Annotated in this window: 80 protein-coding genes, 4 tRNA genes and 4 pseudogenes; 59 read left to right on the forward strand and 29 right to left on the reverse strand. The window is 61.8% G+C overall.

What is annotated here, in order from left to right:
• Positions 1–372: 372 nt before the first annotated feature.
• The 14 genes and pseudogenes from NUW12_09035 (at position 373) to NUW12_09100 (ending at position 18683) form a co-directional block, all read left to right on the forward strand.
• Positions 373–624, forward strand: a complete 252-nt coding sequence (locus NUW12_09035) for a hypothetical protein (GenBank protein MCR4402909.1) — start codon at positions 373–375, stop codon at positions 622–624.
• Between the two features lie 330 nt (positions 625–954).
• Positions 955–1509, forward strand: a complete 555-nt coding sequence (locus tag NUW12_09040; protein MCR4402910.1) for an XRE family transcriptional regulator — start codon at positions 955–957, stop codon at positions 1507–1509.
• Positions 1510–2152: 643 nt separating this feature from the next.
• Positions 2153–2635, forward strand: a pseudogene (locus NUW12_09045) (NAD(P)H-dependent oxidoreductase subunit E).
• Between the two features lie 146 nt (positions 2636–2781).
• Entirely contained in the window at positions 2782–4902 is a 2121-nt protein-coding gene (gene nuoF, locus NUW12_09050) for an NADH-quinone oxidoreductase subunit NuoF (GenBank protein ID MCR4402911.1), read from the forward strand.
• Between the two features lie 376 nt (positions 4903–5278).
• Positions 5279–7303, forward strand: coding sequence for an NADH-dependent [FeFe] hydrogenase, group A6 (locus tag NUW12_09055; GenBank protein MCR4402912.1), 2025 nt, complete (start codon positions 5279–5281; stop codon positions 7301–7303).
• Positions 7304–7535: 232 nt separating this feature from the next.
• Complete coding sequence (locus tag NUW12_09060) at positions 7536–7814, forward strand: (2Fe-2S) ferredoxin domain-containing protein (protein ID MCR4402913.1); 279 nt, start codon at positions 7536–7538, stop codon at positions 7812–7814.
• Between the two features lie 284 nt (positions 7815–8098).
• On the forward strand, positions 8099–10312 hold the full coding sequence (locus tag NUW12_09065) for a PAS domain-containing protein (protein MCR4402914.1): 2214 nt from the start codon (positions 8099–8101) through the stop codon (positions 10310–10312).
• A complete protein-coding gene (locus NUW12_09070) occupies positions 10287–11453 on the forward strand; it encodes a serine/threonine-protein phosphatase (protein ID MCR4402915.1) in 1167 nt (388 codons plus the stop codon). Before NUW12_09065 ends, NUW12_09070 begins: the two co-directional genes overlap by 26 nt.
• Positions 11454–11758: 305 nt before the next feature.
• Entirely contained in the window at positions 11759–12421 is a 663-nt protein-coding gene (locus NUW12_09075) for a TetR/AcrR family transcriptional regulator (protein MCR4402916.1), read from the forward strand.
• A gap of 81 nt (positions 12422–12502) precedes the next feature.
• Positions 12503–14956, forward strand: a complete 2454-nt coding sequence (locus NUW12_09080; GenBank protein ID MCR4402917.1) for an MMPL family transporter — start codon at positions 12503–12505, stop codon at positions 14954–14956.
• A 69-nt stretch (positions 14957–15025) separates the two neighbouring features.
• Positions 15026–15895 (forward strand): outer membrane lipoprotein-sorting protein, encoded by an 870-nt coding sequence (locus NUW12_09085; protein MCR4402918.1) that lies wholly within the window; start codon positions 15026–15028, stop codon positions 15893–15895.
• Positions 15896–16000: 105 nt separating this feature from the next.
• Positions 16001–17557 carry a hypothetical protein gene (locus tag NUW12_09090; GenBank protein MCR4402919.1) on the forward strand — a complete coding sequence of 519 codons (1557 nt, stop codon included), beginning with the start codon at positions 16001–16003 and terminating at the stop codon, positions 17555–17557.
• A 40-nt stretch (positions 17558–17597) separates the two neighbouring features.
• The gene (locus NUW12_09095) at positions 17598–17876 is read left to right on the forward strand and encodes a hypothetical protein (GenBank protein MCR4402920.1); all 279 of its coding nucleotides are present in this window, start codon (positions 17598–17600) and stop codon (positions 17874–17876) included.
• A gap of 90 nt (positions 17877–17966) precedes the next feature.
• Positions 17967–18683: a lipid-binding SYLF domain-containing protein gene (locus NUW12_09100; protein ID MCR4402921.1), complete on the forward strand. Its 717-nt coding sequence runs from the start codon at positions 17967–17969 to the stop codon at positions 18681–18683.
• A 186-nt stretch (positions 18684–18869) separates the two neighbouring features.
• Here NUW12_09100 and NUW12_09105 read toward each other — a convergent pair whose 3' ends face one another.
• Positions 18870–19955 (reverse strand): hypothetical protein, encoded by a 1086-nt coding sequence (locus tag NUW12_09105; protein ID MCR4402922.1) that lies wholly within the window; start codon positions 19953–19955, stop codon positions 18870–18872.
• Positions 19956–20947: 992 nt separating this feature from the next.
• On the opposite strand from NUW12_09105, the gene NUW12_09110 reads away from it, so the two are divergent.
• Both NUW12_09110 and NUW12_09115 read left to right on the forward strand, forming a co-directional pair.
• Positions 20948–21472, forward strand: coding sequence for an ECF transporter S component (locus tag NUW12_09110; GenBank protein ID MCR4402923.1), 525 nt, complete (start codon positions 20948–20950; stop codon positions 21470–21472).
• A complete protein-coding gene (locus NUW12_09115) occupies positions 21469–21993 on the forward strand; it encodes a nucleoside-triphosphatase (GenBank protein ID MCR4402924.1) in 525 nt (174 codons plus the stop codon). The genes NUW12_09110 and NUW12_09115 overlap by 4 nt, the downstream gene beginning before the upstream one ends.
• A gap of 118 nt (positions 21994–22111) precedes the next feature.
• Here NUW12_09115 and NUW12_09120 read toward each other — a convergent pair whose 3' ends face one another.
• The 6 genes and pseudogenes from NUW12_09120 to NUW12_09145 all read right to left on the reverse strand — a co-directional run bounded on the left by NUW12_09120 (position 22112) and on the right by NUW12_09145 (position 26415).
• A complete protein-coding gene (locus NUW12_09120) occupies positions 22112–22405 on the reverse strand; it encodes a spore coat protein (protein MCR4402925.1) in 294 nt (97 codons plus the stop codon).
• A 108-nt stretch (positions 22406–22513) separates the two neighbouring features.
• Positions 22514–22723 carry a hypothetical protein gene (locus NUW12_09125; protein MCR4402926.1) on the reverse strand — a complete coding sequence of 70 codons (210 nt, stop codon included), beginning with the start codon at positions 22721–22723 and terminating at the stop codon, positions 22514–22516.
• A 232-nt stretch (positions 22724–22955) separates the two neighbouring features.
• Positions 22956–23264, reverse strand: coding sequence for a ferredoxin family protein (locus NUW12_09130; GenBank protein MCR4402927.1), 309 nt, complete (start codon positions 23262–23264; stop codon positions 22956–22958).
• A 186-nt stretch (positions 23265–23450) separates the two neighbouring features.
• Positions 23451–24089, reverse strand: a pseudogene (locus tag NUW12_09135) (2-oxoacid:acceptor oxidoreductase family protein).
• A gap of 59 nt (positions 24090–24148) precedes the next feature.
• Positions 24149–24925: a thiamine pyrophosphate-dependent enzyme gene (locus tag NUW12_09140; protein ID MCR4402928.1), complete on the reverse strand. Its 777-nt coding sequence runs from the start codon at positions 24923–24925 to the stop codon at positions 24149–24151.
• Between the two features lie 383 nt (positions 24926–25308).
• Positions 25309–26415, reverse strand: coding sequence for a ferredoxin oxidoreductase (locus NUW12_09145; protein ID MCR4402929.1), 1107 nt, complete (start codon positions 26413–26415; stop codon positions 25309–25311).
• 328 nt (positions 26416–26743) lie between these two features.
• Here NUW12_09145 and NUW12_09150 point away from each other — a divergent pair.
• Positions 26744–26831: transfer RNA gene (locus NUW12_09150), tRNA-Leu, on the forward strand.
• A gap of 537 nt (positions 26832–27368) precedes the next feature.
• Here NUW12_09150 and NUW12_09155 read toward each other — a convergent pair.
• From NUW12_09155 to NUW12_09190, 8 genes are all read right to left on the reverse strand, one after another.
• On the reverse strand, positions 27369–28292 hold the full coding sequence (locus tag NUW12_09155; protein MCR4402930.1) for a hypothetical protein: 924 nt from the start codon (positions 28290–28292) through the stop codon (positions 27369–27371).
• A 247-nt stretch (positions 28293–28539) separates the two neighbouring features.
• Positions 28540–29748, reverse strand: a complete 1209-nt coding sequence (locus NUW12_09160) for an ABC transporter permease (protein ID MCR4402931.1) — start codon at positions 29746–29748, stop codon at positions 28540–28542.
• Positions 29745–30515: an ABC transporter ATP-binding protein gene (locus tag NUW12_09165; GenBank protein MCR4402932.1), complete on the reverse strand. Its 771-nt coding sequence runs from the start codon at positions 30513–30515 to the stop codon at positions 29745–29747. The genes NUW12_09160 and NUW12_09165 overlap by 4 nt, the downstream gene beginning before the upstream one ends.
• 211 nt (positions 30516–30726) lie before the next feature.
• Positions 30727–32310, reverse strand: coding sequence for an efflux RND transporter periplasmic adaptor subunit (locus NUW12_09170; GenBank protein ID MCR4402933.1), 1584 nt, complete (start codon positions 32308–32310; stop codon positions 30727–30729).
• Positions 32307–33875 carry a TolC family protein gene (locus tag NUW12_09175; protein ID MCR4402934.1) on the reverse strand — a complete coding sequence of 523 codons (1569 nt, stop codon included), beginning with the start codon at positions 33873–33875 and terminating at the stop codon, positions 32307–32309. The genes NUW12_09170 and NUW12_09175 overlap by 4 nt, the downstream gene beginning before the upstream one ends.
• Positions 33872–35035 (reverse strand): TolC family protein, encoded by a 1164-nt coding sequence (locus NUW12_09180; GenBank protein ID MCR4402935.1) that lies wholly within the window; start codon positions 35033–35035, stop codon positions 33872–33874. Before NUW12_09180 ends, NUW12_09175 begins: the two co-directional genes overlap by 4 nt.
• 647 nt (positions 35036–35682) lie before the next feature.
• Complete coding sequence (locus NUW12_09185; GenBank protein ID MCR4402936.1) at positions 35683–37701, reverse strand: cell wall metabolism sensor histidine kinase WalK; 2019 nt, start codon at positions 37699–37701, stop codon at positions 35683–35685.
• Entirely contained in the window at positions 37702–38394 is a 693-nt protein-coding gene (locus NUW12_09190) for a response regulator transcription factor (protein ID MCR4402937.1), read from the reverse strand. It lies immediately after the preceding gene.
• A 428-nt stretch (positions 38395–38822) separates the two neighbouring features.
• Between NUW12_09190 and tdh the strand changes: the two genes are divergently transcribed.
• The 5 genes from tdh to NUW12_09215 all read left to right on the forward strand — a co-directional run bounded on the left by tdh (position 38823) and on the right by NUW12_09215 (position 42218).
• Positions 38823–39860 (forward strand): L-threonine 3-dehydrogenase, encoded by a 1038-nt coding sequence (gene tdh, locus NUW12_09195; GenBank protein MCR4402938.1) that lies wholly within the window; start codon positions 38823–38825, stop codon positions 39858–39860.
• A 711-nt stretch (positions 39861–40571) separates the two neighbouring features.
• Positions 40572–41750 carry a glycine C-acetyltransferase gene (locus NUW12_09200; GenBank protein ID MCR4402939.1) on the forward strand — a complete coding sequence of 393 codons (1179 nt, stop codon included), beginning with the start codon at positions 40572–40574 and terminating at the stop codon, positions 41748–41750.
• 108 nt (positions 41751–41858) lie between these two features.
• A tRNA-Met gene (locus NUW12_09205) sits at positions 41859–41934 on the forward strand.
• A gap of 67 nt (positions 41935–42001) precedes the next feature.
• A tRNA-Met gene (locus tag NUW12_09210) sits at positions 42002–42078 on the forward strand.
• A gap of 64 nt (positions 42079–42142) precedes the next feature.
• Positions 42143–42218: transfer RNA gene (locus tag NUW12_09215), tRNA-Lys, on the forward strand.
• A gap of 552 nt (positions 42219–42770) precedes the next feature.
• Here NUW12_09215 and NUW12_09220 read toward each other — a convergent pair.
• On the reverse strand, positions 42771–44129 hold the full coding sequence (locus tag NUW12_09220) for an Lpg1974 family pore-forming outer membrane protein (protein MCR4402940.1): 1359 nt from the start codon (positions 44127–44129) through the stop codon (positions 42771–42773).
• Positions 44130–45215: 1086 nt separating this feature from the next.
• Positions 45216–45752 (reverse strand): annotated as a pseudogene (locus NUW12_09225) (GrpB family protein).
• 490 nt (positions 45753–46242) lie between these two features.
• On the opposite strand from NUW12_09225, the gene NUW12_09230 reads away from it, so the two are divergent.
• Complete coding sequence (locus NUW12_09230) at positions 46243–48393, forward strand: thioredoxin domain-containing protein (GenBank protein ID MCR4402941.1); 2151 nt, start codon at positions 46243–46245, stop codon at positions 48391–48393.
• Positions 48394–48606: 213 nt separating this feature from the next.
• On the opposite strand, the gene NUW12_09235 is transcribed toward NUW12_09230, so the two are convergent.
• Entirely contained in the window at positions 48607–49863 is a 1257-nt protein-coding gene (locus tag NUW12_09235; protein MCR4402942.1) for an NAD(P)/FAD-dependent oxidoreductase, read from the reverse strand.
• 444 nt (positions 49864–50307) lie between these two features.
• Between NUW12_09235 and NUW12_09240 the strand changes: the two genes are divergently transcribed.
• The 5 genes from NUW12_09240 to NUW12_09260 all read left to right on the forward strand — a co-directional run bounded on the left by NUW12_09240 (position 50308) and on the right by NUW12_09260 (position 56504).
• Positions 50308–50859, forward strand: coding sequence for a GNAT family N-acetyltransferase (locus tag NUW12_09240; protein ID MCR4402943.1), 552 nt, complete (start codon positions 50308–50310; stop codon positions 50857–50859).
• Between the two features lie 130 nt (positions 50860–50989).
• The gene (locus tag NUW12_09245; GenBank protein ID MCR4402944.1) at positions 50990–51466 is read left to right on the forward strand and encodes a DUF2059 domain-containing protein; all 477 of its coding nucleotides are present in this window, start codon (positions 50990–50992) and stop codon (positions 51464–51466) included.
• Between the two features lie 291 nt (positions 51467–51757).
• Positions 51758–52246 (forward strand): SRPBCC family protein, encoded by a 489-nt coding sequence (locus NUW12_09250; protein ID MCR4402945.1) that lies wholly within the window; start codon positions 51758–51760, stop codon positions 52244–52246.
• A gap of 800 nt (positions 52247–53046) precedes the next feature.
• Positions 53047–55650, forward strand: coding sequence for a UvrD-helicase domain-containing protein (locus tag NUW12_09255; GenBank protein ID MCR4402946.1), 2604 nt, complete (start codon positions 53047–53049; stop codon positions 55648–55650).
• A gap of 113 nt (positions 55651–55763) precedes the next feature.
• The gene (locus tag NUW12_09260) at positions 55764–56504 is read left to right on the forward strand and encodes a methyltransferase domain-containing protein (GenBank protein ID MCR4402947.1); all 741 of its coding nucleotides are present in this window, start codon (positions 55764–55766) and stop codon (positions 56502–56504) included.
• Positions 56505–57179: 675 nt separating this feature from the next.
• On the opposite strand, the pseudogene NUW12_09265 reads toward NUW12_09260, so the two are convergent.
• From NUW12_09265 to NUW12_09285, 5 genes and pseudogenes are all read right to left on the reverse strand, one after another.
• A pseudogene (locus tag NUW12_09265) lies at positions 57180–58799 on the reverse strand (DUF2207 domain-containing protein).
• A 495-nt stretch (positions 58800–59294) separates the two neighbouring features.
• Positions 59295–59624, reverse strand: a complete 330-nt coding sequence (locus NUW12_09270) for a helix-turn-helix transcriptional regulator (protein ID MCR4402948.1) — start codon at positions 59622–59624, stop codon at positions 59295–59297.
• Positions 59625–59666: 42 nt separating this feature from the next.
• Positions 59667–60038 carry a type II toxin-antitoxin system RelE/ParE family toxin gene (locus NUW12_09275; protein MCR4402949.1) on the reverse strand — a complete coding sequence of 124 codons (372 nt, stop codon included), beginning with the start codon at positions 60036–60038 and terminating at the stop codon, positions 59667–59669.
• 115 nt (positions 60039–60153) lie between these two features.
• Complete coding sequence (locus NUW12_09280; GenBank protein ID MCR4402950.1) at positions 60154–64191, reverse strand: UvrD-helicase domain-containing protein; 4038 nt, start codon at positions 64189–64191, stop codon at positions 60154–60156.
• Positions 64192–64612: 421 nt separating this feature from the next.
• Positions 64613–64984 (reverse strand): hypothetical protein, encoded by a 372-nt coding sequence (locus NUW12_09285; protein ID MCR4402951.1) that lies wholly within the window; start codon positions 64982–64984, stop codon positions 64613–64615.
• A 519-nt stretch (positions 64985–65503) separates the two neighbouring features.
• Here NUW12_09285 and NUW12_09290 point away from each other — a divergent pair.
• From NUW12_09290 to NUW12_09310, 5 genes are all read left to right on the forward strand, one after another.
• Positions 65504–65653 carry a hypothetical protein gene (locus tag NUW12_09290; GenBank protein ID MCR4402952.1) on the forward strand — a complete coding sequence of 50 codons (150 nt, stop codon included), beginning with the start codon at positions 65504–65506 and terminating at the stop codon, positions 65651–65653.
• A gap of 25 nt (positions 65654–65678) precedes the next feature.
• Positions 65679–66236, forward strand: a complete 558-nt coding sequence (locus NUW12_09295) for an HD domain-containing protein (protein ID MCR4402953.1) — start codon at positions 65679–65681, stop codon at positions 66234–66236.
• A 339-nt stretch (positions 66237–66575) separates the two neighbouring features.
• The gene (locus tag NUW12_09300; protein ID MCR4402954.1) at positions 66576–67025 is read left to right on the forward strand and encodes a nucleotidyltransferase domain-containing protein; all 450 of its coding nucleotides are present in this window, start codon (positions 66576–66578) and stop codon (positions 67023–67025) included.
• The gene (locus tag NUW12_09305) at positions 67015–67440 is read left to right on the forward strand and encodes a DUF86 domain-containing protein (protein MCR4402955.1); all 426 of its coding nucleotides are present in this window, start codon (positions 67015–67017) and stop codon (positions 67438–67440) included. Before NUW12_09300 ends, NUW12_09305 begins: the two co-directional genes overlap by 11 nt.
• 118 nt (positions 67441–67558) lie before the next feature.
• The gene (locus NUW12_09310; GenBank protein MCR4402956.1) at positions 67559–68533 is read left to right on the forward strand and encodes a response regulator; all 975 of its coding nucleotides are present in this window, start codon (positions 67559–67561) and stop codon (positions 68531–68533) included.
• Positions 68534–68922: 389 nt separating this feature from the next.
• Here the strand turns inward: NUW12_09310 and NUW12_09315 are convergent, their stop codons facing one another.
• Positions 68923–69657, reverse strand: a complete 735-nt coding sequence (locus NUW12_09315) for a hypothetical protein (GenBank protein ID MCR4402957.1) — start codon at positions 69655–69657, stop codon at positions 68923–68925.
• Positions 69658–70224: 567 nt separating this feature from the next.
• On the opposite strand from NUW12_09315, the gene NUW12_09320 reads away from it, so the two are divergent.
• The 12 genes from NUW12_09320 (at position 70225) to NUW12_09375 (ending at position 85607) form a co-directional block, all read left to right on the forward strand.
• Positions 70225–71115 (forward strand): MurR/RpiR family transcriptional regulator, encoded by an 891-nt coding sequence (locus tag NUW12_09320; GenBank protein MCR4402958.1) that lies wholly within the window; start codon positions 70225–70227, stop codon positions 71113–71115.
• 90 nt (positions 71116–71205) lie between these two features.
• Entirely contained in the window at positions 71206–72633 is a 1428-nt protein-coding gene (locus NUW12_09325; GenBank protein ID MCR4402959.1) for a neutral/alkaline non-lysosomal ceramidase N-terminal domain-containing protein, read from the forward strand.
• Positions 72627–73364 (forward strand): SIS domain-containing protein, encoded by a 738-nt coding sequence (locus NUW12_09330; GenBank protein ID MCR4402960.1) that lies wholly within the window; start codon positions 72627–72629, stop codon positions 73362–73364. The genes NUW12_09325 and NUW12_09330 overlap by 7 nt, the downstream gene beginning before the upstream one ends.
• A 195-nt stretch (positions 73365–73559) precedes the next feature.
• Positions 73560–75212, forward strand: coding sequence for a beta-N-acetylglucosaminidase domain-containing protein (locus tag NUW12_09335; protein MCR4402961.1), 1653 nt, complete (start codon positions 73560–73562; stop codon positions 75210–75212).
• Between the two features lie 175 nt (positions 75213–75387).
• The gene (locus NUW12_09340; protein ID MCR4402962.1) at positions 75388–76671 is read left to right on the forward strand and encodes an ABC transporter substrate-binding protein; all 1284 of its coding nucleotides are present in this window, start codon (positions 75388–75390) and stop codon (positions 76669–76671) included.
• Positions 76672–76763: 92 nt separating this feature from the next.
• Entirely contained in the window at positions 76764–77738 is a 975-nt protein-coding gene (locus NUW12_09345) for a sugar ABC transporter permease (protein ID MCR4402963.1), read from the forward strand.
• Positions 77739–77769: 31 nt separating this feature from the next.
• Complete coding sequence (locus NUW12_09350; GenBank protein ID MCR4402964.1) at positions 77770–78630, forward strand: carbohydrate ABC transporter permease; 861 nt, start codon at positions 77770–77772, stop codon at positions 78628–78630.
• A gap of 50 nt (positions 78631–78680) precedes the next feature.
• Positions 78681–80411, forward strand: a complete 1731-nt coding sequence (locus NUW12_09355) for a glycoside hydrolase family 3 protein (protein ID MCR4402965.1) — start codon at positions 78681–78683, stop codon at positions 80409–80411.
• A gap of 248 nt (positions 80412–80659) precedes the next feature.
• The gene (locus NUW12_09360) at positions 80660–81871 is read left to right on the forward strand and encodes a family 10 glycosylhydrolase (protein ID MCR4402966.1); all 1212 of its coding nucleotides are present in this window, start codon (positions 80660–80662) and stop codon (positions 81869–81871) included.
• Positions 81872–81970: 99 nt separating this feature from the next.
• Entirely contained in the window at positions 81971–83221 is a 1251-nt protein-coding gene (locus tag NUW12_09365; protein ID MCR4402967.1) for a GNAT family N-acetyltransferase, read from the forward strand.
• Positions 83222–83436: 215 nt separating this feature from the next.
• Positions 83437–84459 carry an ATPase gene (locus tag NUW12_09370; protein ID MCR4402968.1) on the forward strand — a complete coding sequence of 341 codons (1023 nt, stop codon included), beginning with the start codon at positions 83437–83439 and terminating at the stop codon, positions 84457–84459.
• Positions 84438–85607 (forward strand): amidohydrolase, encoded by a 1170-nt coding sequence (locus NUW12_09375; GenBank protein ID MCR4402969.1) that lies wholly within the window; start codon positions 84438–84440, stop codon positions 85605–85607. Before NUW12_09370 ends, NUW12_09375 begins: the two co-directional genes overlap by 22 nt.
• A 372-nt stretch (positions 85608–85979) precedes the next feature.
• On the opposite strand, the gene NUW12_09380 is transcribed toward NUW12_09375, so the two are convergent.
• The 3 genes from NUW12_09380 to NUW12_09390 form a co-directional block, all read right to left on the reverse strand.
• Entirely contained in the window at positions 85980–86987 is a 1008-nt protein-coding gene (locus NUW12_09380) for a Gfo/Idh/MocA family oxidoreductase (GenBank protein ID MCR4402970.1), read from the reverse strand.
• Positions 86988–87063: 76 nt separating this feature from the next.
• Positions 87064–87939 carry a sugar phosphate isomerase/epimerase gene (locus NUW12_09385; GenBank protein ID MCR4402971.1) on the reverse strand — a complete coding sequence of 292 codons (876 nt, stop codon included), beginning with the start codon at positions 87937–87939 and terminating at the stop codon, positions 87064–87066.
• Between the two features lie 280 nt (positions 87940–88219).
• Positions 88220–89383: an ROK family protein gene (locus tag NUW12_09390; GenBank protein MCR4402972.1), complete on the reverse strand. Its 1164-nt coding sequence runs from the start codon at positions 89381–89383 to the stop codon at positions 88220–88222.
• A gap of 178 nt (positions 89384–89561) precedes the next feature.
• On the opposite strand from NUW12_09390, the gene NUW12_09395 reads away from it, so the two are divergent.
• Positions 89562–89966: an extracellular solute-binding protein gene (locus NUW12_09395; protein ID MCR4402973.1), complete on the forward strand. Its 405-nt coding sequence runs from the start codon at positions 89562–89564 to the stop codon at positions 89964–89966.
• A 28-nt stretch (positions 89967–89994) separates the two neighbouring features.
• On the opposite strand, the gene NUW12_09400 is transcribed toward NUW12_09395, so the two are convergent.
• Together NUW12_09400 and NUW12_09405 are read right to left on the reverse strand one after the other, a co-directional pair.
• Positions 89995–90621 carry an IS1634 family transposase gene (locus tag NUW12_09400; protein ID MCR4402974.1) on the reverse strand — a complete coding sequence of 209 codons (627 nt, stop codon included), beginning with the start codon at positions 90619–90621 and terminating at the stop codon, positions 89995–89997.
• Positions 90622–90643: 22 nt separating this feature from the next.
• Positions 90644–91564 carry an IS1634 family transposase gene (locus NUW12_09405; protein ID MCR4402975.1) on the reverse strand — a complete coding sequence of 307 codons (921 nt, stop codon included), beginning with the start codon at positions 91562–91564 and terminating at the stop codon, positions 90644–90646.
• A gap of 597 nt (positions 91565–92161) precedes the next feature.
• Between NUW12_09405 and NUW12_09410 the strand changes: the two genes are divergently transcribed.
• From NUW12_09410 to NUW12_09470, 13 genes are all read left to right on the forward strand, one after another.
• Positions 92162–93289, forward strand: coding sequence for an extracellular solute-binding protein (locus NUW12_09410; protein ID MCR4402976.1), 1128 nt, complete (start codon positions 92162–92164; stop codon positions 93287–93289).
• A gap of 96 nt (positions 93290–93385) precedes the next feature.
• The gene (locus tag NUW12_09415) at positions 93386–94462 is read left to right on the forward strand and encodes an ABC transporter ATP-binding protein (protein MCR4402977.1); all 1077 of its coding nucleotides are present in this window, start codon (positions 93386–93388) and stop codon (positions 94460–94462) included.
• Positions 94463–94501: 39 nt separating this feature from the next.
• On the forward strand, positions 94502–96568 hold the full coding sequence (locus NUW12_09420) for an iron ABC transporter permease (protein MCR4402978.1): 2067 nt from the start codon (positions 94502–94504) through the stop codon (positions 96566–96568).
• 703 nt (positions 96569–97271) lie between these two features.
• Positions 97272–97880 (forward strand): glycerol-3-phosphate responsive antiterminator, encoded by a 609-nt coding sequence (locus NUW12_09425; GenBank protein MCR4402979.1) that lies wholly within the window; start codon positions 97272–97274, stop codon positions 97878–97880.
• Positions 97867–99333, forward strand: a complete 1467-nt coding sequence (locus NUW12_09430; GenBank protein ID MCR4402980.1) for an SLC13 family permease — start codon at positions 97867–97869, stop codon at positions 99331–99333. Before NUW12_09425 ends, NUW12_09430 begins: the two co-directional genes overlap by 14 nt.
• A gap of 256 nt (positions 99334–99589) precedes the next feature.
• Positions 99590–100504: an HAD-IIA family hydrolase gene (locus tag NUW12_09435; protein MCR4402981.1), complete on the forward strand. Its 915-nt coding sequence runs from the start codon at positions 99590–99592 to the stop codon at positions 100502–100504.
• Between the two features lie 181 nt (positions 100505–100685).
• Positions 100686–102242, forward strand: a complete 1557-nt coding sequence (locus NUW12_09440) for an NAD(P)/FAD-dependent oxidoreductase (protein ID MCR4402982.1) — start codon at positions 100686–100688, stop codon at positions 102240–102242.
• Between the two features lie 5 nt (positions 102243–102247).
• Positions 102248–103624, forward strand: a complete 1377-nt coding sequence (locus NUW12_09445) for an NAD(P)/FAD-dependent oxidoreductase (protein MCR4402983.1) — start codon at positions 102248–102250, stop codon at positions 103622–103624.
• 42 nt (positions 103625–103666) lie between these two features.
• Positions 103667–104101 carry a DUF1667 domain-containing protein gene (locus NUW12_09450; GenBank protein MCR4402984.1) on the forward strand — a complete coding sequence of 145 codons (435 nt, stop codon included), beginning with the start codon at positions 103667–103669 and terminating at the stop codon, positions 104099–104101.
• Between the two features lie 744 nt (positions 104102–104845).
• Positions 104846–105232: a type II toxin-antitoxin system MqsR family toxin gene (locus tag NUW12_09455; protein ID MCR4402985.1), complete on the forward strand. Its 387-nt coding sequence runs from the start codon at positions 104846–104848 to the stop codon at positions 105230–105232.
• Positions 105233–105294: 62 nt separating this feature from the next.
• Positions 105295–106305: a DUF4065 domain-containing protein gene (locus NUW12_09460; protein MCR4402986.1), complete on the forward strand. Its 1011-nt coding sequence runs from the start codon at positions 105295–105297 to the stop codon at positions 106303–106305.
• A gap of 765 nt (positions 106306–107070) precedes the next feature.
• Positions 107071–110268, forward strand: a complete 3198-nt coding sequence (drmD, locus tag NUW12_09465) for a DISARM system SNF2-like helicase DrmD (protein ID MCR4402987.1) — start codon at positions 107071–107073, stop codon at positions 110266–110268.
• 5 nt (positions 110269–110273) lie between these two features.
• Positions 110274–115343 carry a hypothetical protein gene (locus NUW12_09470; protein ID MCR4402988.1) on the forward strand — a complete coding sequence of 1690 codons (5070 nt, stop codon included), beginning with the start codon at positions 110274–110276 and terminating at the stop codon, positions 115341–115343.

The raw sequence follows: 115343 nt of genomic DNA on the forward strand, positions 1-115343 counted from the left end.
TTTCTCAGTCCAGATGAATGTGTTTTGGGGTGACAAAATCACAGTCCGTTGACAGGCCGGTGCAGTTCCGGCGTGTGGCATTCACGACAGCGGGCCTACAAGACCGCAAGACCGCAAGGCGCACGTCAAGGTTTTGAGGTCTCGTTCAGGGTCTCGTGCAGCGGTGTCCGACCGAGGTCGAAAAGGCTGGTCACCCACGGCACGAGACCTTTCGCGAGCTGGCCGCGAGTCCGTGGCGAGCTCACGCTCTGACTCCACCCATTCACTACGGCCTGCTCCTTATCTCCGAATCATGCCGCCGTGTGTGTTGCCATGGAAAATGACACTTGACACATGTGAACCAGGGCTATATAGTAGTGCTGGAAAGGTGCAATGCCAGTAGCAGTGGAGCGCGGAAGCGAACCGTTGGTTGTCGCGGCGCTCGCGGTTCTCGCGGTGCCCACGGCGGTCACGGCGCTGATGGTGCTGACGGCCATCACGGCCGTCAGGGCGGTCACGGACCGCGCGGTGCTTACGGTGCTCGCGATGTCCACGAGGTTCGTGGTGGTCACAGTGTGCTCGGTGTGCCCGGTATACTCTGCACCCTCGCACGCCCCGCACGCCCTGCACACCCGGTGCGCCTAGCGCGCCCAGCGTGCCCGGCAGCCCCGCACGCCCAGTTCGCCCAGTGCGCCCGTCGGGCCCGGCGCGATTGAAGCGTGCCGAACACAAGCGCGCCCGGACACAAGCGCGCGAGGCACACGGTTCGCGGCATCTCACGAACCCCGCGAGAGGCGCTGGGCGCGCGGCATCCGCGAGTCACCGAGTCACTTGGGGCAACCAGGATCACACAGGCTACATTCGGGTCACACGGATGACGAGATGCGCACGGGTCATGCGAGACATACATAGGCGCTGCCGTGTGACAGGGGCCGGGAGACAGCGGCCTTACGACACCATGAGGAGGCTGAGCCTATGGATTTCGGAGAGCGCCTGAGGAGGATGAGAGAGAACGCCGGTCTCAGCGCAAGAGCCCTTGCAGAGAAGGTGGGAGTATCCCCCAGCTTCATCTACCAGCTCGAGCGGAACGAGGCCACTCCATCGTTTTCGACACTCAAGCGGATAGGCGCTGTCCTTGGGACGGGCGTGTCTGTCCTCACCGACGACGAGTTCCCAGAGGAATGGGTCGTGGTCCGCAAGGGCGGCCGGCGGAGGCTAGTTACGGGATGCGACGGCGTGAACATAGAGCTCTTTACGTTTCTCGGGTCGCGTAGCAAGCGGATGCAAGCGTGCTTCGTCTCGCTCGGGCCCCAGGCCAGTTACCCCCGGGAGAACCTCGTGTACGGCCACGAAAGAGACGACTTTGTGTACGTGCTCGAGGGGAGTGTCGAGGTTCTGAGCGGGGGTAAGTGGTACCGTCTGGAACCGGGAGACGCCGCCCACTTCTCCATCCACAGTGTGGAGGCACTGCGCAACGCGGACAGCTCGCCAGCCGCGGCGCTTTGGGTGGTCTCTCCATCTGGCGTGTGACCTGGCGTGATCTTGCGTGATGGAGTTGCGTAAAGGACGCGGCGCGTGACCGCATGTCCGGTGTTCCGGTGCTGCCTCGGCGAGTGGGGACAAGCGTCTGGCCAAGGATCTGGCCAAGCGTCTGGCCAAAGGCGGGGAAGTACGGCGTGGGCCGGATGGGTGCGCCCAGGATTGTGCAGGCTTTCACAAACTCCGCGAACTCGCGGGGAGACGCACGACCGGCCAGACAAAGAGCGGCCGCTATCAGGTGACGAGGCGCCGCATAACGAGACGTCCCATTACGAGGCGCCGCGCGACGAGGCGGCGGGTCGCGACGCCCAAGGCGCATGTCAAGACAGACCGCGCCTGCCGGAGTGGCTTGCGGCAGGTCAACGGAGGTCACGGCAAGTTACGAGGGCCGATACTAGGTGATATCCGGTTACGGCAACTCGCGGTGAGCCGCGGTGAGTCGCGGCGCGACCGGCGGCGCAACAGGCGGTGCCACCGGCATTGCGAGCGGCACTGCGACCGGCGACCGGCGACCGGCGGTGTGGCGCGCTCCAGCGCGACGGGCGGCGGCCCGCAGGATCCGCAGACATTCAAAGCAAGAGAACGCGCTCTGGACAGGCTCTGGACAGCGCGAACGACACGGGGGGTAACGCTTATGGCGGTGGCGGAGAGTCAAGTGTTTCAGCGCAAGTTTGACAAGGTAAACGCGATCATCGAGAGGCATGGCGGCAAGGTGTCCAACCTGATAGCCATCCTCCAGGAGATCCAGTCGGAGTACCGCTATCTCCCGGAGGAAGTGCTCACCTACGTTGCAACGGCGCTCGGGATACCCCCGGCGACTGTGTACGGGGTCGCCACGTTCTACGCGCAGTTTTCTTTGAAGCCCAAGGGAAAGTACGTCATCAAGGTGTGCGACGGGACCGCGTGTCACGTGCGGGGTTCCGAGAGACTGCGTTACGTGGTACGGGAGAAGCTTGGCCTCGATGACTCCAAGGACACCACAGACGATCTCAAGTTCACCTTGGAGACGGTGTCATGCATTGGTGCTTGCGGGCTGGCACCGGTGGTAACGGTGAACGACCGCGACGTGCATGGCCAGCTTACTCCGGAGGCGTTGTCGATAATCCTTGACCAGCTGATCGCGAAGGAGAAAGCCGGTGATGTGACCAGAGATGGTTCGGGCGGGGACGACGCGACAAGGCACAGCACAGACGGAAACACAGACGGAAACAACGTGTCGGGTCGCAGCGCAGAGCTGGACGGTAGGGAAAAGGGGTGTCGGGAATGACCGCGCGGCTAAACACGCCACAGGACGTCGAGTCGTATGCGAATGACATGAAGGCGGCCCTCGGCCGCCAAAGAGTGCGCGCTCTCGTGTGCGCGGGAACGGGCTGTATGGCTAACGGCTCACTCAAGGTTTACGAAAGGCTCAAGGACGCGATCAGGGAGAGAGGTCTCCTGATCGAGCTCGACATGGTGCTTGACGCGTGCAAGACCGAGAGCGGGAGTGCGCGCGACGCGAGCGCACCTGGCGCGTCCCGCGGGGAGTCCTGCAACGATGGTTGCACGGTCCGGGTCGGCGATGCCTCAGCGTCCACAGCTCACCCTGCGTCCGCGTCCGAGGCCAGAGGTGGGCGCACGCTTGAGGTCGGCGACGCGCCTGGTGCCACAGACGGAGCGCCGTCCGCGCATGGGGCCACGTCCAAGTCCTCGGCAGTCGGATCAGCCGGCGGGGTGGGCGTGTCCATCAGCGGCTGCCACGGGTTCTGCCAGATGGGCCCGCTCGTCCGGATAGAGCCGCAAGGCATCCTGTACGTGCAAGTGAAGCCCGAGGACGTTGAGGAGATCGTCGAGACCACCCTCGTCCGCGGCGAGGTCGTCGAACGCCTCCTGTATCACGACCCGTCCACCGGCGAGCCCGCTCGCACGGAGGAGTCGATACCGTTCTACCGCAGGCAGGTAAGGGTGGTCTTGGCAAACTGCGGTCGAATGAACCCAGAGGACATCCGGGAGGCCATCGCCCACGGCGGCTACGGGGCGATTGCGCGCATCCTCAGCGGGATGACGCCTGAAGAGGTGATCCAGACCGTAACGGCCTCCGGCCTTCGAGGGCGCGGCGGCGCCGGCTTTCCAACCGGGCGCAAGTGGTCCTTCGCGCGGGCGGCGGCCTCGGACAAGAAATACGTGATCTGTAACGGCGACGAGGGGGATCCTGGCGCGTTCATGGATCGCAGCGTCATGGAGGGCGACCCCCACAAGGTGATAGAAGGCCTAATGATAGCGGCATACGCCATAGGTGCCGACGAAGGGTTCATCTACGTGAGGGCGGAGTACCCCGTCGCCGTGAGCCGCCTCAAGAGGGCGGTCGCGCAGGCTCGGGAGCACGGCCTTCTCGGACGCAACATCCTCGGGAGCGGCTTCTCGTTCGACATTACGATCAAGGAAGGCGCAGGAGCGTTCGTGTGCGGCGAGGAAACCGCGCTCATTTCGTCGATCGAGGGCAGGCGCGGCATGCCGAGTCCAAGGCCCCCGTACCCCGCGACCAGTGGCCTCTTCGGCAGGCCGACAGTCATCAACAACGTCGAGACGTTGGCCAACTTGCCCGCCATCATCACGAAAGGGCCGGAGTGGTTCAGGTCGTACGGCACCCCGACGAGCCCGGGAACGAAGACCTTCGCCCTCGCGGGACAGGTGGCCAACACCGGCCTGGTCGAGGTCCCTATGGGGCTCCCGCTTCGAGACCTCATCTTCGACATCGGCGGCGGGATGAGGGGCGGCGGGAAGTTCAAGGCTGTCCAGATAGGCGGACCTTCCGGCGGGTGTCTCGGCGAGGAACACCTCGACGTGGGTCTGGATTACGAATCGCTGGCGAAGGTCGGCGCGATGGTGGGATCCGGCGGGATGGTGGTGATGGACGACACCGCGTGTATGGTGGAGGTCGCTCGGTTCTTCATGAGGTTCACGCAGAGCGAGTCGTGCGGCAAGTGTGTCCCGTGCCGGGAAGGCACGAAGCAAATGCTGGCCCTTCTAACGAAGATGACGAGCGGGGAAGGGGCACCGGAGGACCTTGGACTCCTCGAGGAGCTTGCGCTGGCGGTGAAGGACGGGTCCTTGTGCGGCTTGGGCAAGACCGCTCCCAACCCCGTCCTGACGACTCTGAAGTACTTCCGTCCGGAGTACGAGGCACACGTGGTGCGAAAGCGCTGCCCGGCCGGGGCGTGCCAGGCGTTGCGCACGTATTCCATTGACGCCTTGAAGTGCCGCGGGTGCACCCTGTGCGCGAAGGTTTGTCCCATTGGCGCCATTTCGGGTGAGCGTGGTAAGCCTCACGTGATAGATCCGGAGAAGTGCGTCAAGTGCGGGACGTGTGTCGAGAAGTGCAGGTTCGGCGCCATACACGCCTAGTCGCGGAGTGCGAGCCACAGGCCGTTAAGCCGGAGTGCTAGCCACAGGCTGCTAACCGCGGCGGGTCAATTCCGGCAAGGTTAGCCCGGGAAGGTCAGCTCGGGGTGGCTGGCCCTGGGGGCTGGCCCGGGGGGTGGTTCCGGAGGGTGATTCCGGGGGGGTGGTTCCGAGGGCTGGTGCCGGGGACTGGCCCGGGGTGGCGGCCCGGGACGGCCCGGGGCGGCTGCACGGATATGGCTGGTCCACAAAGGCTGCTCCGGGAAGATTAGCCCCGGAAAGATTAGCTCGGTGAGACCGGCTGGGCGAGGCTAAACGCATGACGCTCACCAACCACGACGCGTGGCCGCCAAAATGGACTGAAGGAGGTAACGAGGCTATGCCGCACGTGACGGTCGATGGCCAAAAGGTTGAGATAAACGGTGAGAAGAACATCCTCGAGGTGGTGCGCAAGGCGGGAATCGAGCTCCCGACGTTCTGCTACCACTCGGAGCTTTCTGTATACGGCGCGTGCCGGATGTGCTCTGTCGAGGTGGAAGGCATGGGGCTCGTCGCGGGGTGTTCCACGCCGCCGGCGGACGGCATGGTCATCCGCACGAATACCGAGAGGACGCTGAGGCTGCGTCGCATGGTCATAGAGCTGCTCTTGGCCAATCACCACAGGGACTGCACTACCTGTGAGAAGAACGGCATGTGCAAGTTGCAGAGCCTTGCGTACCAGCTGGGCGTGAGGAAGGTCAGGTTCGGGGAGCGGGAGGAGATGCTTCCCATAGACGAAGGGAATCCGTCGGTGGTGCGGGATCCCAACAAGTGTATCCTCTGCGGGGACTGCGTGAGGGTTTGCTCTGAGATCCAGGGCGTCGGGGTCCTGGACTTCGCGGGACGCGGGTCGCGCACGAGCGTGAGCCCGGCGTTCGGCCGGAAGCTGTCCCAGGTAGAGTGCGTGTACTGCGGTCAGTGCGTGGCCGTGTGCCCCACGGGAGCGCTCACGGGCAAGTCGGAGGTCGAGGCCGTGTGGTCTGCGCTCCATGACCCGTCGAAGACCGTGGTGGCGCAAGTCGCGCCGGCGGTGCGGGTCGCGCTGGGCGAGGTCTTCGGAGGCAAGCCCGGCGAGATAGGGACGGGCAAGGTGGTGGCTGCCCTGAAGAAACTGGGCTTCAAGAAGGTGTTCGATACGGTCTTCGCGGCCGACCTTACCGCCGTGGAGGAATGCCACGAGTTCCTGGAGAGGCTCGGGAAAGGGGAGAACCTCCCCCAGTTCACGTCGTGCTGTCCAGGGTGGGTCAAGTTCATGGAGCAGTACTATCCTGACATGCTGCCGAACTTGTCCACCTGCAAGTCGCCGCAGCAGATGTTCGGGTCGGTCATAAAGCGCTTCTACTCCAAGGAGCTCGGAGTGCGCCCGGAGGATGTGTTCGTGGTCTCGATCATGCCTTGCACGGCCAAGAAGTTCGAGGCAACGAGGCCGGAGTTCGCGTCCGAGGGCGGCATTCGCGAGGTGGACGCGGTCCTATCCACGACCGAGCTCGGCATGCTCCTGAAGCAAGCCGGCACAGTCTTCGACGAGCTCGAGGAGGAAGGCTTCGACCAGCCGTTTGGCCTTACCACAGGCGGCGGCGTCATATTCGGTGTGACCGGCGGCGTGGCCGAGGCTGTGCTTCGAGCGGCAGCAGGTCGGCTGGGAGTGGACCCCGGAGGAATCGAATTCCAGGAAGTCCGAGGCTTCGACGGGACGCGCGAAGCGACCGTGCGGCTGGGAGACGCTGAGATCAGCGTGGCCGTCGTGCACGGTCTCGCGAACGCCCGGAGACTGGTGGAAGCGGTTCGGAGAAGAGAAGTGTGTTACAATCTAGTTGAGGTAATGGCTTGCCCAGGGGGTTGCGTCGGAGGCGGCGGACAGCCGTATCCGAATGACGTCCCTGCGAGAAAGGCCAGGGGAAAGGGTCTCTATCGGGCTGACAGGACGATGCAGCTACGCAGCCCCAGTGAGAACCTGGCGGTGGCGAAGCTCTACGAGAAGCACCTGGGAGGGCCGGGCAGCACGGCGGCGCACGAGGCGCTCCATACAGCGTACGGGCCACGCCGACGGATAACGGGGGACATGAGGATAAACGGCGCGGCGCCTGGGGCCCTCGATGTCTCGGTGTGCGTGGGCACCGGATGTTACCTGCGGGGATCCTACGACGTGATCGACACGTTCACGAGGCTTGCCGAGGACGACGAGTTCATGGGACGCGTCAACCTCAAGGCCACGTTCTGCTTGGAGCACTGCGACCGTGGAGTGTCGATCAAGGTGGGTGACGAGATCATCACCGGGGTGACTCCCGAGAACGCGCAGCGCGTCTTCCACGATCAGGTCGCGGCGCGGCTTACCAAAGAGCCTTGTCGGGCGTGCCGCAGCTAGCGCATTCTCCGGCCGGGCCGTTTGTTGGTCGGCTCGTGCGCCGACCCACCTCGGGATCACCGGCCTCGGGAGCCCCGGGATCCATGGTCCTTGTCGAACGACGGCGCATGGCGACTAAGAACAGGCTCTTTGAGCCCTGTTGCTCAATCAGCCAAGCCGCGCGTCTTGATGTGGTTTCCGGGGCCGTGTCGCCCGGTCCGGGTGGCCTGGGCCGGGTTGAGAGAGCTAGGAAATGCGAGGTGCCGTCCCTGTGTTGACCATCTTCGTGTGCGTTGGCAGCTCCTGTTTTCTGCGAGGCGCCCCCGACGTGATCAAGGCATTCGAGGCGGAGATAGAGAGGAGGGCGCCCGGCCAGGTGGAGCTCAAGGGGACGTTTTGTCAGGACCTCTGCACTTTGGGGGTCACGGTGAGGATCGGGAGCAAGGTCTTTTCCGGCGTGAGGCCCGACGATGTGCCGCGGCTGTTCGATACGGAGGTTGTACCGCTGATAGAGAGCGCCTGCGAACGATGATGCGCGAACGATGATGCGCAGGAGGACGTGTCAAGACAGCGGGGCCTTTGCGCGTCGACATGCGGGAACTAGCGGCCTGCAATCCGCTTTCGATCCGCTGCTACCCGCCGACACTCGCGCGAGCGGCGAGGGGGGCGCGGGAGCAGCCGCGCGTCGCCAGTATGGATCGCGGCCCGCGCAGAGCGTAGAGGGCGCTGGATGACAATGGAGGGCGATGGAAGAAGCGAGGCGAGAGGCTGGCACCACGTAGTTGGGAGCTAGTCGGGAGCTGGAGGAGTGGTACAGTGAGTGTGATCGAGACCATAGAGGCCAAGTGCAAGGACTGCTACAAGTGTCTCAGGTCGTGCCCGGTCAAGGCCATCAGGATGGAACGGGGGGACGCGCCTCACGAGCTCCACGCGCGGGTGGCCGCTGAGCGGTGCGTCTACGACGGCACGTGCGTCCTTGTGTGCCCGCAGAGGGCCAAGAGGGTCGCAAGCGACCTCCACAAGGTGCGCTCAGCCATCGCCGGCGGAGCGAAGGTGGCTGCGAGCCTCGCGCCCTCGTTTCCGTCCGCCTTTGCCCTTGACGGAGTGAATCCTCTAGCCGTTCCGGCGGCCCTTCGCCGCCTCGGCTTTCAAATCGTCCAGGAGACCGCGGTCGGTGCCGAGCTTGTGGGCGCCGAGCACGCGCGGGTCTTACGCGAGACCAGCGTCCCGCTCATCTCCAGCTCCTGCCCTGCGGTGGTGAACCTCATCGAACGGCATTATCCCGAGGTCATTACATACCTTGCCCCCATCGTGTCGCCCATGATCGCTCATGGCCGCTTTCTCAAGCGGCTCGTGCCAGGCGTGAAGGTGGCTTTCATTGGCCCGTGCATCGCCAAGCACGAAGAGCGGGCAGTTCCGGGACTGGACGACGCCGTCGATTTCGTGCTGACTTTCGACGAGCTCGCAGGCGTCTTCACGCAAGAAGGCATTGACCTCAGTCAAATCGAGCCTGAGGATTTCGACGGGCCGGCGCCTGACCTCGCGCGCCTCTTCCCCGTGAGTGGCGGCATGTTGAGGGCTTCCAGGCTCAGCACGGACATGCTTGACCGGGAGGTGCTGTCCGTATCGGGCATGAACAATTGCCGCGAAGTCCTGCGATGGTTCGTCGAAACCCTGCAGAGCGAGAAGCTGGGCTCCTGCGGTGCCTGCGACGCGACTTCGCAGCACTCACGCGGCGCGACCCCGGACCCGCACAACGCGGGGGCCGTGCTGCCGGACCCACCCAACACTGAGGCCCTGCCGCCGGACCCGCGCACAACGGATGTTGTGACACCGGACTTCCACAACGCGGGCGCTGGGGCTTCCCACGCGCGCAACGCGGACTCAGTGGCCCCGACCGCGAGGAGCGCTGACGCAGCGACCCCGAACTCACACGTGGCGCCAACAAGCCAGCTTCCGGAGACCTCGGATCCAGACCACGAAGCGCCCTTGGCCGGCGCACACGGATCAGCCCCGAGACTGCCACGCCTCGTGGAGATGCTAGCTTGCGAGGGCGGGTGCATCAACGGACCCATGAATCCGGCGCGCGATGACATCTACGCGCGCAGGGCAAGAGTTCTTGAATACATGGAGCGAGCAGGGCACGCAAGGTCGCAGCCGCCGACGCGGTGCAGCATCGGGGCTATCGGGGCTGGCGAAGATGCCGTTCCCGTCGCTTCAGAGCAGGACCGGGACGGCGACCGGCTCATGAGGCCGGACGAGCACGTCACCTTGGGGCCCACCGTATGGCTGCCGAGGAACCTGCTCCACAGATCGTACCGGAACCTGCGACCCGTGGCGCCCACCCCCGACGAGGACGCGATCAAGGCCGTCCTCGCCAAGACCGGGAAGTACGCGCCCGACGATGAGCTCAACTGCGGCGCGTGCGGCTACGATTCATGCCGTGACAAGGCTATCGCGGTGCTCCACGGGATGGCCGACCCCGAGATGTGCATCCCGTACATGCGCGAGCGCGCCGAGTCCATGGCGAACGTCTTCGTCGCCTCGGCGCCCTACGCGATCATCGTCGTTGACGAAGACGAGGTCATCCGCGATTTGAACGCCGCCGCGGAGCGCATGTTCGGGCGGTCAAGACATGAAATGCTGGGCGGGAAGCTAGGTGCGTTCATCGACCCATCGAGCTTCAGACAGGTCCTCGACGCGAAGACGTCGCTCCAGGTCGAGGTGGCTTATCCCGAGCTCGGCCTCGTCACGAGGCAGACCATATTCTACGAGCCGGAAGAGAGGCTCGCCATGGCCATCATTGCAGACATCACGGAGGAGAGGTCGCATGCCGCTCGCCTGCAGAATCTACGAGCGGAGACCCTGGAGAAGGCGCAGGGAGTGATAGACAAGCAGATGGAGGTCGCGCAGAAGATAGCGGGCCTCCTCGGGGAGACCACCGCCGAGACGAAGGTGCTGTTGACGCGGTTGATGAACGTGTTCAGGGAGGAAGGCAAGGGGAATGGTGGACCTCAGCGCAAACCTTAGAGTTGAGGTCGGAGTGAGCCAGCTGAACAAGCACGGCGAAGAGCTGTGCGGAGACAGCGTCGAGGTGAACAAGGGTTCCGGCTTCACCATCGTGGCCCTCTCCGACGGACTCGGGAGCGGGGTCAAGGCCAATATCCTGTCGTCTCTGACTGTCCGGATGATCGTCAACATGCTCAAGGGCGGCCTTGCCCTCGAGGATGTCATCGACGCCCTCGCGCGCACGCTTCCCGTGTGCGAGAAGCGGCATCTTGCGTATTCCACGTTCAGCGTCCTCCAGATCTTTCACGACGGCTCGGCTCACATTGCCGAGTACGACTCCCCGCCGGCGTTCGTGGGCCGGGGTCGGGAGCTCAGGTGTGTGCCGAGGTCGGAGTGCGTCATCGGGGGGCGCGTCATTAAGGAGGCCTTCTTCTCCGTCGAGGACGGGGACTGGATAGTGATGGTGAGCGACGGGGTTCTGCACGCTGGCATCGGAGGAGTGTGGAACACCGGTTGGGGATGGGACAGGGTCGCGGAATACGTGAGATCGGCGTCTGGCTGGGCTGAAACGTCCCACGAGTTCGCGGAGGAGATCGCGAGGGTCACGAACAAGCTGTACGGATTCAAACCAGGTGACGACGCGACAATCGTGGCGATTCGCACGAGGCGCGCTCGCAGCCTCACAGTGCTGGTAGGCCCGCCGGTGGACCGCGCGGACGACCAGGTGGTGGTGGGGAAGCTCATGGAGGAGCCTGGCAAGAAGGTCGTGTGCGGCGGAACCACCGGCAACATGGTCGCGCGCGTTCTGGGCAAACCCATCGAGGTCGATCTCAGGTCCCAAGACAGACGCGTCCCTCCCACCGCCGACATTGAGGGAATAGACCTCGTCACCGAGGGAATGCTCACGCTGTCGTACACGCTGGAGATGCTCAGGACAGGCGCGAAGCTGCGCGACGTGGCGTGGAAGAGGGACGGCGCGAGCCGCCTGGCGGCTGCGCTCCTCGAGGCGGATAGCGTCCGCGTCATCGTGGGGCGGGCCATCAACCCCGCGCACCAAAGCCCCGACGTGCCAGTCACCCTAGCGCTGAAGCAGAAGATAGTCGACGAGCTCTCTCAAGTCCTGAAGAGAATGGGCAAGCAGGTGTCTGTAGAGTACTACTAGCCTCGCAGGTCGCCCAAGGCTTCTCCTGACCTGTCTTTCACCAATCTTGACATCTCTTGACATCGCGACGGAAGCATGGTAGCTTACGAGGTACGATGGATGACTGACCGGTCAGTCATCCTGGAAAGTCATTCCGGTCAATCATCACTGTCAATCATCACGGTCAGTCGTCCTGGTCGGTCATCCAGGTCAGTCGTCCACAGGGATGCGACGGGGTGTTCATGAAGAGCAACTCTGACAGAGGGAATGAGTCTGTGGAGCCCCAAGAAAGCCGCGCAAGCGGCGGGAGGCGGGAAGGGAACGCGATGTCGATGGACATTGATGCAGGCTCGCTTGGCGGCGAAACCAGAGAGGCTGGAAAGCGCGACTTGATCCTTGACGCGGCCCAGCAAGTGTTCTCGAAGAAGGGCTTTCACCAGGCCACTGTCGAGGAGATAGCGGACGCGGCAGGCGTGGGCAAGGGCACGGTCTATCTCTATTTCCCCAGCAAGAAAGAGGTCCTCGTAGCTCTCATCGAGGAGCGACTCAGAGACCTTACGCGGGAGCTCGAGAGGCGCGCAAGGAGTGTCGCGGTGGGCGCGCGGAGCTGCACCGAGAAGCTGCGCAGGGCGATTTCCTATCAAATGGAGGTCCTTCGCAAGTCGCAGGATTTCCTCGCCGTGACGTTCGGCGACATAGGCGAGCTCGGGCGGGAGCTCGACAAGCGCACCAAGGATGCGCGCAGGGCTTTCCTCGCCGTCATGGAGTCCATCATCAGCGAGGGAACGAACAGGGGTGAGTTCCGGGACATAGACCCCCGCTTGGCATCATATGCCGTAGAGGGGATGATCATACACAGCGCTCTGGGCATGACCATAGGAGAGGGCGCTCAGATTTCGGAAGAGCATGTCTCGCAGCTCATCGACTTGTGCCTTCATGGCATCGTCCGCAATGGCATGGCCTGCGGCGAAAGCTGCGCCGACGCGTAAACCAGCGGTGTGGAGGCGGCGCGGAGCTGACGGGGGTCACTGAGTTGAGCTGACCGTACGAGGTTCAGGGGGTACGTGGCGATGGAACGACTTGCCAGATACACTGTGAAACATCCTGGAACAGTCGCGACCGTTCTCTGCGGGCTGACGCTCGTCTTCGCGTGCTTTCTGCCGCGAGTGCAGCTTAGGACGGATACCGCTGCGTTCGCTCCTGAGGACGACCCTGTGATCAAGGAGCTTGCGGAGACCGTCGAGGACTTCGGTTCACAGGACATCATCATGGTTGTAGTCAAGGGAGACGTCTTCGCTCCCGAGACCCTGGCCAAGGTGCGACGACTTGCCGACGGCATCGCAAACCTATCGGGCGTGGACAGGGTCACGACCCCCCTCGACGTCCAGTTGGTGCGGGGAGACGAGTTCGGCCTGCAGATCCTGCCCGCAGCCGAGCGCGTGCCCGAGACACTGGAGGAGGCAGAGGCCTTCCGGCAGGCGCTCAAGTCCACGCGCCAAGGCTCCGCCATGGTCGCCTCGAACGACGAGGCCATGGCCATTTTCATTACCCTCGAGCCAGGTATCGTGGCTTCGACCAGGGCTCATCACCTTGCCGGGGAGATAGAGGGCCTTGTGCGCCAGGAAGAGAGCCCTGGCCAGGAGACATACATAGTCGGGGAGGCGTACATGGGCTACTGGGCCTCCCGGAACATGCGTCGTGACCTCAGGTTCTTGTTGCCGCTCGCCGTCGCGGTTGTAATAGGCGCCCTGTACGCGAGTTTCGGGAGCCTGTCCGACGTAGGCGCGCTCCTCGGGGGCATTGTGATGAGCGTCGTGTGGACCGTGGGACTCATGGCCGGCCTGGGCTACGAAATCACCATCGTGTCCATGATGCTGCCCACGATCTTGGTCTCCATGGGGAGCGCCGCGGGCATCCATGTCTTGAACCGCTTTTACGAGGAGACGCGAGCCGGCGGGAACGCGGAGGACTCCATCGTAAGAATAGTCGTTCAGCTGACGAGCCCCATATCAATGACGACGCTTACCACCGCGGTGGGATTCGCGTCCTTCCTCACGTCTTTCGTTCCTCCCGTGAGAGAGTTCGGCGCTCTCGCTGCAGTCGGGATCATCCTCAACATGCTTATCTCGCTTACGTGGGTGCCGGCGGTTCTGGCGGCGCGAGCAAGGCGCCTGGCCACCTCGGCGGCGTCCACATTGGACGCCAGGTCGCCTGGAGACGGCCGTCGCCGGCGCTTCCTCCTTCAGGAGCTGCTCGGTGCCACCGGGAGGCTGGTGGTGTCGCGTCCGCGCGAGATCGTAATTGGTGCGGTCGCGGTGACCCTTGCTTTCGCGGCCGGAATTCCCGGGCTTGCGGTGGAAACGAATTTCCTTCGCTATTTCAGAGAGGACAGTCCCGCCGTCACAGGCACGAAGGCCGTGGAAGATCACTTCGGCGGGACCCTCGGCTTGTCAGTGCTCGTCGACACGGGGGAGCCCGACGGCATCAAAGACCCTTCGGTGTTGAACCGCATGATCGAGTTGGAGAACAGGCTCAAGGGACTTGGTGAAGTAAGCGACCCGACTTCCGTGGCCAGCCTCATCCGCGAGGTGAATCAGGCCCTGAACAACAACGATCCTTCGCAGTACAAGATCCCGGACAGCCGGGAGGCGGTGGCGCAGGAGCTCTTGCTCTTCACCATGCAGGGTGGGTCGGGCCTCGACACGATGGTGAGCTACGACTTCCAGAAAGCCCTCGTGACCACGAGAGTCGTCAATCTCCCCACTTCAGAACTGCATCGCGTGATTGAGGCGGTGGAGCATATCGCGGGCGAAGTGTTCGGCGGCACCCATGTCAAGACAACCGTGGTGGGTCTGCCCAAGGTGATGCTGCGGCTCATGGACAGGTTCATGGACAGCCAGATTAAGAGCCTCGTCGTGTCGATGGCGGGCGTCTGGGCCGTGATCACTCTCGTCATGGGCTCCGCTTCCATGGGTCTATTGTGCCTCGTGGCCCTCTTCATCAGCGTTATCGTGAACTTCGGGCTGATGTCGTTCAGCGGAATCCCCCTTGACGTGGTGACGATAATGATATCCGGCGTGGCCATTGGGATCGGCGTCGACTATTCGATCCATGTTCTCAGTAGGTACCGTCTGGAATTGAGGCAGGGTAAGGGCAGAGAGGACGCTCTCGCCAGCGTCGTGGGATCGACCGGGCGGGGCGTGTTCTTCAACGCGGCGACGTTGATCCTTGGGTTTGGTCTCCTAACGTTCTCGAGCTTCAGGGCGATCTCCGTGTTCGGCCTTCTCGTGGCGGCGACAATGTTCACGAGCGCGCTTGGCGCCCTGCTCGTTCTGCCCGCGGTCTTGAGGCTCCTGCCCGCGGACCGTGTGCGTGACGCGGGATTCGGCGGAGTGCGGCGGGGGCGGGCGACACCTGTGTCTGCGCCCGCGGCCGCGCCTACGACAGCGCCCGCACCTACGCCCACTGCTGCGCCTGCGCCCGGACCCGGGGCGGCGCCCGCGCCCGCGCCCAGGTTGGGGTGAGCGAAGCGCGCCGGGGTGTCACGGGAGGGCGGTGGCCGGTGAGGATGTCAGTGCCGGAGGTGTTGAAGCATGATGCGGTGTGATACACGACAATGGGCAAGGTGGACCAAGACGACGCTGGGGCGCCCGGTGGTCGCGGGTGTGGCGGCGCTCTGTGCGGCGACACTTTGCGCGGCGGCTTTGCTTGGGCCGCTCCGTGACTTCAACTCGGGACGGGTTGAGGCGTCGGAACTGACCGCCGAGCAGATCCTCGACAGGATCGAGGGCACGACCATGTTGACGGGCAACGGATCCGCCACGATAGAGCTCATCACGGAGAACAAGCGTGGGCAGCAACGGAGCAACAAGCTCAAGGTGTACCGGGCTAAGGCCTCTGACGGCACGGAGAAGCAGCTCCTTGAGTACCTGTCTCCGGCGGATGTCGCGGGGACCAAGCTCCTCAGCATAAGCGGGGGCAAGGAGGAAAGCCAGATCTGGTTGTTCATGCCGGCCCTGGGCAGAGAGAGGAGAATAGCGGGCACTGAGACGCGGTCGAAGTTCATGGGGACTGACTTCACGTACGAGGAGATATCCGGAGGCTCGACGTACAAGAGCGACTACAAGGCCGAGAAGCTCAAGGATGAGACCCTGGACGGGCGCAGCTGTTACGTGCTGCGCCTGACACCGCAGGATGGCGGCAACTACGCTTTCGTCAAGATGTGGGTGTGGCGAGACGAATTCATTCCCCTGAAAATCGAGTTCTATGACAAGGACGGTAAAGTGCGCAAGGTGCTCTCGAACTCGGACTTGAAACGAAACAGCAAGGGCAAGTGGGATCCCTCCACCATCACCATGAGCGACGTCGTGGCGGGCACGAAGACGATAGTCAAGATCCTCGAAGCATCGGAGGACGCGGTTCCCGATGATTACTTCACCATCCGCTATCTGAGGCGGCGCTGAAGAGGGCCGTGCCAAGTGAAGAAGCGCCAAGCGCAGGAGACGAAAGACCACCCTGCCGAGGAGGCGGATGACTAAAGGCCTCTGTATCGAGGAGGTTGAAAGACCGTGACGCGACGAGGATTGGCCGGATTGACGGGGCTAGTCGGTTGGGCCAGGCATGACAGGTGGGCACAGCGAGCGCATGAAAGGCGGGCTAAGCGAGCGGCGGGCACCGGTTACTTGGTGTTGTGCGCGGCGTTGGCGCTATGTTGCGCGTGGGCGGGTGCCATGCTCGCCGTGGGTACCGTGCTTGCAGCGGAGACCGCGTTTGGCGCGGAAACCGCGTTCGGCGAGGAGACCGGGATCGACGAGGGGAGCGGGTTCGGGATCTCTGAGATTGTGGCGTCAGGGGACGTGGAGCACGCTCTGGCGATCTCGCTGCGTGGGGAGGGCGTGACTGCCGCTGTGGCAAGTTACAGTCTGTCGCTGTCGGGAGAGTTCGGCGAAACGGGCGACGACGCGCTAGGCAGCTTCTACGTGTCGGTCGAGGGGGAGTACGATCTCCGCTCTGAAGAGGGAAAGCTCATGGAACTCGACGAGGCGTACGTCGATGTCTACTTGAGCGGTGCGGACTTGCGCCTCGGACAGCAGGTCGTCAGCTGGGGCACCGCGTACGCGCTCAATCCCACGAGCTACGTCAATCCGTTGCCAAGCGCGGCCTCTTCATCGAGTGGCTCCGGCATCCCAGTTGTCGGAGGATCGGGAGGGCTGGACCTTGGCGGGCTTCCGGTGCCTGCAGTGACCGCCACGGTGTACCCATCCTGGGGGGACTTGGGGCTGGTGGCAGTAGTGAACCCAAGACTGCAAGGAGTGCCTCTACCCGTGGACGCACAGACGTCGCTCCTACAAGGAGTCGCGCATCAGATCGGCGAGCCTCTGGCGCCGTTCGGGGGAAGGGCAGAGTTGTCTTCCGACCACTTCACGGTCGAGCCGCCGGAATCGCTGCGTGACCGGCTGGAGTACGCGGCGCGTGTGGGAACCAGGGTTGGCGGCTGGGACCTATACCTCAGCGCGTTCAGAGGATGGGATGACCACCCGGTCCTCTGGGTGAGCGCAACGCCGATGTCACCCCTGGAAGTGCGTGTCGATCCTCATGCGGCTTACCGGAAGGTGACGGAGGCCGGGGCAGCCGTAAGCTGCACGTGGGGACCGTACACGTTCTGGGGGGAGGGCAGCTACGCGTGGCCGGACCAGGTGCCCGAACTCGATGATCCAAACAACATCGCCTTTTCCTCAAACGAGCCGCACTGGCAGGCGGTGGTGGGAGGAGACAGGACCTTCGGCGACTCGAGCGAGGTGTACCTGATGATGGAGTACATATACAACTCCAGCGGCTCTATCATGATGCCCTACGAGCTCGGGCCTGGCGGTGAGGTTGAAGCAGGAAACTACGCTGTCGGAGTCGTGCGGTGGCAGCCCGAAGCGGACCACCGGTTTGAGGTGTCCGGCATCTACTGCGTAAACGACCGGAGCTACGTCGCGGTTCCGCGCTACACTTACCAGGCGGACGAACACACCAGTCTGTGGCTGGGGCTCGCGCTCTCCGGGGGCGGTCGCGACACCGAGTTCGGGGCGTTGAGCGATGCCCCCTCCGCACTCATCGGGATGAAGTTAGCTTTCTAGTGCGCCGGTTAGTTTTGGAGCCTGGCGTCGGAGCCTGGCGTTGTCGCAAGCCTTCCTCGACCCGCTTGGGGTCAAGGAGGGCTTGCCGCCTCTCGGGCGGGTCGCGCTTCATCCGTTGGAGCCGTCCCGAGCGATCCCCCAGAGGTGGCCGGCGCGAGGCGGCGTAGCGGGCGGCAGGTCGGCCGGCGATGTCGAGATCTTGGGCCGCGAGCATGGCAACAAGCGGGTGGCGGGCGGTCTGGTCCGCGGACCCGCGGCAGGACGGTGGGACGGCGGGACCGCGGGGCGGGCGTTGGTTCTCAGGCGGTGCGCGATCTGATACAATGAACCCGGAGACCGAATCGGGAGCTATGACGAAGCCGGCTCGATTCGATCCTGAAGGGAGCGGATGATGATGGTGGCGCGACGCATGGGGGGCATCATTAGAAGCGTTGTCGCGGCGACCTGCGCCGCAGCGCTGGCAGCGATCGGTATTGCCGGGACGGCGCTCGCAAGTTCACCGGCTGAGAGGATAAGCGAGGCTGTTCAGGTCCTCAAGGAGATGTCATCACAGGAAGACTACGAGGCGATGGCCTACATACTCAAGAGGGCGCAAGGGGTCGCCATCTTTCCTTCGGTGCTCAAGGCAGGCCTCATGCTCGGAGCGAGGCACGGGGAAGGTCTCGTGCTCCGCCGCGATCCCGGCACGGGAAAGTGGTACGGCCCGAGCTTCGTCACGATCACGGGGCTGTCGTGGGGGCCTCAGATAGGCGTGCAGTCAACGGCGCTCGTGCTGGTCATCACTAACGAGCGAGGTCTCAAAGGCTTCGAGGAAGGCAAGATCACCCTAGGCGGTGAAATGTCCATCGCCGCGGGCCCTGTGGGCCGCCACGCCGAGGCTGGCACCGACATTGAATTGAAAGCTGCCATATACAGCTACTCCATGAGCAAGGGCGTGTTCGCGGGGGCGTCGCTGGAGGGAGCGAGGATAGCAGAGGACGAATCCGCGAACGAGCTGTATTGGGGCGCGAAGCTGGCTCCGGACTCCATACTCGCGCGGGTGGCCTCCGATCAAAGGGTCAGAGCTCTCGTTGAGGAGCTAGACCGGCTCATCTCGAGCGCCGCAAAGGCGAAAAGCACGGCATAGGGACGCGCGGGGCTGAGACGTGCGGCCTGGGGACGAACGGGGTGATGAAACCCAGGCTGGGTGGAACGGCGCCAGAGCAGCTTGGGACCGACTCGGGAGAGTGCGACACGGCGGCGGTCGCAGCATGGAAGGACGCGAAATGGATGCGGCTCTTCGGAAAGCGGGAAAGCGCCCCTGGAGGGCTGCCTACTGGGTACCGCGTCCGGTTTCGTCACGTTGGATGAAGACCCTGCGCACGAGCTGATATGTAAGCGCCAGGAGCAGCAGGAGGCCGGCGTAACCCACGGCCGGGTAAAGCGTCCTAACGATGCGACTGAAGCCTAGACGCCCCGCGAGCAGGGCCACAAGGCTCGCTGCGATGACGAGCCACCGAGAGGCTCTGGTGCCCGGCTTTGCGATGCGCGCGACGAACCCGTAGAGGTTGCCCACTGCCGTCGTGTATATCTCGAGGAGCAGCACCAAGCTGTAGCCGACCTGGACCAGCACGGGGAAACGTCCCGCGATGTACACCATGGGGACCTGGACCGCCGCGGACTTCGGGAGCGTCGCGAGGAGGGCGAGGTGGATCGCGAGCGCCCCGAGGCCGAGGCCGATGCCTCCGAGGATCGCGCCGAGCTTCAGCGGGTGCGGACCTTCCGCTATTGCCCCGAGGGGAGCGAGCACTCCCACGGCGAGCACGATGTTGTAAGACACGTACACCACAGCGGACAGCGGCCACGACGGCACAGCCGCCCTGGTAGAGTCCAGGGATCGAACGGCGGCAAGGTCGAGGGGCGTGCGCAGGAGCGTGGCGACGCTGATTCCCACGACGGCGACAAGGAGAGCCGGCACTACGACGCTTATCGCCGTGACCACCCCGTGAATCCCGGCGAGCACGGTCAGGAACGCCGCCACGACGAGGAGCACGTTTCCGACCGCTGCCGACAACCCGAACTGCTCGTGAAGGACTGCTCCCGCCCCCGCAGTCATGGCCACGAGCGCACCGAAGAGGAAGAACGTGATGACGCCGTCGATAGCGGTCCCGACCACGCGCCCGCCTGCCTCACGCACGACGGGCAGGTGCGATCTTGCGCCGAGACTCCTTCCTAGCTCCAATATGACGTATCCGTACAGCGAGAACAACGCCACTGCCAGACCTATGGCGGGAATCCCTCTCAAGCCGAAATGGCCGAAGAACTGAAGCACTTCCTGTCCCGACGCGAAGCCCGCGCCCACAACCGTGCCTATGTAGGTAGCCGCGACTGCGAGCGCGGAAACATGCCTGCCATCCATGGTGCCCGCGGCCGCCCGCGGCCGCGCCTCCCGATCGCGTAGTCCTCGTCCCATGTTGGTCTTGGGCTTGCCGAAGTTCCTTGCCGAGGCTCCGCCTCACCTAGTTTGACCAGGCATGGCCTCCATTAATGCGGGAACGCGAGTTTCCCGCACGATACGCGACGCGATCCGGCCGCTTGTCGGGCGTGTCCGAGCGCCCAGTCGGCCCGGCCGGCGCGGCCGGCGCGACCAGCGCGGCGAACGACGTCCGATCCTAAAGCGACCGGTTTCCGAGACCCCGGCCACCTCCTCGTCTGCCTCCGCTCCGAGACCCTTGTGCCCGCTTTGGCTGAGTCCGCTCCACTTGGCCGACTTGCTGGGCTTAGGGCTCACTTGACTCGGCTGACTTGGATCGCGCCGTGCCGGTGTCTCCGTCCTGCTTGCGCCGCGATAGACTCCGCGGCGTCTGGCAGCCGCTTACTGAAGGAAGTGGAGGCCTCACGTTGAATCACGATCGTGATAATGGAAGCGGCCTCCTCGCGCCGTTGAGGCAGGGTCCACCGCGCGTCAGCCCCGGAGCGTCGGCAGCGGCAGCAGCGGAGCAGCCCTTTGCGAAGCAGCAAGGCAGCGCCGTTGCAAAGCAGCAGACCAGCGGAGCGGCGAAAGCAGCGGAGCAGCAGGGAATTGAAGAAGCGTGAGCAGCCAAAGCACCGGGAGGCAAGGCAGCAGCGGAGGAAGGCCCTATAGCGGCGCGGATCAGTCAGGAAAGGAGTGAGAGCGTCCGGTCGGCCGAGGAGGCGGCCCGCACGCCAAGGAGATGACGTGGCCGGCAGCCGGCGGCGACAGTTGACTGCTGGCAGTTGATGGCTGGGAGTTGACAGCTGACGACTGACGGCTGACTTGCGGTTTGGGGTCGGCTGTTGGGCTGCCCACGGTTGCAGCTTGCAGCTGACTCGGGCGGGCGAGGCGTGCCGTGCGAGGCGGCACGGGGAAGCGACCGGCGCGTTGTGGACATGAACAAAGGCGTTGTGTTTGTCACGCGGACTGCTGTGCTCTTGGCGCTCACACTCGCTATCCAGATGGTGGGAATGCCCCAGTATGCCACGGGGCCCCTCGTCAACGCGATGCTGTGCGTTGCCGCCACGTTCGTTGGGATCTGGAGCGGCGTGGCCATCGGTGTGGTGACGCCGGCGATAGCGTTCTGGCGAGGGATCCTACCGGCGCCCCTAGGCCCGATGATTCCTTTCATCGCTCTTGGGAACGCGGTGCTGGTGGTGGCGTACGGTCTGCTCGAGCGGCGGGGGAGGGTGGCTGCGATCGCGGGCATAGTGATCGCAGCGGTGCTCAAGTTCCTGATCCTCTCGGGCGCCGTGCGATTTGTGGTCGAGGTAAAGCCGGCCATCGCGCAAATGATGCAGGTGCCGCAGCTGTTTACGGCGCTTGCGGGAGGAGCGATCGCGCTCATCGTGGGTGAGGCGCTTCTTCGTACCGGCACCGTGAAGCGCCTCTCAGAGATAGGAAGGCGCGGCTCCAGATGACCGAACGGAAGAGGAACTTCTTCTTGACCGGCCCGAAGCACGTGGGGAAATCCACGATTCTCTTCGCCGCGGTCGGGGCGTTCTCCGGGCGCATCGGAGGTTTTCGAGTGGAGAGGGTTTACGATGGGAAGCGTCTGCGCGCTTTCCGGCTCGTGGACCTCTTGTCGCATGAGTCCGCGGTGATTGCCCAAGCTCGTCGCGGCGGGTGGGACGTCCACGAAGGCGGCTTCGAGCTCGTCGGGGTGCAGGCGATAAGACAGGCTTTAGCTGCCGCCGACCTCATCGTGATGGACGAGTTGGGACGGTTCGAGCTTCGAGCGCCGACGTTCCTCCGGACGGTGGTAGATGCGCTCGACTCTCCGATCCCAGTGGTCGGGGTCCTCAAAGCCGATTCCAATCCATTCATCGATGCTATTCGTGGGCGCGAGGACACGTTGGTGGTCGAGGTCACACCTGGCAGAGAAGAGGACACCGCGAGTCGGCTCCGAGCGTTCCTGTCCAACGTGGTGGCGTGCCGATGAAACTCAGCGGTCTTGCCAGCCACATGCAATCCAGGGTGCCGGCGCCATACCCTTTTCGTTGGCTTGAGGTGAGACGAGGCACCGGCACCCGGCGAGCGGACCAGGAACCTCACTGAACTCAAACGTGCTGTTGCATCGTGCTAGCGAAGTTCTGTACCCTCGCCACGTCCTGCGGCTGGGCCACGGCGGGCTGGTACCAACCCTTCCTGTTCATGAGGTCCCAGATCTCTTTTTGGTGTCTGAGATCCGTATCGAGGCTGTTCATGATCTGGCGACGCAGATCGGGGCTGGCCGCCTCGATCGCCCCCTTTGCGAGGCTACTAATGGAGAGCTTGTGTTCATCCAGGACTACTTGCATTAGATCCCGGTCGGTGAACCCGGTGTCACCTCTACGAACGTTGACGTTCGGCATGTTCAAGTCTATTCCCCCCTTCGGTGTTGGCGTGCGGTCGAATCCCGTCTCGACTCGCGTCTGAGGCTGCGCGTCTGTCTTTGTCTCCGGTCAGACTCCTGATGAACTCTACTGCAGAGTCGGGCGGGCCCCGACGAACGCCGAGTACGCGCTCATTTCGGCCCGGTGGTCCTTCGCGAGCCTCTCGCACAGCGACTTGATCTCCGGATCCGCGCTCACCTGTGAGGCGTAATCCAGCAGCTTGGTCATGGACGCGGTGGACCTGAGGTGCTCCTCGATGAACATCAGCTCCTGCGTGGTCAACCTCTCCTGAGCCACCCTATCAGCCTCCCTTCGCTTTGTGTTGGTGGTGCCGCACGAGTCGTTTCCAGGCGACCGCGCTTAGTTTTCTCCGCACGCCCGGTCGTTTATTCGAAGTCTGTAGGATTAGGCCATGACAGGACTAGGCCATGAGGCCTACTTATCGGGTCCTAAGTTCAGCGCGTCGACTCAGAGTGCAGAGACGGCCAGGGTCGCGCGACACGCGACTCGTGCCGCAGACGGGGCGGCGTTACCCGCGAGAGGCGCGGTCCGTCCGCAGGGTACGCGTGCCTGTCCTTGCGGTCTCCCTATCTACGTCTATTGCGCAGTCAGGGCAATGGTCGGCGCAAGTGCGGCACGCGATGCAGCCTGTCCCGTCTACCTGCACCGTCGGCGTGCCGTAGGCCCCGAGGTCCGTCGACCAGTGAAGGACATCCTCGGGGCACGTCTCTATGCATAGGCCGCAGCCCTTGCAGAGCTCCGGGAACAGGATCCACCTTCCGCGCGGGACCCTGTACGCCTTTGCGGTGAACAACTCTGCCGTGGACGCGCTGCTCATGTCGGGTCCGCTCACTTGCGTCCACTTGCTCTCTTCGGGCGGACGGCCCGCTTCTGAGCCAGCCTCGGAGCGCCCACCGTCCTCCGTCTCTACGGCCGCGCCCACCTGTGGGTCGCGCGCGTAGGCCGCTTCAGGGCGGCCGGCCGCCTCACGGGCGCGCTGGCGACGGATGATCTCGGCCCCGCGTTCGAGCGCCCGGTGGTTCAGGTCACGCAGCCTCGGGTCGTCCCTGAACTTATGGCCTAGCTTGAGGTCGAGCGCTTCCTTCACCTTGTTCATTGTGACCATCTTGATGGTCTCGACCACCGCGCCCATCACTACGACGTTGAACACCCTCGGGATGAACTCGCGCCTCGCGACGTCGGCGGCTGGCACAGCCGCGACAAATGGCGCCACGCAGCCAGCCCCGTCGTTCCCGTCGTCGTGATCAGTTGCGGGCGCGTTAGGCTTCGTCCCCGTCATGTGGGCGAACGCTTCAGGCGCCACGGTGTCCCATGATTGGATGCCGATCGCTTCGTCGTCTATGACAGGCGGCTGGACGCTGGAGCTGTCATATATGAGCAAGGTCCTTGGTCCCACAAGGGGTGTCGTCCTTTCTATCGCTCGCGCGCTCAGCGCGACGAGGACGTCGGCGTCCCGAAACTTCGGGGAACCTATTGGGTGGTGCGCAAGCTGCACATATGCGAGCGACACTCCTCCGCGCTGCTCCACGCCGAAATTCGGGATGTAAAGGGCATGGAGCCCTGAGAGGAACCCCGCCAGGGCGAGCACCTCCCCGACAAGCTGGACGCCTTGCCCACCCTCGCCAGCTAGGGCTACCTTCATGCGCTGCATCACGTGTCTCTCTCACTTCCATCCAGGTCTCGTCCCGCTCTTACTCCCGCTCAAGGAGCTTCCGGTCCTTGCCTGACACACTCCCCGACGCCAGACTCGCCGATTCTGGGCTCGCCGGTGTTGAACTCGCCGATCCTGAACGTCTTCCCCATGTCGCGCTCGAGAAAGCGCCACGTCTCCTTGGGACCGGTGCGCCAGTTCGTGGGGCACGTGGAGAGGGCTTCCACGAAGGACAGCCCTCGTCCGGCGATCTGGTGCTCGAGGGCACGCCTTATGAAGAGCTTCAGCTGGCGGAAGTTGGCTACAGTGCCACGAGCGGCGTACAAGCCTTCGGCGCGGATGTGCTTCACAAGCTCCGGGCCTGATACGGGGAACCCTGTCTCGAGCACGTCGCGCCCGTCGGGTGTGGTTGCCGTCTTCTGACCCGAGAGGGTGGTGGGAGCGAGTTGCCCGCCTGTCATCGCATATACGGTGTTGTTGCAGACTATCACGGTGATCCTGTCACTGCGGATCGCCGCGCTCACAAGGTGCTGGGCCCCAATCGCGTACGCCCCGCCGTCCCCCATGTACGCAATGCATACGAGGTCCGGCCGAGCGCGCTTCACCCCCACGATGACGGGAATGGTGCGACCGTGGTGAGTCTGGACGGTGTCTAGGTTGAAGAGGTTCCAGCTCAGGAGCGAGCACCCGATGTCGCAGCCGTACACGGTTTTCGCGGCTATGCCGAGGTCATCGATGACCTCGCCTAGGGAGCGCAGGATGATGCCGTGCCCGCAACCAGGGCAGAAGGGATGGGGCTTGGTTTCCGGCCGCCACGACCGGGGCATGCGTCCCGGTCGCATGCGGAGGGTTTCGGGCTGAGCGCTGTCGCGCATGGCCTCGCGACGGTGGATGAGGTGGCGGCGGGTTGGACCTGTCCGGCGCGCGGGCGCGTGCCAGCGCGATGTGGTATGGCTGTCGGTGTTCATTGCGTCCATCACGTCCTCACGAGCCTCTGACCCTCGCTCCATCAATGTGACTCCGGGGCGGTCTCGGCGCTTGATGGCGTGCTGCGTTACGCAAACGGCTCAGCCACGCGCTGCTGAAGCGGAGGCGGCTCAATCGCGATCACGGTTCCTCCGGGCTCAGCAAGGTCAGGGACTCACGCGGCTGCGGGGCGTCCTGCTTGACAGGCCCGCGAGGTGGCCCCCGAGCCTCATCGCACTTCGCCTCAAGCGTAACGGTGTTGACCCTGCAGAAAACCGTCCCCCACGAAGTCCACGATCTCCTCGCTAGTGATTCCCACGCCGGGCTTGAGGTAGGCGTGTACGTCCACATCCACCTTTGCGTAAAGCTCCTCCCGGACCAAGCCGGCGAGCTGGCCGTATGCCGACTCCACCACGAGAAGCCGGCCCGCGCCACGTGCAGCCTCGGCGAGAGCTGTTGCCGGGAACGGCCTGAGAGTGATTGGCCTGAAGTAACCAGCCCGGATACCCCGTGCGCGCAGCATCCCGGCGGCCTCGCGTGCCGCTCGCGCGACTATGCCGTGTGCCACCAGGATGATCTGCGCGCGTTCGCATTCGTCCATCTCGAACTCCACTAGGCACCGAGCTACCTCTTCGTAGTCGCGGATGTTGGGAGCAAGCGCCTCGTACAGTTCCTCCTCGATGCTGTATGTGTTGCGCAGGTGGGCGGGCGGTCTGTCCACGCCCGGGGTCCCCGGCCTCCCAACGAAAGGTTCAGCGGTCGCGAGCGGAGAGCCTCTGTCCTCGGGGTTGTAGAAGGTCACCGCCTCGAGCATCTTCCCCTGGTAGCCGTCACCAAGCACAAACGTGGGAAAGCGCGTCCTCCAAGCAGTTGCGAACGCCTTGATGGTATAGTCGTAAAGGTCCTGGTGGGAGGCGGTGGAGTACACGATGCGGTGCCCTTCGCCGTTGCCGCCGAAGCACGTGAGCCGGAGTTCTTGCTGGCTGTAGATGACCGTCGCCGTGGATGGGCCTCCCCGTTGTTGTACAACCCATACCACCGGGATGCGCATCATCTCGGCCATGGAGATCGGCTCCTGCATGAGGACGTTGCCCGGCCCCGCTGTCGCTGAGAAGGCCCTTTTCCCGGCGAGGACGGCCCCGATTGTCGCGAAGCCCGCCGAGAGCTCGTCCTCAGTCTGTAGGAAACCAAGGCCGTGTTCCTTGGCTAGGACCGCCCAGACGTGCATGATCTCATTCTGGGGGGTGATCGGGTAGCCGCACATCATGTCGGCGCCGGCAGCGAGAGCTGCCCACGCCACGACCTCGTTCCCCGTCATGAACTTGCGCTGTTCGCCTTCGACCACTTTCATTGCGTGCGTCGAGCCGTCGCGAGACGTGATATGTGAGGAGCCTGCGCTCGGCCTCGGCCCCGGCCCGGGCTAAGGCCGTCTCAAGACGAGTGTGCTCGAAAGGGTGACGGCCTATACAGGAGGATCACGGCCTTGACAGACCCATACACGATCTTTGGGACAGTGGCTGGTGAGTTCGTGCCGCGCGTTGAGCGTGATGCGCCGCGCGGTGCGCACTGAAGGGCGGTCAGTGCATCGGAACCGTCATCAACGACTCGTACGAGATAGCAACAAAGTCAGCAGAATGATATAATAGTGTCGCACAACAACAATGTCGACAAACACGAGTGCCGGAGTGGCGGAATTGGCAGACGCAAGGGACTTAAAATCCCTCGGACCCTTGGTCCATGCGGGTTCGAGCCCCGCCTCCGGCACCAGCTATATCTAGGTTTCGAGGCTCCGGAGCATATGCTCGGAGCCTATTTCACACGTCGCGTTCCGCCATTTGTGTGCCCAACCCGATGAGGCACAATCTCATCGAATTGTGAGTTCCGGCCTGTTGTGCCGCTTGGGAGGTCCCACCGCACCTAACGCTGCCCAAACGCTGGATAACGAGGCGCTTGCCAGAGAGCCAGAACTATCATCGGCGCCCTCGCCACGTAGCCCGGTGTTACCGGGCTATGCGACAGCACTGATAACAAGGTCAGTAACACGGGAACGGCTGGCCGTGATCGCAACACAGGCACACGGGCGTGCAGACGTCGCGGCCGCGGCGCAGTGGACGGTGCGGGCGATGTGGGCGATTCAGCTGACCCGGTAGCCGCGGTACTCTGGGCAGCGGCAATCTGAGGGGCCGCGCTCTGGACGGCGCGGCCGCGATCTGGGCCGGCACCCTTTGTCCCCAGGCAGTGCCGGCCGGCACAACCTGAGGTAGGACGGACGGGAGCGCCGACGCGTCCCGTCCGGTCGTCCGGCTAGGCCCTGACGCCGGCCTTCTTCTGAATGAAGCTCTGAAAACTCTTATAGAAGTCTGCCAGCTTCTGAGCGTTCTCCTTCGCTACTTCCATGAGCCGCCTTAGGTCTTGTTGACTTAGCGGGGTCCTCTGCACCTGACCTTGGCCCTGACCCTGGACCGGGCCTGGGCCCTGATTCTGTCCGCTGCCCAGGCGCACGCCACCCATACGAGGACCGAGGCCGTACTTGGCGGGATCGAACTCGAAGTTGTCCACGTAAGCGACTTGATTCGCCGAAAGCACCTTCTCTATCTTGTCGATGGCTTGGCGAAGTTTCTCCTCGCGTGCCTCGCGTTGCTTGATCATCTCCTGAACCCTGGGGTCGTCCCTTGACGTGACGAATTGGCCTTGGCCTACCTGGATCTGGCTTTGGCCCTGAGTCTCGCCTGGCCGGCCAGATGGGTTTGCGAACTGGAATTGCGCCGGGTCCACCTCGAGCCGAACGAGGCCCTCATCCACGAGAGCCTTGAATATGGGCCATATGCTCGTGGCTTGGTTTCGCGTGAGAGCAAGCTTCTTGTCGCGTTCCATGTCCATGAGCCCCGCGAGAAGCCACACGAGATCTCTTTCAGCTGACTGCCTTTGCACCATTTGGCCGCCCGGTGGGAGCTGAACAACTCCGGCTCCGGCTTGGGCAAGCATCAGGCTTATGGCCGCGCTGTTCCCAGCCATGCCGCCTGCTCCGCCGGAGGTCGCACTCTCCGCCGCACCCGCCGCGACACCCGCCGTCTCAACCGAAGTCGCGTCAACTGCCTCGGCCGAGATCGCGTCTGCCGCCTCGGCCGCCGCACCTGCCGGCGCGCCAACTGCGACCACCGCCACCGCCGCAGCCAATGCTGCGGCCCGAAGTGACGCTAGCACTTGCGGCGGTCGCCGCAGCGACATCCAAGCGGCGGTGCCTCGTCGGGCCCTACAGGCGTCCATTTTGTCGGCCCGTCTGTGGCGAGGCCTCCTTCTCATGAAGAAGCTCACGCGTAGACTGATCATCCTTAGGTCCCCCTCCGACCCTTCGAACGTTTCTGTTGCACGCTGATTTCCACACTGACGTGAAGAGCTCACCTCTGAGACTGTCGCATCAGACCATCGCATGAGACTATCGAGTGAGATTACCGCGTGAGATTATCGGGGCGCACTACTCGTACCTCAAGGCCTCCACGGGGTTCAGTCTCGCCGCCCTGCTCGCCGGGTATATCCCGAAGAAGAGGCCGACAGCGAGCGAGAAGCAGAACGGGAGGAACACTGCGCCCGCCGAGACCGCCGTGGGCCAATCAGCCACACGTGCCGCGATCTTCGAGCCCACGATTCCGAGGAGAATCCCGATCACGCCTCCCACCAGGCTCAGTACGACGGACTCCACGAGGAATTGCAGGAGGATGTCGGCGGTCCTCGCGCCCAAAGCTTTCCGAAGACCGATCTCTCTCGTTCGCTCGGTGACGGAGACGAGCATGATGTTCATGACCCCGATCCCGCCGACGAGGAGAGATACACTCGCGATCCCGGCGAGGAGCACCGTAAACACGCGCGTGACGTCCTGGGCGGCGCTCAAGACATCGGCCTGGTTCCTCACGTAGAAGGCGTCCGTGCTGCCCAGGTGCGCGGCAAGAACCGACACTATCTCGTCGTTGGCGGAGTGCATGGACTTTGCGTCATTGGCCTGCGCGTAGATGGTGCGCACGTACTCCGTCCCGAACATGCGCTTCTGCCCGGTCGTTATCGGGACGTAGATCGTGTCGTCTATATTGGTCATGCCGGCCTGACCTTTGGACTCCATGACCCCAACGACCGTGAGGCGCACCTGGCCGACCTTGAGCTCCTGCCCGATGGGATCCGCGCCCGAGAAGAGCTCATCCACGACGCCTTGGCCTACCACTGCGACCTTGGCGGCGGACTCAACGTCCTGGTCGGTGAAGAACGACCCCGAGGCGACGTTGAAGGACCTCACCGTCAGGTACTCGGGGGTTGTTGCCACGACCTGTGTTTGGATGCTGCTCGACCCGTACCGCACGGTGGTGCCTCGTGCGATCTCCGGGGCGACAGCGCGGACGGACGGGCATCCTTCGCGTATCGCTCTGACATGGTCCATCGTGAGGACGTCCATGCTGCCGAACGCCCCCCTTGCCTGGGCGCCCGGTTCGCGGGTCCGGCCGGGCATTACGATCAGAAGGTTGGACCCGAGCCGCTCGATCTGCGACGATACTCGAAGGTTCGCTCCTTCGCCGATTGCCACCATTATCACGACCGCGGCGACCCCGATGATGACGCCGAGCATCGTGAGGCCCGACCTCAGCTTGTTGCTGGTAATGCCCAAGAGCGCCGTGCGAATTCCCTCCAGGAGGTTCACCCAACCTTCACCTCCCCAGCGAGCCCGTCAGCCAGACTGGAGCCGGAGACCAAGGCATCGAGCGATGGGTCTCGGTCCGCGATGGTCCTCGACGTCACCGTCTCGTCAGCGACTATCAAGCCATCGCGAAACCGGACAATTCTCTTGGCGTAGTGGGCAATGTCGGAGTCGTGCGTCACGAGGACCACAGTGATGCCCCTATCGTTCAAGGCCTGGAAGATGGCCATGATTTCGGTGCCCGACTTCGTGTCCAGGTTTCCAGTGGGCTCATCCGCCAGGATTATCTGGGGGTGCGTGACCAGGCTCCTCGCTATCGCCACCCGCTGCTGCTGGCCACCCGATAGCTCCGAAGGCTTATGGTGCAGGCGGTCGCCGAGACCCACGGCATCGAGGGCTTCCACCGCGAGAAGCCTTCGAACGCGCCTCGGCACGCCCCGATAGATGAGCGGCAGCTCGACGTTGGCAACGGCGCTCAGCCTCGGTAGCAGGTTGAACGTCTGAAAGACGAACCCTATGCGGTGGTTTCTCACCCGGGCGAGCTCCGTATCGTTCATGTCGCTCACGCACACCCCGTCGAGGGAGTACGTGCCCTCGGTGGGCTGATCCAGGCAACCGAGGATGTTCATGAACGTGGTCTTTCCTGAGCCGGACGGACCCATGATGGCCACGAACTCTCCCGCCTCGATGCTCAGGGACACGCCCCGAAGGGCGGCCACTTCTATGGTGCCGACCCTGTACACTTTACTCAGCTGATCAACTTGGATCAAACCAGACTCACCCCGCATGTTGCCCGAGTGGGAGCCCTAGCTCTGCCTGACTTGCGAGGGCTTGCGCCTCGCTCGGACGCAGGCCTCTGGACTCATTCACGTGACAGAGTCATCGACCGTGCGGACCGCGGTGCCGCCTCTTGTCTTGTGGTGCTGCTGCTCACGCCGCCGCGCCGCTACTCACTCCGCCGCTGTTCACCCCACGCATCTGTCACGGTCGCCGCTCGATGATCATCATGCCTCCGCCTCCCGGCACCGAAGGCATCATGAAGTTGTTCCTGCGCGTTTGGGTGTTTCCGGTGGTGGAGGAGGTGGAGGTGCTACCCGCTCTGCGGATCGCCACCATTTCTCCAGGTTCGAGCCCGGACACCACCTCAGTCACGGTCCCGTCTGATATGCCGAGCTCGACCCGCTTGAAGAAAGGTTCTCCGCTTTCGTTCAGGGTACGCGCCATCGTGCGACCGCGCCGCTCTTCCAACGCTGCGTTCGGGATCGTGAGCACGTTCGTGCGCCGATCCAGCACCACATCAACGTCGGCCGTCATGCCCGGCAGGAGGGTCCGGGTGTCGTCGGTGACTCTAACACCTACTTCGAAGTACACCACGCTGCTGATGACCTTTCCTTGTGTGGCAACGCTTTCAACGACTCCGCTGAAGACCTTGCCTGGGACCGACTCCACCTTCACGTCGGCCGGCTGGCCGACCTTGATCTTGTGAACGTCCGTCTCATCCACGTTCGCCACGACCTCGAGCTGTGTTAGGTCCGCCACCACGACAAGCGCGGTCGACTGTCCCGCAAGCTGTCCCACTTGGGCCGCAACAGAGGTGACCGTTCCGTCAATCGGTGACACGACCCGCGTGAGGCTGAGGTTGCGTTCCGCGGCACTCACAGCGTTCCTTGCCTGAGCCACCTGGGCCCGCGCGGTGAGGAGCTGCTGCTGGACGTTGGTGGTGTCGGCGTTTGCCTCAGCCAAGGCCATGTTCAGCTTGGCCTGGGCTACCGCCGCTTCGGCAGCCGCAAGATCGTCCGGATCTGGGCCCGCGAGCAGAGACTCCAGGTTGCGCTGCGCGGACTTGAGGGACTCGACGGCGGCAAGGTACTTGCTTTCGGAGGTTTCCAACTGCTGGCGGCTTACCGCGCCTTGATCGAAGAGAGCCTTGTTGCGATCGTAATCCTTCTTGGCACTCTCCGCCGTAAGCTGCGCCTGTGTGACCTGGGATCTGGCCTGCTCGATGTCATGGGGGGTGGCACCCTCTTTGAGCTCGGCCAGCTTTGCCTCAGCGTTCAGGAGGTTCGCCCTAGCCTGTTCGACCTGGAGCTGGCTTTGCGTGGGAGCGAGCCTGGCCTGTGTCTCCGCCTCCGCGAGCTTCGCCTCGGCGACGGCCAGATTGTCTCTGGCTTCCTGGAGACGCTCGCGAGCGTCTGTGTCATCGAGCACCACGAGCACCTGGCCCTTCTTCACGGCGTCCCCCTGCTTGACGAGGACTTCCGAGACGGTGCCGCTCACCTTGGGTACCACATCGTAGCTCGAGCCTGGCTTCACGGTGCCCGAGGCTGTGACCCTGAGAGTGATCGAGCCTGTCTGCACGGGAACGAGCTGATAGAGCTCTTGCGAGCTTGCGGCCCCGCGGTTATTGAGGAAGAGTCCTCGGTACGCCGCGTACCCGGCTACCCCTATGGCACACACCGCAACGACCCCGGCGACCCAGAGGCGCCGCTTGCTCTTGCGCCGCCCGTTGGCGGGTCTGCGCGCAGTCGTCGCGTTGCCACCGGCGGTCACGTTGTTTCCGGTCATAGTCTCCACCCCTCACGTCCCAGCAGTCCGACCGCCTTGCCAAGGCGAGCCCACGCGAGGTAGCAGTCGAACAGAGCTTGGACCTGTCCGGACTTGGCGTTGTCCAGAGACTGCGTGGCTTCGATCACCTCGGCCATCACCGCCACACCCGCCTCGAAGCGCGCCTTGGTGATTCGGAGAGTCTCCTCGGCTTCACTCACCGTGCTCTTGGCCAGCTCGTGCCTTAGAAAAGCCTGCTTGAGCGAGACGACCGCGGCGTATACGTCCTCCTCTATCGCCTGTCTCTGGCGTTCGAGCGCGGACCGCTGCATCTCTAGGCTCGTTTGTGCTTGCGCGAGCCTCTCCCGGCTCACCCCTCCGTCCCAGAGAGGCCAGGACACCTCAATGCCCACTCTGGTCACGGATGTCGGCTCTGATGCCGCTGCACCTCCAGAGCCGTAGCCCCCGAGCTCGTCGCGAGACCCCGTGCTCTCTTCGCTGCCGAGCGTCAGCGTCCAACCCGCCTGGCCTGATGTGAGACCGAGCGTTCCCGTGGCGGACACGGAGACGTCGCCCTCTCTCGAATAGGTCGTCGAGACGCCTACTGAAGGCCACAATGCTCTTCGCGCCGTATCCACGGAGGCGCGTGCTCGTTCCACTAGGAGACTCGCCTGCTTTATCTCCGTCCGGTTCTCGAGGGCTAGTCCGACGAGCTCTTCAAGATCTCGGTTCTGGTCTATTTCGCGGTCCTGGATATCGTCGACGAGCGCGAACGTCGTGTCCGCCGGAAGACCCAACAGCAGAGCCAGGGAACGCATGGACGCCATCACGTCGTCCGCGGCCTTGGCCTGATTGAACCTTGCCTGGTTGAGCTGGCTTTCGGCCTTCATGAGGTCGAGAGCGGTCGCCACACCCAGCGTCAGCTTGGTGCGCCCTTCGTGAACGAGACGGGTTGCCGCCTCGACGGCGCCGTCGCTCAAGGCCTTGATCTGCTGGGCTCTGAGCACGTTGAGGTACGCTGAAATCACGCTGTACGTCACGTTCTGTTTCGTCCTCTCCGCGTCGAGCTCTGCCTGGCGCACGTCCACGGCCGCGAGCTCCGCGGGTGAAAGGCCCACGCTGAACGGCGGGGGAAGCAGTCCTGGCAACGTTTGGCTCACCGTCAGGCGCACCGAGGAGTCAGTGGCGGACGTCGAACCCCCCGAGCTGCCCGTGCCTCCCGAGCCGCCCGAGCCTCCCGAACTCCCTCCGGGACCCGAGTCGGAGGTATGGTAAGTGGTGGCGTAGTGCGACCCCTGGAGCACGATCTTGGGCTGCCGGGACCCGCCGCTCTCCCGGAACTTGGATCGGGCGACCTCCAGCGCTTGGGAGCTAGTTACCACATCTGGATTCTGCTTGGCAGCGAGGTCGAGCGCCTCCGCCAACGTGAGCCGAACCGGCGGCGACGGCGTTGCGTCAGTCGCTTCGAGTCCTCGCGGGCACACGGTGGCGATGGCGAGCACGCTCACGCTCGCCGCGACCGCCACTGCCCAAAGCTTCGCGCGCCGGGGATGAATACGTTCGGTCGTCCTAGCGTTGGTCGTCACGACGCGGTACCTCCATTTTCGATGCTCGTGTCGCCGATGGCCCGCTTGAACTGCGATCGCGCCACGTTGTAGTCGTACACTGCTTGCAGCGCGTCGATCCTGCTTTGAGTGTACTGATTCTGCGCAGTGAGTACATCCAGGTTAGTGGCCATGTCCGCTTCGAAGAGGAGCTGCGTCACGCGCAAGTTTTCCTCGGCTTCAGCGACTTTCTTGGCTGTCAGCTGAACCTTCGCTTCGGCCTGTTTGAGTGCCACATATGCCTGGCGGACCGTCATCGATATCTTGTTCTTTTGCTCCTCGAGCCTCACCCTGGCGTCTTCCGCCGCCAGCTTTGCCCGCTCGTACGTGAGCCTTGGCGTGAAGTCGTTGTCTGAAAGAGTGACATTCATGTCAGCCGCTTCCACACTCGACTGAGCCTGCGCGATCTCGACTCGGTGCTCGAGGGCGAAGGCGATGCTCGCCTCGAGGCCGAGGTCTCCCGTCTCCTCGTGAGAGAACTCGTCGCGCAAGCGAAGAACAGTCTCCGGAGCGAATCCGATCGCTTGGTTCAGCGCGACCATCGCAAGGTCCCTGTTGAGCGTGGCGCTCGCTACGCTGTTCTGCGCGGACGCGACTTGGTTCTCAGCCCTGATCAGGTCCAGCTTCGTGGCCATGCCCACTCTCTCTTTTGCCTTGGCGATCTCGAGCTGCTTTTCCGCCAGGTCGAGCGCCTGCTCTGAGATGGACACGAGGTGTTCCGCCTTGAGAAGGGAATAGTACTGCTGATCCGCACTGAGGACCGCGTCCTGCTTGGCGATGTCCAGGTTCTTCTTCGCGACTTCCAGGCTCACGCGGGCCTGATATACTGACGTAGGCGATGGTCTGGTGAGGCTAGTGGCCTCCGCTTGGGCGAGTGCAAGCTCGGCGTCTTTCACCGAGCTTGTAGCCAAGAGCACGCTCGCGCTGCATTTCAGAGCCAGCTGGCGGCATTCCTCGAGGCTGACCTCTCTTACATTCGCTACGGGTTCGTCCACACTTTCGCTTTCACCCGCGCTCCCGCCCGCCAATGCCGGGGATGAGAGCGCCGTTGCGACAAGCAGCATGACCACAACCGCCCAACGAGATCTCTTGATACCTGTGATACCCGCGCAACACCTCGGCAGCGACATCCTGAGTGACATCGTGAACCGTTCCTCCCTCCAAAACCCTAGCTTTCAGACCCCACAACTCCGGCTGCCCTCCCGAACACCTCTTCCGCTCGCCATACTCAACGTCCGGCCCCAGAGAGGCGCTCAAAAGAGGGGGTGCCCGGAGGCAGCCCCCGAACAGCGTGAACTGCTACCAACAGGATAGACGTATGAGGCTGATGGTCTCTTCAGAGCACCATCGGGGCGGAGAACCCCCGACCAGGTGGAGAGCCCCCGACTAGGTGGAGAACCCCCGACTAGGCGGACAGCCGCGCCTGGACGGAAGGCCGCGACTAGAGGGAGAGCTCCCGAGCCCCGGCCTCTGACACCTCCTATCGCGCCGGGTTTCCTCATGAGGCCGCGCTCACGGAACTGGGTCTTCTCCCTGACTTTCGTTCATCACTATTGCTAACGCGCAGCACGTGAAGAAAGTGTGACAGAAAAACGAACGTTTTGTGAACACACGGCGGTCTCGAGCGCGGGTGAGGGCGACGCACGTGGCTGCCACTTCCGCTTCTGCCATTTCTGGCCCCATTCCTTCTCGGCCATCTGGGCCTCAGTAACAGCTTCCGTCCCTCACGCTTCTGGGGCAGCTCTTGGTTCCTTGGAGCCTTCGGGTTCTCTCTGCCTGTCTGGCCTCCTCAGTTCCCCCTCGGCTCCCTTACGTCCTCAAGTCCTTCAGCAGATCCTTCGGTATCGTTGGCCACTTCAGCCACTTCAACCGCCCCAGCTCCCTCGGCCGCGAGAGTTCCCTCGCGCACCATGTCCGCGTTCTCCAACGCCGCCACCTTGTCCGCTTCCGCCGAGCCAATCTGGTTGATTCCCTCGGTCACTTCCGGCGCTGCCGCCTCCTCGCTTTCTGCGACCCCTTCGACGCACTCAGACTCGTCTCGCGGCACAGCGGGGAGCGTGAAGCTGAATCTCGAACCTTTCCCGGGCTCGCTTTCCACGTCAACCCGTCCTCCATGCGCCGTGACTATCTGTCTCACGATAGCGAGGCCGAGGCCTGTTCCACCGAGCGCCCGCGCGCGCGACTTCTCGACCCTGTGAAAGCGCTCCCATACATACGGAAGGTCCTCAACGGGAATCCCGGGGCCGTGATCCCGCACGCTCACAGTGACCTCGTTCCCGGAAGACCGCGCCTGAATCGCGATGGCGCTTCCTGGCGGAGAGAACCTCACGGCGTTGCTGAGCAGGTTGATCAGCACCTGCTCCACACGGTCTTCGTTCGCTAGGATGAGCGGGAGGTGCACGGGGATGTCAACCTCCACTTGGACCTGGTGTTCGCGCAACTGCGGGGTTAGCTTGAATAGAACCCGGGAAACGAGCTGGGATGCGTTTATGGGATTGAGATCCCAACTGACCCTGCCCGACTCCATCAGCGCAAGGTCGAGGAGGTCGTGTATGAGACGGTTCAGACGCAGCGTCTCCCTGTGCATCACCTGAATGTACTGTCTCTTGACGGTCTCGTCGGAGATCACGTCATCCATCATGGCCTCCAAGAAACCTTGGATGGACGTGAGCGGCGTGCGAAGCTCGTGGGAGACGTTTGCGACGAAATCCCGGCGGAGCTGCTCGAGCTGACGGACCTCGGTAATGTCCTGGAAGACCCCCACGGCACCGCAAACTCCGCTTTGCGTCTCCTTGAGAGGGGCTACGTGCACCAACCCAAACGTCTTCCCGTCAGCGAGCTTGAACTCCGCCGATTCCTCCTCTCCACGCTGGAGGACTCCGGAGAAAAGCTCGGCGAGGGCGGGACACGCTGCGAGGCCTGTAAGAGAACTACCCAGCAAGCCGGTGTCTTCACACTTCAGGATTCGGGCGGCCGCGGGATTGGCCAGGATAACCTTGCCGAGCTCGTTCGTGGCGACGACGCCCTCCGACATGTTGGAGAGGATGTTCTCGATCCTCAGCTTCTCCCTGCGAAGGGTGCCCACGGTCTGATCGAGCACGTCGGATAGGTGATTGAAACTCTGCGCTAGCTGCCCAAGCTCATCGCGTGACGTAGAGGCTATCTTCTGTGTGAAATCGCCCCTGGCCATTTCCAGCGTGATTCTGCTCATTGCCTTGAGGGGCCGGGATATGGAACGGGAGAGGAAGTAGGCGAGGAACCCAGAGACGAGTATCGCGATGCCGGCGGCGTGGGCGATCAGGCGTTGGACCGAGCTGACCATGGCTGCGATGTCAGCGACAGGCGTGAAAAGCACTAAGAGTCCTACTACTTGGCTCTTCGGCCTTATGGGGACCGCCACCGAGAGCATGGTCTGGTTGAACCTGGGGCTGAAGTTCCGCTTGGCGACGACCTCTCCTTTCAGGAGGCGTCGATTGTCCTCCTCGTCCAGCCGCAGTTGAGGCGGGCCGGGTAGGCGCGCGCCGCCCGCAAGGATGAAGCCGTCCTTATCCACGATAGCCATGCGAACATCCTGCGCATAGCCCAGCGTTCCCAGGGTGCGGTCGAGAGAAGCGAGATGCTCCCCCTTTTCGAGATAGGATTCGATGAGTTCGCCGATGGCCTTGCCCCTTTGCACCAGCTGACGTTCTCTTACAGAGTAATAGTAGCTCGCGAAGAGCTGGGACATGACGACGCCCACAGCCAGCAACGTCAGCAGCGCAACGACCAGGTATGACACTAAGAGCTTGGCGAAGAGGCTTCTCAACATCTACTCGCTCGCCTCTAGCTTGTAGCCGCGTCCCCATACGGTCTTGATGTAGGAGACTGCGCCGTTGGTGTTGAGTTTCTCACGCAACCGCTTGATATGAGTATCCACCGTGCGCGGGTCGCCAAGGTAATCGTAGCCCCACACTTCTTCGAGCAGCTGTTCGCGGCTGTACACGCGGCCTGGGTGGCACACCAGGAACCATAGGAGCTCGAACTCCTTAGGGGTGACGGCGATCTCCTTGTCCCTCAACGTCACCCGGTTTGCGTCTCGGTCGACGGTGAGATCCCGATAGCTCGCCACCCGCCCACCGTTTCCGGGACTTCCGGCCGCCCTCCGCAGCACCGCCTTCACGCGCGCGACCATTTCTCGTGGACTGAACGGCTTCGGTACGTAGTCGTCCGCGCCGAGCTCGAGTCCGAGTACCCGGTCAAACTCATCGGTACGGGCACTGAGCATGATGATTGGCACGTTCGAGGCCTTCTTCACCTCTCTGCAGACCGTCCAGCCGTCGACCTTGGGCAACATTATGTCGAGTATGATGAGGTCCGGGCTCGTGGCCTTGACCTTGTCGAGCGCCTCCTCTCCGTTGCTCGCCATTTCCACGCGGAAGCCCTCGTTTTCGAGGTACATGCGCACGAGCTCCCTCACGGATTCCTCGTCTTCCACGACCAGGATGGTGCCTGCCTTGCTCAACGCCGCTCCCGCCTCCTCCCCTCCAGACGCCGGGGCGTTCCACCCCTGGCCTTTGCGCGCGCCTCCGCGCGTCTCCCCGCGCCTACGCCGCGCCCTCACGCTGGCGCCCGTGGGCTGGCGCTCGTGCGCTGACGCCTGTGCGCCGTGCCCGTGCGCTGGCGCCTATGCGACGGCGGCCCCGCCTCGACCTGCGAGAGGTCTCTCTTCGTCACGTCGCGTTGGAGGACCCCGCTCTCAAGAACGATTATACCCGTCTCTCTTGACGGATTCCATGACAAGAACCAAGAGCGAGGCCGCAGGGAGGGACGTTGACCGGATCGTGTCCGGATAGTGTCTTGATCGATCGTGAAGCAAGGAGTTCCGCCCATGGACGGCGAATGATCCATACGGAGCGGTAGGCGTGAGAGCGACAGGGAGGGGCAAGCGGAATGACCGGAGAGATGAGGGCCGTCATCAAACCAACTGCGGGGCCCGGGGCGGCAACGACTAAGGTGCCGATCCCGGGCGTAGGTCCAAGGGATGTGCTGATCAGGGTCAAGGCCACCGCGATATGCGGAACGGACATCCACATCTACAACTGGGATCCATGGTCGCAGTCCAGGATCCATCCCCCGAGGGTATTCGGCCACGAGTTCTGCGGAGAAGTGGTCGAGGTTGGGCCGCAAGTAAGGTCGGCCGCCCCGGGGGATTTCGTTTCCGCCGAGACCCACATCACGTGCGGCACGTGCTTTCACTGTCGCACCGGCAAAGGCCACATCTGCCAGAACGTGGAGATAGTAGGTGTCGATAGGGACGGGTGCTTCGCGGAATACGTAGTCGTCCCCGAAGAAAACGTTTGGAGAGTAGCGCCCGACGTTCCGCTCGAGATCGCGGCCATACACGACCCACTCGGGAACGCCGTGCACACGGTCTTCTCGGCGGACGTGGCCGCGGCGACGGTCGCCATCATCGGTATGGGTCCCATAGGTCTGTGCGCCATTCCCATAGCGCGCATGGCGGGCGCGACGCGCGTCTTCGTGACTGACGTAAACGACTACCGCCTTGATCTCTCAAGGAAGCTCGGCGCTGACTTGGTCATCAATTCGAGACGCGAGGACCCCGTGAGACTTATGAGCGACGCCACGGACGGCATGGGAGTCGATGTCGTGCTCGAAATGTCAGGACATCCTGACGGCATCAGGCAGGGCCTCGCGGCGCTGCGAAAAGGCGGACAGATGAGCCTCTTGGGGTTGCCGTCACGACCGGTCGAGCTGGACCTCGCCAATGGCGTCATATTCAAAGGCGCCACTCTGAAAGGCATCTCGGGCAGGGAAATGTTCGCGACTTGGTACAAGGTTGCAGCTTTGTTGCGAGCGGGCCTAGACGTGTCGCCGGTGATCACCCATAGGTTCCCGCTGGACGAGTTCGAGGACGCCATGGAACTCGCGCGGTCAGGGAGCTGCGGGAAGATAGTTCTATTCCCGTAGGCCGGGCGACGTCCGGGGCGCCGCCCGGATCGGACCGGCTCGGGATCCCTCTGACCGGCTTCCGATCCCTTCGGCGGGCGCGGAGCGGCTCTGACAGGGCAGGATCAGCACGAGTCCGTGCTGATCGAAGCACGGTCCGAACAGCCGTGACAGCATAATCATGATGGAGGGAGGGAATACCGCAGACCCCGAGGAGCGATGGTCCCGAGGAGCGATGAAAGACACCGGATGAGGTGCCGAGAAAGGGTGTCGCGAAAAGGCGCCGTGAGAAGGCACCGTGTGAAGGCGCCGTGAAGTGGTGCCGTGGGAGGAAGCCCTGAGGCGGTGCCGAGCGCGGCAGCTGGGAGCGACGCTGGCGCGACGCCCGTGTGAGGAGTGCGAGCAGCGCCTGGGACGCGAGCAGCGCTCGATCTGGGAGCGGTGGCCGCGGTGCGGGCGGCGCTCGACGCGCTACCAGCCAGCGACCGGAGTGCGGGCGACCGAGGCGGCGCGACCGAGGCAGAGTCACCGACGTGAGCGGTGGCCGGAGTGTGAGAAGCCCGCGCAGCGCGCAATGCGGCCGGGACGCCTGCGGAACCGGACAGTCGGATGCGAGCGCCACCTCAGTTGTGGGCGGCGTCTTCGGTGCGATCCTCGATGCGAGCAGGACCTGGTGCGAGTGTGGCGCAAGCAGGCGACGAGTTCAGCGGGGTCGTGCGGAAACGAAGTGTCATGAAGGACGCATTGGCATTTGTGCAGGAGGAACTCAACGAGCTGAAGAGGCAGGGGCTTTTCAGGCTTCCAAGGGTGCTCGAAGGGGAGCAGCGGGCAAAGGCCGTCTTCGACGGGCGGACCGTCGTGAACCTCTCGTCGAACAACTACCTCGGCCTTGCCACCCATCCCAAGCTGCGCGAAGCCGCGAAGAGGGCCGTCGACGAGCTCGGAGTGGGCTCGGGCGCGGTCCGCACCATCGCAGGCACGATGGAGCTTCACTTGGAGCTCGAGAGGAGACTGGCGGAGTTCAAGAAGACCGAGGCCGTGCTAGTGTTCCAGTCGGGGTTCACGGCAAACGCCGGCACCGTGTCGTGTATCCTCGGGCGGGAGGACGTGATCATCAGCGACCAGCTCAACCACGCCAGCATCATCGACGGTGCGCGCCTGAGCAGGGCGGAGATCAAAGTGTTTCCACACCGGGACGTGAACGCCATGCGAAAGCTGCTCGAGGAGTCAAAGGGCGCGAGGCGGGTGCTCGTCATCACGGACGGAGTGTTCAGCATGGACGGCGACATTGCGCCGCTGCCCGAGATCATACGAGTGGCAAAAGAGTACGGTGCCATCACCATGGTCGACGACGCTCACGCTAGCGGCGTGCTGGGCACGAACGGGCGCGGCACAGTGGACCATTTCGGCCTGCACGGGCAGGTGGACATCCAGGTGGGGACTCTCTCAAAGGCCATCGGATGCCTGGGCGGGTACGTGGCGGGGAGCCGGGCGCTCATCGAGTACCTGCTCCAGCGAGGGCGGCCCATCCTCTTCAGCACGTCCCACCCGCCGGCGGTGACCGCGGTAGCCCTGGGGGCCCTGGACATACTGCTCAACGAACCGGAGCTCATCGAGCGACTGTGGGACAACGCGAGGTTCTTCAAGAAGGGCTTGCAGGACTTGGGCTTCAACACCGGCATCAGCGAGACTCCCATAACCCCGGTCATCGTGGGGGATGGACCGCTCGCGATGAAGCTGTCCGACCGGCTTTTCGAGGAAGGAGTGTTCGCCCAGGGCATAGCGTACCCCACCGTCCCGGTGGGCGCGGCGCGCGTGAGAACCATCGTGACGGCAGAGCATACGAAGGAGGACCTGAGCTTCGCGCTCGACGTGTTCGCCGAGGTCGGGAGGGAGCTCGGGATAGTCTGAGGGCGGTCGCGGCTGCATTTACCACTTGACGACGCGGGCTCGTGTGCTATAATAACCAGTGTAGTGGGGCGCTGCACACGAGGCGCGGTGCCGCAAACAGGTTTACGTCGCGGGGTAGAGCAGTTGGTAGCTCGTCGGGCTCATAACCCGGAGGTCGCTGGTTCAAGTCCAGCCCCCGCCACCATTTTTCGTCGCGTGGGACGTGCGGAGGCGAGAGCGTCCGACGCCCCACGCACACTCCATAGGCTCGAGGCGGCGTAGCTCAGTTGGTCAGAGCACGCGGTTCATACCCGCGGTGTCACTGGTTCGAATCCAGTCGCCGCTACCATTGTGTAATCGAGACACGACCGGGGCTTCCCGGCCGTGTAGAAATGAATAGACCAGGTTTGGGTGCGCCACTAGCTCAGTTGGTAGAGCAGCTGACTCTTAATCAGCGGGTCGAGGGTTCGAGTCCCCCGTGGCGCACCAGCTATTTCCGCATACGGTATCCAGGTTGTGGTAAGTGGGGCCCGCGCCTGGTGAAAATCGGGTGAAAACGAAACGAGGCTTGCCCAAAAGCCCAGCTACGATGGCTGGGCTTTTGCTGTTGTGTTGGGCATTCGCTTACTTCCCGGGAAGAGGCGGTTCATGGCCTGGGCCGCCTCTTCCTCGCGACGAGGTCGTCCTCGCGAACACTCTTCTGGACTCTGAAGTTGTCGATTCCCGGTGAGTTTGATCGCGCTTCCTGCGATCGTCGCCACTCTGGAGATCGCCGGTGAGAGCTTGCTGATGATAAGTGAGCCGGGAGACGGCGCACCCCATGTGCGCTCGTCCTTCTGTCGAAGGGGCTAGAGTGAACTTGTCGCGATTGTACTCAAGCCCACCTGCGTGTCTAGGAGTTTCCAGGCAGTGTCGAACTCGGACGCCCCTAGATTCGGGAACGGGGACAACCCGTGAGACGGGAAAACGGCAACAAGACAAAGCGCCCCACCGCGGGGGACGGGGGGCGCCGCTGCTAAGGGGGCGGGAGTCCCGCTGACTCTAGAACCGTAAGCCAATGCCCAGTTTCCAGCCTGAGAGCGAAACGTCCGAGGTATGGTCAAGCGTCCATTGATCATCCGACATGACGCCGTTTCCGTTCAACCTGCCGAGCGCCGCGCTGACCCCGCCGGGGCCACCTGTATAGATGGGGTAATGCCACCGGGGAGCCATCGGGAGGCCCTTCCACAATGCGTAAAACAAGCCACCCTCAACGAAGATGCTGTCCGTGACGTCATACTTGAGACTGAGGTCGACCTGCGTCGCGATGGCATTGACCGCCTTCGTGGTCTCGGCCAGGTTCATCTCTCCGCTCAGTAGCACGTGGTCTTCGTCTTGATAGGTGACTTCTCCGTTCTCCGACTCCGTGTAGGTGTCGCTCATGGCATCCACGTCCGTTCCGCGGCCCCTGAAGGTGGCTGTGCCTGCGAGGTAGGAGCCGATGGCGGAAAGCGAAATGCCGAAACGGTTGGTAATCTCCCAATTGCCGGTGAACCCAACCGCGGGTCCGATGCCTTGGTAGGACACACTGCTCGACGTGTCGATGGACACATCGTTATGGTAGGTATCGTTGTACTCATGTGAAGTGTCTTCGTATAGGTAGGTATAGGTGTAGCTTTCATGGAACACCACGCCGAGGTGCTGGTCCAGGTCCTCCTGCCAGGTGGTCCTGTGGAGGCCGCCAAGCACATTCACCTGTATCGAGTCCCCTTTTACAATCGGGTGCTCAGCCGTCACGTACATCGAGCCGAGACCCAGCTTTTGGGAGGCGCTCCATTTGGAAGCTCCCGCCTCCGGATCATAGGCCGACGTGTATTCGTATTCGTAACCCTCACCGGTGTAATCATATATTGCATGCGCCTCATACCAGCCGGGAAATCCACGGTAGTAGTATACGTCCAACCCCATATCCCAGAAATCCACAATGCCGCATGACCACTCCCAGGAATCGGATTCCTCGTCATAGTGCTCATAATAGCCGGGCACGCTCCCAGACGCGCTTGCCTGCCCCTGAACGCCAAGCCAGGACACGGCAAACCGGGTATTGCCGACCGTGTACCCGAGGCTGAGGCGCCAGGGCGTGCCGCCTATCGTCGGGTGCAGCGCGATGGGGGTAGTTGTCCAGCCGTACTCCTCCAGCCACAGCCAATCGCCGTTCCTGTCTACCTCCGGTAGCGCATCCTCCTCAGAGTGCTCTTGGTAGTAGAATACTTCCGCGCCAAGGTCTTCATCTGCGCCGCTCAACGACATCCCGAGAAAGACATCGAGCTTGGCGTCGAACCCTGAGCCCAGAGCCGCACCGGACACCGTCAGAATCGCGACCATGACCAGCACTAACGTCAAGACGGTTTTGCGAAACACTCTTTCGAGTCCCTCCTTCTTGGTGATCGTTCCCCCCGAGAGAACACCTTCCCGCGGCCCCCCCTTAGCGGCTAGGAAGAAGGAACCCACCCTTGTGGGCGGGTTCACCTGGCTCCATGGTACCGCCAATGACCATTCCAGGTACCGCTTCTTCGCGCCACAGTCCTTCTGACTCTTCACTATTATCGTGACATTTCCTGCGTAATCGGAAAATAAATTCTCATCACACGGTTGCGGACAGTTGCGTGCCGGGAAGCACGTCGCAAGGAGACAGGGCAGAGCCCCTCGTGGAGCTTGAGGCTGGGCTGCAGAGGCCTGAGGAACTGAGGGTTCCGGAAGGCGTGTTCTGCAAGCGCAAGGATGGCACCGCTACCGCACTTGGAAAGATGAGTCATGAGGAACGCGGTTACACAGAAACGCAGCTCTGTGGGCCGATACCCTGTGAGTACGCCATGACCCTGAGAGCTATCAAGTGGACGCCGAGCAGGGTTCCTACACCGTGACCTACATCGTGATCGTGGCATCAAGGATGATTCAACCGAGCATCGCAGCTAGATCGGTCGGCAAAGCCATACGCACCACCCGTGCCACGATCTCCGCTGCTACGTCGGCCACTGTGCGCCCGTCCGTCTGCACGAGATAGTCCTCTATCGCGGCTTGTCGCAGGCCGTCAGCCAATTCTGCTGCGCGTTGCAGGTGCCACTCAAGGCTGTGCCCGCGTTCCCGAGCACGAACCCTCTCCTCCAGAACCGGCAAAGAAGCGGCAAGCCGCACGACCACAATGTCCGCCCCCGGCACGGCATCGCGGAACCCCTCGAGTTCCTCTCGCGTTTCCACCACCCGTGCCATCACGAGACAGCGTGCTCCACATGAGCGGGCATTGCGCCACACATGGGCCAGATTGGCGCAGCCGAGGCCATGTCCAAAGCGATCGCCGGGTGAGTATGGGTAGCAGGCGGTGAGGACGTCGAAATCGACTAGCGCGTGCGGCACTCCGGCGGATGACAATGTGCCGGACAGCTCACTCGCCACTGCGCTCTTGCCAACGCCCACCGGCCCGCTCAAGACGATCACGGGCACCCGTCTCCACCACGCTAGGGCGGTGCGTTCGGTATCTTTGACGAAGGCGTCCTTGCCGTCCATGTAGGCTGCGATGTCATACGGAAAACGGAGCGCCAGCTCCTGCTTGAGGGCGGCGTACCTGCCTGCCACGTCTGGATGAGCGCGCAGGTAATCGCGAAAGGCAAGGTGCCGGTCTATCTCTGGATTGCCGGCAGCGTACGCATGGACATGGTGTGTGCGAACATGGCGCGCGCGACGTTCGACCCCCTTGCGGAAATACCGTCGGCCAGGCAAGCCGAATTCCCCCATGGGCTCATAGCCGAGCGCCTCCATGTTGCTGTTCAGGCCGTCCACTGCACGGATATCCCGCACAACTGGAAGGATGTCGATGATCGGCTTCGCCGCCAGCCCGGGGACGGCCGTGCTCCCGATGTGGTGGATATAGATGACTTCGCGCCCCAGCGCAGCCCGCAGGCGCTGGGCCTCCTCTTGGAATTGCCGCGACCAGGCAGGATCGTACGAGACGACCCTTACTTCGCATCCGGAGTGTTGACTGGACATTTGACCTCCCCATTTCATCCGCAGCCTTTCTGGAGGTGACCCGGTTCCGTGGTCATTCCAAGGCTATGCGACGGAGTCCCTGGACCACGAACAGGTTCGCTCTGTGAACGCGCATCTCCTTTTGACATTCCAACCTTGGACCCTGCCTTGGACTCTTGCAACTGCCCATGCTTGCCTCATGCGTTCCGTGTTACAGCGACACCACCATGGGAGGCTTTAGTCCAAGCAGTGCCTGAGTCTGTACAACTGCTCTGGTGTTGATTCGAGGGACGCGTTCTTCGACGACCCGCCGGGGCCGAAGCGGAAGCCGAAACCCGGGTCGGGGTCGGTGTGGGAGCTAGAGCTGGGGCGGGGTGTCTTGAGATCTGCACCTCTTGTGGAGCTGCCGCCCGTTGCTGCCCAGGGACCTTCGGGAATGCCACGGCCTTCCGTGGCCCACAATAGCCACGGACGCAGGTCGCAAACACAAGAGAAATGGAGGCTCCGCATTGTGAACCGCCTGGCAGCCTGCAAGAGCCCCTATCTCCTTCAGCACGCCGAAAACCCGGTGGATTGGTACCCGTGGGGAGACGAGGCCTTCCGTCGCGCGAAGGAGAAGGACAAGCCCGTCTTCCTTTCGATAGGTTATTCAGCATGCCATTGGTGCCACGTAATGGCCAGGGAGTCATTCGAGGACCCCGAGGTCGCGGAGGTCTTGAACCGGAATTACGTGGCGGTCAAGGTGGACCGGGAGGAGAGGCCGGACATCGACAACGTGTACCAGGCTGTGTGCATGGGCCTCACCGGTCAAGGCGGCTGGCCGCTCACCGTGATCACGACCCCCGACAAGAGGCCCTTCTTTGCCGGCACCTACTTCCCCAAGACAGCACGGTACGGGCGGCCGGGCCTCCTGGAACTCCTGAAGGAGATCGCTCGACGCTGGACGCAGGACCGGGACGGTATTCTCGATATCGCGGAGAACATCATGAACTCCATCCGCCAGGCGGCTCGGCCTCGGGGCGCGGAGTCAGTGCTAGGCCGCGGCGCGGAGGCGGCGCGAGCTCTAGGCGCGGAGGCGGCGCGAGCGTGGGGCGGGGAGGAACTGTCGGCGGCCGATCTGTCCGAGGCTGCCTTTCACGAGGCTTACCAGGAACTCGAAACCGCCTTCGACGAGCGGCACGGAGGATTCGGGCATGCCCCCAAGTTCCCGGCGCCGGCCAACCTGTCCTTCCTTCTTCGCTACCACCGGGTGACAGGGGAGAGCCGAGCCCTATCCATGGTGGAGAAGACCCTTGTCGCCATGCGCCGCGGCGGCATCTACGACCAGGTGGGTTTCGGATTCCATCGCTACAGCACAGACCGTAAGTGGTTGGTCCCGCACTTCGAGAAGATGCTGTACGACAACGCTCTTCTTGCCCTTGCTTACCTCGAGGCGTACCAGGCGACGGGGAAGGAGTTCTATGCTCGGGTGGCCCGGGAGGTCTTCACCTACCTCGCGCGTGACATGCGCGCTCCCGACGGCGGCTTTGCCGCGTCCCAGGACGCGGACTCCGAGGGGAAGGAAGGGAAGTTCTACACCTGGACGCCAGACGAAGTTAGGGAGGTACTAGGGGAAGAAGACGCAGACCTCTTCTGCCGGTACTTTGGAATCACATCTGAGGGAAACTTCGAGACAGGCCGCAGTATTCCCAACCTTCTGGCGTCCGAGGCGGGAAACCTTGAGATAGCGGGTGGCTCGGGGCACATGGATGGGGACGGGGTCGAGGAGAGGCTCGCCCGAGCGAGGGAACGGCTTCTCAACGCGCGGGCCAGGCGCGTGCACCCCGGCAGGGACGACAAGGTCCTCACGGCATGGAACGGCCTGGCGGTGGCCGCGCTCGCCCGGGGTGGGCGTGTCCTTGCTGAGGCCTCATACGCTGAAGCTGCCGCCCGGACCGTGGACTTCATCCTGGAAACGCTGCGCCGCCCTGACGGCAGGCTACTCGCGCGCTACCGCGAGGGCGAAGGCAAGTTCCCTGCCTACCTGGACGACTACGCCTTTCTCATCTGGGGTCTCATCGAGGTATGGGAAGCGACGTTTGAGGCGGCTTACCTCAGGGTGGCGCTCGATCTCGCCCGCGCACAGTTGGACCTGTTCTGGGACAGGGAGCGGGGCGGGTTCTTCTTCACCGGCGCAGACGCCGAGGAACTGCTCGTACGAACCAAAGATGCCCAGGACGGAGCGTTGCCTTCGGGCAACTCCGTGTCCGCCCATAACCTCCTGCGACTCGCCTCTCTCACGGGGGAGGAGGAGTGGAGGGAGAAGGTTCATGCTCTCTTTCAGGCGTTTTCCGGCGAGGTGGCTGCCCATCCATCGGGCTTCCCATTCTTGCTCACAGCCTGGAAGCTATCGGAAACTCCGCCCACGGAAGTGGTGATCGCTGGTTCATGGGAGAGGGAAGACACACGGCGGCTATGGGACGTAGTGCGGGGTCGGTTCATGCCGGAGGCCGTGATCCTGCACAACCCTGGCGGCGACCGAGGGAAAGCCCTCTCGGCTCTCCTGCCAGCCCTGACCGGCAAAGATGCGGCGGCGGACGGGCACGCCCTCGCCTACGTGTGCAAGGGCTTGAGCTGCCAAGAGCCGGTGGCGGACCCTATGAAACTGGAGAGGCTCCTTTGAGCCGCTCTTGGGCCGCAATCCCAGGAGCCGCCTGATCCGAGTTCCGTGTCCGAGTTCCATGCGCCTGGACCGACTCGTTCCGGTTCGGCCATATCTCCGGCCGGCTTGCCACTGCTTGCCGCTGATCCTGGCATGGCCCAGGCATGTCCGGTACGCCTCGCTCGACCTGGCAATCGGCCACCCGTAGTCGCCGGCGCGGCCAACCGCCTCGGGTCACTTGCGCCTCGTGAACTGGTCTATGAGGATGTTCCATGCCATGTTGGCCAGATAAGGCGCGTGCTTCCATTTCAGTATGCCTTTGAGGAGGCTGGCCTGTTTGTCTTTGGCGTCGCAGAACTGGTTCAGGAAATCACTCTTCTCCCGTTCGCACAACCGAAAAAGCGACTCGAAGCTGGCGTTCGAGCTCATCCGGTCCCACATGAACCGGTAGAAGAGCTGCCGATTGTAGTAGCTGAGCAATCGGTATCGTTCCTCAATGCGCGGCAGGAACAGTTTCGGTGCTCCGTGATTACCCGACAGATACTCCGGGATCAGTTCGCCGGCCACCAACCCTGACACCACGGCACCCTTGATCCCGTCACCACTGAAGGCCCCACAGAAGCCTGCTGCATCCCCTAACAGTACCACCCGTTCATCCCAGACGCATTTGTGGTAGCCGCCGATCGGCACATATCCTCCATAGCTTGTCTCTGGTCGTTCCGGGTCGAAGACGCTGATAACCTTGCGTCTGATCATGGTGTCAACCAAGCGTTCGAGCAACCGGGCCTTCTCGGCGCCGGGCGAGTACGTGGCGAGTCCGATGCGAAAGTACTTCCTGCGTCCGATGAAGTTGGGCGCGATCCACCCGCCGTATCCGAGGGAGAAGCTGCCAAACCAGAGGTGGTAGACTGTCCGGTCTGGCATGTCTCCGAGCAGGCAATCTCCTTCGTACACGCGCTCGTAGGCGAACAGGAACTTACGATTCACTCCCAATCCGCGTCCTGCCTGCGCAACCGCAGACCGTGCGCCGTCAGCCCCAACCAGGAGTCTCGCGCGGGCCTCCATCTTCGTTCTGCCCGAGGTGCACTCGACCGCCACCGAGTAGTCGCACCCGGGCTCGAGGCGGTAGCGCTCAAACGTCGTGCCGGTAAGGATCGTGACATTGTCGCCGCATCTGGCCACCATAGCGAGTAGCAGCTCCGGGGTATTGGTCGAGAAGATCCACGGAAAGTCCGTTCTGGACACGAACCAGCGGCTAAAGGACGGATCGACGACGCAGATGTCCACGATGCGGTTGGTTACGTAGCGTTCGACGTCCACGAGCGATCCGATGAGGTTCTTGGTCGTGACGGTAACGAGACCTGTGGTGGCTGCTGCTGCGTTAATGCGCTGCTTCTTTTCGAGCACGAGGACCTTCAACTCACGCGGGAGACGGAGGGCCAAGCTGAGCCCGGCGAATCCAGCCCCGACTATGATGACGTCGTACTTCACTCTGGAGCCTCCTTAACCCCCTTGGAAGCTCGGCGGAGGCTCAACCACCTTCGGCCGCCGCTTCGCACTCATGACCGCGTCTCATGAGACCGTCAGGCCATTCCGATTCTCTTGCCCGACATGGAGCTTACCACGTCTGCTTGCAGTTCTCAACCCAGAGCAGACTGCGGCGTCGGATGCATGTTGAGCGACTCCATCCCATGGGGAACGAGGTGACTCTCGCTAGTAGGTGGCCCAGACGAGGTTGGTCAATCGCTTCCGGCGAACTTGGGCGGTTTTGGGCCTGGGGACGGCTGGACGAGCAGGGATCTACGACATTCAGAAGAAACAGGAAGAGAAAGCGGTGGAGACGATACCAGGGCAATGGGGTTATTGGCAGTCCGGCGGAGCTGAGCTAGCGAATGGGAGTGCGCAGGCTAGAGCAGGGGCTGAAGCAAGAGAGAGGTGGGGCGCGTGTTCGTGGATCTTCATGAGGCCAATCCAGACATAAGAGAGCAAGCTGCGTGCGTGCTGTTCGAGGCCTTTCGAGATCGGAACATCCCGGCCTGGACCACGCTTGAAGACGCCCGCAGAGAGGTTAGTGAATGCACCGAGGATGAGTATATATGCCTCGGTATCATGGAGGGCAACAGACTGCTTGGCTGGGCGGGCCTTCGGCCGATGTACCACCACACATGGGAACTGCACCCAATGGTCATTCGGCCGGAGTGCCAAAGGAGGGGGCTTGGGAGGAGGCTGCTCGACGAAATCGAGAGGGAGGCTCGTAGCAGAGGAATCATCGGCATTGCGCTCGGGACGGACGACGAGACTTTCGAGACGAGTCTCTCCCTCAAGGAGCTGAACGCCAGCAACATATATGACGAGCTCAAGAACGTAAGGAATCTCGGGAAGCATCCATTCGAGTTCTATGCGAAGTGCGGGTACATGGTCGTTGGGGTCATACCAGATGCCGACGGACCGCGCAAGCCAGACATCTGGATGTGGAAGAGACTCTAGCAGGCCGTAGCCTCGTCGGCTTCGTCCCACGGCTTCTAGGATCGGCGGCGGACGTGGTCAGCGGATATGCCGGCGACGGTGTCCATGTTCAGCCCTCTTCCGCTTCACTATCGCCGATGGAGGGATCGCCATGAGGAGCCTACTCATAGTCACAGTCGCGGTGCTTGTGTCGATGTTCGGAACAACGTGCGTAGCAGCGCAGAGTCTCACGGATACTCATCTGCAGGCTGCCGAGGAATTGCTGATGGAGATGAATGCGGAGCAGATGTTGGCAGAATCCATCAATGTCATGATCGATGCCCAACTCCAACAGACTCCTGAGCTAGCTCAGTTTGAGGACGTCATGCGCGCTTTCCTGGAGAAGTACATGAGTTGGCAGTGTCTTAAGGAACACATGGTGCGGCTCTACGCAGAGGCATTCACTGAGCAGGAGCTGCGAGAGATCGTTGCCTTCTATCGTTCGGAGACCGGCCGGAAAGCGATCGAGCTGACTCCTGTGCTGATGAGCAAGGGAATGGCTTTGGGGCAACAAGCTGCGCAAGATCACGTGCCTGAGTTGGAGCAGATGATACTGGAGCGAATGCAGGAATTGAGCAGCGTCAACTAACGTGGAGGAGCGTCCACGGATGGTCCGCGCGCGGACGGTCCGCGCATGTTCCCTCTCTGTACCGGGATCCTCCTTGCGCGTCAGACAACGACTGTGCCTGTGCCCGAGGTTCGGGTGGCAAGGGATGGGCAAGAGACTGTGTGCTCTGACCTTGAAGGCAGCAGCAATGCGGCGATGGCAATGAGTCTCTCCTCAGACTCATTCTATGGTTCAGCGGTATCGGGGCTCTTGGGATAGTGGCACAGGCGGAATCAGTAGTTGGACAGGAGTCCACGCGAGGGGGCTGCAGTGATGTTCACTATCGAATCGTCCATGTACGTTCCCGGAATGCGTGCCAGACGCGTCATCGACTTCATGCTTCACCCCGCTGACGACCTGTATCGAGACTGGTGGCCGGGAACGCATCTTTCGATGCACGCATTGAACGACTGTTCCGGTATCGGACAAGTGGTTTACATGGAAGAGTTGGTCGGTGACCGTCGTATCAGAATGAGGTGTGTCGTCACCGACCTTGATCCCGATCGGATTGCCTGGCAGTTCATATATATCGTGGGATTACCGTGCTCGCTCGTCATCAAGATTGATGACGATGACGAGGGCGCGACAATCACTCACACGATAAGGGTAGGGTACTCTGGACGACTTGGGCGACTTCTGGACCCACTCTTCAGAGTATACTTCTCGAAACGATTCGCCCAGATGATGAGTGAGCACTTTACCGTAGAGTTCGCAGCATTGCCAGGGGTCCTTGAGAGACATGGGTCGCGCTCATCTGCCTAACAAACGTGTCCAGATGACCGGACCGGGCGCGGTCGGTGGAGATCCCGGCGTTGGAAATACCGCGTCCGGTCTGGGTGCTGCAGGAAGGGCATCGGGGGGTCCGTCGTGTGCTGAAGGATCGGCCTCTCATCGCGGCACATGGAACTACATGCATCAACCGGACCCCGGCTGCGTCGCGGGGCCGGACATGTCGCTGCTGAGAAGAGTTGGCGACCCACAGGGAACGCCTTCTTCCCCTGTCAATCGCACGTGCGATCATTCCCTCACATGTCGGTCACAAACGAACCCACGCAGGTGAGCCGTCGGCTACCCGCACGCACCTTGTGCCGGGTGGTCAATGATGCGTCGGGCTACGCTGTGATGCGCCGAGGTGCGCCGGGATGCCCGAGATGATGCGTCAGGATGCGCAGGAATGCCGCGGAGCGCGGCGGGACTCCTCTATTGGACGTCTGGCCGCAGTAGGTAACCCAGGACTCAGCGAACGGATGAGCTTGTCCCGCTCCGACTCTTGGCGTATCATGGTATTCAAGGGACATAGCTCCAAGAAGAATGCCTGAAGAGCATCGGGACTAGGAAAGTGTTGGCGAAGCCCGACTGGAAGCGGCCATGGTCCGGGATTCTCCCTGAAGGACTCCCCTCGGGAGCTTCTGTGGGACGTCTGGCGATGATCTGACGGTTGCGGGGATGGCAGGACCAGGAGGAACGCACCGGTGTACTCTCTCTAGTCCCACCGCAGTGAGTCCCACAGCAGTGCCCGGTCCTGCAACGGTCTTGCGGAAGAGGATCCTCCCGCAGTGCCGATGACACGGGAGGATGGCGTGGGAGGGATTGCCGTGGCGGTTGAGCTGGATGAGAACCAACTTGAGGTCGCCAGGCATTTGACCGGAGGTCTGCTGGTCATGGCGCCCGTAGGCACGGGCAAGACGCTGGTCCTCGCCGAGCGCATGGCATACGCAATCGCCTCTAGGATCCCGCCCGAACGCATTCTGGGGCTCACGTTCACCAATCGAGCCTGCAACGAGATGCGTGAGCGAGTGAAAAAGCGTTACCCCCAGTTCGCGTCATCGGTCAGAATCCAGACGTTTCACGGGCTCTGTGCGACTATGCTTCGCACGGAGGCGAGGTACATAGGTCTGCCATGCGACTTCGTCATCTACGACGAGGCCGACTGCCAAGAGGTCATCAAGGAGCTCGGCGGCGACCCTGGTGAGGTGAGGAACATGCTGGCTGCAATACAGGGCGCCAAGGTGGACGCACCTCTTGAGCTCATATCGGCATCAGATCTATGGTCGCTAGAGCGTCTGTTCAGGCGGAAGTGCCCTGACTTGGCCGGGCTGGCCGTAAGATACCAAGATGTGCTGAGGACTCGACATGCTCTCGACTTCGCAGACCTGGTGCTGATGGTGCGCGTAACCCTCAATGCGCACCCGGACGTTCGGAAGCGCTGGGAGAACCGGTATGACCTCGTCCAAGTAGACGAGGTCCAGGACACTCACCTGTCCGAGTACGAGGTCGTCCGATATCTCGCAAGGCGCTCGGGCAACCTTGCCCTCGTGGGCGACATGAATCAGACCATATACGAGTGGCGCGGGTCAAGACCAGGCGAGCTGCTGACGAAGTTCTTCGAAGACTTCAAGCCCGTCACCACCATGTCTCTCGAGATCAACTACCGCGCCACGAGAGTGCTCGTGCAGGCCGCGAACGCAGTTGCCAGCCGCCTGAGACGGTATGTCAGTGGGGTTGCCCAGGGGACAGAGGGGCACAGGGAGACGGCCGCCGCAAGTAGCACTGCGGTTTCGCCACAGGCCGGTGCAGCGCGGTCCGCCCCAAGAGTCCGGGCCTGCCGGCCGTGTCGGCCGTCCGCGGCCGCAGAAAAGGGGGAACGGATCGGCATTCGGCGTTTTGACAACGAGCACAAGGAAGCCGATTGGGTCTGCAGCGCCATTCGGACGATAGTGGACACGCGCTCTGTCCGCTATAACCAAATAGGTGTCCTAACTAGGACCAACGGGCGGGGCGAGGACATTTCAAAGGTATTCGCGAGAGAGAACCTTCCTCATGTTACCGTGGAGCAGTTCCAGTTCTTCGCGCGAGAGGAGATAAAGGACGCGCTTGCTTGCCTGAAGATGCTCATCAACCCAAGAGACAAGGCCAGTGTCACCAGAGTCCTGCTGAAGCTCGCAAGAGGAGTGGGCGATTCCACAATCAAGGACATCAATGTGAGGAGCCAAGGAACCGGCCTTTCCCTGTCCGATCTCATCATGTCCTCCAGTTTCATCCATGGCGATCCCTTCTATAGGCTTATCCAGGCATGGGACTCCGGCGGGATAGTCGTCTTGGATGTCGAGACGACGGACATCTACGCCGATGCCGTGGAAGTCATAGAGATCGCCGCAGCGCGAGTCGTGAGGGGCAAGGTGACCGGCACTTTCAGGGCCCTCCTTCGAAACACGGTGCCCGTAGGCGCAAGCGAGATAATCCATCACTACAGCGACGATATGCTCCGGGAGGCCGGAGAGGAGGCCGCGGACGTTTTTCGCCGGTTCTTCCGGTTCGCTGCCGACTCAGGCGGGATGCTTGCAGGCCACAATGCTCAAGCTTTCGACGTTCCGGTCATCGAGTCTCATGCACGCAGACTGGGATTATCCCCGCCCGGTTGGGTATGCTACGATACGTTGGATCTGGCTCAGAGGTTCATTACGTCGCCTGGATACAGCCTCGGAGTCCTGGCCCAGACGCTTGGCCTCGAGCACGAACCTACTCACAAAGCCTTGGATGATGTCCTTTGTACCTGCGACCTGTTACGGGAGCTGATGCCGCTTATCACGAAAGGTGCCAGTGACAGACAGACTGTCGTGCTCAGGCACAGCCAATACCTCGAACCATTTGCCCGGCTAGTGGACGGTTGGCGAGCCAAAGCGAGAACCGAAAGGCCACCGGACCTGCTTGATGAAATCTTGGAGACTTCCGGGATAAGACGCCGGTATGCCAAGGAGCGTAACCGCCTGGATAACCTCGATACTCTGTGTCATTTCTTCCGCGTCAAGGATGAGCACGATCTGGAACCGTGGGACGCGCTCCAGCACCTCACGAAGATGTGCGCGATCTCGACGAACGTCGATCTGATCGCAGACGACGACAACAGGGTTCCAGTCATCACCGTTCACCAGGCCAAGGGCCTCGAGTTCGACTACGTGTTCCTTGTCAGCGCCACGGCCGATCAGTTTCCCTCCTATCTAGCCGTCAGGGACGGCAAGTTCGACGAAGAGGCCCGGGTCTTCTATGTGGCAGTAACCCGGGCGCGCAAGCAGCTTTTCATCAGCTACCCGACCAGGCTCGGCGGATACTGGAAGAAGCCGAGCCCGTTCCTAGAGTATTTCGATCCGGAGTGCGTTTCGACGTAGATACGCGGTAAAGGTCGCGCGCCGGCGCCAATCCCCATTCCGCCTGGGGCTCCGACGGGCCGGGCAACACGCGTATCAGGAGAGTCGGTGACGAAATGCCGTCGCATGGAGGGATTGCCGTGTCACTGCGTTTTCACGAAATCGCCGAAGCGTACCACCGCATCCTGAATCCGTTCACCGAGGACCAGTTGATGCTGTTGGGTGAGATCTGCCGGTTGCACCCTGGTCTCAGGCAGTTGGACCTGGCCTGCGGCAAGGGGGAGATGTTGTGTCGCTGGTCGCACAAGTACGGGATCAGCGGCGTGGGTGTGGACATCAGCACCGTGTTTCTTGAAGCTGCGCGAAAACGAGCCGTAGAACTGGGCGTGGCGGATAGACTGACGTTCGTCCAGGGCGACGCCGGAAAGTATCCCGGGCCGACCCATGACTTCGACGTGGTGAGCTGCATCGGCGCGACATGGATCGGCAACGGCCTGGTCGGCACGCTGGACTTGATGAAGCAGGCGCTCAGGCCTGGAGGGCTAGTCTTGGTCGGCGAACCCTACTGGATCGAGCCCCCGCCGGAGGCCGCCTACGCCGCCCTGGAGGTCGGCAAGGATGATTACGTGACCCTGGACGGCACGCTCGATCGGTTTGAATCGGCGGGCATGCACCTGATCGAGATGGTTCTGGCGGATCACAACGGCTGGGATCGGTACGAAGCGCCGCGGTGGATGGCGGTGGACGACTTCCTTCGCGCCAACCCGGATGATCCCGACGCGTCGGCCCTGCGCGATTGGAGCAGCCGCAACCGTCGGGTCTACTTGCAGTATGGCCGGCGCTATCTTGGATGGGGCGTGTTTGTCCTGAGGTAGGAGGTGCGGGCGTCGGACTGCAGTTCTCGACACGATTCGCCCAGCCGTCATGACGTCGCGCGTTTGGCCGTGGCTGCCGGCTCGCACGGGATAGCGATTTCCGGCGCTCTCAGCGCCTCGTTGATGACGGTCACCTCTCACCCACCAACAGATGGGGAAGCACCGCGGCATAGTCTCCGGTGAGGGCGGCTCGTCCGACATCGAAGGTGTGAGCATACTTGCGAGCGCACCGAGCGGACGGGTTTGACCTGGGCGGCCTCTATCCTCTGGCATCTGGCTAGGGCTGGCTAGGGCGCGTCGCGTCGCGCGGTCATAACGCGGCCAGCACGAGAACCGGCCGTGCGCTCTCCAGACTATGGTAAGGAGGCCGAGACATGTCGGCGCCAGCCCCCGTCCTAGATCGCGCCGGTCAGCCCTAGTCCGCCCTAGTGAGCACTAGTCTGCGCTGCCGCCACCGCCGCCCGCGCCGCCACCGCCACCTCCCGAGAAGCCGCCTCCGCTCCCGGACGAGGACGACGCTAAGCTCGTCGCGATGGCATGCTCCAGCGACGTTGCGAGGCCTGTGAGGGCGCTCCCGAGGTCCGCGCCCGCCGAGGACACGAGCCACGCCTGTGCGAATCCCGTATGCGCGCCCGGCTGCGACAGCTCGGGGAATACCAGCTTGAGCTGGTCGATTACCTGTCTCGCGACGCCCAGCGTAATCGCGTACACGAGATAGTGCTCCCACAGCACGAGGGCCGGAACCGGGACGTCGCGCAAGGATGAGAAGTCCAGGAGGAATCGACGGAATGCCCTCCACATGGCGAACTCGGTCTGGCCCTTCCTCGACCGCCTCTTGATGGCCGCCGAGAGGATGACGATGATGACGCCGGTGACGGCCCATACGACGCTCGATACGACGAACGCGAGCGAAAGAACCGACAGTGCCACTCCAGCCAGCACGAGGCCGAGGCCGCAGAGGACGCCAACAAGTCGCCCCGTCGAAGAGGACTTGTCGAAGAAATCGTTGCGCTTCGCGTCGTCGCGTACCTTTGCCTGCCAGTCGCGGTAGTAGTACGCGAAGGTGCCCGGCTTCTTCTTGGCATAGGCGGTGATCTCGTCGAAGGTCACGGATTGGCCGTCGCCGATCGTGTAAAGGAGGATGTTGTACAGCGCCTTCTCATGGTCGAGAAGGCTTTCATCCTTGCCCTTGCCCGTCGCTCGAATGACGTAATCCACGTCGGTGGCCATGCGGAGCAGGCCGAGCATTCGCTTGCGCTCGGTCCTCCGCTCCTCGATGGTCAAATAGCCGCGCCTGGCGAGGTCCGTGACCGTGGCCGTGAAGTCCGCGGCGGACGGAGATCCGAAGCGCCACAACACTCCGAGCTCGGCCGGGGTGTATGTCGCAGGGAGCTCGCGATAGTAGTCGCCGCTGAACTCGGGCGTGTATTCGCGGTCGTAGCGTCGGTACAGGAACAGGAACCAGCACGCGAGCGCAAGGAGCGCCACCCCCGGCGCGAGGAAGGCGTTGTACTTGCGCAGCCGCGTCATCCGAGCCTCGCGCTCGGCTGCCCTCTGTCGCGCCAGGTTGGCCTGACGGGCGAGTTCCCCTTCCTCCTCGAGAATGGCGGCGAGCGCATCACGCCCCGATGAGCGAGCGACGGCTGGCACGAGGGACTTGGGGAAGACTATGCGCGCCTCGACGAAGGTCTTCGCTGGGACCGGTGCTACGCTGAGCGAGACTCGCGTCGCGCTGTCTATCGACACCACACCCCAGAGCGGACCGTGCGCCCAGGCCCGTATGTCTTCCTTGGCCGCACCAGGTGGAAGGTCGATGGTGATGTGGGCGGCCTCGGACGAGACGTCCCACTCGTCGCCGATGCACTTCCAGTAGAGCTCGGCGACGTCGTTGTGAGACACGACCGCGCCCAGCATCCGATAGGCCAGCGAGAATGTGCGATCCTCGTCCTCAGCCCTGAAGTACCAGGCCACCTCGACCTGGTCGGCGGTGCGGGTCACGCGATACGTGCCGGGGATTCGCTCATCCGCGCCGCCTGCTCCGCCAGTCGCGGTCGACGCTGCGCCACCGGTCGACGAGACGTCGCGGTATTCTTCATCTCCCTCGAACACGCGGATGTCCTCGAGGGAGATCCCCTTATCCAGCGGGATCCACTGCCTCACTCGCGAGAACTCACCGTCGAAACGGAATGTGCGGTCCTCGCGGACGAGCAGGGAGCCGTCGGACTGCACGGCGGCGTGGATGTTCACCTTGACGACGGAGAACTCCTTCGCCAGCGCGCTCGGCGCGGCGAGCATGATGAGGCCTGCCATCACAACGGCGGCCATGAGGAGGAGTGCCACGAGCTGGGACGCCGCCCGGGAGGCCGCGCGTGTGGACCTACGTCCGCGACGGGGACATACCATTGCCAGCACCACCTTTCACGATGCGCACGACGGGCTCGCGTGGCTCTGTGCTCCACGCTTCGCACATCGCCGTCCGCGGGTGTAGCGAAGCCTCTGCCCATACCATCACATATGCTCCGGATTGTCGCACATACTGCGGATTATACGGATTATCGAGATCAACACTTACATTATCTGCATTCGGCACCTCGGGATGGGCTCCCGCCAACGTCCCGGTCCAGGGATGGGGCACGGGGAGACGAGGTCACTCGTGAACGCAGTTTCGAAGTCCTTTGCGGTTCTGTACGCTTTCATGTAACCCGGCGCTCCCTCTGGAGAGCCCCACGAACGCCCCATGTTTGCCAGACGGTTCGCTTCCGGTTACGTCCAAGGAACGATGGAATGGGGTCACGCCTTGGCCGGAGCGACCTCAGCTCGCCCCTGCTTGCTCTTGTCCCGAGTCGACGGAACGAGGTCCATCTGAAGTGAGCAGTCCAGCACGCGCGCCATGCGGTTCAGGGTGCGCAGGGTGACGTTGAGGAATTCACCCGATTCGAGCCTCGACACGACAGACTGCGATGTGCCCATGCGCTTGGCCAACTCCTTTTGTGTGATGCCGAGTCTCTTGCGCTGTTCCAGCAATTGAGAGACTACCCGGTACGCGGGAGCCAATTCGTCGTAGTGCTGTCTGACCTCGGGGTCGCTCAAGAGCCTTGTCCTGAATTCATTCCACTCCATCCTTCCTCACCTCTCAGCACAGACATGAGGTGCCGCCGCCGGTCACTGTCGGCGCTCGCGCCTTGGACTTTCTCGGCGAGCGACCCAGTCCCTCATGCGTGAATCTGCCACGTCCAGCTCCTTCTTCGGGGTCCTATCGCTCTGCTTTGTGTATGCATGCAGGAGCACAAACTCGCTTGGCCCAAACCTGAAGAGAAGAACCCTGTGGAGCCTTTCACCTTTGATGCGCAGCTCAAGGATCTCGCGCGTCAACCCTTTCATGTATGCGGTGCCAAGCAGGTCCAAGCCCTCCTCCTCGAGGAGATCGATCGTATGTACGATGCGAGCCTTGTCGCGGCTGGGCGCTCGCTCGATGTAATCGGCGACGGGGATTCGGCCAGATGCTGTCTCGAAAAGAAGCACACGCCATCTCACAGTGCCAGCTCCTTCACAACAAACGATATATCATAAAAGCGATATCGTCAAGAGAACTAGGCTCGTAGAGTAGGGAGACCACGCCCGCACGGCTGGCCCGGGGCGGGGGTGGGCACTAGAACAATCTATGTTGGTGGAGAGGCGGCTTGCGCGTTCCGGCAAGGTCCCTGTCGCCGGTCGTGCTGACGACCTCCAGGACTTCCGCGGGTAGCTCGCGGACGAACCGGGACCGGCTGTCGGGTTGTGCCGGCCCGACGAGCACGAGAGCCTCGGCCGCCCTCGTGAGGGCGACGTAGAAGAGCCTGCGCTCCTCAGCGAGTGCCTCGCCGTCAACGGAGTCCTTCCACGGCACGACTCCGTCGGCGAGCCCGACGAGGATGACGGCCGGGAACTCGAGGCCCTTCGCTGCGTGCATGGTGAGGAGGCTCACGCCCTCGCCGTGGTGCACGCCGTGTTGCACGCCCTTGTGCGCGCCGAGGTGCACGCCGTCGTGCGCGGTGGGACGCGCGCCCGGACGCGCGAGGTCCTCGCGGCGTTCGTGGTCCGTGTCCTGTCCGGTCGTCAAGCGAAAGAGGAACTCAGAGAGTGACACGTCGCGAGCGGCCAGGGCGACCTGGCGGACGGCGCGCGATGTCGCCGCGGCCTCGGATCCAGCGGCGCGCACGAGCAGGTCGGAGGCGGGCGCCACAGGCGCGAGTGCGGCGAGCTCGGCGAGGAGATCGAGGAATGCCTGGAGTCTCGCGCGCGCTGCGGGCGTGAGACTGTCTGTGGCGGCGAGGGCTGCGGCTGTCTCAGCCAGAGGCGAGCAAGCCGAGCTGTAGGCGGCGCTGCCGGAAGCCGGGCCTGCTGCCTGCGCGCTCGCCGCGAGCAGGGCGAGGGCCTCGGTGCCCGGGTTGAAGCGCGTGTCGCGGAGCGCGATCATGAAACGCAGATCCGTCGGCCTGTCCACGCAGCGCAGGATGTCCAGGGCCTCGCGGACCGCCGGGGTGGATGTGAGCGCACGCTGGCCGAGGACGCGGTACGGAATGCCCTCCGCGAGGAGCGCCTCCTCGATGGGGTCGGCCTGGCGGCCCGTGCGGAAGAGGATGGCGATCTCCCCCAGGCTGAACGGGCGATCAGGTATTTCTCCACTCTGGCGATCCGCGGCGAGCATGCCCGTCCCGCCGACCAGGCGCTCGATCTCTCGCACCACCGCTCGCGGCTCGGCTTGTGGTGAGTCGATCGGGACGTACCGGATGAGCGCGCCACCACCCGGGCGGGAGACCGAGACGTTCGCTTGCGTGACCGGCGTCAGCACGGCGTTCGCGGCCCGCACGATCGTGGCGGAGCTGCGGTAGTTCAGGGAGAGGCGAACGTGCGTCGCCTGCGGAAAGTCCGCGGCGAGCTGTGCGAAGAAACGGCGGTCCGCGCCACGGAAACCGTAAATGGCCTGGTCCGGGTCGCCGATCACGAAGAGATTGCTGCCGTCGCCTGCGAGCGCGCGGACCAGCTCGTACTGGACGGCATTCACGTCCTGAAACTCGTCTACCAGCAGGTGCGTCGCGCGCCTTCGGGCAGCAAGGCCCGCCAGGCTGTCGTTGCGTCGGACTATGTCGAGCGCTCCGAGGAGCAAATCGTCGTAGTCGTAGGCTTGGGCGGCGGCGAGGAGTTCTTGGTATCGCTTGTACGCGCGGGCGAGCGGGGCGGGCACCCTGGGATCGCCCGGCCGAACGCCGCGGCCTTTGAGCCGCGAGAAGGCTTCAGCGGGATTGGAAAGCGGCGGCGCCGCGCCGGCCCCGCCAGCCCCGACAGCCCGGATAGCCCCGTCAGATCCGCCAGACCCGTCAGATCCGTCAGATCCGCCAGACCCGTCAGATCCGCCGGAGCCGCCAGCTCCAGCAGCTGCGCCAGCCCCGGCAGACCCGGCAGCTCCCGCCAATTCGGCAGATCCGGCAGCCTCCACAGACCCGGCAGCCCCCGCCGATCCGGCAGACACGATGCCACCCACAGCCTCGACTGCCTCCGCAGCTAGCGCCGCTGCCTCGCGGCTGTCGAGCACCACGGGTCGCACACCGAGGCTCTCGGCGATGACGTCCGCGCAGAAGCGGTGGAAAGTGCCCACGGTGACGCGCGAGGCCGCGTCGCCCAGCAAGGCGTTGAGGCGCGCGCGCATCTCGTCCGCCGCTCGGTGCGTAAAGGTGATGGCGGTTATCGATTCAGGAGGCACGCCCTCGCCGATGAGGAACGCCACGCGATGGACCAGCGTGCGCGTCTTGCCCGTGCCGGGCCCCGCGGCCACGATGACCGGGCCGCGGCGCGCTGTGACCGCGTGTCTCTGCGCCTCGTTGAGGCTGTCGAGGAGGCCGCCGACGGGCGAGCGTGCCGTCGCTAACGATGTGGCGAATGCCGTTGCGGCTGCGGTCCCGAATGCCGGCTTGGGCGCCGCTCCAGGCGCTGTCCCGTGTGCCGGCTCTGGTGCCGTCCCGGGTACTGCTTCGGGTGCTGTTTCGGGCTCCGGCCGCATCTCGGTAGCTGGCGCGGACCCCGGCGCCAGCTCCGCCGAAGCCTCCGCGCTCGGGTCGGTGGCGTCCCCCTGCGGGGCGTGGGGGGCGCGCGGGGCACGCGGGACGCGGGGTACACGGGTCGCGCTCCCGGCGCCGCGGCGCGTGCCCATGGAATGCGTCCCGGGCAATGCGAAGAGAAGGGCCTGTCCCGAGAGCTCGCGCCTCTCTTCGGCGGTGAATATCGTGAGCTTCCCATACTCCCCGTCATACCCAGGCCGGTACGAGACCTCGCCGTGCCTTACCCTGCGGACGGCCTCGGCGACCACCGGTCCCGCGAGCGCGGCGATGTCGTCGAGAGGTGCCTCACGAAGGAGCGGGATCTCCGCGCCGAGCTCATGGATGAGCTTGTCCTCGAGGTCGCGCACGCGACGGCTGGCGGGGCCCACTCCGAGCGCCTCCGCCAAGATCTCACCCAGCGACACGAGTGACCGATACGGGTTCGCGCCCGGCGGTCGAAAGCCCTCGGGCCTGTCAGCGAGCTCCGCCACGCGGTGCAGCACTCCGATGGTGACCGGACGGCCGCACACCGGGCACAGGCCCCCGGCGGCCTGGGTCTCCCTCGGGTGCCAGCACACGCCGCATGCCCTGTGGCCGTCATAGTGGTACTTGCCTTCCTCCGGATAGAACTCGATCGTCCCGGCGACGCGGGCTCCCTCGATCCTGCGGAGCGCGTCCGATATGCCCTGGTAGGAGAGGGGCGCATCGAACTCGATCGCCTCGCGACCGAGCTTGTCCGGGGAATGGGCGTCGGAGTTCGAGACGAGCGTGAGGCGGTCGAGGGCGGAGAGCCGCCAGTTCATCGGCGGGTCCGACGATAGACCCGTCTCGTACGCGACGATTTCGGCCGCGAGATCCCCGAAACACTCCTCGAGAGCGTCGAATCCGGAGTTCGCGCCGGAGAGCGAGAAGTGCGGCGTCCAGATGTGAGCGGGGATGAGCAGGGCTCGTGGCTCGACATCGAGGATGAGCGCGAGGAGAGTGCGACTATCCAGGCCGATTATCGGCCTGCCATCGGCCTCGAGGTTTGCGCCGCGCGCCTCGAGGGCGGCGCTGACACGCGCGGCCGCGTCGAGGCTCGGCAGGAGGACGACGTGGTGGATCTTGCGGGTGCGGCCGCCTTGCTTGTAGATGCAGCTGATCTCGCCGGTCACCACGAAGCGGACTACGGCCGCCATGTCAGGCGCCGAGGCTGAGTCCTCGCAGCTCTCTGCGCGCGAGCCGTCAGTGCTGGCCTGGGCTCCAGCGCCCGTCCGCGCGCCCACGCTTGCAAGCGCGCCCGCTCGCGCTTCCACGCTTGCCTGCGTTCCCGCCCGCACGCCCGCCACCGCGCCCGGGCCCGCCTGCGCGTCCGCCCGCGAGCCCGTGCCAGCCTGCGCGTCCGCGGCGTCATACTCACGCAGGCGCTCACGTAGGCGATAGAGGCCTTCCTCCTCGGCTTCGATGAGCTCGTCCCCGAGCTCTGCGCGCCACCCGGCATGGGTGAAGTCCCCCGTGCCCAAGACTGTCAGACCTTTGCGCGCCGCGGCGGCCGCGAGGGGCCGAGGCCGGCAACGGTCGCTCGTCGCGCGCGAAAAGTGTGAGTGGACGTGAAGGTCAGCGAGGTATCGCACGTGCATCATCCCTGCGTTCAGTGTGAACTTGTAAGCTGCAAGCGAGTACGACTAATGGGGAAGTATTACGCCATACGGTCGGGAGTATCCTCTAGATACGGCAATTCAGACTGCGTGGCCGCTGCGTGAACACCGAGCTCCCATTGGAGAAGTCCCCGGTCGTGGCCCCGCCGGACAAGACGAGAAGGACGAGACCGGAAGGACGAGATCCGTGATCCTGGGTCCGGCGGCTATCATCGGCTCGGAAATGCGAGCGAGGACGACTCCCGTCGGCCCAGGAGGATCCCCCTCCTCGTGCCGGCGTATCAGAGCGCCCTGCGATCGTGGGCGCGACCCCCCGATGCAGACTTCCTGGCCGTCCGCCTCGCGTGGGAGGCGTACCGGAAGGTGGACCTGAGCTGGTCAGTCCGCATTCTGGCGGCTACTCCGAATCGAGCTCGTGCTCCACGATCTCCTTGATCTTGCGCTCGAGTTCCTCGAGGTCAAGCCCGGCCTCGTCCTTGATGCTCTTTCGGAGCATCGGGCCGACCTGCTGGATGTCGTCCAGGAGGTCCTGAAGAAGCTCGAGGGCGGCTGTTGCCTCCAGCACCTCGCGCGGCGTCCTGACCATGCTCGCGAGTATCGACGTCTCGGTCCTCGAGGCCACGAGCGGGCTCTGCAGCTGGTCGACATACACCCTGGTACGACGGCCCGGCCCCCGGTCGTCCTCTATGGGGTCGAGGGCGATGATCCTATCAGCGCGCACATACTTGCCGTAGCCCAGGGGGATGATGGTGCGTTCACGGATCTCCATCGCGGCTCACATCCTTAGCCCATCTGGGCTTAGGATGTCCGGACGACGCGCGGTCCATCACTATACGCTACGCTACCGCACGGTCGGTTGGTCGGTCTTTTCGCACTCAATGCTGACACTCTCTGGTGCCAAGCAAGGGGTCGAGGCGCGCTCCGCTGGTCGCAGATCGGTGGGAGCGGCGGTGGCCGTCTGCTTGATCGCGATTGGGCTCGTTCACTTGTCGGGACTGATTGATCCAGTCTTTCCGGTGCATCAGGAAGGGAATGTGGCCTTCGCGGAGGAACCAAGAGGAAGTTGGAGGCACAATTCGTGGCACTGGCGTGTGGGGGCACAAGCGCGGCCGCGTCGCCCATTGGAGTGCGGCTCGTGATCACTCCATCTTCTGATCGCTCCACTTGCAGGGAAGAGAATCATTGCAAAGGGGATTGCTCGACATCCCGAAGTCCCACGGGCGCTGGACGAAGCAACCGCTGCACGCCTTGACGGGACGATGGACGGGTACGTGGCTGAGGAGGTGCTTTGCGAGATCAGACAAGCGGCCGGATTCAGTATGAGAAGCGCGTGTCGTCCCCCGTTTCGGGGGAGGTCCTCACGGAGATTGACGCTCTGCCGCTCCCGACAGACGCCAGGGCTGATATGATCGCGGCCGGTGACGTCCTGCTATACTAGACTGAATATGGGGGAGGTTTCGGTGTTGGACAAAGAGGAGATCATGAGACTGACAGAGGAATACGGCGGAAAGTATGGTCTGAACCACAGCAAGCGCATACTTCACATCGTCTCTCTCATTGCAGGAGACCAAGAGTACGACCGCGATGTGGTCTGGACGTCAGCTTTCCTGCATGACTGGGGCAGTTACTCGCCATGGAAGGTCGACGGAATAGATCACGCGATGAGGTCGAAGCAGGTCGCTGAGGGGTTTCTGACGAAAGCGGGGTGCGATGAAGGCTTCATTGGACGAGTGCTTGAGTGCATTGAGCTTCATCACAGCGGGACCCCGGATAAGAGCATAGAGGCCAAACTCCTCAGTGATGCTGATGCCATCGACTACCTGGGGGTCGTTGGCGTACTCAGGGATTTCTCCACTAAGCCCAGGGATCTCAGGAAAGCATATGAAAGCGTTGAGAGCAGGAAAGAAAGGCTCAAGAGCATCCTATTCTTCGAAGAATCCAAGGCTATGGCGGCTGAGAGAATACGGAGAGCCGAGAGGATCCTGTCCGAATTTGTAGAGGAGTCGTTCGGCTGTTTCTAGGGGGCTCTTTGGCTGGAGAAGCCCAGCTACGCCGTATGAGATGTATGCCCGCTCGTCTTGGTGTTTCATCCCCAAGTGCAAAGACGGGGAAGAGGCCAGCGTCTTGCTGGGTCTGCGCCGGACAGCGAATGGACAGGCTAGCTCAGTACGGCTGAGTACTGGGTACCAAGGATCATGCGCGTGCGCAGTCCGCTGACCTGTAGCCCGCAGGTCCAAGGACTGATACAATGGGGGCGCAGGAACTGGAAACCGACGATATCGGCCAGAGTCTATCTGTGAGGGATGCCGTGGGAGGCGCTGTGGAAGGTGCAGCGGGAGGTGCCGCGGGAGGTAGAGCGTATGGGCAAGCAGCATGTTGTGCGCAGGCAGGATGTTGTCAAGCGAATCAAGGAGGCAGTAGTGCCTACGCTCGCGAAGCATGACCGCGTCGTGGCAGCCTATCTCTTCGGCTCCACAGGCACAGAACACGCCACTGCCACGAGCGATGTGGATATCGCTGTTCTCATCGATGGCGACATCTCCCTCTTGGATGAATTGTCCCTTTCTGCCGATGTTGCTGCCGCGCTTGGGAGGGACGACGTGGATCTGCTGGTTCTCAACTCCGCTCGCAATGATCTGCAGCACGCAGTCATATCAGAGGGCGAGCTCATCCTCGATCGCGATCCTGTGAAGACGTCGGACTTCATCGAGAAGGTCCTGTCAGTCCATAAAGACCATGGCATTTACATGAGGACTCTTCTCAGTGATCTGAAATCATCGTTGAAGGAGGAATACATCCATGGTCGATGAGGCGAGGATCTTGCGCAAGCTCCAGACTATCACAGAATCGCTCTCAAAGCTCGAGGAGCTTGCACGCATGAATGAGGACGACTTCCTCAGTGACTTCCGGAGCATTGACTCGGCCAAGTACAACTTGCACACTGCCATCGAGGCAATGATTGACATATGCAACCATATCATCTCCCGCAAGAGACTCCGGGTCCCAGCGACTAACGCAGAGTCTTTCGAGATTGTCAGTGAGATCGGACTGCTGCCGGCCGATGCCCTTCCGGTGTACAGATCAATGGCTCGATTCCGGAATCGGATTGTCCACATGTATGATGAAGTGGATGATAGCCAGATTCATGAGATACTCCGGGAACGATTGGGTGACATCAGGGCTTTTGTGCAGTCCATCGTCAAGACGTGCTGCTCTTCGCCCTGAGCAAGAGCATGCTGTCTTCATGCTCGTGAATGATATGCGTCGCTGATATGGGCGATATGGGGCGGGATGAGTGTCGGAATGGAGGCCGATGATGTCCGATCAGCGGAGTTACCGCGTAATGTTGGTGGAGGACGACCCGAAGATCGCCAGGATCCTCGCGGAGGCGCTGAAGCGGTACGGTACGACCGTTACGGCGGTCGATGACTTCGCCCGGGTCAAGGAGGCCTTCTGTTCCTGCGAGCCCGACCTCGTGCTCCTCGACATCAACCTGCCGAGGTACGACGGGTACTACTGGTGCCGTCAGATCCGAGCCCTGTCCAGGGTGCCCATCATCTTCATATCCGCCCGCCACCAGGACATTGACCAGGTGCGCGCGCTCGAGAGCGGTGGCGACGACTACATCAGCAAGCCGTTCAGCCTTGAGCTGGCGCTCACCGTCAAGCCGGATGAGGCCGGTCGTCTCGTGAACCCGGGACGACACCTCCTGTACACCCTGGTGGTATCGGACGTCGTGTATGAGGGCTTGGCTGACAGAGTCGCACCCGGGCAGCGGATCCACATCTCCATGTGGACCGGCAGTTGGCGAGGCAAGGCCACGCAGCAGGCGTCGTCCGAGCTGGTGGCGCTCTTCGAAGGGCAAGAGAAGAAGCTGATCTCGACGACCATTAGGCAGTACCAGACGCAAGTGACTCAGACGGGACTTGTCGTTTTCATCGAGGTCTTCGTATCGCTCGTATTTGTCGCGGCATGCTTCAGCCTTCTCTATTCCCGGCTGTTCACGGACATAGAGGAAGACCGCAGGCACGCTTGCAGGCTCCAGCAGGTGGGCGTGACGAGAAGGGAGCTGCGAGGGCAGGCATTGAGCCAGATGGCTGTGATTTTCTTCCTGCCGTTCGTCGTCGGCTTGGTCCACTCGACGGTCGCGATGCACGCTCTGGGCACGCTGACCAGGCGAACCGTGCTTCACTATGGCTGGGGGGCGGCGTTGCTGTTCCTCTTCTTGTTCGGGGCCTTCTTCTCAGGAACGGGCCAGCTGTATTGGCGCTCTCTGCAGGACGGTCTGCGGCGTGAGGCTAGATCGGGCGAGTTCTAGTTCGGCCCCGCTGAGGACGCCCGCCCTGCGGCTCATGGGTGTCGCCTGTGTTCACGGCGATCGATGAGGGCCGCAGCCCGGCCGCCCACACGCCCATGGATGCCGTCCCCGAGTTCCGCGCCGGCAACCCGGCAACTACCAGAAGAAGGGCGAGGATGGTGCATCCCATTCTCACTTGTCAGGGAGTTGTCGCTGGCTGGCATCACGCTCCCTTGGAGGAGCTGAGTGTCTCTCCAACGGAGCGGCTGCGGCGTACATCTCGCTCACAGGCTTCGTTTACAGGCTCTGGCATCGCTTGCAACAGCAAGTGCTTGCGTCGAGGTGCGCTGCTCTCTTGATGATCGTCCGGTAGGCAGGGATGATCGTCCCACAGGCAGGGCATGGGCTGTTCATTGTGTTCCTGCTGAGTGTGATCCTGTATCCTCCTGTGACGCCGAACGGGTCGCGCTAGGTATCCCTGCCGCCTTGCTCAACCACGTCCTTGAGAACAGACTCCACCGAGTCGAACAGGGCCTGCAGTCCGTGGTCGGATATGGTTGACAGCTTACGCTTTGAGTGGATCCCGGCGGTCCACAGGCGTTAGGCAAGACCCCGCTGCCCAGTCCGCGTATGCGCTGTTCGGTTGCCCAGAAGACTCTCTCCGATGGTGCGTCGAGGCTCTGGCCCTCCAGCAGGGCTTCGAAACGCGCGTACTCAAGCGCATCGATGAGAGGTGAGGGCCTGTGCCTGGCACCGAGACAGTATGGATTACGGAGTTGCACCGCCGGGAACGCCCAGACAGCTCCGCACATCTGCACCAAGCCGACGAGTGAGGAACCGTCGTCAAACCTCGCGAGGAGCTGGTGCTTTGCCGGCAGCTTCCCGCCTGGGCGGTAGTAGCGTGGGCTGGTACCCTCAGCCAAGACGATCCGCACAGGACCTGCCGCTATCTCTACCATGCTTCCGAAGGCAATTGCGCTCTCGATGGTGAGCCCTTTCAGTCGGCTGTCGTATTCCCGTGGGTCGCCGGGGGACCGTGCGAACTTATGCGGCGAATGGTTTGCTATGACGCTCTCGATTCGCTTGCCTTTGAGAGTCTCATTCACTTGCCCGGCAATGACGACCGCTTCTGGCCTCTCCAGCACTGTCGGCACGCTCCTATCGTTTCATTGCGACCGGATCGGTCGGCGAATTACCCGCTTGGGACCCTCCGGAGTCGATGGTCTAGAGTCACCGGGGTGGATTGCGCGGCCGCTTCGAGACAGCGGGGCTCAAACGGTCTGCTGCCCAAGCGCCGGCGGCCGTGAGTTCTCATCAGCTGAGATGGGAGAACGGTCCGGCCGCCAACGAGACCCGCAGACAGCGCGGGGGCTTTCCGGCGGACGACGCCGTAACCCTCCTGGCAAGCAACGTGTCCGAGTGGTTGGGACATGCGAGATCCATCGACCTCAACCGGCGTTGCCTTCCCACTCAACCAGCAAGAGCAAGCCAAGGGGCTTGGGGTATCCGAGCCTCTCTTCACCCTTTTTCGTGGCTGGCGACGGAGAAAACCTTGCTCTGCGCACAAGTACTCAGGAAGGAATTCTCCACAGCATGTCGAAAATCTCCCATGACTGAAAAGCAATCGTGAAGGAATTCTACACGCCTTGTAATGTGGGAGCCACTGCAGAGCCGTTGGCCGCCCACGATGCGGAAAGCGAGGTGCGTCAGCGTTGTCTCAAGTATCTCAGCGGACACCTGTGGTCGAGAACGCTGTGCCATTTGCGGGTTGTCTTCCCAAACTAAGGAAGATGTTCGGAACGTTCCGACCGTCCGAGAAGAAGGTTGCATCCTACATCCTCAATAACGCGGCGCAGGTGATCTACCAGTCAATCACCGAGCTTTCCGTCAACTCGGGTGCCAGCGATGCCACAGTGATACGTCTGTGCAACCGCCTTGGCTACAGCGGTTACCAAGAGCTCAAGATCGCTCTTGCTCGGGAGCTCGTATCGCCAAACAAGAACATTCACGAAGATATCGGCCCCAGTGACGACCTAGCAACGGCTGTCAGGAAGGCTTTTCAAGCAAACGCCCAGGCAATCAATGACACCCTGGACCTCCTCAATATGGAGTATCTGGCCAAGGCGGTCGACGCTGTCTCTGGCGCCCGGCAAGTATACCTCTACGGGGTCGGCACCTCCGCCTTGGCGGCGCAGGACGCGTACTACAAGCTGATAAGGGTCGGGATCCCGGCCAACTTTTTCGCAGACCCTCACATGCAGGCCATGTCTACCGTCCTCATGGGAGACAAAGACGTGGCTATCGGCTTCTCGCACTCGGGCAGCACGAAGGACGTCGTGGACGCGTTGTCCCTTGCCAAAGCGCAGGGCGCGCGCGTCATATGCATAACTAACCGCGGCAGGTCTCCGGCGGCAAAGATTTCGGACATCCTACTGCTCACCGCGTCAGAGGAGACCCCTTTCGGCAGCGGTGGCATGCCGTCCGTGATGGCGCAGCTCAGTATCGTAGACGCTCTATTCGTTGGGGTCGCTCTCAAGATCTACGACCGCGCGGTCCGCTTCATCGAGCGGACCGGTGAAGCTGTCAAGGGAAAGAAGTACTGACGATCGGCAACTGAGTGATCGGCAACTGAGTGGATGACTGCCGGTCCAGTTCATATGCGATAGCCGGTCGGTTCTGAGGTGGGCTTCGATATGCTCTATGTCGGCGCAGCCAAAACGGAGATAACGCCTGCTCTCGGGATTCCTATGGCAGGCTATCGGGCACGGGCTGGAGTGGCCGAAGGCGTCCACGACCCCCTGTTTGTGCGGGTGGTCACGCTTGACGATGGCGGGCGCGGGCTTGTGTTGGTCGCTCTAGACTTGTTTGCGGCGGGCGAAGCCCTTGTCGCCTCCATAAGACGGGAGACTATGTCGCGCCTTCGCGAGCTGCCTGGAGGCGGTGCAGACGTGGTCGTTTGCGCCACGCACACGCACGCGGGGCCGGCGGGGATTCTCTCCAATTCCGAAAACCACGACCGTGAGCTCGTGGGCGCGATCGTGTGCAAGGCCGCGGAGGCTGCGGCTGTCGCCTGGGAGACTCGCCGCCTAGGGCGCATCGGATTCGGCTCGTGCAGGGTTCAAGGGGTTGCGTGCAACAGGACGGATTCATCGTCCAGCTTCGACCCACTAGTGAGGGTGATGAAGCTCGAGGACGTGAGCGGGAGCCCTATTGCGTGCGTCATCAATTACGGGTGCCATCCGACGGTCCTGGGCCCGGAGAACCTTCTCTTCTCTCGCGACTGGCCTGGGTACACCCAAGACATGATGGAGGCCTCACGCGACCCCATCGGCATGGTGATGTTCCTCAACGGTGCGTCTGCCGACGTGAGCACTCGCTACACGAGACGCGCCTCGAGTTTTGACGAAGCGGAACGGCTCGGCCGGATCGTGGCCGACGGCGCACTTGGTGCCGCCCGCCAGGTCGAGTACGTACCGACGCAGCGGATATGCGTGTTGCGCAAGAGGGTCACGTTGCCTTGTAAACCGCCCGTATCGCCTGAATCCGCTTCTCAGGCGCTCAGAAAAGCCGAGGAGGAACTGGCGGAACTCAAGGCCAGCGCTGACGCGTCACCTGGCGAGGTGAGGCGTGCGGAATCGGCTGTACTGGCGTGGCAGATAGTCCTGGAGAGAAGCCGGGACCCTGGGGGGAAGAAAGAAGGGCTCCAGGCATCCGGGCTCGCAGACCGTCCGGACCCCGTGGGCTCCGCGGAGCCTGCAGACTCCGCGGAGAGCGAAGCTGTCAAGGTCGTTGAAAGCGTGAGAGAAGGTCTTACATGCGAGGTGTGTTTGCTGGATCTAGAGTCTGCCGTTATGGCTTTCGTCCCCGGGGAGGCGACCGCACGAACTGGAAGCCGCGTAGCGCGGAGGATCGCCGAGATCAGAGGACTTGCGACAGACCGGGTCTGGTTTATCGGCTATTCCAACGGCCATCTCGGGTACATCACGGACGCCGAGGAGGCACAGGGGGCTACCTCCTTCTCATACGAAGCGCTCATGAGCCGTGTCACGTCTGAGGCAGCAGGCCTGATCGAAGAAGAGATCGCGAATGAGGTGATAAAGGGGATGTCGGATAGGTGTTAGGTAGGAGATACTTCGAAAGCATCCGTGAACTCCTGGACGCTATAGAGAAGACGCAGTACGAGGCCATATGCAAGGCTGCCGATGCCGTGGCCGAGTCGATCCGCAAGGGCAAGACATTTCACCTGTTCGGCACAGGCCATTCGCACATGATGGCTGAAGAGGCTTTTTGCCGGGCCGGAGGACTTGTGCCAGTCAATGCGATCCTGGAACCTGCGCTAATGCTGCACGAAGGGCCCTTTAAGGCGACTGCGATGGAGCGACTCGAGGGTTACGCAGAGATCATCGTTGAACACGCGGGTATCGAAGAGGGCGACACGGTCATGGTGATCTCCAACTCCGGGAGAAACGTCGTGCCTGTGGAAGTGGCGCTTACCTCGAAGGGCCGCGGTGCACTGGTTATTGCCCTCACGTCGCTGGCTCACTCGAGCAAGGTTGCGTCGCGCCACAGCAGCGGTAAGCGGATATTCGAGATCGCCGACATAGTCATCGACAACTGCGGGGTGTTCGGGGACGCCATCCTTGAGGTGGATGGACTTTCGACCAAGGTAAGTCCCACATCAACCGTCACGGGAGCTGCGATCATCAATATGCTTGTTGCGGAAGTTATGGAGAGGCTGCTCCGGGCGGGGATAAAGCCGCCTGTCTTCATAAGCTCCAACGTGGAAGGCGGAGACGAGCACAACCAGCAGTGGGAGCCGAGGTTTGCGGGCGGATACGGGACCAGAAGGTAAGAACCAGGCATAGGTCAGCCCGCGTAGGACCGAGCGGGCAGGCGCATGAACGGCTAAGGATGGGAAGGGCTGAGGACATTGACCAGTGTACACAATACCGACCGGGCCCATATTCATAGGACATGCGTTATTGTAGTGGATTCCCTTGAGCGGAAGCGCTCCGCGGCCGTCCGAGACCTTCAGGAGTTCCTGCGGATGGCCTTCGGGGTGGATATCCCTGTAACGCTTGATTGCCCTGACCGCCTCCAAGGTGCCCCCGCCGAGAGAGACGAGGGAGATACAATCTCGCTGGATTTGAATCCTGAGGCGCTCGGGGAGGCGTCGGAGGAAGGCTACCGTTTGACCATCTCACCGAGAAGCGAGGGGCCGCACGTCGAGGCCAGGCTCGTTGCGGGGTCGCCAGCCGGCCTGCTCTATGGCGTCCAGGAACTGAAGCTGCGGTCAAGGTTCGAAAACGGCGTGCTTGAGGTTCCGGCGCTCGACATCTCGTCCTCTCCCGCCATGGCGGTGCGCGGGATAAAAGGGCTGCGGTGGAACCCATCGGATTACCTATCGATCATAGATTTCCTGCCTGCGTGTCGGTTCAATTTCCTGATGCTGTGCTACGGAATGGTGCCAGAGCACTGCCGCGAGTGGCGGAAGCCGTATTCAGACGAACATCTGCAGGCGGTTTCAGAAATAGTGCAGCGGTGCAACGAGAGGTACATTCGTGTATGCGTTGCTGTCAATCCTTCCCTTCGAAGTGACCCTCCAATGTGTTACTCAAGCGAACAGGACCTGGCGCTCCTTGTTGCGAAATTCCGGGCTTCATACAACCTCGGCGTGAGGACCTTCGCGCTTGCCCTTGATGACATCAACTTCGAGATGACACACCCGGAGGACAGGCGCGCATATGCGGGGCTGGGCCACGCGCATGTAGATCTCGTAAGGCGCCTCGACGATGCCTTGAGGAGTCTCGACTCTGAGAACAAGCTCATATTCTGTCCGACTACGTATTTCACCCGCTATGCACTTGAAAGGAAGGATTACACAGAAGCATTGGTGCACGGTCTGCCCGAGGATGTGGATGTCTTTTGGACGGGTCCCGAGTGGAACTCAACGATCGTCACCGGGGAAGATGCGCGGCTCCTCTGCTCCTTAGTTGGCAGGAAGCCGTTTCTCTGGCTGAACTACCCGGTGAATGACTATCTCGCACCACACCCCTGGCGTTTGTTGCTCGAGCCCGTGAAGCTATCGTGCACGGAGCTGCCCCGTTGGATCAAGGGTCTAGTATCTAACCCGATGCGGCAGGTGGAGGCGTCCAAGATTCCTCTGTGGACCATCGGAAGGTACTGTTGGGACCCTGCCTCGTACCGGCCTGAAGCGGCGCTGCAAGAGGCCGTTGCAATCGTCGCGGGGGCTGAGGCACGGGAGCCGCTCCAGTTGTTGGTGGAGGCCTACACGAGGTGCTATGACGCGCTTAGAGATACTCGTGACTACGCTGGTGATGTGGCGGCGAACCCCAGCTCACAGCGAGCTTCCGAAGACCTTCTCATGGCCGCAGCCATCATAAGAACCCTCATACCTGTCGTCAAGAAGCTGTTGCAAGACCAGCGCCTTGCCTCGGAGTTAGAAGAGGGCTTCAACAGGTTCTTGGCGTTCTGCGAGGCATACAACGCCTGGCGCTACTGCTGCGGACGGCGCCTTTCAGAAGCAGCCACGCAAGGCCACGATACCTGTGATGCCCGTGCTCTGGACGCCCTGAAAAGGTTCCTTCGCGCGGCAGACCTCGCAAGGCGCGGTTGGGATGACGGCACGCTTTCGGACGCCGCGTGGTACCTGCAAGAGATCAAGGCCATGGTTGGGTAGACTAAGCCTTCCGTTAACTTGCGCCAAATAGTAGGGGATGGGAGGTGGTGATCACAGGGTCGGATCGATGGGACGGACGCGGGTGACTCAAGCGAGGTAGGAGAGGTAGGAGACGGGTTTGTCAGAGCGCTGTTCTTGCCGAGACCTAATCGGAAATACGAGGAGGTAAGAGGAGATGCCACGGTTTTCGAGAGTACTGAAGCGGTTTGCCTTGGTCTCCGTTGCGTGTCTGGCGGTCATGCTGATAGCCGTTCCGCTGGCGAGCGCCGCCAAGAAGGTTACCATCACCTTCTGGCAGGCTGGTGGCAGCCCTGAAACCAGCGCGCTTGTGCGCCAGCTCATCGACGAGTTCGAAGCTGCGAACCCGGACATACAGGTGAATTTCCAGGCGATCCCGTGGGCCGAAGACCCACACACCAAGTTCCAGGCTGCCATAGTAGGTGGCACTATTGCGGATGTCTTCACCGTCGGTGACCCGTTTGAGCTCGTGCTTGCAGCGGCGGGCGGGCTGGAACCACTTGATGCATATATACCGCAGGCGACGAAGAACGACTTCTTGCCCCAGTTCATTGAGAGGGCCACGTACAATGGAAAGCTCTACGCTCTCCCGTGGTTTGGCACTGTACGCGCGATGTTCTACCGAAAGGACCTCTTGGCGGCCGCTGGCGTCCCTGAGCCGACGACCAGCTGGACCTGGGAAGAGTTCTTGACATATGCGAAGAAGCTGACACGCGACCTCAACGGCGACGGGGTGATCGATCAGTACGGGTTCGGGACCTCGGGGCGTTATGTCTCACAGTATCAGCCCTTCGTGCGTCAGAATGGTGTCGACTTCGTGGACGAGAAGCGGAACGTGGCTACCGCCAATGACGCTGCTGTCATTGAGGCTATGCAGTTCTACATCGATCTCGTTCGAACCCATAAGGTCACGCCGCCAGGCATAACCACGATAAACCTGCAAGAGATCCAGAAGATGTTCGCTGAAGGCAAGGTGGCCATGTTCTTCGACTGTGAGGACACTGCTGCGATGTTCTCCAAAGAGCCTGCGCTTACAGGGAAGTTCGGGATCGGCATGCTGCCGCACAAGAAGGGTCACGCGGCTTACGCGGGGACTGACGTGCTCGTCATGTCGAAGCAGTCAAAGAACAAGGAAGCTGCATGGAAGTTCATAGAGTTCTTCCTCTCGCCGAAGTGTATGGCTGAGTACTGCAAGCTCACCGGTTTCTCCCCGGCGAGGAAGTCTCTAGCAGAACACGGGTACTTCAAGGATCCCATCAGGCAGGCGTTTGCCAAGCAGCTCGAGGTCGGCGGGTACTTCTACTTCAAACATCCCAAAGCTTCGAGCTTCTCAAGCGCGATACGCGCAGAGGTTCAGGAGGCTATGGAAGGCAAGAAGACGGTCAAACAGGCCATGGATGACCTCCAGAAGAAGCTGGAAGAGATACTGAAACAGCCCTGAGATTCGATAGGGCGAATGACCGTTGGTGTGATGGAGCCTCCGCCGGGCTTGAGCCCGGCGGAGGCGGTAGCCTAGAAAGCGGGGGATACCGGATGAAGCACACGGTGACAACGCCAGGTGGCAGCGTTCAGACGACGGTGGCCCATGATGTCGCTAAGCCAAAGAGAAGAGCTCGGGCACTGGTGTACAGAGTTGGCGAGCTTCTGGAGTCGTACTCCATGATCGCTCCCGCCTACATGGTCTTCCTTGTGTTCATATTCATACCAGTGGCGTGGAGCTTCTACCTGAGCTTGTTCAACTACAGCATCTTGTCTCTTAGGCAGCCCCAATTCACCGGGCTCGCCAATTTCATCAAAATGTTCAAAGACAGCGTTTTCAGGGTCGCAATCTGGAACACCCTGCGTTACAGCCTGGGCACCGTGCCCGCACGCCTGGTGTTGGGTCTCGCGCTTGCGCTTCTGCTCGATCAGAAGCATTTGTCCGGCAAGAATCTCCTCCGGACTGTTTACTTCCTGCCCGTTGTCACCTCGATGGTTGCGGCTTCGATCGTGTGGACGCTGGTCTTCAACGCAAGCGAGGCCGGCCTCGCAAACCAGATGCTCAAGGCGTTGGGCTTCCCCCCGAAGGGGTGGCTTGCAGATTCCAGACTTGCAATGCTCTCCGTATGCATAATGAGCGTGTGGAAGGAACTAGGTTACGTCATGACCATCTTCCTTGCGGGCCTTCAGGGGATCCCGCCAGAATTGCATGAGGCCGCGGCGATCGACGGCGCAACAGGGTGGCAGAGGATCCGGTTCATAACCATCCCCCTGCTCAAACCAACGACTTTCTTCATCCTGGTCACCGAGGTCATCGGTTCTTTCCAGGTGTTTACACAAACGTATGTCATGACGGGCGGCGGGCCAGGCTACAGCACCACAACGCTGATCAACCTCTTGTACACAAAAGGGTTCTTCGAATTCGATATGGGGTACGCGAGCGGGCTCGCGGTTACGTTGTTCCTCGGTTTGTTGCTGTTGAGCTGGGTGATGCGCCGAGCCTTCCGGGCGGAGGAGATCGTCTACTAACTTTCCGGTAATAGGTTGGAGGTGAAATGCTTTGACTGGAGGACGCAGCGGACGCATTCAGGCATACATCTTGGAGGCACTCAAGTGTGCAGCCTTGATACTCGGCGCACTTGTGATGGCGGCACCGTTTCTTTGGATGATTTCGACTTCACTTGCTCCTGATTCGGTCATCATATCATACCGGCTGATCCCGACAGATGTCACGTTGGCCAATTACGTGAAGGCATGGAACTTCTCCCGCAGCTTCGATGAATCCGTAAGCCTTGGCACGTTCTTCTTGAACAGCCTCATAGTAAGCGTGCTCATCACGGGACCGGCGCTGATAATCGACTCTCTCGCAGGCTACGTCCTGGCTAGAAGGAGGGTCCCGGGGAAAAATCTTCTGTTCTACCTTGCCCTGGGAACCATGATGGTCCCGTTTTACGTGATCGCCATCCCGCTGTACCTGGTCGTACGGAGATTGGGGTGGTTGGATTCATATCAAGGCATGATCGTGCCGTTCCTGGCCAGCGGTTTCGGCATCTTCATGTTCAAGCAGTTCTTTCAGACGATTCCTCAAGACCTCGAGGATGCGGCGCGAGTGGACGGCTGCTCTGCGTTTCGCACATACATGTCCATAATGCTTCCTCTCGCGAAGCCGGTCACGGCCACCATGGCGATATTCAAGGCAATGTGGTCATGGAACCTCTTCTTCTGGCCTCTTCTCATCATCAACAACATCAGGCTCAAGACGCTTCCGCTGGCTCTCACGATGTTCAGGGGCCTGAACGTGACGCAGTGGGGGACGCTGTGTGCCGGGATGACTCTTGCAACTTTGCCGATAGTCATCGTGTACCTGTCGATGCAGAACCTGTTCCAAAAGGGCATTATGATCGGCTCGATAAAGGGTTGAGTCTTCTGGTCTGTCCATGACGGCCGCCCATGGCGAGGCCGCTGACGCCTATGCTGAGGCGTGCGATAAGCGTGCGGGAAAGGTGGGAGCTGAGATCTGTGGAGAGCGCAAGCAATTGCACAAGCATTGAGTCGGTCCTGGACTCTATGAACCTCAAGCAGAAAGTCGGCCAGATGATGATGGTAGGCTTCCCGGAGCCCTTTCACGGAGAGCTGCCGCCGGGGGTCAGCGAACTCCTTCGGGATCCCGGCATAGGCGGGGTTGCGGTCCTTGCAAGAAACGCAAGGACCCCGGAGTCGATGAGAGGTCTCACTACTGAGCTGCAAAGAGCAGCTCGTGCCGCAGGAGCTGCTGCGCCTCTATTCATCCACGGGGACAGCGAAGGCGGCATAGTCATGCAGGTGACTGAGGGCACTTGCACATTTCCAGGTGCCATGGCTATCGGGGCGACGGGCAGCACGCGGTATGCCTATGAAGCGGCATACGCAATGGGCTGCGAGGCTCTCGCCATGGGCATGAACATTGTGTCTGCGCCTGTTGCAGACGTGAACGCGGAACCCGACAACCCGATAATCGGGGTCCGGTCGTTCGGGGATGATCCCGACGAGGTGTCGCGGCTCGCCGAGGCCATGATCCGAGGATTCCGCGACGCGGGTGTGGTCTGTGAGGCCAAGCACTTTCCAGGTCACGGAAGGACGAGGTACGACACCCACGAGGACCTGCCGACGATAGATTTCCCCGGCGAAGACCTGGCAAGAGTGGAGCTCGCGCCATTCGCCGCAGCCATCAAGGCCGGCGTGCCGGCCATAATGACTGCCCACATCGCATACCCGGCACTCGGCGCCCCTCGCGGTGTGCCTGCGACGCTGTCGTGGGACATCCTGACAGGGCTTCTCCGCCGCAAGCTCTTGTTTGACGGGATCGTCATTACAGACTGCTTGGAGATGCGGGCGATCAAAGACAACTACGGCCCTGGGCAGGCTGCCGTGGCGGCTGTGAACGCCGGTGCCGACATCGTCTTGATGTGTCACACGTTGGCTCTTCAGAAACAGGCAATTGATGCCCTCATGACAGCCGTCGAAGATGGTACCATCCCGAGGGCGCGGATCGACGAGTCCGTGCGCAGGATCCTCCGTGCCAAGGCGACCTGGCTCGGCGATTTCGAGAGGGCCCAGGTCGGGTACAGCAAGGGGCTGGAGATAGTAGGTTGCGGGGAACACAGGCTCATAGAGCAGGAAATTGCTCGGGCCTCCATCACGGTTGTCAGGGACCACCGGGGCATACTGCCTCTGGCTCCGTCCACCAGTGATGCGTACGCGGTCGTGTACCCCTCAACCATGCCTCTCTTACGCGCAGAAGACGCTCGGGACAAGGTAAGCGTGCTTGGGGAAGCTGTCAGAACCCGTTGTCCTCGGACGAGAGAAGTGGACGTCCCTCTACGGCCTGCCGCCGAGGATATCCGTCACGCTGTGGGTACGGCACTTGAGGCTGACGTGGTCATCGTGGTAACGTCGTGCAAGACTCCGGCGGACGAGAAAGCTCAGGGCGCTTTGGTGAAGGCTCTGATGGAGACCGGTAAACCTATCGTGACTCTCGCCATCAGAAATCCATACGATTTACGAGCATACCCCGAGGTGGAGACCTATCTCGTCACGTATGGGTATCGCGATTGCTCGATACGGGCAGCGGCGGAAGTCATGTTCGGTGAGATACGTCCCCAGGGCAGGCTTCCGGTGGCAATCCCGGGGCTGTACCCAAGGGGGCATGGAATCCGGTTCTGATGCGTTCGTCGTCCGGACGGGACCATGTTCGCAAGGGAGAGAAGGAGGAAGGAAGGTAGCGGCAGTTTCTGAGTTCGAACTTGGGTTTCTGTGAGACGGTAGCCATGTTCTTGTGGGCAGGCAGTCAGGCGTGGTCTCGGGATGAGGCGCGAGTCTGAGGGTAGTGTAGAAGCCAGGTTCCTCCACGCAAGATTGCGCGTGGCGCACATTCATCGACACCATGCTTCTGAAAGGGAGGGTACCGTGCTATGACAGGAGCTCTTCGGAGAGGCTCTGTAGTCCTCGTTGCGGCTTTCTTGCTTGTGGTATTGGGCGGGGGCATTACCGTATCTGCTGCCGGAGGCCATCAGGAATATGGGGTCAGAGGGGTGTGGCTGTGGGGAAGCACTGTGCGAGACGTGGGTGCTGAGGCGATAGCGAAGGATTTGGAAGCAAACTACGTGAACGTGGTGTTCCTGCTGGTGAGAGGGACCGCTGGGACGGCGGGTTATAGTAGCAGCCTTGCCCCGGTGGTTGATCCCTCTAGAGATGTGCTTGCGGAGATGATAGCTGCCTGCCATCCCAGAGGGATCGAGGTCCACGCATGGTTTGTCTTCAACCAGGATAAGGCATACACAGATGCGCATCCCGAGGACCGCGTTTGGCACCGGGGAAAACCTGATTCAGGGGATAAGCCCTATGAGATCACCGATGGGAGAGTGTGTCCCGATTCTCAAGCTCACCTCGAATACACCAACGCGATGATCCGGGAAGTGCTCGAGAAGTACGATGTGGACGGCATTCATTTGGACTACATACGGTATGGGCACGCCGTGTACTGTTTCTGCCCCCACCACTATGAGAAGGCCGCCGAGCTGGGCATCGACATCGAGCGCGTGAGAGAAGCTCTAGGCAAGACGTTTTATAGCGGTTCATGGGGGGCGGCCGATCCTCAGTACGTATTCGACGCATACGAAAACGAGGCTTACCCGGAGCATCGCGACGTCAAGGCATGGGTGGACATGCGCGCTGACGAGGTGAGAGCAGCGATAGAAAGCATGCGGAGTGTCGTGAAGCAGCTGAAGCCGAACGTCGCGTTCTCGGCAAGCCTCATGCCTGAAGGCGCGCTTGCTGATTCCAAGACGTTTGCGCTGTGCCACTACGGGCAGCGGTACTGCGACGCGGACCTCTACGATTTCATTTGTCCCATGGCCTATCACGCTGACTACGGCAAGACACCTGCCTGGGTGGGGACCGTGACTCAGGGAGCCATTGCGGAGAGCGACGGAAAACCGAGAGTCTATGCCGGTGTTCAGGCCTACGGTAAGGTCACGCCTCAGGATCTGGCTGATGCCGTGAACACCGCCCGCGTGTCGGGGGCAGACGGCTTCGTTCTCTTCAAGTATGGGGATATCAGCAGCGAAGAATGGAGCGCGGTCAATCAAGCTTCTTGCGACATCGCTGAGGGCCCTCCCAGATGAACTGCCAACAATGGAGTTCGCTACGCCCGGGCGGATTTGCAGAATGTCCTAGCCAAGTTGCGTGCACAAGCTGCGTGCATATGAGGGAGTGATGAGTCCGTGGCAGGCGCTTGGGCTTCGGAAGGCGGCATCCCAAGGCTCGACGGCCCTCGGAGCCTTGCGGTCGAGGAGTTGGCGCAAGCAGTTGAGCTCTCAACCGAGGTCTTCGACCCGGGTGGCACAAGCATGAGGCTCCAGTTCCCGCTGCTGTTTGTGCCGGACAGCGTCGGGCAGCTGCGGGTGTTTTCCGAGGGTGGAAGGCTTGTCTCGCTCGTCGGGTGCCTACACCAGACGATCCTCGCGGAGGGTCATGACTTGCCGGTCGGGTCAATAGGGTCCGTATGCACGAGGCCCGAGTACCGGGGTCAGGGACTAGCGCGGAGGCTGGTCTCTGACGTGTTTGGGCGGCTTCGAGAGGCAGGGATCCCCGTGGCGTTGATATCCGGGGATCGAGGGCTTTACAAGCAGCTTGGATGCGTCGAGGCAGGGTGCTTCGAGCGGTTCGAGTTCACCGGCGACGACTGGGCCAGATTCCTGACGAATCGTGAGCGCAGAAGGACATCGCGGGATGGGGTATCGTGCCGTCCCTTTGAGGAACGTGACTTGCCCGTCCTGCATGAGCTGTACCGCAGAGAGCCCGTGAGGTTTTTCCGCAGCCTAGAACAGTTCGACAAGCTTATCTGGAAACACCCTCGATTGAAGCGGCTGCTCGGAGATGAGCGGATCGCTGTAGCATACAAAGAGCGTCCGGAGCGGGTGTCAGCCTACGTCATTTCGCGGGTGCGGGCTGTCCAAGCCGGCCTTACCAGGCTGCACATCGTCGAGTACGCTGGCGTCCGCGACGCGGTGATTGACACGATCGGCACTATCATTGGCGAGACCTCTCCTTCGGTCATCACGTTTACTCTACCCGCGCACGACGGGCAGTTGCTCGATCTGCTGACCGCGGACGGGCTTTCCGGGACGCGATGCACGCTGCCCGGACACACGCTCTACATAACCGACCCGGGGACCATCCTGGCAAAGCTGTCCTCATACATCCAAGAGCGAACTGGCATGGAGGTCGGCAAGGAAGTATTCATCGTGGAGGCCCCCGATGTGTCCGAGGGGCAGGAAGCGCGGTGGACCCTCCACGTGGGCGACGAAGCAGTCGAGATACCGAGCCGCCAGCACCTCACCCGGCTGGTTTTCGGCGGGATCACACCGGAAGACCTCGAGAGCATTGTCCCGCGCGGGGGAACGACGGCAAGGCGTTTGCTGGAGCGAGCCTTCCCCATACCGCTCCCGGTGCCCGGGTTGAACTACGTCTAGGTATGTCGCCAAGAGGTGGCGCCATCTTTCGGCGGAGGAGTCCTGCCCAGGGTTGCCGGTGCTTGCGCAACGGGGCATGGAGAATTCGGCTTTCCCACGCGCCGAATTCGAACGATGCGCGCCGCAAGCGCGCCACCTTCTTCTGTGGTCCCGCCTGGGCGGAGGTCGCGCTTGGCACCTGGGCGGAATGAGTCGTGGGCATGGGGGCTGCAGATATGCGCTTCTTCCTTGGACTGGATGGCGGGGGCACGAAAACCGCGTGCGCGCTGTGCGATGAGGATGGTCGCATCCTCGGCTTTTCCGTTGGGGGGCCGTCAAATCATCTTTCACTTGCGCGCGGCGAGGAGGCTCTCCGAGAGACCCTTATGGACGTGGTGGAAGACGCTTTTTCGCGGGCAGGGATCAGCCGCCCGAGGCTGAGTGCGGCGTGTCTCGCGTTGGCGGGAGTCGGGCTTGACGGGCGGAGCCCGGTCGCCGCGGGGGTGGCATGCGAGGTCGTGCCGGCGGCCGACATCGTGCTCGAAAACGACGCGGTTGCTGCGCTGGTCGGCGCCACCGCGAAAGACTGGGGAGTAGTCGTCATATCCGGGACAGGGAGCATTGCGGTGGGGATCGATCGGACGGGGCGAAGGGCAAGAGCGGGAGGCTGGGGCTACCTCATAGGGGACGAGGGCAGCGGCTATGACATCGGAAGGAGAGGGCTCACAGCGGTTGCGAGGGCACGCGACGGGCGGGGGAACTACACCATCCTCGTGGAGAAGGCGCTCGCCCACTATCGCCTGGACACGCCCGACGGACTCAGAAGCGTGCTGTGTCGCTCTGAGACGAAGGCGAAGGACATAGCGTCTTTCGCGCCACTTGTGGTCGCGGCAGCATGTGAAGGTGACGCTGAGTCGGTGGACATCCTCCAGACTGCTGGGAGGGAACTCGGCCTATCTGCCGTTGCCGTGGTGAAGGCGCTTGGATTGGAAGACGAGGAATTCGACGTGGCGCCCTGCGGGAGCGTCTTCAAGGCAGGCCAACTCGTGGTCGGTCCCTTTAGGTCTGAGCTACTCCGGGCAGCTCCGTCGGCGAGGATAGTGAGCCCACGCTTTCCGGCGGTGATAGGGGCCTTGATGATCGCGCTTCGGAGGTACGGCCGCGTCGTGGACGATGCGGTGCTGTCGAACATGGCAAGGGGCTGCCTCGAATGCGGGCTCCCAGTGAGGGATGCAACGTGCAACGGGAAGGATCAATGACGGACGAAAGCAGGATCCTCGAGGAGATCCGGGCGTGCGAAAGCGAGATCGTGGAAACGTATCGAACTCTCCATTCCATGCCCGAGGGGCCGTTCGAGGAGCACAGGACTTCCGCGTACATAGCCGACAGGCTTGTCGCTGCCGGCTTTCGGGTGGAGTCTGGCGTCGCGGAAACCGGTGTCGTGGCTACGCTGGGCCGACTCACGCAGCCCGTAGTCGCTCTGCGGGCTGACATGGATGCGCTGGAACACGAAGTCGACGGCAAGAAGGTTTTCATCCACTCGTGTGGACACGACGCGCACTCGACGATGGTCCTGTGGGCGGGCGAAATCCTTGCCAGGTGCTATCCGCGAGCCCGGGAACACCTGAAACTCATATTCCAGCCCGCCGAGGAGACGGGACTCGGGGCCAGAAGGATGGCCGAGGCCGGCGCGGTGGACGACGTGGCGGTGTTGCTGGGGATACACCTGCGGCCCGCGGCGGAGTGCCCCTTGGGCAAGGCGACCCCGTGCCTGCAGCACTCGGCAAGCCTTACCGTTCGATACAAGGTGACGGGCAAGGCCGCTCACAGCGGGAGGCCGCATTTCGGCGTGAACGCGGCAGATGCTGTCGCGGCGTCGGTCCTCGCGGTCAACAGCATCAAGCCAGACCCGTTGTTGTGTGCCACCGTAAACGTCGTGAGTCTCGAGGCAGGACTCGGCCCGGCGGGGATAATCCCGGAGTCCGGGACGATGGTCGTAAACATAAGGGCTGAGAATGACGGTGTAGCGTTCGAGCTGCTAAAAAGGGTGGACAGCGCTGTGTTGCACGCGGCTTCGGCTAACGGAGCCGTGGCGAAGAAGGTGTCAGTCAAGCATACCCCTGGGGCTGCCTACGACCCGGGAACCGTGGCAGCGGTGAAGAGAGCGATCTCCAAAGTCTTGGGCGAGCCCGGGGCGATCGATCGAATAACCACGCCCGGAGCTGAGGACTTCCATTCATACAGGCAGTACAAGCCTCAACTCAAGACGGCCTACGTCGGCCTCGGGGCCGATCTCACCCCTGGTCTTCACGATCCCCGGTGTGACTTCAACCTGAAGGCTCTTGCACTCGGGGTCGCCGTGCTGGGACTATCAGTCATAGAGCTTGCGTGCGGGCCAGGAGCCTGAGCCGGGAGCATGATCCGCCCGAGTCTTGCGAGCAGCGTTCCGCGAAGACGAAAGAGGATGCCGGCGAACAAGCAGACCGTCGTGCCCTTTGGGACTCGGGAGGAGCTTTGCAACCTAATTGAGGAAGAAGTTTGTAAGCTAGGGTCTCCAGGAGGGGCTGGAGTTCATGGTGGGAATCTATCCTCCAACGCCCCCCGAGGATATTGACGCGCTGCTGTGCGCCTTCGAAGAATTCCACACGTATTGGTGGGATGGACGGGCCAAGAGATCGGTGCCCTGAAGCTTTGGCCATTTCGAGCCTACCTAGCTTCAGGGTACCGCGTGTTGCGTAGGTGCAACGGTCCGAGAACCACCTGTCTGCTCTGCGGGGCATTACATGCCCACTACATCACCAGTCTCCAGGGAACGGATGGCCGCAAGCACGATCTCTAGTGAGAGCCTTGCATCCGCCGGGGTTGTTGTCTCCGGTCGTCTGCCATCCTCGACGCACCGGACGAAGTACGCGAGCTCCGCTTCATATGCGTCTTGCCGCGCCGTGTCCGGACGGAGCACCGTGCCGTCCTTGCGGTACACCGTAAGCGTCTTTCCGGCCCCCTCGCGGGCTTCGATGTTCACGCCCGCCCTCGATATGAACTCTGCCGTCCCGTTCTCGCAAACAGCCCGGAACATCATTGTGAACGGGAAGCCCGACGGGACGAGGAAGGTTGCCTCTGCGAACGCCGCGACGCCATCTCCGTAGTCCAGTGTGGTGAACACGTGGTTCCAGCCCCCATTGGCTGAGCGTTTTCCTCGGGCCACGACCGCTTTGGGACGCCCAAGGAGCCACGCGATGTAGTCGATATCGTGGATGTGGAGGTCCGGGACCGCCCCTCCGCCACGCCCGGGGTCCAGAAGCCATCCGTCCCACGAATACATCGGCTGTGTTCCAAGGCGCGCAGCCGAGAGTGCGACGGGTCGTCCCAGCTCACCCCGACGTATGAGATCCCATATCGTGACGTACTCTGGCCAGAACCGGAGCGTGTGGCCCACCATGAACGCGACGTCCGCACGCTCGGCGGCCTCTATCATGGCGTCGGCCTCCTCGAGGTTCATAGCCATTGGTTTCTCGCAGAGCACGTGCTTTCCGGCTCGAGCCGCGGCGATCACGTGACGAGCGTGGAGGTAAGTGGGAAGACACACATCCACCATATCGATGTCTTGCCTATGCAGGACATCATCCGCGGTCGCGACCACCTCAGCGCCGAGCCCGTCTGCCACTTCCCTCGCGCGGCCGCTGTCGTGATCCGCCACCGCTACGACTTTCGCGTTGGGTATGTGTGCGAATGCTTTGGCATGGACCTTGCCGATGAAACCGCATCCCAGGATCCCAATCCGTACCAAGTTCAACCCTCCCTTGTATGCTTAGCATGTGGACCCAAAAGGGCTCCAGGTAGACCGCCACGAATCTCCGATACTTTCACTTTTCAGCGCGAGTCCGGTGCGAGGTCGCCGGGCCTTTGGCCATGATCCTGTCCAGGCTCGACGAGATGTCGTAGATCATCTTCTCGGCATAATAGCGGTACGGCGGCATGATCTCGGCAATGAGATAACCGTCGTACCCGACGTCCCTGAGCGCCGAGATGACTCCAGGCCAGTTGACATCGCCGCGGAGGAGGTCGGTGAACCCTTGGATGTTGCCGATCTCAAGCTTGAAGTCCTTCACGTGGACCTTGCGTATCCTTGGGCCGAGGATCCTGATCCAATGCTCCGGGTAGCCCGAAACGAGCACGTTCCCCACGTCCATGTAAGAGCCCACCCTTGGGTGGTTGACCTCGTCGATGAAGGCTCGCATTTCCAAGGGCGAGAGGAGGAACTTGTTCCAAACGTTCTCAACTGCAATAGTCACTCCCGCTCTCTCCGCGTGTTCCACCAGGCACAGCAGCGACTCCTTTGCTCGCAGGTACGCGGTCTCGTAATCAACGGTCTCTGAACCTGGATCCCACGGCACGTTCACCGCGCCCGGGACGTACAAGATCGTGTCCGCCCCGAGCAGCGAAGCGAATTCGAGTTGCTTTCTTGCTATCTCTTGCGCCTTCGAGCGGACGGACGGATCCGAAGCCGTGGGTGAGTACTTCCAATAAAGCCCGGTGGCAAGCGACGGTATCTCGAGCCCGGCCTGCTTCGCTGCCTGTGCGATTCTGGAGACGTCTTGGATTGATGAGTCGAGAGAGAGCTCGCCCGTTTCTGAAAGACACAGTTCGATGCCATCGAAACCCGCGGCGGACGCCAGTCTCACGCACTCCTTGACCGTGTACGAAGACGGAAAAGACCACTGGTTTATGCCTTTTTTCACCTTAAACCCTCCTAACTTTCGGAGAATCAAGCAGAATGTGCCCCGGTTTTGCTCGGATTCGGCGCGCGAGACAGCCGGATCCTCCGCGCCCCGTCGTGCAAGCACCGGCAACCCTAGCGCCGTCAGGACCGGATTTCACCAACGCGCCCCGGTCGGGTCGCCATCCCCGAGTCCCCATCCCCGGGTGGAGCACTAGGAGCCCGCGGCCTCGGAAAACGAGAGAACGCTGACGACCTCGTGCTCAGCCGCCCCAATTGTGCCGCGCCGTCGCGGGGCGCGGTCACAGGGTGCGAAGCAGCTCGCGCCAGACCAAGGCTGCTGCTCCTATCAGTCCTGCGTCCTGCCCGAAGCTAGCCATGGTTATCGTCACACTGTTGGCGGGTTCCGAGAGGGCACGACGCTTTGCCGTCTCGATGGCCGCATCAACGAATTCCTTATCTTCCTGCGTGATCTGGCCGCCGATGATTATGCGCTCGGGATTGAACAAGTTGATGAGGTTGGCTATGCCGACGCCGAGGTATGTCCCTGCTTCCCTCACTGTCTCGCGCGCTCGCGGGTCACCTGCGCGCGCGGCGTCATGCGTAGCCTCGTCCTCACCGGGGGAAACCCGGGAGGAGACCTTGCTGGCTATCGCCTCGAGGCTTGCGAGACCCTCCAGGCAGCCCTGATTCCCGCACGTGCAGGGAGTGCCGTTGCACTCTATGCTCGTGTGGCCGAGCTCGCCAGCCATACCGGTGGCACCCGTGTAGACTCGCCCGTCGACGAGGAGCCCCACGGCGATTCCTGTGCCCACCCACACATAGATCAGGTTGTTGGCGTCTCTTGCGGTGCCGTACCATTGCTCGCCGAGGAGTGCCGAAGTCGTGTCCTTACCCACGAACACCGGGACTTCGAAGTGTCGCTGAAGGAGCGATTTGAGCGGGACCTGGTACCATCCGAGCCTCACGGATTTGACGATAGTCCCGGCCGCGTGATCGATGAGCCCCGGTGCGGTCACGCCTATCCCGACTATCGAAGCCCCGCCGACTTCGGGGCAGCCCATCATCTCCCGGATGGCGTCCACCATTCGCGTTATCATCAGGTCAACATCAGTCGCGATCTCCCTCTTGGACCGCCGCAGTACCTCGCCCTTCACGTTAGTCAAGGCGACCATGAGGTCCGTAGCGGCAAGGTCGACTGCGATCGCAAGACGCGAGGTCCGTTCGAGCTGCAATAGTCCTGGCTTTCGACCGCCCGTCGACCGGCCGGACCCCACCTCCTCTACGAGGTGGTCCCTCTGGAGTTTGCCCACGATGTTTGCTATGGTCGCCGTTGTGAGGCCGGTGAGCCTTGCTAGTTCAGGGCGGGAGATGGGCTCATGAACGCGAACGGCGCCCAGCACGAGACACCGGTTGCGCCTGCCGATCTCGATCGCGTTGCGTCCGTGTGTCGATGCAGAATCCATACCCACCACTTTTCTAAGTACTATGTTAAAGCGATTGATCAAGTCATCAGTTTGACGTTGACGGAGGAATTCCTTCTGTCCTCACGCCGAAAAAAGTACGTTCTCTTGCCATTCAGACGAGTAGGCTCATGCGGCCGTCGCGGCCGCCGCGTGCGACGTGGACGCGAGTGACGTACCCATGAAGACGTCGGGACTTCGGGTCGTATGTCTGGCGTGCGCGGCGTTTCTGGCCATCATCCTTGGTTCGGTCGCGGGAGCGGCTGAGAAGGCCGAGCTCACGTTTTGGAGCTGGCGGACCGAGGACATCGATGCTTACGCGAAGTCCATCAGGGCGTTCCAGACGAGCAATCCTGACATCAGCATGAAGTTCATGTCCTTCAAGAACACGGAGTACAACACGATACTCGCCACCGCACTCCAAGGTGGCACGGGCCCGGACATCATCCAGCTCAGGTCATACGGCGGCATGGAAGCCCTCGCAAACGCGGGGTATCTCGTTCCGCTTGGCACCGCGAGCGTCCCGGGGGGCTCGCGAAGTTTCCGGAGGACCTTCTCAAGCCCAACTTCGACACCTGCGGAGTAACGTCGCAGTTAGACGGCATATAGGTCGTTCATTTCGCCACTATGGATTCAAAGGCTCTGATTCGCTCGGGTATCGGTACCCCCAACACGTTCAGGATGGCCCGCTGCCGGTCAGTAGGAGTGGTGGTTGTAATCCACCGCCCCCGACCGATGGCGGTCTCGCAAGCGCGAATCTGGCTAAGTTCCTCTAGGGCTGTCTGTGCGGTGATGCCCAAGTTCGCCTTCTCGAGCGCTACATCGATAACACCCTCAAGGAGGTACGCCAAGACGCACAGGCTCAAGTGCGCCCGCACACGCTCATCCTTCCAGTGGTAGATCGGCCTTGCCTCCAGGGGGTTCTTGATGGTACGGAACGCATCCTCTACCTTCCATAGTCCCTTGTAAGACAGCGCCAGCTCCGCGGGTGAAAGTGCGGTGTTCGTCGTAAGCACCCACTTGCCGTCGTAGCGGGCGTCTTCACGAATGCGCGACTCGTTAAGCTCCACCTTGGCCCCATGGATGGTAAGATAACGCCGAGCTACGCTGTTCTTAAGAAGCGGGCCCACTCCCTTTGAAATCTCGGCCTTGAGGTATGTCACCATCGCCTCGCGCTCTTCTCTATCGCGAAGCTCCTCCTCGGGGTTGTAGCACACCACATACCGCTCGTCCTCCGGCATCCGTACCTCCTTGACGTGAAGGTTACGATCCACCACATGACAACGGCCGGCCGGCCCGTGATAGGACATCTCTTGTGGTAAGATGGCGCATCCGTGTCCCCGCGATATACCCGATGCCAGCGCTGCGTAACGCCGCAAGATTCGCCTCGCTCACCATCCTCCGGTCCACTACCACGGTGATCTCACCGACCGGAAGCCTCGAGCGAAGCTCATCCATGGCTTGCCTGAAGGCATAGACATCACTCGTGTTACCGGGGAGGATCATGTGAAACAGGGGATACCCCTCAGGCGTCACGAACAGCCCCAGGACCACCTGGGGACGGTCAGACCGCTTGTCTCGCGAGTGCCCAAACCGCGCAAGACCCAAAGGCCCGTCACCTTCGAAGTACACGCTCGTCGTGTCAAAGAGCACAAGCCGGAGGTCACTTACAAGGCGTGCGGTCACCCGCTCAAGAAGCCCAACCTGCACATCCTCCAGCACCTCATACACAAAGTCCAAGGTGCGATAGAGTTGATGAAGCTCCAGGCCTTCAAGGTCCGGGGCATAAACCCTGTCGAGCCACCGGATGGTGGCCCTCTCAGAACACGGATCCATTACCCTGCTGAAGACAATCGCACGAACACCGGCCTCCACATCGAATCCCAGGCGACGTCGGGCGGCAAGACCGCGGAACAGTCCGTCAAAGCCGAGGTGAGACCAGAGGTGCGAAAGCACGTAAACCGTCCCATACTCTCTCGCCTTAAGGATCTCCAGATCCTCGGCACTCGCCACCTTTGCCCGGCCGTAAGGGGCCAGCGATGCTATGAGCCGGTCTACCTGCCCAGGGTCGAGGAGATCCTCCCGGCCGAGGTTTGCCACTACTCGATGCCTGGGGCGGCCATCGCGCCAGACGCTCTCCACGAGCTGAATATAGATGCAGGTTTTGCCTCCAGACTTAGCCACTAGGCTTTCTCTGCATATATGGCCTTACACTGGGCAAACGCCACCGGACACATGCAAAGTGTCGAAGTTCGGTCTGGCAGGCTGGTGGCAACCCTGAAACCAGCGCGCTTGTGCGCCAGCTCATCGACGAGTTCGAAGCTGCGAACCCGGATATACAGGTGAATTTCATGATTGGCGACAACAACCGGCCGCGCCGCACTCTCGCCACAGTCTCAACCAGGCGCAGAGGCCCAATCACAAGTCTTGCGGATGCGTTGACGAAATGTTGGCAGTGATGTGGCAGGATTAAGTGAATCGGTGGCGAACACAAAATGTTAGAGCTAGATGAACGTGGCACGGAGATAGGGAGAGGGCCACTCATGGAGCATTTGCGCTTCATTTGTGCGCCCTCGTTCTCTGTCATGCCCGGTTTGGATGGAGGTGATGTCTTGGCGATACTAGGCCGGCTGCAGCCTGCGGCCGACAGGTCAGCCGGCCACATTGTGCAAGCTAGACGGATTCTGCTTGAAGGGGAACGCCACGATCGTCGCGGTTGTATCATGGCAGTTGGCCATCATCGAGCGGTAGAAGCGATATTCTGTGCAAGGAGGTAGTCTGATGAAAAGGCTTCTGGTGCTGGTCTTGGCGGTCATAATGATGGCGTCTGCGACGCTTTCAGCCGCTCCGGCGAGGATCGAGCCTGAGCTGAGCGTAATTACCCCCGTTGCCAGTTTTGTCAGCGTAGCTGCACTCGATGCTTTTAAAGTGTGGGCCAAGGAGAAGTACGGTGTCGACGTAAAGACCAACTATACCGCCAAAGGCACTCAGGTGGCGGTAGGCTTGATCCGCGAGTGGGGTGCGAACCCCCAGGCCGACATAGTGTGGGGCGGCGAGACGGTACTCTACGACATGTTGGCAGCTGATGGATTTCTGATCAAGCACGAGGCTCCTAAGCAACTGCTGGACCGTATACCCGGTACTATGGGCACACCCAAGCCCATGCCTCTGAAGGACCCCAAAGGCTTCTGGGTCGGCACTGCGCTTGAACCCTACGGTATCGTGTACAACGAAGGCCTTGTCACAAGGCGGCTGCGAGCCACACCGCCCAAGACGTGGGAGGACATGCTGGCCAATCCTAAGTTCAAGGGCCAGATAGCTCAGTGCACGCCTGACAACTCCAGTTCGAACCATGCGACCTACGAGGTCATTCTGCAGAAGTACGGCTGGGAGAAGGGCTGGGAGTGGCTTTCGAAGTTGGCCGCCTACACCGGACAGTTCGTCGCAAGGTCAGTCGATGTTCCCGGCGTGGTAGCCAAGGGCGAATATGCGCTAGGCTTTGCAGTCCCGAGCTACATGGCGTTTGAGAACTTCCTCAACGGAGCCGACATCAGGTTCATTGCCCCTCCGGGAGCATATGTCACACCTGAGCCGATAGCCATAATCAAGAACTGCAAGAACCCCAATGCCGCCAAGGCTTTCATCGAGTTCCTGCTCACGGACGAAGGTCAGAGGTTGTTCATCGACCGCGGTCTCTTCCCGGTGGTGCCTGAGCTGCGCGTGGAAGGCCCTCCCGGATCCACTGCTGAGCTTGCGGTCACGTTCTATGGCGGTCGGAGGAGCTACTTTGAGGGCACCGTGGAGAACACTTACGACAACGCATTGTCGCAGAGCAGAGAGAGCGAAGTCAACAAGTACTTTAGAGAGAACATCTTTGCCAAGCTAGATGCTCTGAAAGCCAAGTACTGATCAGCTTGATATTGTGGATTTCGGAGAGAACCTACGGGCGAGTTCGTCTCGCCCGTGGGTTTACTCTGGGCAGTTGCTTGACTTGAGGTGAAGTGCATGGATATTAGGCTCACTGGGGTCACGAAGAGGTTCAAGAATGTTGAGGCGCTGAGCCGAGTGGACCTGCACATAAAACACGGCGAGCTCTTCACCTTGCTTGGACCTTCGGGCTGCGGAAAGACAACTACCCTACGCCTTATCGCCGGTTTCTATACACCTGACGAGGGCAAGATCTTGTTCGGCGACCGTGAGGTCCAGGCCATCCCAACATCCAAGCGGAACATCGGCATGGTGTTCCAAAACTACGCCCTATGGCCTCATATGACGGTGTACAGGAATGTGGCATACGGTCTGCAGTTCAAGAAGGTCCCCAAGTCCGAATGGCCTGAAATTGTCAATGAGGCCCTCACCAAGGTGGGGCTGGTGGGTTTCGAGACTCGTTATCCAGGGCAGTTGTCTGGAGGCCAGCAACAGCGTGTGGCGCTGGCAAGAGCACTCGCGCTCAACCCGGACGTCCTGCTCCTCGACGAACCTCTGTCCAACTTGGATGCCAAGATCCGAGGATCAGTGCGCGCGGAAATCCGTAAACTGCAGCAGTCATTGGGCATCACTACGCTGTATGTCACTCACGATCAGGAAGAAGCCCTCACGCTTTCGGACCGCATCGGCATAATGTGCGACGGCAGATTGGTTCAGGTCGGCACGCCACACGATCTGTACGAGAGACCGGCGACACGCTTTGTGGCTGATTTTATCGGCACTAACAATCTTGTAGCCGGCACTGTGGAGGCTGTTGGCGAAGACATCACAGTCGTCACGGAGCTAGGCACAATCATAGGGTACAGCCACTTGACGGTCAAGCCTGGAGACAAATGCACTGTGGCATTCAGACCCGAAAACGTGGTAGTCCACACTGCACAACCTTCTGGGCAGGCTGGGCAGGACAACATCATACGCGGCAAGATAGGTTTTGCCAGCTACATGGGGAATACCCTGCGTTACGAAATGGAGCATGCGACCGGCCTCGTACTCAAGGCGGACATCAGGAACCCTCTCCATCGTCAGGAACTGGGTTGGGGCACCGATGTGTACTTCGCCTTTCCGAAATCTGCGGCACTTGTCATACCGGACTAGCGTGTTGGCCTTGACCATGGACAGGCAGGTGGTTGTCTGATGTCTCCAGGCAAGACGATGACCGGTTTGGGGAGATGGCTGAGGACGTCCAGACCATGGGTATGGCCCATATACCTGTTTCTGCTCGTATTTGTCATATTCCCTCTCGTGAAGCTATTTGTCGACTCGTTTTCCACGGCCGACATACCGCTTTCTGCACTCAACGAAGTGGTTCTCACAACCGATCTTCTTGAGGAGAGGGTGCACGCCGGCGAAATGGAAGGCGCTTCGGCGGCTGCCCATGACATAGCGCTTCAGCTAAGCAGGTCTGTTGACACCATCGACCGCGTGATAGGAGCGCTTGACAGGGCAACTTTCCCTCAAGATGAGTTGATAGCGAAATGGCAGGATGCCAGGGACCGTGTGGCGCAGAAGGCGTCATCGATGGCCGAAGTTCAGCATGATCCGGAGGCCGCCTTGGCCGAAGCCAAGGAAGCCAGGGCTTTGGTCCAGGAGGTTCTGCGCTTGCCGCGGCAGACGTTCTCGCTCAACTATTTCCTGGACGTGTTCAGAGACAAGCAGTATATGAAGGCCTTGGCCAACTCCATGCTACTGGGGTTCGCCACGGTGATCACCACATCGATCATTGGCTTTGCAGTGGCTTATCTGCTTGTCAGGTATGACTTCCCCGGCAGGAGGGCCCTCAGTTTCCTAACTACCGTGCCTATAGTCATGCCCCCTCTAGTAGGTGTGTTGGGCTTCATCTTCATCCTGGGCAGAGGGGGCACTGTGAACGAGCTCCTCTACCAACTGGCGGCAGCGCTGGAGCAGTCGTGGCCCACGTTGTCTAGTTGGCTGTACGACCACTTGCCGTTCAACTTCGTCTATGGATGGCATGGACTATTGCTGGTGGAGACGTGTCACCTGTTCCCGCTGATTACGCTGAACGTCTTGGATTCCCTGAGCAAGATCGACGCCTCACTGGAGGAGGCGGCAGAGAGTGTTGGGTCCATCGGCCTTAAACGCCTGTTTGACGTGACCATTCCGCTTACCGTACCGGGTTTCGTCACCGGAGCGTTCTTGGTGTTCATCGGAGCTTTCGCAGACTTTGCTGCCCCCATGGTGGTAGGGTTGACCAACTTCATCGCGCCGCTGGCATACATGGATATTCAGCAGTTCACGGACAGACACCTGTTCAAGATGGGCATCACAGTGGGTGCCGTCATGGTGGTTCTGTCGATAGTGTTCCTACTGATAGCCAAGAAGTACGTGACGCTGAAAGACTACAGCACTCTCTCGTACAGGGCAGTGGAGAGGAAACCGCTCAAAGGCAAGTGGGCGATGCTGGCTCTGGCATTCCTGAGCCTGCTCCTCTTCGTGAGCTTCATGCCTTATGTAGGCGTCGGCCTAGCCTCATTTGCGCGGAGTTGGTCCATGTCTCCTCTGCCTTCGTCGTGGACCACGGTCCACTACAAGAAAGTGTTGTTGTACGCGCCGGGCTACATCATCAACACGTTCCAGTTCTGCATATTGGCCATCATCATGTGCATCCTGATCGGGGTGCCAGTATCGTGGATCATGGCCAGGACTCAGATGCGCACCCGCGGCGCGTTGGACGTCCTGACAATGCTGGTGCTGGCCCTGCCCGGCACCGCGCTAGGGATCGCGTACATCAGGGCCTTCAATACCCCGATACTCTTCAAGATACCTCTGGCGAACATATGGATCATACTGCCAATAGTGTTGGCCGTGAGGCGACTTCCTTACACGGTGCGGTCGTCGTATAGCTCTCTGCTGGTAGTGCACCGTTCGATGGAGGAGGCGGCCGAATGCGTGGGGGCGAGTGGACTGAAGATCTTCAAGGACATTACGTTCCCACTTATCTGGAAGGGAGTACTGGCAGGGGCGCTGTTCTCCTTCATGACATCGATACAGGAGAGCGCGGCTTCAATCCTGCTTTCGATACCAGGATGGGAGACCATGACTATGGGGATATTCACCTTCTATACGGGGGGCACTCACGGAGACGCAGCAGCGCTGGGCTTCATCCTCATAGTGGCGGGCGTAATCACCCTATTCGCAGTGAACAGACTGAGCAGCGCCGCGAAGGGCGGGTTGTTCGGCTAAGGCCTTCGGACACTGCTGGGCCGCGAGGTGAGGGGGACCCGGCAGACGCCGGGTCCCCATGAACAATCGTGACAGAACTGTTCGACCATCCTCCCGGCGCGTGTACCGCCGTATGCTGCGCCATCTTTCGCCGTGCACGGTCCCGCTCCGGGCCAGGGCAGCTACAGACATCTCTAGACCAAGTCATGAAGGCAGCAACACCGTGAGCGCACATTCCACGCTCCGACCGGGGACAGTTCACTGCCACGGATGACGGCCACGGAAAGCTGTCCAGAGAAGACGCAGGCCGGGGTAGTTGGCGAGCACAGCGAGGCAAGTGCCTTGTGAGGGTATAGGCTGGTGAGTGGAAAAAACCGATAACCGATGCTGGTGTCAGGCAGGACTCTACTCCATTACGTAGAATACTCCTTCAAACAGTATAAAGAGGAAAACAGGTACGCTATCGAGCGGCTTGTCTCGGTTTCGGCTCGGAGATGAGGAGAAGGCTGAACCAGAAGTCGGTTGCTTCTGGCTCTTCGCTTCTCTTTGTTTTGTGACCGTCTAGCCACGTATGCGGTCGCTTGCCGTTTTGGCTCGACTTGGCTCTTGTGAGGTGGATAGGTGCGCCTGGTGTTCGGTTCAGTTAACGTTCACTACGTCATAGGCAGATTGGGGCGCAGGGTAGGTGAGGTTGCTTGGCCTGCGCACCGAGGAGGCGAAGACCATGAGAGAAAAGGGCAGCCGACAGACTCTCATGGGGACGGCACCCTTGCAGCACCTGGCGGAGCATCCCGTAATTCCAGCAATCAGGCAGGCGGCGGAGATAGATGAAGCTGCAAGCTGCGGCGCACGGTTAGTGTTTTTCTTGACCGGATCCATCTATGACGTGCGTGACGTCGTGCAGAGGGCTGCAGCGCACGGTCAGCAGGTCTTTTGTCACGTGGACTTGGTACAAGGCATCGGGAAAGACCCCGTCGGGATGAAGTGGCTTGCCAGGGAGATTGGCGTGAGAGGGATTCTGACGACAAGGAGTTCGCTCATCAGGGCCGCCAAAGATGAGGGGCTCATTGCAGTGCAGCGTCTTTTCGTCCTCGACTCGGAATCGCTTAGGACAGGTTTATCAGTCGTTGCGTCGTCCCAGCCGGATGCCGTAGAGATCCTACCTGCACTCGTCCTTCCGAACATCATTCATAGGTTGCCCGTGGACGAGATCTCACCGTTCATCGCGGGCGGCCTGGTGGAGAGCATGTCGGAAGTGGAGGCAGTGCTCGCTACTGGGGCTCTTGGAGTCTCGACTAGCAAGAGGGAGTTGTGGCGCTATGCTCGCGCGTAGGTCCGCCGCGCTATCTTCACTGCCGAAAGTCCTAGGTCTGATTGTCAGCGTTGTGTGCTGTCTTGCAGTGTCGGTGGGCGTGGGCCCGGCCTCGCTTGGGCCGGACGGCTCTCGAGCTCTGGCTGTCGCGGCGACTGTCGTCTCCTTGTGGGCGGCGGGCACTCTGTACCCTGCAGTGACGGCCCTGGCGGGGTTGTTCTTGCTTCTGGCGATGCTGCCGCGTCTCGGCCCTTTGGCTCTTCTTGCAGGCTTCTCTGAGCCGGTGTTGTGGTTCCTTGTCGGCGTTCTCGCGCTCGGCTCGGCGGTTGCATCAAGCGGCCTAGCGCACCGTATGGCGAGGTTCATGGTAGCCCTCTGCAAAGGGAACAGCTTTCGTCTCATGCTACAGTCGGTCGCGTTTCTACCGTTGATGACGCTCATTGTCCCTTCTGCTTTGACTAGGAATGCGATTCTGATGGCCCCCTACAAGAGTGTATTGGAACATCCTGCATTCCGAGGGTCGAAGAACCTCGCAAAGGCTGTGGCCCTCATTCTCGGAATGTTGAATCCCATGGCTTCGTCGATGATCCTCACGGGTGGGATTGCACCTGCCCTGGCAGCGAGTCTGCTCGGAGGCGGATTCACGTGGTTCCGCTGGCTTGTCTTGATGGCTGTCCCGTATGCTATGGCGATCCTATCGGGCTCTGTCCTCATTCTGTTTCTTTGCCAGTTCCACAAAGGTAGTGAAAGCGCCCTTGTGAATAAGCCGGTGTGGTTGGGACACGCCCCGGATGTCAAGATAGGCGAACTCCTTCCCTCCGACGAGCGGCCAGGTGTGGTATCAGTTCAAGAGAGGAAGGTCATGGTCGCTCTTGGCCTTGCGTGCGTTCTCTGGCTTACTGACTACATACACCATTGGAATCCAGCAGCCCCAGCACTGCTGGGTGCGGTTCTCGTGCTGAGTCCCTGGTGCGGCACCATGTCATGGCACGAGTTCGCCTCAAACGTGTCTTGGTCGCTGTTCGTGGTGACTGGTGCCTCTCTCTGCATAGCGCACGTCCTTGAGTCGACAGGGGCATGCGCCTGGCTGGGCAACGTGTTGACTATGGGTATCCTTCGCTGTCGCGTACCTTCTTACATGATGGTCTCGTCAACGGTGCTAGTGTCGGTTCTTGTTCATGCGGCAATCCCCAGCATCCCGGCATGTTTGGCACTGCTTTTGCCTATAGTAACGGGGTTTGCGCGACAGGCTGGTTTAAACCCACTTGTACACGGCCTGGTTGCTTTGATATCAGTGGATTCTGTGGCGCTATACCCTGAGCAGAGTGCAACCGCACTCATGGTGTACGAGCAGCACGGGAATTTGACTCGCTCTGATGTCTTGAAGTTCGGCCTTGGGATGCTTTTCGCTACGTTGCTTGTAGTAAACTTCATTGCTGTCCCGTGGTGGGCGATCCTCGGACTCGTACCTTGAATGGGGCCACTGCTCCGTCGGGTCGCGGAGACGGCGCGGTTGCGGCGCGCCTCGTTCGAATTCGGCGCTCAAGGCAGCCGAATTCTCCGCGCCCCGTCGTGCAAGCACCGGCAATCCTAACGCCGTCAAGAAGGGAGACGACGACTTATGGCGCCATGCCCAGTGCTTCGCGAATCGTTGGAGAAGGCCGCGCGAACCGTTGGTGCGCGAGGCGTCAGGCTATTCGCCGCCAACAAGCTGGGCGGAGCCAGAATGGGTGGATTCTATGCTTAGCCTGAACTCAAGACCAATGTATTCGAAAGCAGTTTCCAACTCAGACCCTGGCACGGAGCGCTCTTGCCCTTCCGTCGAGGACTTCGAGGGGTACATTCTCGACCTGGATGGCACCGTGTATCTCGGTGACAAACTGATTCCCGGCGCGCGAGAGACGATAATGGGCCTCCGGGCGATGGGCAAGCGCATAGTCTTTCTCTCCAACAAGCCCATTCAGAGCAGGCAAGAGTACGCCGCCAAGCTCACGAAACTCGGCATACCTACGCCAGAGGATGATGTCATAAACTCATCTCTGGTGATGGCACGCTATCTGGCGGACTGTGCACCAGGCTGTCGAGCGTTCGTCATCGGGGAAATGGCGCTTGTTCACGAGCTTCGGGCGGCCGGCGTGGACGTTGTGGAAGACCCGACAACACTCGGCGCCCATGTGGACTACGTCGTCATCGCGTTCGACCGGACGTTCACCTATGCAAAACTGAACCACGCTCTCCAGGCCGTGAGGTGTGGGGCTCGGCTGGTGGCTACGAATGCTGACAGAACCTGCCCGGTGGAAGGGGGGGAGATTCCTGACGCCGCAGCGATGATTGGGGCAATCGAAGGTACGACCGGACTCAAGGTTGAGTTGGTTGTAGGTAAACCGAACCCCATGATGCTTCAGACTGCACTCGGCCGCCTCGGCCTTGGGCGAGACCAGTGTCTCGTAGTGGGTGATCGCCTGGAGACCGATATATTGATGGGGAAAAAGGCGCAAATGGCCACGGCTCTAGTGCTGACTGGAGTAACTCGTCGGGAGGACCTGTCCAGGTCAGCGATTCAACCTGATTATGTACTGGACTCCATAGCAGCCTTGCCATGCCGGCGGCGCGAGTGGAAGGAAGGGTTTTGCTCCAGAGGCTGAGAGTCAGGCGGAGCGGACGGGAGACTTTGAGAGAGTCCTATCTGCCAAGCTCGTTGCTCGACAGCGCGCTAAGCTGCCCTTGCTTGCTGCGTGCGCAACGGGGCTTGTTGCAGGCTGGACTTTTCTTTATGGCACGGGGGCACGGAAGACGGAAAGACGCGCATCACGGGGGGATGTTGGGTTGCACGGTACACGGTCCACGCAGTCGACGATAATGAAAGCTGACGTAGCAATCGTCGGAGCTGGCGTGATCGGCGCCGCAATTGCGAGGGAGATGGCTCGATACGATCTGGCCGTGGTCCTCCTCGAGCGCGAGGTGGAGCCAGCCTTCGGCACGAGCAAGGCCAACAGCGGTGTTGTGCATGCGGGGTTCCACTCGGATCCCGGGACGCTGGGAGCCTCGTTGTGCGTTGAGGGGAATGCCATGTTCGATGAGATCGCCGAGGAGCTGTCCGTGCCGTTCAGGCGCAACGGGTGCCTCATGGTCGCCATGTCTCCGGAGGAGGTCGACGTGTTGCGCGAATACCTCGACCGGGGGCGCCGCAACGGCGTGCCGGGCCTTCGCCTCCTTGATGCCGGTGAAGTCCGCGCACTGGAGCCCGGGCTCGCCCCGGAAGTCGTGGGTGCGCTCCACGCTCCGACCGGCGGGATCGTATGCCCGTACCAGCTCACCTTCGCCCTGGTTGAGAACGCCGTGGCCAACGGCGTCCGCTTCATGGCGGGCTCGCCGGTCACCTCGCTTCACGTGAGAGAAGGCCGGATCGCTGCTGTCGAGACGGCCGAAGCGATCATCGAGACCACATGGGTGGTGAATGCCGCGGGGCTATTTGCAGACCAAATAGCGGCCATGGCAGGGGACGAGTCCTTCGAGATACGCCCGAGGAAAGGCGAGGAGTACTTGCTGGACAAACGCGTCGGGAGCCTCGTGCGGTCGACGGTGTTTCCGGTGCCGACCCCGGTGTCCAAGGGGATCCTAGTGATCCCCACGGCGGACGGGAACATCATGGTCGGACCCACCGCTGAAGATGTCAGCGACCGCCTAGACCTCGCTACGACGAGAGCGGGGTTTGAAGCAGTGTTCGCCGCCGCTCGTCGCATGGTGCCGGCCGTCTCCCCTCGCGACGTCATAGCGTCCTTCGCGGGCCTGCGCGCGGCGTCTTCCGAACGCGATTTCATCATAAGGCCGTCCGGGGTGACTAGGGGCATTGTGCACGTGGCTGGGATAGAGTCACCCGGTCTCACCGCAGCGCCCGCCATCGCGCGCATGGTGGTCGGGATCCTGCGCGACGAGGGGCTCGAGGCGCGTGCCCGCCGCGGGTTCAACCCCATCCGTCCCGCGCCTGTGCGGTTCTCGCAGCTTTCCCACGCCGAGCAGGCCCGGCTTGTGGAATCAGACCCTTCGTTCGGTCGCATCGTGTGCAGGTGTGAGACGGTGACCGAGGCCGAGGTGCTGGACGCCATCCGCAGGGGCGCGAGGACGGTGGACGGGGTCAAGCTTCGAACGCGCGCAGGAATGGGAAGGTGCCAGGGCGGGTTCTGCATGCCAAGGGTGATGAAGATACTCAGCCGGGAGCTTGGGGTTCCCCTGGAGGCGATCACGAAGCGAGGCCCAAGCTCGCCCATCGCGCCGTACCCGGCGAAAGCCCTCCTGCGCGAAGCCCAGGAGGAAGCCGACGATGGCCCGGGGCCGGCCGTGGCCCATGTGTCGCATCATATGTCACCAGCAACAGGGAGGTAGGTTCTTTGAAGGCGTTTCCAGGACTGAAGGGAAAGGATCTGCGCAAAGATCTTCGCGCGGACGTGGCGGTGATCGGCGGTGGCCCCGCCGGGCTTGCCGCTGCTGTCGCCGCGAAGCGGGCTGGGGCGGAGCGGGTCGTGGTCATCGAACGCGACGTTCGTCTGGGCGGAATCCTTCCTCAGTGCATACACACGGGGTTTGGGCTGAAGTGGTTCGGCGAGGAGCTCACAGGCCCCGAATACGCTGCTCGGTTCGTCGACGAGGCGGCCTCGGTGGGCGTCGAGTTCATGCTCGAGACCATGGTCCTCGAAGTCACGCAAGAACGTCGTGTGGCGGCCGTGTCGCCCCGCCATGGCTTAATAGTGCTCCAGTGCGGTGCCATAATCCTCGCCATGGGGTGCCGGGAGCGCCCGCGCGGGGCGCTCGTGCTTCCCGGCACGAGGCCGGCGGGGATATTCACCGCAGGCACCGCCCAGAGGCTCGTGAACATCGAGGGCGTCCTGCCGGGGCGACAGGCGGTCATTCTGGGATCGGGCGATGTCGGCCTCATCATGGCCCGGCGACTCACCCTTGAAGGGGTGAAAGTCCAGGCCGTCGTGGAGATCATGACGTATCCGGGCGGGCTTGCCCGGAACGTACAGCAGTGCCTCCGCGACTTCGATATTCCGCTGTACCTGGGCCATACCATCTCCCGTATCCACGGCCGCGACAGGCTGGAAGGGGTGAGCGTCGCTCCCGTGGACGACGCGAGGATGCCCATCGCGAGCGAGGAGTGGTTCATCCCCTGCGATACGCTGCTCTTCTCGGTGGGCCTCATCCCTGAGAACGAGCTTTCAGCTGCGTGCGGCATCGAGATCGATCCCGCCACGGGAGGGCCTGTCGTGACCGACGAGATGGAGACGAGCGTGCCTGGCATCTTCGCCTGCGGAAATGTGGTTCACGTGCACGACCTCGTGGACCACGTGACCGAGGACGGCATGGTGGCAGGCGCTGCCGCCGCCGCTAGAGCGAGGGTGGAAGCGCGGACCCCGGTCCTTGGCGAGGTGGGCAAAGATGCGGGACTTGAGTCACTCCAAGTGCTCTGCACCACGGGGGAGATCCGGCCCGGCCGAAACGTCCGGTACGTGGTCCCGCAACGATTCGTCCGGCACGGTGATGCACCTGCAGCGGCGGCCGCCGCCGCGAGGACCCTCACCATATCCCTGCGTCCAAGCGAGCCTGCGGAGAACGTGGTGCTCGAGGTGTCGATCGCCGGAAGGGTGTTGCGGCGTCAGAGAAAGCAGAAGGTTCGTCCTGGCGAGATGATACAGGTGAACGTGGACAGGCTTGCGATCCCGTCCGAGAAGGGTGACACACTGACCGTGTCCATAGTGGAAAGATAGTCGCATAGTAGAGAGATAGTCGAAAGGGAGGCGTGACTCTGCGTGCGCGGGGATTCGAGCGAGTTCACGGTGACGTGCGTCGTCTGTCCTGTTGGGTGCGAAGTCACTGTCCTGGACGCGGCGGAGGTAAGGGGCAACAAGTGCGACCGGGGACGAGAGTATGCGCTGCTCGAGCGGTACGACCCGAGGCGGGTCTTGACATTCACTGTGCGCACAACGTGTCCCGATCACCCGCTCCTTCCGGTGAAGACCGACCGGCCGATTCCCAAGCACCTCCTTCTGAAGACTGCGAGGCTGCTGGCTGAAAAGTGCGTCAGCCCGCCGGTGAAGGCCGGCGACGTGGTGGTCCGCGACGTCTTGGGCACCGGTGCGGATGTCGTGGCCACGAACGACCTCAGTGGCTCCCTCCATCTCTCTTGCAGCTCCGTTCTACCGCAAGAGAGCAGGGAGCCGCAACCTCAAATTCCACGGACTTAGGGACATCCGCTTGTTCGGACGGCCCAAGGGGTTAGCTAAGTAGTCCTACCGCCAGTGCTCGTACGGAAGCGCATGTATGCAAGGATGTCATCTCGAACATCCCTCAACAGCTCTGCAGCCCTCGGAAGACGCTTCCAGAGGCGCTCCGCACCAAGGGCTCCGGCCACTTGCAGCCTCCGTCTCCTCACCCACTTCCTCACGCCTCGCTGCTGCGTCTGCCGATTCTACACCACTACCTGGACTGTAACTTCTCATGCGTGTTGTGTCTTCACAACGCGCATGGAACACCAGAGTGGTCACATTCGCACATCCGTACAAGATCGTGCCAGCTTGACGAATGGGCTCACGAGACGATAACTCAGGACCATGACCAATACGCGAAGTTCGAGAGGAAGCCGGTCATGTTTCTCATCGTCTGCCTCCGGCATTCCAAGTGTGCCCGCCGTGGGATTCCCTGGGGGCGGGCGCTAGACGGACGCCAGACGGTTCCTGCACGCGAGGTCACAGAACCTCATCTCACGTGGCGCCGTGGTCGAGTTGTGGTCGAGTTGAGGACCCCCTTTCAGTCCCTCCTTTTCCCACCTCGAGTGGCCTAAGAGGTGTCGAGAACCGGGGTCACTCCGGACCTTGCACATCAGTCTTGGCAAGAGCTTCACTTGATGGAAATTCATTCTTGACCTCATTGCTATCAAATGATAGCATATCGGCAGAGCCGATGATACAATGAAGGGGAGATGGACACCTGTGTCCAGATCCGCGAGACCCAATCATGGCGGCGTAGCCCTCATTCGACAGATAGACGAGTTCCTGGAACGGGTTAGGGACGCGATACTCATCCAGCACAAGTTTGATTTCATTCCTCGCACAGAGAACCTTGACGGCCTAGCAGAGCTAGGAATCACGATAGGCGCTGCGAAGCAGGAAATCCTGGCCCTCACGTATCAGGACTACTACAGGGGTCCGTCACCAGATCAGTCGCGAGAGCACGTTCGAGGTGGTGCGATATGGGAGTTCATCAGGGATATGGACGGAAGGCCTGTGTACATAAAGCTTAAGCTGGACAACTGCCGCGGTTGCGTGTGCATGTCGTTCCACGAGGCTGACCGTGCTCCCAGGTTGCCCTACCGGTAGAGCGGTCGGGGAGTTCGCCTCAACGGACCAGTCGAGGAATCATGCACGAAGGAGGACAAACCATGAAAGGCTTCTGTCCAAAGTGCGACGCAGAAAGGGAACTCATCAAGACCCAGAGGGAGGAGACATATCCAGTAAAGGGCGAGGCCATCACCATCATGTCCAACGTTTTGACGTGCGGGACTTGTGGGACCGATGTGTTTGATGAGACTCTGGACAGTGAAAACCTATCCCTGGCCTATTCTCAGTATCGTAAGCAAAAGGGTCTATTGGGACCAGAAGAGATCAAAAGGATTAGGGAGAGGTACGGTCTCTCACAGCGCGGTCTGGCTGCCCTCCTGGGATGGAGCCCTGCCACGATAGCAAGATACGAACTTGGGTCGATCCCCAGCGTCGCCCATAATGATCAGCTTTGTCGATTCAGCAAGGATGTGGCTTACGCGCGCAGTCTCTTTGAAGCGTCTGCGTCTAGGCTAGGAAACCTTGAGAGAAAGCGAGTGGAGAAGGCACTTGGTTCCCGCCGGGCAGATAGTGTGCCGGAGAAGATCTCGCGGATCTTGCTAGGCCTGTACTCGCGGCATGGAGAGTTACTGCGGGGAAGGCGTAGACCCGATCTGAACAGACTCGCCGAAATGGCGGTCTTCTTTGCGGCCAAGTGCCCCGGCATCGCGAAATCGAAGTTGCTCAAGATGCTGTGGTATTCGGATTTCGTCTGCTATAGACGGACGCTTTGCTCCATGAGCGGCGCGGTATACTGCCACAACTACTTTGGGCCCATTCCGCTAGCCCACGACTTGGTCATGGCCTACATGGAGCGGATGCAGTTCATTGCCCTCAAGCCGCAGAGCTACGGCGAGGTCGAAGGAGAGCGGGTCGAACCTCTCGTGGAGTTCGAGACCGATTTGTTCAGCCCTGAGGAGCTGAAGGTTCTCGAAGACGTCCTACGGAGGTTCAAGGCTTGCAGCGCCACCGCGCTCGGAAAGATGAGTCACGAGGAGAGGGGTTACACGGAGACGCAGCTCGGTGAGCCGATATCTTACGAGTACGCCATGACCCTGAAAGCTATCGAGTAGGCTGCGGATGCCAATGCGCTCTCCAAGAGCCGGTATACTCAGTGGACGGGCGTGAGCCAACGGGCTTGGAATTTGAGGTGGCGGCTTCCAGCTCCGTTGCGGTAAAGCGCACGTGTCGGGGGAAAGGAGTCGGAGACGGCGAGGCGAGCGCCGGGGTATATCGTGATGAGCGACCGTCAATCAGGAAAGGCATGACAAGCTGGACGTAGACAAGGTGAGCCGGTAATCTCGGCACATCACTGCAACTACAAGGGCGGACATAGACGAAGGAGGAGAGACCCGGAGGAACACAGATCGCTGTCATTGGAGGTCTCGCGTCCGATGTGCATGGAGACCGGACGCCGTGATGGTTGTTGGCGAATCGTGCAGAACGACGCAGGATGGGCAGGATAGCTAGTGCCATTTGTCTAATACTTATTGGCAAGTCTGGGAGTCTCAGGCCATACGGGCTCCTGCCGGGGGGTGGCTACTTTGGCCGATTCTCCATCTGCCCATGCTGACCAGCGCACAGGGTTGAGGCCGCCCGACGGCGCGACCGAGAGGGTGTCCGTCGATGCCGCGGACTCGCAGGCTCCGACTGTGCCAACCGTGCCGCCCGCGCCAACCTCACCGGCAATGTCGACCACCGCACCGGGCGGCATGCCTTCCTCTGCATCGGGGCCGCCGCGCGTTGGTATGCTTGCCACGGTGCGAAATCGCCGAGGTCTTGTCTCGGCGGTTGAGCCTTTCGATGTATCCACTGAAGGGCGATTCCACTTGATTACCGTGGAGTACCTGGACGGCGGCTCACCCCAGGAAGACCACCTCATCTGGGAACGCGAGCCTGGAGCGCGTCTGCTCGAGCCCACAGCGCTGCCGGACGTGGAACGCGACGCCGCTATGGCGCCGGATGAGTTCGACGCCCTTGTCCGAGCCGCACGGTGGACGGCGCTCGCGCCGTACACCGGCCTAGACAGCCTGGACAGCGTGGATAGCCTCGAGGGCGCCAACCCTAGCCCCGACTCTTCCGGCTCCGAAAGGTCCCTGGCATCAAGTCCTCTCACCGCGCCTTTTCACAGCGCGGTGCAGATTGAGGATTTCCAGCTTGTCCCTCTCCTGAAAGCCCTGCGCATGCCGCGGGCGGCATTGCTCCTGGCGGACGACGTGGGTCTGGGCAAGACGATAGAGGCTGGGCTCATCCTTCGCGAGCTGCTTACCAGGCGCCGGGTGCGGCGGGTCCTCGTGCTGTGTCCTGCGTCGCTGCGTCTTCAGTGGAAACAAGAGATGCGAGACAAGTTCGCGCTGCCGTTTGACATTGTCGACCGCGCCTCCACCCACGCGCTTCAGAAGCGCTTGGGTATGGATGCCAATCCCTGGCGCACCTTTCCGCGCATCATCACCTCATATGACTATCTCAAGCAGCCCGACGTCCTCGAGCAGTTCCGGTCGGCGTGTCGCGTGCCAGAGGGCTCACCCCATCTTCCTTGGGACCTCCTGATAGTAGATGAGGTCCACAATCTCGCGCCCGCGCCGCTCGGGGAAGAAAGCGACCTCACGCGAATGCTGAGGATACTCGCTCCCTACTTTGAACACAAACTCTTTCTCACAGCAACGCCGCACAACGGACATACGCGAAGCTTTACGGGCCTCCTCGAGTGCCTCGATCCCGCTCGATTCACCGAGAAGGGTGAGCCACTGACAGAGGCAGACAAGCGGCGCGTATCGCAAGTCGTTGTCAGACGCTTGAAGAGCGAGATAAACGCAAGGACGAGCCCGCCGAAGTTCTGCGAGCGCAAGCTGGTTGCGCTGCCGCTTTCCTTGAGCCGTGAAGAGCAAGCTTTGTCGCGAGCCTTCGCAGCTTTTCGACTCAAGGTGAGGTCGCTCGTAGCCTCGGCCCGCGGGACTGAGCAGGTGGCGGGGTCGTTTGCAGTTGAGGTCCTGGGAAAGCGCCTCCTATCGTGTCCGGTGGCTTTTGCCGACTCGTGGCGTCGCTACTGCGAGGGCCTGGCAGACGCGCAGCCCGCTGATGTGGACGAGGTCCAGGCAGCGAGGCGATCGATGCGTGAGGAGACCGGGGACGACATGGAGGCGGAAGCGCGCGGGGCGCATGCTGCGCACACTATCGGTGCCTGGCTGAAGCCGTTTGCTGAACGCCTTGATCCCGAGATCAAGGCGATCGATCGTGCCCTCCAGGACTTGGGGCTTTACATCACGCACAGCCCAGCAGGCGATCGGGCGGCCGAAATGACGCCGCGCAGCGATGCCCGCTTCGATGCGCTCTGCAGCTTAATCGAGAGGGCCCTGCGGGGCCATAGGGATGAGCGTCTGGTGGTCTTCACGGAATACAAGACCACCCTTGAGTATCTTGTACGCAGGCTGAAGGCTGTGTGCCCCGAGGAAGGATCCGTGAGAGTGCTCTTGGGCGGGATGGACGAGGACGAGCGCGAGCTCATCAAGGCGGCCTTCAACGATCCCGCGGACCCCGTGCGAATCCTCGTAGCGACCGACGCCGCTGCGGAAGGTTTGAACCTGCAGGAGACGGCGCGGTATATACTGCACTATGACGTGCCCTGGAATCCTGCCCGCCTTGAACAACGGAACGGCCGCCTTGACAGACACGGACAGGCCCGGGACGTCGTTGTGTACCACTTCACTGCAGACGACGATGCCGATGTGGCGTTCCTGGCCTATGTGATCCGAAAGGTACACACGATTCGTGAAGACTTGGGCTCGACCGGGCAGGTATTCGATTCTGCCATTGAGCGGAGACTCATCGTCGGTGATGACGTAGACCAAGTTCGTGCGGACCTGGACGAGCGACTCGCCTTTGCGAAAGGGCGGGCGGAATTGCCGAGCGCCGCTGACGATGTCCAGTCGGGCGCTGATGGCCTTGCATACCTGCGTCAGCTCGCGAACGAGGTGGATCTTGATGCCGACAGCCTGCGCGAGACCCTCGACGTGGCTCTCGGCCTCAGGGCTGGCCGGCCGCGACTCGACGGTCCCGACGAGCGGGGTCGCTTCCGCCTGAGGGCTCCGATTCCGGCCGAGTGGAACGCCCTTGTTGATGATTCCTTGCGGTTGGATCGTGGCCGGTTCGGCTTACGTGCATCACCCAAGGGGGCGCTTCCCGCGATTTTCTTCGACGCGTCGAAACTAGTCCGCGAAGTGGGTGGTCGTCCCGTCTTCAGGCCGGAGAAAGACTCCGTGCTGCTTCATCTCGGTCACCCACTCGTAAGCCGCGCTCTCATTACCCTCGCCCAGGCGCGCTTCCCTGCGGCCACGGGAAGGGCCACCCGGTGGACTGTGAAGCGTGGCCCAGTGCCGCCGGGCGCGGACGCCCTCGTGCTCCTGACCGTGGAGGAACTTGCCGTAAACGAGTTAAGGGAGACGTTTCATCACTGGGTTCGGACGCTGAGGATGCCCGTTTTCAGAGGGAGCATTGGTGAGCTCCTTCCCCACGTGCCAGCTAGAGACCTTCGGATAGCGTGCGGCCCGCCCGCGCCGGAGGACGTCGATAGAGCGAGGCAGGTCTGGGACGAGATCGCGTCAGATGTCCAGGCTTTGGTGAGGGACCTTGCGAGAAGGCTAACAGAAAGACTCGCAAGCACGTTGGATGCCGAGCGAGTGTCCGCGCTGCGCGTCGAGAACGATCGCTTCATGAGCAGGCAAGGCGAGATCTCTTCTCTCATCGAGGGCACGACGATAGCTCGGCTGGAGAAGGAGATCGAAGAACTCAAGCGCGAGCGCAATCAGGGAGTATTGTACGATCAGGACCGCCGGCTCGAGGAAATCGACCGCTCCATCGCAGACAAGGAGGAAGAGATCCGGCGACGTCGCGCGCACTATGAGGAGCTTCGCCAGCAGTTACAGCGGGAACGCGAGAGAGTGCTCAAGTACACAATCCCCAGGAGATACACGATGCGCGGCAGGGCATCGGTTTTCCCAGTTGCTGTTGAGATAAGGCTGCCTGACGACGGGAGGTGAGGGCCATGGCGGCGAGCGAGGCTGCGGCCTTGAGATACACTGCTGACGAAAGCTATGCGTGGTGGGCATCGCTCAGGCACGGAGGGCTGCTCATAGCACCCTCGCACCTAGCCCAGAACTTCCCCCCGGACCTCTCGCCGTTGCCGCGCCACCTTGAGGACCGCCTCCGCCGCGACATAATGCGCGCGTCGGACGGTCGCACCGAGTCCCTGGCGAGCCTTCTCGACACCGTGCTTGAGGACGTGCTCGGTTTGGAGAACGACACCTCCGGCGCGGCCACGAAGGGGCGCTGGTTCAAAGGCGGGGACGTCCCGTCTGAATGGTCGAGCCAGGGGATGACAGGGGAGATTATCAAGCCTCGACGTCTTTGGAAGGGACCGCACGGGGCGCTTCTCCCTGTATTTGTGGAGTCGGAAAGGGCGGCTCGACTCGGGACAGGCCGAGGTCGACGCACGACTTCCAGGGTGATCGAGTGGCTCCGGCATAAGGGCGAGAGGATCGCGCTCCTCACAAACGGACGACAATGGCGCCTAGTCTATGCCGGGCTCGACCACGATGCCTTCGCCGAATGGGATACCGCCCTATGGTTCGAGGAAGGCAGGACGGGGCTTCAGGTCACCGCCCTCAGGGCGCTCCTGGGCCGGGATGCCCTCGTGCCGAGTGCGGACGGACAGCCTTGCGCACTTCTCGCTGCCATCGTCGCTTCCCGTAAAGGTCAGGCGGAACTCTCGACTGCGCTGGGCGAGCGCGTCCGGCAGGCCGTAGAACTCCTCATCCGCGAGCATTCACTTGCTCTTGAAAACGCCGACTTGAGCGTAAAGTCTGCCGACATCTACCACGCGGCTACTCGTGTCGTCATGCGTATGGTCGTCGCGCTCTTCGCTGAGGCTAGAGACCTCCTGCCCCGGGACAATCCAATCTATCACGGCTCATATGGGCTTGGCGGCCTGCGTGAAATGCTCGACCGCTCCGGAGGGGGTGCAGGTTCCGACAGGCTGCGCCATCAGTTTACCGCGTGGCCGAGGATTCTCGCTCTCTTCAGGCTCGTTTACGAGGGATCTCCTCACGAGGCGTTGCCTGTCCCGCGCTATGCAGGTAATCTGTTCGAGCAGGGCGATCCGTGCTCCGACGATCCTGTCCGAAGGGCGTTGAGCGTTTTCGAAGACCCAGAGAACTCTCCGAACGACGCAGCGGTCCACGAGATGCTCACCCTTCTCTGTCACAGCCGCGTCAAGATCCGCCAGGGCAGGAACTCTATGTGGATAGATGCTCCCGTGGATTTCTCGGATCTCTCGTCCGAATACGTAGGAATGCTCTACGAGGGGCTTCTCGACTTCGAGCTGCGCCGCGCCTCCGACGGCGACCCAATTGTCTTCTTGAACCTCGGCGACCAGCCGGCGCTGCCTCTCTCTCGTCTTGAGGCTCTCGATGACAAGGCCGTCGCCAGGCTGGTTGAGAAGTCGAAGGAAAGAACCAGGCGCATCGTGAGCGAGGAGAGCGGGGAGGAGAACGAGGACGAGGAGACGGCGGGGGACGAAGACACCGATGAGGCCGAACCCGATGACGATGGCGCCGAACCCGAGGACGACGGCTCGGAGGAGAGCGGGGAACCTGCCGATGGCGAGGAAACTCCCGGGGCCTCGCCGAGTGGTGGTGGCGCTGGCGACGATGCCCGGCGTGCCGCTACTGAGCGGGCGTGGCGATGGGCGTTGCGGGCGGTGAAAGTAGGCAGGCTCGTCCACAGGCCGCGGTCCTCGAGCCCGGCCGCCCTTCGGGAGTACGAGGCGCTTTGCGGGCAGGCCGCGAAACGTCTTGTGGCGCGTGTGGTACTTCCGGGCGAATGGTACCTCGTCCGATGGGGAGGTACCCGTAAGGGTGCGGGAACTTTCTATACTCGCCCGCAGCTTGCAGTTCCAACAATCCACCGGACCCTGCGGCCTCTTGCGTACGAGACCCCGATCGGCCCAGACGGACCTGCCGACGATAGCGGGAACGCTTCAGCCTCCCGATGGATTCCGAGAAGACCTGAAGAGATCCTTGCCCTCAAGGTGTGCGACCCGGCGTGCGGGTCAGGGTCGTTCCTCACAGCCGCCCTCAGATTCCTCACAGATGCGCTGGTGGAAAGCCTTCACTATCACGGACGCATCCGCAACCAAGGTGAGAGGGCCGTTGTGACGCTGGCAGAAGGGCGGCCTGAGTCCGGACGCCTTTCGGATGAACTCCTGCCGTGCCGCCCTGATTCGGACGGCTTCGAGGCGCAGCTGCGGGCGCGTCTCAAGCGATATGTAGTGGAGCGCTGCATCTACGGAGTAGACATAGATCCGCTCGCCGTCGAGCTTGCGCGGGTAGCCTTGTGGATCGAGACAATGGACCCTGCACTCCCATTCAGCTTCCTCGACCATAAGGTAAAGGTGGGCAACTCCCTTGTGGGTTGCTGGTTCGACCGATTCCGGGATTACCCCGTGCTCGCCTGGGAGCGAGAAGGCGGCGACAGCAACCATACGCGTGGTGTCCGTTTTGAGAAGGGGACCTGGACGAAAGCCATCAAGAAGTTCCGCAACGAACGCATAAGGGGGGAACTCAAGACATGGCTTGAGGGCCGCGGCTACCAGCTGATGCTTCCGCTTCCCGAGCTCAACGTGGCTCCTGAGGCGGTGCACGATGAGGCGACGGCTCTTCTGGAAAGAATGCACGATTTTGCGGTGCACGAGTCGGAGGAACGCGCGGTCTTCTACCGTGACAGGATCCTGGGCAACCCCGCGTTCCAGCGCCTCAAGGAGGCCTTCGATACTTGGTGCGCCATCTGGTTCTGGCCGGCGGAACGTCTGGAGGACGCCCCGACGCCACTCAACTTCACCGATCCGCCCAGGGTGACACGCGACCTTGCAAGGCAACTTGCCAGCGAGCACCGATTCTTTCACTGGGAACTCGAGTTCCCCGATGTCTTCGCGCGTCCAGGCAGCGGGTTCGATGCCGTGGTCGGGAATCCGCCGTGGGAGATCCAGAAGCCGAACTCCAAGGAGTTCTTTTCGAACATCGACCCGCTTTACCGAACCTACGGCAAACAGGAGGCCCTCGATAAGCAGTCAGAGTACTTCCAGCGCAGCGCTGACGACGAGCGAAACTGGCTGGCGTATTGTGCCAGGCTCAAAGCTCTCTCGAACTGGGTAAAGAACGCGGGCCTCCCTTTCGGTGATGGGGAGGAAGGGAGCGCGACTTTCGGTCTGGGCAGAAGCGACAGCCGCTTGCTCGACGAATGGCGGGCGCGACGCGCTGCGCGAAGGGGCTACGCTGACCCAGAGCACGCGTTCAGATACCAAGGTTCAGCGGACATCAACACGTACAAGATGTTCCTGGAACAGGCACATGCTCTCCTTCGCGAGGGAGGTCGGATGGGCATTGTGGTGCCTTCCGGGGTGTACACGGACAAGGGTGCCTCTGACCTCAGGAAGCTCCTTCTTGCCCGTTGCCGATGGGAGTGGCTGTTCGGGTTTGAGAACAGGGACAAGGTCTTTGACATCGATAGCCGTTTTAAGTTCTGCCCGATCGTTGTGCAGAAAGGCGGAGAGACAGAGTCCATCCAGACCGCCTTCATGCGCAGGAACCTCGCCGACTGGGAGGAGGGAGAGCGGTACGCCATTCCTTACGCGCGGGTACAGGTGGAACGCTTCAGCCCCAACAGCCGGGCCATACTCGAGATACGCAACAGACGCGACCTGGAGATCCTCGAAAAGATCTACGCAAACTCTGTTCTTCTCGGAGACGTGGGCCCCAGGGGGTGGCAGATCAAGTATGCCCGCGAGTTCGATATGACGACCGATTCGGAGTTGTTTCCCCCACGCCCCTGGTGGGAGGCCCAGGGTTATCGGCCCGATGAGTACGGCCGCTGGCTCAAAGGCCGCTGGCACGAAGGCCGGCCTGCCGGACCTCGATGGGAGATGGAGCCTGGCGTCATCCTGTCCGTGGACGGCACCGCGTGGATCCACGAAGACGAGATCGACGATATCGCACTGCCGTTGTATGAGGGCCGGATGATTGGGCAGTTTGACTTCAGCCAGAAGGGCTGGGTGCGCGGGAAGGGCCGCGGCGCGGTGTGGCGGGAGATGAGCTGGGCGGCAAAAGTGTTTGAGCCCCAATACTTGATGGCTCTTGAGACATGCAGGATGAGTGAGTGCCCAGTCCTAGGTTGCAAGATGCCCGTAATGAACATAAGTAGCGCAACAAACTCACGTACTGTCGTTGGAGCGTTCGCAAAGGATTTCCCGTGCAATCATTCGTTGAATCCGATACGCTCGGGCTCTCTCCAAAGACTACTCGCTGGAGTTGCTATCTTCAACTCGTGGGTCTTCGACTTTGCAGTGAGAGCGCGAATGGGTGGGGTAAACCTGAGCTACTTCGTCCTCGATGAAGTTCCCATGGTTCAACCCGGTGCTGCTGACTGCCTTCCACTAATCGCTGCGTCAACATCGCTTTCGCTGGCGCATAGATGGTTCTCACCAGAGTGGCTCAAGGTTGCGTCCTACGTTAAGCCCTGTGTAAAAACTGATGGACAGAGCATACAGGCGGCGTGGGAACAACGGTGGGCCCTGACAGCTCAGGAACGCCTGCGCCTCCGGTGCATCATCGATGCCATAGCCGCGGAGCTCTACGGGCTTGATTGGGACGACTTGGCCTGGATACTGCGTGAGTGCGATTATCCTGCTGAGAGGCTCCAAGACAAGACCTTCACACGAATGCTTGACCCGAAGGGCTTTTGGCGCGTGGACAAGGACAAGGATCCGGAGTTAAGACACACGGTGCTGACCTTGGCGGCGTTTAGGGACTTGAAGGAGATTATCGCCTCTGAAGGCGACAGGGATAAAGGCATCGAGGTATTCTGCAGCATGAACGGCGGCGAGGGCTGGATGCTCCCCGAGACGGTGAGGCTCGCTGATCTCGGCCTTGGACATGATGAACGGGCGAAGCGGGCGCAGCCCGTTCGCGAGCGTCTGGGGGGCGGTTCCTGCCTTGGCAGTTGGAGGCCTCTCCAGAAAAGTCCTGGAAGGAGTGCCGGCTGCACGCCCGCAACCTCCTAG

Source organism: Bacillota bacterium, from assembly GCA_024653485.1.
GTDB lineage: Bacteria > Bacillota > SHA-98 > UBA4971 > UBA4971 > UBA6256.

What these genes read in the sequence shown, in the direction of transcription:
- NUW12_09035 (MCR4402909.1), top strand. Translation starts at nt 373, where the DNA reads ATGCCAGTAGCAGTGGAGCGCGGAAGCGAACCGTTGGTTGTCGCGGCG.
- NUW12_09040 (MCR4402910.1), top strand. Translation starts at nt 955, where the DNA reads ATGGATTTCGGAGAGCGCCTGAGGAGGATGAGAGAGAACGCCGGTCTC.
- nuoF (MCR4402911.1), top strand. Translation starts at nt 2,782, where the DNA reads ATGACCGCGCGGCTAAACACGCCACAGGACGTCGAGTCGTATGCGAAT.
- NUW12_09055 (MCR4402912.1), top strand. Translation starts at nt 5,279, where the DNA reads ATGCCGCACGTGACGGTCGATGGCCAAAAGGTTGAGATAAACGGTGAG.
- NUW12_09060 (MCR4402913.1), top strand. Translation starts at nt 7,536, where the DNA reads ATGCGAGGTGCCGTCCCTGTGTTGACCATCTTCGTGTGCGTTGGCAGC.
- NUW12_09070 (MCR4402915.1), top strand. Translation starts at nt 10,287, where the DNA reads ATGGTGGACCTCAGCGCAAACCTTAGAGTTGAGGTCGGAGTGAGCCAG.
- NUW12_09075 (MCR4402916.1), top strand. Translation starts at nt 11,759, where the DNA reads ATGTCGATGGACATTGATGCAGGCTCGCTTGGCGGCGAAACCAGAGAG.
- NUW12_09080 (MCR4402917.1), top strand. Translation starts at nt 12,503, where the DNA reads ATGGAACGACTTGCCAGATACACTGTGAAACATCCTGGAACAGTCGCG.
- NUW12_09085 (MCR4402918.1), top strand. Translation starts at nt 15,026, where the DNA reads ATGATGCGGTGTGATACACGACAATGGGCAAGGTGGACCAAGACGACG.
- NUW12_09100 (MCR4402921.1), top strand. Translation starts at nt 17,967, where the DNA reads ATGGGGGGCATCATTAGAAGCGTTGTCGCGGCGACCTGCGCCGCAGCG.
- NUW12_09105 (MCR4402922.1), bottom strand. Translation starts at nt 19,955, where the DNA reads ATGGATGGCAGGCATGTTTCCGCGCTCGCAGTCGCGGCTACCTACATA.
- NUW12_09110 (MCR4402923.1), top strand. Translation starts at nt 20,948, where the DNA reads ATGAACAAAGGCGTTGTGTTTGTCACGCGGACTGCTGTGCTCTTGGCG.
- NUW12_09115 (MCR4402924.1), top strand. Translation starts at nt 21,469, where the DNA reads ATGACCGAACGGAAGAGGAACTTCTTCTTGACCGGCCCGAAGCACGTG.
- NUW12_09120 (MCR4402925.1), bottom strand. Translation starts at nt 22,405, where the DNA reads ATGCCGAACGTCAACGTTCGTAGAGGTGACACCGGGTTCACCGACCGG.
- NUW12_09130 (MCR4402927.1), bottom strand. Translation starts at nt 23,264, where the DNA reads ATGAGCAGCGCGTCCACGGCAGAGTTGTTCACCGCAAAGGCGTACAGG.
- NUW12_09140 (MCR4402928.1), bottom strand. Translation starts at nt 24,925, where the DNA reads ATGCCCCGGTCGTGGCGGCCGGAAACCAAGCCCCATCCCTTCTGCCCT.
- NUW12_09145 (MCR4402929.1), bottom strand. Translation starts at nt 26,415, where the DNA reads ATGAAAGTGGTCGAAGGCGAACAGCGCAAGTTCATGACGGGGAACGAG.
- NUW12_09155 (MCR4402930.1), bottom strand. Translation starts at nt 28,292, where the DNA reads ATGTCGCTGCGGCGACCGCCGCAAGTGCTAGCGTCACTTCGGGCCGCA.
- NUW12_09170 (MCR4402933.1), bottom strand. Translation starts at nt 32,310, where the DNA reads ATGACCGGAAACAACGTGACCGCCGGTGGCAACGCGACGACTGCGCGC.
- NUW12_09180 (MCR4402935.1), bottom strand. Translation starts at nt 35,035, where the DNA reads ATGTCACTCAGGATGTCGCTGCCGAGGTGTTGCGCGGGTATCACAGGT.
- NUW12_09185 (MCR4402936.1), bottom strand. Translation starts at nt 37,701, where the DNA reads ATGTTGAGAAGCCTCTTCGCCAAGCTCTTAGTGTCATACCTGGTCGTT.
- tdh (MCR4402938.1), top strand. Translation starts at nt 38,823, where the DNA reads ATGACCGGAGAGATGAGGGCCGTCATCAAACCAACTGCGGGGCCCGGG.
- NUW12_09200 (MCR4402939.1), top strand. Translation starts at nt 40,572, where the DNA reads ATGAAGGACGCATTGGCATTTGTGCAGGAGGAACTCAACGAGCTGAAG.
- NUW12_09245 (MCR4402944.1), top strand. Translation starts at nt 50,990, where the DNA reads ATGAGGAGCCTACTCATAGTCACAGTCGCGGTGCTTGTGTCGATGTTC.
- NUW12_09250 (MCR4402945.1), top strand. Translation starts at nt 51,758, where the DNA reads ATGTTCACTATCGAATCGTCCATGTACGTTCCCGGAATGCGTGCCAGA.
- NUW12_09255 (MCR4402946.1), top strand. Translation starts at nt 53,047, where the DNA reads ATGACACGGGAGGATGGCGTGGGAGGGATTGCCGTGGCGGTTGAGCTG.
- NUW12_09270 (MCR4402948.1), bottom strand. Translation starts at nt 59,624, where the DNA reads ATGGAGTGGAATGAATTCAGGACAAGGCTCTTGAGCGACCCCGAGGTC.
- NUW12_09285 (MCR4402951.1), bottom strand. Translation starts at nt 64,984, where the DNA reads ATGGAGATCCGTGAACGCACCATCATCCCCCTGGGCTACGGCAAGTAT.
- NUW12_09300 (MCR4402954.1), top strand. Translation starts at nt 66,576, where the DNA reads ATGGGCAAGCAGCATGTTGTGCGCAGGCAGGATGTTGTCAAGCGAATC.
- NUW12_09305 (MCR4402955.1), top strand. Translation starts at nt 67,015, where the DNA reads ATGGTCGATGAGGCGAGGATCTTGCGCAAGCTCCAGACTATCACAGAA.
- NUW12_09310 (MCR4402956.1), top strand. Translation starts at nt 67,559, where the DNA reads ATGTTGGTGGAGGACGACCCGAAGATCGCCAGGATCCTCGCGGAGGCG.
- NUW12_09325 (MCR4402959.1), top strand. Translation starts at nt 71,206, where the DNA reads ATGCTCTATGTCGGCGCAGCCAAAACGGAGATAACGCCTGCTCTCGGG.
- NUW12_09335 (MCR4402961.1), top strand. Translation starts at nt 73,560, where the DNA reads ATGGCCTTCGGGGTGGATATCCCTGTAACGCTTGATTGCCCTGACCGC.
- NUW12_09340 (MCR4402962.1), top strand. Translation starts at nt 75,388, where the DNA reads ATGCCACGGTTTTCGAGAGTACTGAAGCGGTTTGCCTTGGTCTCCGTT.
- NUW12_09345 (MCR4402963.1), top strand. Translation starts at nt 76,764, where the DNA reads ATGAAGCACACGGTGACAACGCCAGGTGGCAGCGTTCAGACGACGGTG.
- NUW12_09355 (MCR4402965.1), top strand. Translation starts at nt 78,681, where the DNA reads ATGCTGAGGCGTGCGATAAGCGTGCGGGAAAGGTGGGAGCTGAGATCT.
- NUW12_09360 (MCR4402966.1), top strand. Translation starts at nt 80,660, where the DNA reads ATGACAGGAGCTCTTCGGAGAGGCTCTGTAGTCCTCGTTGCGGCTTTC.
- NUW12_09370 (MCR4402968.1), top strand. Translation starts at nt 83,437, where the DNA reads ATGCGCTTCTTCCTTGGACTGGATGGCGGGGGCACGAAAACCGCGTGC.
- NUW12_09390 (MCR4402972.1), bottom strand. Translation starts at nt 89,383, where the DNA reads ATGGATTCTGCATCGACACACGGACGCAACGCGATCGAGATCGGCAGG.
- NUW12_09395 (MCR4402973.1), top strand. Translation starts at nt 89,562, where the DNA reads ATGAAGACGTCGGGACTTCGGGTCGTATGTCTGGCGTGCGCGGCGTTT.
- NUW12_09400 (MCR4402974.1), bottom strand. Translation starts at nt 90,621, where the DNA reads ATGCCGGAGGACGAGCGGTATGTGGTGTGCTACAACCCCGAGGAGGAG.
- NUW12_09410 (MCR4402976.1), top strand. Translation starts at nt 92,162, where the DNA reads ATGAAAAGGCTTCTGGTGCTGGTCTTGGCGGTCATAATGATGGCGTCT.
- NUW12_09415 (MCR4402977.1), top strand. Translation starts at nt 93,386, where the DNA reads ATGGATATTAGGCTCACTGGGGTCACGAAGAGGTTCAAGAATGTTGAG.
- NUW12_09420 (MCR4402978.1), top strand. Translation starts at nt 94,502, where the DNA reads ATGTCTCCAGGCAAGACGATGACCGGTTTGGGGAGATGGCTGAGGACG.
- NUW12_09425 (MCR4402979.1), top strand. Translation starts at nt 97,272, where the DNA reads ATGAGAGAAAAGGGCAGCCGACAGACTCTCATGGGGACGGCACCCTTG.
- NUW12_09430 (MCR4402980.1), top strand. Translation starts at nt 97,867, where the DNA reads ATGCTCGCGCGTAGGTCCGCCGCGCTATCTTCACTGCCGAAAGTCCTA.
- NUW12_09460 (MCR4402986.1), top strand. Translation starts at nt 105,295, where the DNA reads ATGAAAGGCTTCTGTCCAAAGTGCGACGCAGAAAGGGAACTCATCAAG.
- NUW12_09470 (MCR4402988.1), top strand. Translation starts at nt 110,274, where the DNA reads ATGGCGGCGAGCGAGGCTGCGGCCTTGAGATACACTGCTGACGAAAGC.